This window comes from Streptomyces oceani (genome assembly GCF_001751245.1).
In the GTDB taxonomy this organism is placed as follows: domain Bacteria; phylum Actinomycetota; class Actinomycetes; order Streptomycetales; family Streptomycetaceae; genus Streptomyces; species Streptomyces oceani.
This window is the reverse complement of record NZ_LJGU01000130.1, coordinates 1-91,952: the sequence shown is the minus strand read 5'-3', so window position 1 is coordinate 91,952 and position 91,952 is coordinate 1. Positions and strand designations below refer to the sequence as shown.

Annotated in this window: 65 protein-coding genes and 2 pseudogenes; 34 read left to right on the top strand and 33 right to left on the bottom strand. The window is 70.2% G+C overall.

Annotation, left to right across the window (positions count from 1 at the left end; translation table 11 throughout):
• Positions 1-1,331 (bottom strand): MFS transporter (locus tag AN216_RS16375; protein ID WP_079166658.1); only part of this gene is annotated, 1,331 nt, incomplete at its 3' end.
• A 182-nt stretch (positions 1,332-1,513) separates the two neighbouring features.
• Here AN216_RS16375 and npdG point away from each other — a divergent pair.
• The 3 genes from npdG (at position 1,514) to AN216_RS16360 (ending at position 6,239) form a co-directional block, all read left to right on the top strand.
• Entirely contained in the window at positions 1,514-2,206 is a 693-nt protein-coding gene (gene npdG, locus AN216_RS16370; protein ID WP_070197437.1) for an NADPH-dependent F420 reductase, read from the top strand.
• Positions 2,207-2,328: 122 nt separating this feature from the next.
• Complete coding sequence (locus tag AN216_RS29730) at positions 2,329-2,541, top strand: hypothetical protein (protein ID WP_070197422.1); 213 nt, start codon at positions 2,329-2,331, stop codon at positions 2,539-2,541.
• 128 nt (positions 2,542-2,669) lie between these two features.
• On the top strand, positions 2,670-6,239 hold the full coding sequence (locus AN216_RS16360) for an AfsR/SARP family transcriptional regulator (RefSeq protein WP_070197436.1): 3,570 nt from the start codon (positions 2,670-2,672) through the stop codon (positions 6,237-6,239).
• Between the two features lie 59 nt (positions 6,240-6,298).
• On the opposite strand, the gene AN216_RS16355 is transcribed toward AN216_RS16360, so the two are convergent.
• From AN216_RS16355 to panB, 3 genes are all read right to left on the bottom strand, one after another.
• Positions 6,299-7,159 (bottom strand): ABC transporter permease, encoded by an 861-nt coding sequence (locus tag AN216_RS16355; RefSeq protein ID WP_070197435.1) that lies wholly within the window; start codon positions 7,157-7,159, stop codon positions 6,299-6,301.
• 11 nt (positions 7,160-7,170) lie between these two features.
• A complete protein-coding gene (locus AN216_RS16350) occupies positions 7,171-8,205 on the bottom strand; it encodes an ATP-binding cassette domain-containing protein (RefSeq protein WP_070197421.1) in 1,035 nt (344 codons plus the stop codon).
• Between the two features lie 177 nt (positions 8,206-8,382).
• On the bottom strand, positions 8,383-9,330 hold the full coding sequence (gene panB, locus AN216_RS16345; protein ID WP_079166657.1) for a 3-methyl-2-oxobutanoate hydroxymethyltransferase: 948 nt from the start codon (positions 9,328-9,330) through the stop codon (positions 8,383-8,385).
• A 454-nt stretch (positions 9,331-9,784) separates the two neighbouring features.
• Between panB and AN216_RS16340 the strand changes: the two genes are divergently transcribed.
• Entirely contained in the window at positions 9,785-10,732 is a 948-nt protein-coding gene (locus AN216_RS16340) for an endonuclease/exonuclease/phosphatase family protein (RefSeq protein ID WP_070197433.1), read from the top strand.
• 57 nt (positions 10,733-10,789) lie between these two features.
• Here AN216_RS16340 and AN216_RS16335 read toward each other — a convergent pair whose 3' ends face one another.
• The gene (locus tag AN216_RS16335) at positions 10,790-12,550 is read right to left on the bottom strand and encodes an NAD+ synthase (protein WP_107402005.1); all 1,761 of its coding nucleotides are present in this window, start codon (positions 12,548-12,550) and stop codon (positions 10,790-10,792) included.
• 132 nt (positions 12,551-12,682) lie between these two features.
• Here AN216_RS16335 and AN216_RS16330 point away from each other — a divergent pair, with 132 nt between their 5' ends.
• Together AN216_RS16330 and AN216_RS16325 are read left to right on the top strand one after the other, a co-directional pair.
• Positions 12,683-13,714: a helix-turn-helix transcriptional regulator gene (locus tag AN216_RS16330; protein WP_070197420.1), complete on the top strand. Its 1,032-nt coding sequence runs from the start codon at positions 12,683-12,685 to the stop codon at positions 13,712-13,714.
• A 183-nt stretch (positions 13,715-13,897) separates the two neighbouring features.
• Positions 13,898-15,097 (top strand): S8 family peptidase, encoded by a 1,200-nt coding sequence (locus AN216_RS16325; protein ID WP_070197419.1) that lies wholly within the window; start codon positions 13,898-13,900, stop codon positions 15,095-15,097.
• A gap of 203 nt (positions 15,098-15,300) precedes the next feature.
• Here AN216_RS16325 and AN216_RS16320 read toward each other — a convergent pair whose 3' ends face one another.
• Positions 15,301-16,329, bottom strand: coding sequence for a LysR family transcriptional regulator (locus AN216_RS16320; protein WP_070197418.1), 1,029 nt, complete (start codon positions 16,327-16,329; stop codon positions 15,301-15,303).
• 409 nt (positions 16,330-16,738) lie between these two features.
• Here AN216_RS16320 and AN216_RS16315 point away from each other — a divergent pair, with 409 nt between their 5' ends.
• The 5 genes from AN216_RS16315 to AN216_RS16295 all read left to right on the top strand — a co-directional run bounded on the left by AN216_RS16315 (position 16,739) and on the right by AN216_RS16295 (position 25,630).
• Positions 16,739-17,989, top strand: coding sequence for a M24 family metallopeptidase (locus AN216_RS16315; RefSeq protein WP_070197417.1), 1,251 nt, complete (start codon positions 16,739-16,741; stop codon positions 17,987-17,989).
• 176 nt (positions 17,990-18,165) lie between these two features.
• The gene (locus tag AN216_RS16310) at positions 18,166-19,470 is read left to right on the top strand and encodes an MFS transporter (protein WP_070197416.1); all 1,305 of its coding nucleotides are present in this window, start codon (positions 18,166-18,168) and stop codon (positions 19,468-19,470) included.
• A gap of 88 nt (positions 19,471-19,558) precedes the next feature.
• Positions 19,559-20,851: an NAD(P)/FAD-dependent oxidoreductase gene (locus AN216_RS16305; protein WP_244502496.1), complete on the top strand. Its 1,293-nt coding sequence runs from the start codon at positions 19,559-19,561 to the stop codon at positions 20,849-20,851.
• Between the two features lie 195 nt (positions 20,852-21,046).
• On the top strand, positions 21,047-22,408 hold the full coding sequence (locus AN216_RS16300; protein ID WP_070197415.1) for a glutamine synthetase family protein: 1,362 nt from the start codon (positions 21,047-21,049) through the stop codon (positions 22,406-22,408).
• Between the two features lie 117 nt (positions 22,409-22,525).
• The gene (locus AN216_RS16295) at positions 22,526-25,630 is read left to right on the top strand and encodes a bifunctional [glutamine synthetase] adenylyltransferase/[glutamine synthetase]-adenylyl-L-tyrosine phosphorylase (RefSeq protein ID WP_070197414.1); all 3,105 of its coding nucleotides are present in this window, start codon (positions 22,526-22,528) and stop codon (positions 25,628-25,630) included.
• Between the two features lie 311 nt (positions 25,631-25,941).
• Here AN216_RS16295 and AN216_RS16290 read toward each other — a convergent pair.
• The 3 genes and pseudogenes from AN216_RS16290 to AN216_RS16280 all read right to left on the bottom strand — a co-directional run.
• Positions 25,942-26,784: pseudogene (locus AN216_RS16290) on the bottom strand (phosphatase PAP2 family protein); the annotation flags it as partial.
• A 192-nt stretch (positions 26,785-26,976) separates the two neighbouring features.
• Positions 26,977-27,999 (bottom strand): LacI family DNA-binding transcriptional regulator, encoded by a 1,023-nt coding sequence (locus AN216_RS16285; RefSeq protein ID WP_070197413.1) that lies wholly within the window; start codon positions 27,997-27,999, stop codon positions 26,977-26,979.
• Between the two features lie 77 nt (positions 28,000-28,076).
• Complete coding sequence (locus AN216_RS16280) at positions 28,077-29,357, bottom strand: extracellular solute-binding protein (RefSeq protein WP_070197412.1); 1,281 nt, start codon at positions 29,355-29,357, stop codon at positions 28,077-28,079.
• 167 nt (positions 29,358-29,524) lie between these two features.
• Here AN216_RS16280 and AN216_RS16275 point away from each other — a divergent pair, with 167 nt between their 5' ends.
• The 6 genes and pseudogenes from AN216_RS16275 to pulA all read left to right on the top strand — a co-directional run.
• Positions 29,525-30,799, top strand: coding sequence for an extracellular solute-binding protein (locus AN216_RS16275; protein WP_070197411.1), 1,275 nt, complete (start codon positions 29,525-29,527; stop codon positions 30,797-30,799).
• Positions 30,800-30,812: 13 nt separating this feature from the next.
• Positions 30,813-31,862, top strand: a complete 1,050-nt coding sequence (locus tag AN216_RS16270) for a carbohydrate ABC transporter permease (protein ID WP_070197410.1) — start codon at positions 30,813-30,815, stop codon at positions 31,860-31,862.
• A 2-nt stretch (positions 31,863-31,864) separates the two neighbouring features.
• Positions 31,865-32,695, top strand: coding sequence for a sugar ABC transporter permease (locus tag AN216_RS16265; protein ID WP_170843142.1), 831 nt, complete (start codon positions 31,865-31,867; stop codon positions 32,693-32,695).
• 111 nt (positions 32,696-32,806) lie between these two features.
• Positions 32,807-34,432, top strand: a complete 1,626-nt coding sequence (locus tag AN216_RS16260) for a glycoside hydrolase family 13 protein (RefSeq protein WP_070197409.1) — start codon at positions 32,807-32,809, stop codon at positions 34,430-34,432.
• The gene (locus AN216_RS16255) at positions 34,429-35,445 is read left to right on the top strand and encodes a LacI family DNA-binding transcriptional regulator (protein ID WP_070197408.1); all 1,017 of its coding nucleotides are present in this window, start codon (positions 34,429-34,431) and stop codon (positions 35,443-35,445) included. The genes AN216_RS16260 and AN216_RS16255 overlap by 4 nt, the downstream gene beginning before the upstream one ends.
• A 403-nt stretch (positions 35,446-35,848) precedes the next feature.
• Positions 35,849-38,401: pseudogene (gene pulA, locus AN216_RS16250) on the top strand (pullulanase-type alpha-1,6-glucosidase); the annotation flags it as partial.
• A gap of 91 nt (positions 38,402-38,492) precedes the next feature.
• Here the strand turns inward: pulA and AN216_RS16245 are convergent.
• The 3 genes from AN216_RS16245 to AN216_RS16235 form a co-directional block, all read right to left on the bottom strand.
• Complete coding sequence (locus tag AN216_RS16245) at positions 38,493-39,236, bottom strand: TetR/AcrR family transcriptional regulator (RefSeq protein ID WP_244502495.1); 744 nt, start codon at positions 39,234-39,236, stop codon at positions 38,493-38,495.
• 80 nt (positions 39,237-39,316) lie between these two features.
• Positions 39,317-39,964: a response regulator transcription factor gene (locus AN216_RS16240; protein WP_070197429.1), complete on the bottom strand. Its 648-nt coding sequence runs from the start codon at positions 39,962-39,964 to the stop codon at positions 39,317-39,319.
• Positions 39,965-40,340: 376 nt separating this feature from the next.
• Entirely contained in the window at positions 40,341-41,231 is an 891-nt protein-coding gene (locus tag AN216_RS16235) for a lysophospholipid acyltransferase family protein (protein WP_070197406.1), read from the bottom strand.
• A gap of 333 nt (positions 41,232-41,564) precedes the next feature.
• Here AN216_RS16235 and AN216_RS16230 point away from each other — a divergent pair, with 333 nt between their 5' ends.
• The 3 genes from AN216_RS16230 to AN216_RS16220 all read left to right on the top strand — a co-directional run bounded on the left by AN216_RS16230 (position 41,565) and on the right by AN216_RS16220 (position 45,319).
• On the top strand, positions 41,565-42,158 hold the full coding sequence (locus AN216_RS16230; RefSeq protein WP_079166655.1) for a TetR/AcrR family transcriptional regulator: 594 nt from the start codon (positions 41,565-41,567) through the stop codon (positions 42,156-42,158).
• A 74-nt stretch (positions 42,159-42,232) separates the two neighbouring features.
• Positions 42,233-42,958, top strand: a complete 726-nt coding sequence (locus AN216_RS16225) for an ABC transporter ATP-binding protein (RefSeq protein WP_070197404.1) — start codon at positions 42,233-42,235, stop codon at positions 42,956-42,958.
• 6 nt (positions 42,959-42,964) lie between these two features.
• Positions 42,965-45,319: an ABC transporter permease gene (locus AN216_RS16220; RefSeq protein ID WP_070197403.1), complete on the top strand. Its 2,355-nt coding sequence runs from the start codon at positions 42,965-42,967 to the stop codon at positions 45,317-45,319.
• A gap of 474 nt (positions 45,320-45,793) precedes the next feature.
• On the opposite strand, the gene AN216_RS16215 is transcribed toward AN216_RS16220, so the two are convergent.
• The 11 genes from AN216_RS16215 to AN216_RS16170 form a co-directional block, all read right to left on the bottom strand.
• Complete coding sequence (locus AN216_RS16215; RefSeq protein ID WP_139140940.1) at positions 45,794-46,315, bottom strand: hypothetical protein; 522 nt, start codon at positions 46,313-46,315, stop codon at positions 45,794-45,796.
• A 130-nt stretch (positions 46,316-46,445) separates the two neighbouring features.
• Positions 46,446-46,985, bottom strand: coding sequence for a Rieske (2Fe-2S) protein (locus AN216_RS27230; RefSeq protein WP_079166654.1), 540 nt, complete (start codon positions 46,983-46,985; stop codon positions 46,446-46,448).
• Between the two features lie 34 nt (positions 46,986-47,019).
• Positions 47,020-49,716, bottom strand: coding sequence for an undecylprodigiosin ligase RedH (redH, locus tag AN216_RS16210; protein ID WP_070197401.1), 2,697 nt, complete (start codon positions 49,714-49,716; stop codon positions 47,020-47,022).
• An 18-nt stretch (positions 49,717-49,734) separates the two neighbouring features.
• A complete protein-coding gene (locus AN216_RS16205) occupies positions 49,735-50,823 on the bottom strand; it encodes an SAM-dependent methyltransferase (protein WP_070197400.1) in 1,089 nt (362 codons plus the stop codon).
• A 12-nt stretch (positions 50,824-50,835) separates the two neighbouring features.
• Positions 50,836-51,675: a thioesterase II family protein gene (locus AN216_RS16200; RefSeq protein ID WP_070197399.1), complete on the bottom strand. Its 840-nt coding sequence runs from the start codon at positions 51,673-51,675 to the stop codon at positions 50,836-50,838.
• Positions 51,662-52,744, bottom strand: a complete 1,083-nt coding sequence (locus tag AN216_RS16195) for an NAD-dependent epimerase/dehydratase family protein (protein WP_079166653.1) — start codon at positions 52,742-52,744, stop codon at positions 51,662-51,664. The genes AN216_RS16200 and AN216_RS16195 overlap by 14 nt, the downstream gene beginning before the upstream one ends.
• Positions 52,737-59,480, bottom strand: a complete 6,744-nt coding sequence (locus tag AN216_RS27225) for a type I polyketide synthase (protein WP_079166652.1) — start codon at positions 59,478-59,480, stop codon at positions 52,737-52,739. Before AN216_RS27225 ends, AN216_RS16195 begins: the two co-directional genes overlap by 8 nt.
• 16 nt (positions 59,481-59,496) lie before the next feature.
• Positions 59,497-61,113, bottom strand: a complete 1,617-nt coding sequence (locus tag AN216_RS16185) for an amino acid adenylation domain-containing protein (RefSeq protein ID WP_079166651.1) — start codon at positions 61,111-61,113, stop codon at positions 59,497-59,499.
• Between the two features lie 5 nt (positions 61,114-61,118).
• The gene (locus AN216_RS16180) at positions 61,119-63,086 is read right to left on the bottom strand and encodes an aminotransferase class I/II-fold pyridoxal phosphate-dependent enzyme (RefSeq protein WP_070197398.1); all 1,968 of its coding nucleotides are present in this window, start codon (positions 63,084-63,086) and stop codon (positions 61,119-61,121) included.
• Entirely contained in the window at positions 63,083-63,346 is a 264-nt protein-coding gene (locus AN216_RS16175) for an acyl carrier protein (protein ID WP_070197397.1), read from the bottom strand. The genes AN216_RS16180 and AN216_RS16175 overlap by 4 nt, the downstream gene beginning before the upstream one ends.
• Before the next feature lie 71 nt (positions 63,347-63,417).
• Positions 63,418-64,383, bottom strand: a complete 966-nt coding sequence (locus AN216_RS16170) for a beta-ketoacyl-ACP synthase III (RefSeq protein WP_070197396.1) — start codon at positions 64,381-64,383, stop codon at positions 63,418-63,420.
• A 294-nt stretch (positions 64,384-64,677) separates the two neighbouring features.
• Here AN216_RS16170 and AN216_RS16165 point away from each other — a divergent pair, with 294 nt between their 5' ends.
• The 6 genes from AN216_RS16165 (at position 64,678) to AN216_RS16140 (ending at position 70,508) form a co-directional block, all read left to right on the top strand.
• Positions 64,678-64,923 (top strand): phosphopantetheine-binding protein, encoded by a 246-nt coding sequence (locus AN216_RS16165; RefSeq protein WP_070197395.1) that lies wholly within the window; start codon positions 64,678-64,680, stop codon positions 64,921-64,923.
• Positions 64,920-66,146: a beta-ketoacyl-[acyl-carrier-protein] synthase family protein gene (locus AN216_RS16160; RefSeq protein ID WP_244502493.1), complete on the top strand. Its 1,227-nt coding sequence runs from the start codon at positions 64,920-64,922 to the stop codon at positions 66,144-66,146. Before AN216_RS16165 ends, AN216_RS16160 begins: the two co-directional genes overlap by 4 nt.
• A gap of 151 nt (positions 66,147-66,297) precedes the next feature.
• The gene (locus tag AN216_RS16155) at positions 66,298-67,188 is read left to right on the top strand and encodes a DUF6206 family protein (protein WP_070197394.1); all 891 of its coding nucleotides are present in this window, start codon (positions 66,298-66,300) and stop codon (positions 67,186-67,188) included.
• A 67-nt stretch (positions 67,189-67,255) separates the two neighbouring features.
• A complete protein-coding gene (locus AN216_RS16150; protein ID WP_244502492.1) occupies positions 67,256-67,969 on the top strand; it encodes a 4'-phosphopantetheinyl transferase family protein in 714 nt (237 codons plus the stop codon).
• Positions 67,957-69,252: a hypothetical protein gene (locus AN216_RS16145; protein WP_070197392.1), complete on the top strand. Its 1,296-nt coding sequence runs from the start codon at positions 67,957-67,959 to the stop codon at positions 69,250-69,252. The genes AN216_RS16150 and AN216_RS16145 overlap by 13 nt, the downstream gene beginning before the upstream one ends.
• Before the next feature lie 596 nt (positions 69,253-69,848).
• Positions 69,849-70,508: a response regulator transcription factor gene (locus tag AN216_RS16140; protein ID WP_070197391.1), complete on the top strand. Its 660-nt coding sequence runs from the start codon at positions 69,849-69,851 to the stop codon at positions 70,506-70,508.
• Positions 70,509-70,638: 130 nt separating this feature from the next.
• Here AN216_RS16140 and AN216_RS16135 read toward each other — a convergent pair whose 3' ends face one another.
• From AN216_RS16135 to AN216_RS16115, 5 genes are all read right to left on the bottom strand, one after another.
• Complete coding sequence (locus AN216_RS16135; protein WP_070197390.1) at positions 70,639-70,956, bottom strand: RedY protein; 318 nt, start codon at positions 70,954-70,956, stop codon at positions 70,639-70,641.
• A 58-nt stretch (positions 70,957-71,014) separates the two neighbouring features.
• On the bottom strand, positions 71,015-72,172 hold the full coding sequence (redW, locus tag AN216_RS16130) for an L-prolyl-[peptidyl-carrier protein] dehydrogenase (protein ID WP_070197389.1): 1,158 nt from the start codon (positions 72,170-72,172) through the stop codon (positions 71,015-71,017).
• Positions 72,169-75,054, bottom strand: a complete 2,886-nt coding sequence (locus tag AN216_RS16125) for a beta-ketoacyl [acyl carrier protein] synthase domain-containing protein (protein ID WP_079166650.1) — start codon at positions 75,052-75,054, stop codon at positions 72,169-72,171. Before AN216_RS16125 ends, redW begins: the two co-directional genes overlap by 4 nt.
• Entirely contained in the window at positions 75,051-75,872 is an 822-nt protein-coding gene (locus AN216_RS16120) for an AfsR/SARP family transcriptional regulator (protein WP_070197388.1), read from the bottom strand. Before AN216_RS16120 ends, AN216_RS16125 begins: the two co-directional genes overlap by 4 nt.
• A gap of 350 nt (positions 75,873-76,222) precedes the next feature.
• Positions 76,223-77,512, bottom strand: a complete 1,290-nt coding sequence (locus tag AN216_RS16115) for a sensor histidine kinase (RefSeq protein ID WP_070197424.1) — start codon at positions 77,510-77,512, stop codon at positions 76,223-76,225.
• A gap of 415 nt (positions 77,513-77,927) precedes the next feature.
• Between AN216_RS16115 and AN216_RS16110 the strand changes: the two genes are divergently transcribed.
• Both AN216_RS16110 and AN216_RS16105 read left to right on the top strand, forming a co-directional pair.
• The gene (locus AN216_RS16110; protein ID WP_070197387.1) at positions 77,928-78,323 is read left to right on the top strand and encodes a 5-carboxymethyl-2-hydroxymuconate Delta-isomerase; all 396 of its coding nucleotides are present in this window, start codon (positions 77,928-77,930) and stop codon (positions 78,321-78,323) included.
• On the top strand, positions 78,320-79,195 hold the full coding sequence (locus AN216_RS16105) for a Gfo/Idh/MocA family protein (protein ID WP_070197386.1): 876 nt from the start codon (positions 78,320-78,322) through the stop codon (positions 79,193-79,195). Before AN216_RS16110 ends, AN216_RS16105 begins: the two co-directional genes overlap by 4 nt.
• Positions 79,196-79,385: 190 nt before the next feature.
• Here AN216_RS16105 and AN216_RS16100 read toward each other — a convergent pair whose 3' ends face one another.
• The 5 genes from AN216_RS16100 to AN216_RS16080 all read right to left on the bottom strand — a co-directional run bounded on the left by AN216_RS16100 (position 79,386) and on the right by AN216_RS16080 (position 84,644).
• Positions 79,386-80,438, bottom strand: coding sequence for a S66 family peptidase (locus tag AN216_RS16100; RefSeq protein WP_070197385.1), 1,053 nt, complete (start codon positions 80,436-80,438; stop codon positions 79,386-79,388).
• 108 nt (positions 80,439-80,546) lie between these two features.
• Positions 80,547-80,906: an arsenate reductase family protein gene (locus AN216_RS16095; RefSeq protein WP_070197423.1), complete on the bottom strand. Its 360-nt coding sequence runs from the start codon at positions 80,904-80,906 to the stop codon at positions 80,547-80,549.
• A 67-nt stretch (positions 80,907-80,973) separates the two neighbouring features.
• Positions 80,974-81,951, bottom strand: coding sequence for a sigma-70 family RNA polymerase sigma factor (locus tag AN216_RS16090; protein ID WP_070197384.1), 978 nt, complete (start codon positions 81,949-81,951; stop codon positions 80,974-80,976).
• Positions 81,952-82,100: 149 nt separating this feature from the next.
• The gene (locus tag AN216_RS16085; RefSeq protein ID WP_139140939.1) at positions 82,101-83,594 is read right to left on the bottom strand and encodes a sialidase family protein; all 1,494 of its coding nucleotides are present in this window, start codon (positions 83,592-83,594) and stop codon (positions 82,101-82,103) included.
• A 321-nt stretch (positions 83,595-83,915) separates the two neighbouring features.
• Positions 83,916-84,644 (bottom strand): FadR/GntR family transcriptional regulator, encoded by a 729-nt coding sequence (locus AN216_RS16080; RefSeq protein WP_070197382.1) that lies wholly within the window; start codon positions 84,642-84,644, stop codon positions 83,916-83,918.
• Positions 84,645-84,767: 123 nt separating this feature from the next.
• Between AN216_RS16080 and AN216_RS16075 the strand changes: the two genes are divergently transcribed.
• The 6 genes from AN216_RS16075 to AN216_RS16050 all read left to right on the top strand — a co-directional run.
• Complete coding sequence (locus AN216_RS16075; protein ID WP_070197381.1) at positions 84,768-86,354, top strand: ABC transporter substrate-binding protein; 1,587 nt, start codon at positions 84,768-84,770, stop codon at positions 86,352-86,354.
• Between the two features lie 38 nt (positions 86,355-86,392).
• Entirely contained in the window at positions 86,393-87,343 is a 951-nt protein-coding gene (locus AN216_RS16070; protein WP_070197380.1) for an ABC transporter permease, read from the top strand.
• 1 nt (position 87,344) lies between these two features.
• Entirely contained in the window at positions 87,345-89,348 is a 2,004-nt protein-coding gene (locus AN216_RS16065) for a dipeptide/oligopeptide/nickel ABC transporter permease/ATP-binding protein (protein WP_070197379.1), read from the top strand.
• Positions 89,345-90,511 (top strand): ABC transporter ATP-binding protein, encoded by a 1,167-nt coding sequence (locus AN216_RS16060; protein ID WP_079166649.1) that lies wholly within the window; start codon positions 89,345-89,347, stop codon positions 90,509-90,511. The genes AN216_RS16065 and AN216_RS16060 overlap by 4 nt, the downstream gene beginning before the upstream one ends.
• Positions 90,508-91,437 (top strand): dihydrodipicolinate synthase family protein, encoded by a 930-nt coding sequence (locus AN216_RS16055; RefSeq protein ID WP_070197378.1) that lies wholly within the window; start codon positions 90,508-90,510, stop codon positions 91,435-91,437. The genes AN216_RS16060 and AN216_RS16055 overlap by 4 nt, the downstream gene beginning before the upstream one ends.
• A partial coding sequence (locus tag AN216_RS16050) for an ROK family protein (RefSeq protein ID WP_244502491.1) occupies positions 91,434-91,952 on the top strand: 519 nt, incomplete at its 3' end. The genes AN216_RS16055 and AN216_RS16050, both read left to right, overlap by 4 nt.

The window sequence follows — 91,952 nt, the reverse complement described above, 5'->3', positions numbered from 1 at the left end:
GCCGGTGCCGGGCCCGCGCGGCCGGTTCCCCGGCCCTCGTCGTCGGCGGCATCGGCCTCGGCGAGAGCGGCACGCTGCTCGCGCACCGCGCGGGCGTGCGGATCCGTCCGCGCGTCGTACGACAGCAGCCGTGGCAGGGCCAGCGCGAGCAGTCCGACGGCCGCCACACAGGCCAGGCCGCCGCCCCAGATCGACGTACGCACCGAGGTCAGCGCCGCCATGCCCCCCGAACGCAGCTGGCCGAGCTGCGGCCCGGCGGCGTACGACAGCATCTCGATGCCGGCCAGTCGGCCGCGCAGCTCGTCCGGGATGGTCTGGTGCCACAGCGTGCTACGGAAGATCCCGCTCACCATGTCGAAGGCGCCGGCCACGGTCAGGAACAGCAGCACCAGCCAGACTTGCCGCATCATGCCCGCCAGCGCCATCGCGGCGCCCCAGCCCAGCGCGGCGAGGACGACCGTCCGGCCGTGCCGGTGGACGCGCCGAGTCCAGCCGCTGGTGGCGCTCACCAGCAGCGAGCCGAGCGGCAGCGTGGCGTACATCAGCCCCAGCGACCACTCGGCGTCCAGCCGGTCGGCCAGGAACGGGAAGAGGGCGAGCGGGAACGCGAAGAGCATGGCGGTGAGGTCGATCGCGTACGTCCCCAGCAGCTCCTTGCGGCTCCATGCGTAGCGCGCGCCCTGCCAGATGCCGCTCAGCGAGGGTTTGCGCGCGTCGTGCGAGGGGGGCGAGGGTCGCAGGCCGCGGGCCAGCAGGACCGACACCGCGGAGGTCAGCGCGTCCAGGACGTACGCCAGCTCCAGCCCCGCCGCGGCGATCAGCAACCCCGCCAGCGCGGGGCTCGCGACCCCGCCGATCTGCCAGCGCAGGGCGTTGAGCGCGACGGCCGCGGAGAGCTGCTCGTGCGGCACGATACGGGGGACGAGCGCGTCCAGCGCTGGGCGTTGGACGCCGGTGAGGGCGCTGCTCAGCGCGCCGGCGACGTACAGCGGCCAGGTCATCGGTTCGGCCAGCACGGTGTTCAGCAGCAGGCCCAGCGCGACCAGGCCCAGCGCGGCCTCGCTCCACAGGAGCAGCTTCCGACGGTCCACGGCGTCCGCCAGAGCGCCGCCGTACAGGCCGAAGACGATCAGTGGCACGAGTTCCACCGCGCCCAGTGCCCCCACCGCGACCGGAGAACCGGTCAACTCCTTGAGCTGCAGCGGCAGCGCGACGAACGTGAGGAAGCTGCCCAGGACGGTGACTGCCCCGGCACACCACAGCAGCCGGAAATCCCGCGAGGAGCGCCAGGGGGAGAGGTCGGGGAGGAGCGTGCGGGGCTTCGTGGTCACGAACGGCCATGCTCCGGCGGGCGCTTCTCCGGGGCAAGGGATTTCCCGGTTGGTGGTCGGCGGCGGTGTTCGGCGGCATCGGTGGCTTGCGGTCCGGCGGGATCCTCGGAGGCGGCCCGGACGTGATCACGTTCACGGGCGCCATGCGCTCCCGCAGCCGTCCGGACTGGCAGGATCTGCGTATGACTTCAGCTGCTGCACCGAAGAAGGACCCCTGGGACCTGCCGGACGTCTCCGGCCTCACCGTCGGCGTGCTGGGCGGTACCGGGGACCAGGGACGCGGTCTCGCCTACCGGCTGGCACTCGCCGGCCAGCGGGTGATCATCGGCTCCCGGGCGGCGGAACGGGCGCACGAGGCGGCCACCGAGATCGGGCACGGCGTCGAGGGCGCCGCGAACGCGGAGTGCGCCGAGCGCTCGGACGTGGTGGTGGTCGCCGTGCCGTGGGACGGGCACGCCAGGACTCTGGGGGCGCTGCGCGCGGAACTCGCCGGCAAGTTGGTCGTGGACTGCGTGAACCCCCTCGGCTTCGACAAGAAGGGCGCCTATCCGATCAAGCCGGAGGAGGGCAGCGCGGCCGAACAGGCCGCGGCGTTGCTGCCCGAGTCCAGGGTGACCGCGGCCTTCCACCACCTGTCGGCGGTGCTGCTCGCCGATCCCGCGATCGACGAGATCGAGACAGACGTGATGGTGCTCGGCGAGGTACGGGCCGACTGCGAGGTCGTGCAGGCGCTGGCTGGTCGTATCCCCGGGATGCGGGGTGTCTTCGCCGGTCGGTTGCGGAACGCGCACCAGGTGGAGTCGCTCGTGGCGAACCTCATCTCGGTGAACCGTCGATACGGCGCGCACGCCGGCATCCAGCTCACCGACGTCTGAGCCGGCCGCCTACGGCCGCGGTCCGCTGCCCACCGGCGACGGGCACGGGGCGGGCGGGCGACCGGCATGAGGGACAATGGCCTGCGTACGCCCGCCCCCACCGTCGACTGGAGCGCGCCCCCATGCCCGCGTTGACCCCACCCAGACTGCCCCGCGGTCTGGCGCTCTACGCCCTCGTCGTCTGTCTGCTCGCGGTGGTGGCGGCCGTGGTCGCCTTCGCCAACGGCAGTTGGCTGGGCGTCGTGTGGGTGCTGTTGGCGGGCCTCACCTCGAACATGACCTGGTACTACACCCGTCGGGCCGGAAGCGGCGTGGGACCGGATCGGACGGAGTGACCGCGGACCCCGACGCCGCTGTGCCGCCGTCCGCCGAGCGGCGGCCCGCGGGGCGGCGGTCGCCCGCCGAGCGGCCCTCCCCGGCCCGGCCCGGGTCGTCCGTCGGCGGCTGCTGGCAGGATGGCCAGGTGCGTTACCGCTACCGCCTGTTCGGCACCACCCAGGCCCTCCGCCCGGACGGCACGGCCGTGCCGCTCGGCGGGCCGCGGCTGCGGGCGCTGCTCACCGTGCTCGCGCTCGCGGGCGGTGACCCGGTGCGTACGGACGCGCTCGTACGAGACGTGTGGGCGAGCGACGAGGAGGAGCCGGGCGATCCGCCGGCCGCCGTGCAGGCGCTGGTCGGGCGACTGCGGCGGGTGCTCGGCCGGGAGGTGATCGCCTCGGACGCGGCGGGCTACCGACTGGCGGCGGACCGGGACGCGATCGACCTCTTCCGCTTCGAGCGGCTGGCTGACGACGGCGCCAGGGCGCTCGCCGGGGGGGAACCGGACCGGGCGGCCGAACTGTTGGAAGAGGCGCTGGGACTGTGGCGGGAGCCGGTCCTGGCTGACCTGCCAGGGGGTGGCGGCAGGCTGGCCGTACGCGCCAGGGACCGCTGGTTGGCCGCTGACCGCAGTCGGCTGGCGGCGGACTGCGCGCGCGGGCTGGCGGAGGCGGCACTGCCGGAGCTGCGCGCGTACGCCGCCGCGTACCCCCTGGACGAGACCTTGCACGCGTTGCACCTGCGCGCTCTGCGGGACACCGGGCGGCGCGCCGAGGCGCTGGGGGCGTATGCCGGAGTCCGTAGCGTGCTGGCGGATCGGCTGGGCACCGAGCCCGGTGCGGAACTCCGCGCGCTGCATGCCGAGTTGCTGGGCACGGGTGATTCACCCGTTTCAGGCGATCCGGACGTTTCGGGTGATTCCTCCCCCGAGGTAGGGCAGGAACGTACGGCCGGGGAGCGTGTCGCCGAGGAGCGAGCCCCCGAGCCGTGCGCGGCTTCCCGGGCACATGTCCCCGGAGGGCCGGTACCGCCGGGGCGTGCGCCCGCCCCCCGCCTCGAGCCGCTGAGCCAGGACGGCCATCGCCGGAGCGAACAGCGCCGTGGCCCGGCCGGCGGACTGCGCCCTCGGCTCACCTCCTTCGTCGGCCGGGAAGCCGACCTGGCGGCGATCCGCGCCGATATGGCCGCCGCCCGACTTGTCACGCTGCTGGGCCCGGGAGGCGCCGGCAAGACCCGGCTGTCCCAGGAGGCGGCTGACTCCCTCGCCACCCGCCGGGCAGACGGCGAGCAGTCCGGCACGGGCCAGCCGCCCGCCGCTTGGCCGGATGGCGTGTGGCTGGCCGAACTCGCACCCGTACGGGACTCGGAGAGCATCGCGGAGACGGTGCTCGCCGCGCTCGGGGGTCGGGAGACCTGGCCGCCCGGCGGTACTTCGGAGGCCGGGCTGAGCGGCGCCACCGGTACTGGCGCGCCGGATCCGCTCACGCAACTCACGCAGCGCTGCGCCGGCCGGCGGCTGCTGCTCCTGCTGGACAACTGCGAGCATGTCCTCGACGCGGTGGCGAACCTGGTCGAGACGCTGTTGGTGGAGTGTCCGGGGATCACCGTGCTGGCGACCAGTCGGGAGCCGTTGGGCGTGCCCGGCGAGGCCGTCCGCCCGGTCGAACCGCTGCCCGATCCGGTGGCGCTACGGCTCCTCGCGGACCGGGGCGCCGCCGCACGCGCCGGGTTCCGTGTCGCGGACGACCCGGACGCCTGCGCGGAGATTTGCCGGCGGCTGGACGGTCTGCCGCTGGCCATCGAGCTGGCGGCGGCGCGGCTTCGGGCGCTCACTCCCCGACAGCTCGCCGATCGGCTCGACGATCGGTTCCGGCTGTTGACCGGCGGCAGTCGGACGGTGCTGCCGCGGCAGCAGACGCTGCGGGCGGTCGTGGACTGGTCCTGGGAACTGCTGGACGCGACCGAGCGGGCGGTGTTGCGGCGCCTGTCGGTCTTCTCCGGCGGCTGCGAGCTGGAGCAGGCGGAGCTGGTCTGCGCGGACGACGGCCTGGACGAGAGCGGGGACGGCGGCATCGAACAGCGCGACGTGCCGGCGCTGTTGGGGGCCCTTGTCGACAAGTCGCTGGTCCTGGCGAACCCCCTGCCCGCCGGAGGGATGCGCTACCACCTGCTGGAGACCGTGGGTGAGTACGCGCGCGAACGCCTCGTCGCGGCCGGGGACAAGCAGGTGACCGAGCGACGACACCTGGTGGCCTACCGGGAGCTGGCCCGTACGACCGACCCGCTGCTGCGCGGGCCGCGCCAGCGGGAACTGCTGGCGCGGCTGGAGCGGGACCACGACAACATCCGTACCGCGCTGCGCCGTTCGGTGGTCGCCGGGGACGAGGACGAGGCGCTGTGCCTCGTGCTCTCCACTCACTGGTTCTGTGAACTCCGCGGCTACCGCACCGATTCGGCGGCTTGGGCGAAGGCCGCCGCGGCACTGGGCCCGAACCCGTTCCAGCGGCCGATCCGGCCCGCGCCCTCGCTGCGGCAGCGGTGCACGGCGATCCCGCCGCCGATGACGCCGGAGTGTCTGTGGGAGGCCAGACGAGAGGTCTGGATCATCCAGTTCGCCGCCGTACTGCCGGACCGGGCCGGTATCGACTCCACCCAGACCCGGGACCAGTTGCGGGCCCTGTCCGAGAGCTACCGGCCGGGCCAGCCGCAGGTCTGCCGTCCCCCCGCCGCCTCCTGGTTCTTCTCCATGGTCCTGCTCGGCGACCACCAGAGGCTCGACGAGGTGCTGGCGGCCTCTGTGCGTGGCTGTCGGGAGTCGGGCGACACCTGGGAGCTGGCGATGCTGCTCCAACTGCGCGGCAAGATGCTCAACGACCATCCCGACGCGCTCGCGCAGTCGGCACGAGACGCCGAGGAGAGCCTGGAGCTGTTCACCGGGCTCGGCGACCAGTGGGGTGTCGCGGAGGCGCTGACGGGTCGCGGGAAGACCCGGGAGCGGCGCGGCGACCTGGCGGGGGCGGCGGCGGACTATCGCGAAGCCGCCGTCATCGCGGAGGAGTTGGGCGCGCAGTCGCATGTCCCCATGCTGCGGGCGCGGCTGGCGGGCGTGCTGTTGGAGTCGGAGGACGCCTCGATCGGGGAGGAAGGCGAGGACGGCGAGCGCATGCTCTTCGAAGCCATCGAGATGGGTGAGCGCTCCGGAGGCGAGCTGGGGCACTTCGAGCGGGTGGGCCTCGCCATCCGTCTGGGCCGCAGCGGCCGGCTCGACGAGGCGCGCAGACAACTCGACGCGCTGCGGGAGCATTCCCGGGAGACCGCTCCGTCGTTCATTCTCGGCATGATCGACGGTATGGACGGCTGGATGGAGGTACGCGCCGAGAACCCGCGGCGGGCCCTGGTGAAGCTGCGCAGCGCGATCGCGCGGACCCGGGACGACCCACTGACCCAGATCGTCGCCCCGCACCTCACCGCCTGGTGGCTGGCCTCCGTGGCGGAGGCGCTGGCGACCGTCGGCCGGACGGAGACCGCCGCGCGGCTGCTCGGTGCGTACGACACACACGGCACCGGCGCCGGCACCGTACCGGTGGTGGCCCGGGAGAGCCGGAGTCGTGCCGAGCGGTCCGTACGGGCGGCGCTGGGGGACGCGCACTATCAGCGGTTGTACGACGAGGGCGGTGGGCTGTCCCTTACGGACGCCACCGCCCTGGCCGACTGACCTCCGCCGTACGCCGGCGGGCACGCTTCGCCGGATGGACCCGGTCCGCCCGCGGGAGCTCAGGTCCGCTTGCGGAAGCGGACGATCGCCAACGGCATGATCACCGCAATGATGCCTACCGACCAGATGACCGCCCACATCACCGGGTTCGCCACCTCTCCGGTCCCCATGGTCAGGGCCCGGTTGGCATCGGCCACATGGGTCAGCGGGTTGAACTTGGTGAACGTCTCCATCCACGCGGGCATCGTGTCGGTCGGCACGAACACCGAGGAACCGAACTGCAGCGGCGTCGTCACCAGGAAGGACACGCCCTGGACGGCCTGGGCCGTACGCATCGTCAGGCCCATCAGCATGAAGACCCACAGCAGCGAGGTGCCGAAGAACAGCGTCAGGCCCATCGCGGCGCCCAGCTCCATCCACCGGCCCTCGATGTCCATGCCGACCAGGAAGCCCACGATCACCAGCACGACCAGCGAGAGCAGCAACCGGCACATCTCCACCAGGCACTTGGCGACCAGCACCGAGGCGCGGGCGATCGGCATGGCCCGAAACCGGTCCATGATGCCCTTGCGGGAGTCCTCGTTGATGCCGGTGCCGACGGACATGGCCATCGTGAGGCTCATCATGGCCATGATGCCGGGCACGAGGTAGTTGGTGTACGCGTCCCGGTTCTCGCTGGCGGACTCCGGGCTCCCGCCGCCCATGGCGCCACCGAAGACGTATACGAAGAGCAGCGTGAAGACGATGGGAATCATCAGCGAGTCCATCATCAACTCGGGGTGCTGCTTGATCTGTACGGCGTTCCGGCGGGCCAGCGCACCGGTGTGCCGCAGATTGGCGCGCAGGCCGATGCGCCCGCCGTCGTTCCCGCGCGCGCGGGAACGCTGCGGCGCCGCGGTCGTCGGCGTCTGCGGCGCCATGGTCGGGGTGGTCACGCCACTGCCTCCTGGTATCCGGAGCCCGCGCCCTGGGGCCCCGATCCTGGGGGCCCGGCGTCCTGGCTGTCTGTCTTCTGGCCGGTCAGCGCCAGGAACACCTCGTCCAGGCTGGGCAGATGGGTGGCGATGTCCGCGATCGGATAGTTGTAGTAGCCCAGCACCCTGACGATGCCGGACAGTTGCTCGTCACTGACGATCGGCACGGTCGCCACGCCCTGTGCCTCGTCGGCGACCGTGCCCGCCAGACCGTAGTGCGTGAGGACGCCCACCAGATGCTGGAGGTGCTGCGGCACCGCCGGGCGGATGACCAGCATCCGTTGCCCGACCCGGGCCTTCAGATCGGCGATCCGACCCTCCGCGATGACCTTGCCGTGGTCGATGACCGTCAGCTCGTCGGCGAGGTACTCCGCTTCCTCCATGTACTGCGTGGTGAGCAGCACGGTGTTGCCCTCGGCGACGATCTGCTGGGTGTGGTCCCAGACCTCCTGCCGGGTGCGGGGGTCCAGGCCGGTGGTCGGCTCGTCCAGGAAGAGCACCTCGGGGTTGCCCATCATGGAGGCGGCCAGGTCGAGTCGGCGGCGCATACCGCCGGAGTACTTCATGATCGGCTTGCTGGCCGCGTCCGTCAGCGAGAAGCGCTCCAGCATCTCGTACGCCCGCTGGCGCGCGCCGGAGCGGGAGAAGTCCAGCAGGCGCCCGATCATGTACAGGTTCTCGAAGCCCGAGAGCCGTTCGTCGACGGAGGCGTACTGCCCGGTCAGCCCGATCCTCCGGCGCAGCGGTCGAGGCTGCCGCGCGACGTCGTAACCCGCCACCGTCGCGGTGCCGCTGTCGGGCAGTTGGAGTGTGCAGAGCATCCGGACGAGGGTCGTCTTGCCCGCGCCGTTCGGCCCGAGCACGCCCATGACGGTGCCCTCGCGCACGTTCAGGTGGACGCCGTCGACCGCCTTGGTGTCCCCGAAATGCTTCACCAGCCCGCGAACCTCGACGGCGTTGCGACCGTGGCCGCTGGTGTCTTGTCGCATCATGCGCCCAATATGTCAGGCGCCACCGACAGACCTCCGACAGCCCTCCGACAGAGTGCTGTGCGGCCCGCCGTGCCTCCGCCGCACACGCCGGCGGTGGCACCCGGCTGGTCGGGACGTACCAGTGCGCACCCGGACGTACGCACCGGACGTACGCGGCCAGCCGGGCCGCTCGGCCGGTCAGTTGAAGCTGTGCTCCGCGAGCGGGAACCGGCCGTCCGCCACCTCCGCGGCGAACGCCTGCGCCGCCCCGCCCAGGGTCTCTCGCAGCTGGGCGTACTGCTTGGTGAACCGTGGCAGCCTGCCCGGGGTGAGCCCCGCCATGTCCGTCCACACCAGGACCTGCGCGTCACAGTGCGGGCCGGCGCCGATACCGATGGTGGGCACCTGGAGCGCCTGGCTGACCTCGTCCGCCAGCTGGGCCGGCACCATCTCCAGTACCACGGCGAAGGCGCCCGCCTGTTGCGCGGCCTTGGCGTCCCGCAGCAGCTCGTGCGCGTCCTGCTCGTTGCGGGCCTGCACCCGGTAGCCCATCGAGTTCACCGACTGCGGGGTGAGCCCGAGATGGGCCATCACCGGTATGCCCGCCGAGGCCAGCAGCTCGGTCTGGGCCAGGGAACGCTCGCCGCCCTCCAGCTTCACCGCGCCCACCCCCGACTCCTTCACCAGCCGCATGGCGTTCCGCAGTGCCTGCGTGGGCCCTTCCTGGTACGCCCCGAAGGGGAGGTCGGCGACGACGAGGGCGCGCTTGGTGCCGCGTACGACGGCGGCGGAGAGCAGGGCCATCTCGTCCATGGTGACTGGGACCGTGGTCTCGTATCCGAGGTGGCAGTTGCCCATGGAGTCGCCGACCAGCAGCACCGGTATCCCGGACTCGTCGAAGACGGAGGCGGTCATGGCGTCGTAGGCGGTGAGCATCGACCACTTCTCGCCGCGCTCCTTGGCGGCGGCCAGGTCCCGCACGGTGACGCGGCGGTTGCGGGCGCCGCCGTACAGCGTGCTCGGTGAACCGGTGGCGCTGCTCCCCGAACGGACCGTGCCGGCGGTCGTGCCTTCCGGGGCTCCGGGCGGCCCGGGGGCCTGGGGGGTCTGGGCGGCCTCAGCGTTGGGTATCTGGGCAGGCGACATCGCACATGCTCCTTGACTGTCGTCTCGAGGCGCCCTGACGGCGTCCCCGGATCTCCCTGCATGCTGGCACGTCGCCGGTGGCCCTGGGAAGGGTGTCAGGCACGCGCCCAGACCGGGCTCGCCGGCACCACTGTCGCCCTGACGTGTACGGTCGCCGCGATCCCGGAACTGGACGAGGGCATCGTTCGTCCTGTCTGGGTACGGCTGGGAAGATCCACGGCTGGGAACATCAGAGCGCTGCTGGCAGGATCGGCTCGCGCCGTTTGGCCGACGGCGGGGCGGAGGTTGGGGCGCGTGCCGGCACGTACCGGCGGGGCGGCACCATCGCCTAGCGTTTCCCACGCAGCAGCACGGTGAATGAGGACGGCGGATGTCGCGGGTGCACATGACGGATGCGGGGGAGACATATCACGGCCAGCCGGGCCCCGAGCGTTCGGCTGGCCGGCTGCGGCGGATGGCCCGTGGCTGGGGCGGTGAGGACCGGTGGCGGCGCGGGTGGCTGCTCGCGGTGGTCGCGGTGGCGCTGGCGCTCGCCCTGCTGCTGCATTCGGAGGTGCCGAACGCGGTCGGGAACCTCGGCTCCCTCTGGGAGACGTTCCTGCCCTGGGGCGGCCTGCTGGTGCCGGTGCTGCTGGTGGGTGCGCTGATCCGGCGCTCCGTGGTGGCCCTGGTCGCGCTGCTGGTGCCGGCGATCGCCTGGCTGAACCTGTTCGGCGGGCTGCTCTCGGACCGCACGGGCGGCACGGGCGATCTCACCGTGCTCACTCACAACGTGAGCGCCGACAATCCGGACCCGGTTGGCACCGCTCGACAGCTCGCAGCCTCGGACGCCGACGTCATCGCCCTGGAGGAGGTGGCGACGGACCGGGTCGAGGTGTACGAGAAGCAGCTCGCGAAGGCGTACCCGTACCACGATGTCCAGGGCACCGTCGGGCTCTGGAGCACCTATCCGCTCGAGGACAGCGAGCACGTGGACATCGGCATGGGCTGGAAGCGGGCGTTGCGGGCGACGGTGCGTACCCCGGACGGCGAGGTCGCGGTCTACGCCGCCCACATGCCCTCGGTGCGGGTGCAGTTCCGCTCCGGGTTCACCGCCGAGCAGCGGGACCGGAGCGCGGAGATGCTCGGGCGGCGGATCGCCGCGGAACCAGTGCACGACGTCGTGCTGCTCGGCGACCTCAACGGCACCATGAACGACCGGGCGTTGGCGCCGATCACCGCACAGATGCGCTCCACCCAGGGCGCGAGCGGCGAGGGGATGGGCTTCAGCTGGCCGGCCGACTTCCCCATGGCACGGATCGACCAGATCATGGTGCGGGGGCTCGAGCCCGAGTCGTCCTGGACGATGAAGGGTACGGGCAGCGACCATCTTCCGGTGGCGGCCTCGCTGAACTTCCCGTAGGCGCCCGGGGGACGGCTGCTGACCGCTTGGCGCGAGGTGCGGTCACGGGGTGGCCCTTCAGCGTCGGCCGTCGGACTCCCGCCAGCGGTTGGTGAGCGGCAGCCGCCGGTCCTTGCCGAAGCCCTTGGCCGAGATCTTGGTGCCGGGTGGGTACTGCCGGCGTTTGTACTCGGCCCGGTCCGTCATCCGCAGGACGCGAGTGACCACTTCGGTGTCGAAGCCCTCGGCGACGATCTCGTCGTGCCCGCGGTCCTGGTCGACGTACCGCTCGAGGACGCGGTCGAGCACCTCGTAGTCCGGCAGGGTGTCACTGTCGACCTGGCCCGGGCGCAGTTCCGCGCTGGGCGGCTTCGTGATCGAGTTCTCCGGGATCGGCGGGGTGTGGCCACGCTCGACAGCGGCCTTGTTGCGCCACTTCGCCAGGGCGAAGACCGTGCTCTTGTACACGTCCTTGATGGGGCCGTACGCACCCACCGAGTCGCCGTAGAGCGTGCTGTATCCACAGGCCAGTTCGGACTTGTTGCCGGGGGCCAGCACGATGTGGCCCTCCTGGTTGGAGAGCGCCATCAGGAGCGTGCCGCGCAGTCGTGACTGGAGGTTCTCCTCGGCGAGTCCGGTGAGGACGAGCGACTCCATGTACGCGTCGAACATCGGGGCGATGGGGACCGTACGCAGGTTGAGCCCGGTGCGCCGCGCGAGGTCCTCAGCGTCGCTTCGGGAGTGTTCCGAGGAGTAGCGGGACGGCATCGCGACGCCGTGTACGTTCGCCGCGCCCATCGCGTCACAGGCGATCGCGGCGACCAGTGCGGAGTCGATGCCCCCGGAGAGGCCGATCAGCACGGAGCGGAAGCCGTTCTTCGCGGCGTACGCGCGCAGCCCGACGACCAGCGCGGTGTAGATCTCCTCGAGGTCTTCCAGCCGGGGTGCCTCGCTCCCGGTCAGCTCCAGGGGACGCGGCGGCAGCGGCGTCCCGGACAGCGTGACGTGCTCGATCCGCAGCCCGTCGTCGACGACGCCGGCGGGTACCTCACCGGCGGCGGGCAGCTCCAGGTCCAGGGCGACGCAGCCCTCTTCGAACTGCGGCGCGCGGGCCAGCACCTCGCCCCGTGCGTCGACCACGATCGAGTCACCGTCGAAGACCAACTCGTCCTGTCCGCCGATCATCGCGAGATAGGCGGTGGTGCAGCCGGCCTGTCGCGCGCGCTCGCGCACCAGGTCGAGTCGCCGGTCGTCCTTGTCGCGCTCGTACGGTGAGGCGTTGACCGAGAGCAGCAGTCCCGCGCCGGCCGTACGAGTCGCCGGCACCCGGCCGCCGTCCTGCCACAGGTCCTCGCAGATCGCCAGCGCCACGTCCACGCCGTGCACCCGCAGGACGGGCAGCGTCTCCCCGGGCACGAAGTAGCGGAACTCGTCGAAGACGCCGTAGTTGGGCAGATGGTGTTTGGCGAAGGTGAGTGCCACCCGTCCCTGGTGCAGTACCGCGACGGCGTTCTGTGGGGCACCGGCGGGCTGTCCGTAGCCCGGCTGGGCTTGTGTCACCCGGTCGAGGTAGCCGACGAGTACGGGCGTCTCGCCCAGGCCCTCGTCCGCCAGCCGCGCGGCGAGGGACCGGAGCGTACGCCGGCTGGCCTCGACGAAGGAGGAGCGCAGCGCCAGGTCCTCGACCGGGTATCCGGTGAGCATCATCTCCGGGAACGCGATGAGGTGCGCTCCCTGCGCTGCGGCGTGCTGGCTCCAGTGGACGACGGCCTCGGCGTTTCCGTCGAGGTCGCCGACCGTGGAGTCGATCTGGTTCAGGGCGAGACGTAGGTGAGCCACGGGGCCATTTTAATCGTCTTCCTGACGCGATGTGGCACGTGGCCTACCCGTGCGTAGAACGTGAGCTACCGGTGCGTAGCTGGCGCCCATGCGACATTGACGTGAACTCGCCACGGTGGCCATGATGCCTTCATGCTCGAGCCGCTAGACCTCGACCCGGTGCAGCAACAGACGTACGAAGCGCTGGTGGACGGCGCGCTCACGGTGCCTGAGCTGCGTTCCGCCAGCGCGCTGGCGGCCACCCGGGTCAGAGCCGCCCTCGTCTCGCTGGAGGAGCTGAACCTGGTGGAACGGGTCAGCGGTTCGCGTGGCGAGCCCGATCGCTACCTCCCGGTGGCGCCTGACATCGCGTTCGACAAGATGCTGACCGCCCGCGAGGAGGAGCTCCAGCGGGCTCGGCGGCACGTGCAGCAACTGGCGGCCCGTTTCCGGGCGAAGGGCGATGCCCGAGACCCGATGGATCTGGTGGAGGTCGTGACCGGTCGGGCAGCCGTGATCCAGCAGGTCGATCAACTGCAGCGCAGCGCACGCCGGGAGATCCGTGGTGTCGACCGCCCGCCGTACGTCAACGGCGGCCCGGACAGGCGCGATCCGAAGACCGGAATGATGCCGTTGCAGGCACAGACCATGCGACGTGGAGTGGCCTACCGGGTCATCTACGACATGGAGGGTCTGGCGACCTACCACAGCCTGGACCAGGACATCGAAGCCTGCGCCGAACTCGGCGAAGAGGCTCGGGTGATGGCCGGCACGCCGACCAAGATGATGATCGCCGACGACCAGCTCGGACTGATGCCGCTGCGGGCCGCGCCGTACGAGGTGGCCAGCAGCGTGGTGGTGCATCCGTCCGGGTTGCTGGCGGCGCTGGGGGAGTTCTTCGAGGTGCTGTGGAAGGGAGCGTTGCCGCTCAGCGACCACCTCGCGGAGCGCGCGGGCGGCTCCGGCGCGGACCCGGAGTCGGATGACGCGCGGATGCTGGCGGTGCTGACCACCGGTCTCACCGACCAGGTGATGGCACGTCAGCTAGGAATCAGTCACCGGACGTTCCAGCGCAGGCTGCGGGACCTGATGCAGCGGCTCGGCGCCACCACCCGGTTTCAACTGGGCCTGCGGGCGGCGAGTCAGGGGTGGATCACGGGCGGTCCGGAGGGCCCCAGCAGTTGATTCACGAGCGTTCCTGACCGGCCGTCACCGAACGGGCCGAAGCCCAGGCGAGTCGCCCGGACTTGCCGTCTGAAATCCCAATCGCCCTTTTTCTCCGGGGGCTTGTCCTGATCGTGACCATGCTGTTGGCTTCTCGGCACACGCCCCCCCACAGGGCAACCCTCACAGAAGAAGGACGTATACATGGCAGCGAAGCGCAGGAAGCTCACCGTTGGGTTCTCCGCGGCGGTCGCCGCTGCGGCCATCGGCACGGTCGTCGCCCTGCCGGCGAACGCGGCTCCGCCCGAGGGAACGGTTGTCGGCGCGAAGTCCGACACCGCTGTCAAGGGCAGCTACATCGTCACCCTGAAGAAGTCCGCCTTCAAGGCCAACTCCGCGGATGGCAAGTCGGTCGTGGCCGACCACGGGGGCAAGGTGAAGGAGACCTTCACCCACGCTCTGAACGGTTACTCCGCTTCCATGTCCGAGCAGGAGGCCAAGGAACTCGCCGCCGACCCGGCGGTCGCCAAGGTCTACGCCAACCAGCAGCACAGCATATCCGGTGAGCAGGCCAACCCGGAGAACTGGGGCCTGGACCGGATCGACCAGCCGGAGCTTCCGCTGGACGAGAAGTACACCTACCCAGACGCGGGTGGTGAGGGCGTCACCGCTTACATCATCGACACCGGCATCCTCGGCACTCACACGGACATCGCCGACCGGGTGCAGCCGGGCTTCGACGCTGTCGACGGTGACGAGAAGCCGGACGACGGCAACGGCCACGGCACGCACGTGGCGACGACCGTCGCGGGTGAGAAGTACGGCGTGGCCAAGAAGGCCAACGTCGTCGGCGTCCGGGTGCTGGACGACCAGGGCTCCGGCACCACCGCCCAGGTCGTCGAGGGCATCGACTGGGTGACCGAGAACGCCAAGGGCCCCTCGGTCGCCAACATGTCGCTGGGTGGCGGCGCCGACGAGGCGCTGGACACCGCGGTGCAGAACTCGATCAAGGCCGGCGTGACCTACGGCGTGGCCGCGGGTAACGAGAGCACCGACGCCGGCAACTCCTCGCCCGCCCGGGTCAAGGAGGCCATCACGGTCGGCGCGACCGACAACAAGGACGCCCAGGCCGAGTTCTCCAACTACGGTGAGGTGCTGGACATCTACGCCCCCGGCGTGGACATCACCGCGGGCTGGAACACCGGAGACGACGCCACCGAGACCATCTCCGGCACGTCCATGGCCACCCCGCACGTAGTGGGTGCCGCCGCTCTCTACCTGGGTGCCAACCAGGACGCCGCTCCGGCGGACGTCTCCAAGGCGCTCACCGACGGTGCCTCGAAGGACGTCGTCGGCAACCCGGGCCAGGGTTCCCCGAACCTGCTGCTCAACATCGTCAAGTGACGACAGTGAGCTGACCCGGGGCCGTCGGCAGACGGACACGGGCGGGTCGAGCACAGCACGTACGTTCGCCCCGGCCACTCCGCCGACACTCCAGGACCGACCGCGGTCCGGCGAAAGCCGGGCCGCGGTCGGTGCGTTGGGGCACCCACGGGACGCCGGGCCGGCCCCTGACCGCCGCTGTTCCCGACGCTCAGCCACCCTGCTCAGGCCGTCGCGTCGCCGCCCGCCCCCGAGGGCTCGGCGAGCAGCCGGAACGCCGACGCCGTGTCCAGGGCGGCTCTCAGGAACGCCTGTTCCGAGGGGCGGTCCCGGGTCGAGGCTCGCCGCAGGACGGTGATCCGGCGCCGGATGGGATGCCGGAACGGGAAGACCTCCACCCCGGCGGGCCGCAGCGGAAGCGCCAACTCGGCGACCAGCGTGACGCCGAGACCCGCCGCCACCATCGCCATCGCCGTCGCCTGCTCGTCCACCTGGTGCGCGATGTGCGGGGTGAAGCCGGCGGCCCGGCACACGGACCACAGCGCTCGCCCGAACTCGGTGTTGGTACCGGAGGCGATCCAGGAACACGTGGCCAGCTCCGACAGCGCCACCGGGGGGCCCAGCACCGGGCGGTCCGTACGCAGCGCCGTGTCCGGTGCCACGTTGGCAGCCGTACCCGCCGCCGTACCCGCCGGGTGGCCACCGAGGTGTCCGCGCGGAGCGACGAGATGCAGCTGCTCCACCCCGACGAGCGTGAACTCCATCGCGCTGTCCCGTGACCCGGAGCTGGGCGCGTCGGGATAGTCCAGCATGAACGCCAAGTCGAGGTCACCGTCGCGTACGGCCGTCTGCGTCTCCTCTGGTACGACCTCCCTGGTCTTGACCCGTACTCCCGGATGTCGCTCGCTGAGGGCGGCCAGGATGGGCGGCACGAGGGTGCCCGCGAGGGTCGCGAGCACGCCCACGGTCAGGTCGGCGGTGAGGGTTTCCCGCGCCCTCTCCAGCGCTATCCGGGCCCGCTCCTCGGCGGCCAGTACCTCCTCGGCGTGCTGCGCGAGGACCCGCCCGATCTCCGTGAGCCGTACGCGCCGCCCGACCTGCTCCAGCAGCGCCACGCCGACCTCGCGCTCCAGCGCGGCCAACTGCTGGGACACCGCTGAGGGCGTGTAGTGCAGCGCCGAGGCGGCTTCGGTGACGGTGCCGCACCGGGAGAGCTCGCGCAGCATCCGGAGTCGGTTCAGGGAGAGTTCCATTAACCGAAACTAAAACGATCGCTGAAGGATTTTCCAATAGACGTGAAGGAATTCGGCGGACGAGACTGCCTGCACAGCAAGAGCGGAACCGGCCGGTTCCGTCGCCTCGGCACCGAAGTCAGTCACCCCATCTGTCCCAGCGGTCACTCCGGTTCAGCGCGTACGTCCACCATGTCGGCAGGTCCGCGGGCGGCGGCACGAAGCCACACGACAGCCACGGCGGTCCCCGGCGGCACGCGATGGCCCCCAGCGGCATCGCTCGCACGAGTCCCCAGCAGCCCCATCCGAGCACCGGACGTCCGACCCGTGGTGGGAAGGAACCGCGGCGCGTCGGTGAACGACGATCAGACCTGTCCACGGGAAGTCTGTCAGCAGTCAGTCACCAGACAGTCACCAGAAAGAGGGTCACATGGGCAACACACAGCACGGCGGATACTCCCCCAACGTCACCCAGCTCGGCAGCGCTCCGGCCCCGAGCTGGCTCACCGACGAGAGCTCCGCGTCGGTGCGGGCCCTCGAGGGCCCCGCCTTCGAGGAGGCCGAGTACACGGCGCGACTGGACGAGCTGCGCGGTCGCATGTCCCAGCTGCCGCTCGACGCCATGCTGGTGTTCCGACCCTCCAGCGTGGAGTACCTCTGCGGTTTCCACACGGCGGAGACCGCGCCCCAGCCGCTGCTGGTCACCCCGTCCGAGACGCACCTGTACATCCCGGACCTGGAGGTCGGCAGGGCGCTGGCCAGCTCCCTCGCGGACAACCTGCACTTCTGCGGTTACGCGGACGCGCTGCGCGGCCTGGAACTCTTCCTCGCTCACGCGGCCTCCGTGCTGCCCTCGGGTGCGCGGGTGGGCGTCGAGGTCGGTCACCCCTCGACACCGCCGCGCGCGCTGGACCTCCTGCGCGAACACGGACTCGTGCCCGTGCACCCGGACTACCTGGTCGAACGGGCCCGGCTGGTCCTCTCGCCGGCGGAGATCCGCTGCGTCGAGGAGGCGGCCGTACTGACCCAGCGGGGCGTGGAAGCTGGCGTCGCCGCCACTCGGGAGCCCGGAGCGACGGACTCCTCGGTGGGAGCCGCGATCGCCGCGGCGCTCTACACCGGCGCCGACTCGCCCTCCGCCTGGGGCCCGGTCGTCGCCACCGGGCGGCGCGGCGGCATCCCGCACTCCAGCTGGGTCGGGCGCGAACTGGCCAGCGGGCCCACCTTCATGGAGTTCGCCGGCACCCGCGCGCGCTACCACGCGCCGGTGATGCGGACCGTCGTGCGGGAAGGGCCGCTGAGCGCCGCGGACCGACGACTGGCCGAGCTGTCACGTACGGCCGTCGCCGCCGTGCTGGAGACCGCCGCGGGTGGCGTCCCCGCCTCCCAGGTGGCCGTCGAGGCGGGCAAGGCGCTCGGCCCGCTCCCCGACGACGTCATGTTCCACCAACTCTTCGGCTACCCCGTCGGCTTGGCGCACAAGCCGCACTGGATGGACGGCGCGCCGTTCTACCTCACCCCTGACAACCATGAACCGCTGGTCAGCGGGATGGTCTTCCACATCCCTGGTTCCTTCCGCTCCTTCGGCAAGGCCGTCGTGGGACTGAGCCAGACCTTCGTGGTGGAGGAGCGCGGCACCCGCGCGCTCACCCACGGACCCGCGGACATCATCGAGGCGTGACCCCCGGACACGGGTCGCCCGGGCACGGGACGGCCATCCCGGAGTCGCCCGCGGCTGCGGGCGATTCGGCCCACCGGGCGCCCCGGCGCACACGTACGACCTGAGCCCCCGCGGTGGCCGGGCCCGCTCACGCGACCGGCCACCGCGGCGAGGCGGACGGACAGGAAACGATCAGGATGAGTCAACTTCAGGAGACCACCCCGACACGGGACGTCGACCACGCCACACAGCGCCGCGCGGTCACGGCCGCGATGATCGGCAACGCCACCGAGTGGTACGACTACGCCACCTACGGCTATCTCGCCGTGGTGCTGGGAGAGGTGTTCTTCCCGCAGTCGGAGCCCGGCCTCTCGCTGCTCGCCTCTTTCGCGACCTTCGCGCTGGCCTTCGCCGTCCGCCCGCTGGGCGCCTTCGTCCTGGGGCCGCTGAACGACACGATCGGGCGCAAGAAGACCCTCTCGTTGACCATCCTCACCATGGCCGTGGCCACCTGCGCCATCGGACTGCTGCCCGGCTACGACACGATCGGGGTGTTCGCGCCCATCGCCCTGATCCTGGCCCGGTTGGTGCAGGGCTTCGCCGTGGGCGGAGAGTACGGCGGAGCTTCCACCTTCGTCGTGGAGTACGCCCCGGACCGGCGGCGTGGCTTCTGGGCCAGCTGGCTGGAGTGCGGGGCGATCGGCGGCTTCCTGCTGGCGTCCGGCTTCACCACCGCGCTGACGTACGCCCTCTCGGACGCGGCGATGGAGTCCTGGGGCTGGCGCATTCCCTTCCTGGTCGCGCTGCCGCTCGGCACCATCGGCCTCTACCTGCGAATGCGGTTGACGGACACACCGAGCTTCAATGCCCTCGCCGAGGAGGACGCCGAGCCCGGCGCGCCCGTACGCGAAGCGCTGAGCGGCCACCGGATACGGGTGCTCATCTGCGGCGGCATCGTCATCTGCTCCAGCATCGGCACCTACGTGCTGCTCACGTACCTGCCCAGCTATCTCGCCGAGGACCTGGACATGTCCTCGGCGACCGCGCAGCTGCTGGTGTTCGTCGCGGGGGCGCTGCTCACCGTGGGTATCCCGTTCGGCGGCATGCTCTCCGACCGGGTGGGGCGCCGAACCATGCTGGCGGGTTCCGCCCTCGCTTACGTCGTGCTGGCGTATCCGGCCTTCCAGCTGATCCAGCGGGCCAGCTGGCCCAGCGCGCTCGCTGGCATCCTGATCCTGACCCTGTGCCACATCCCGATCCTCGGGACCACCACCGCCACCCTGCCCGCGCTCTTCCCCGCCCGGGTGCGCGGCACCGGCGTCGCCATCGGCTACAACGTCTCCTTCGCCCTCTTCGGCGGTACGGCACCCCTGCTGATGACCTTCGTCGTGGAGCGGACGGGAAACCTGAGCATGCCGGCCTTCTACCTCATGTTGGTGGCCCTGATCACGCTGCTGCCGGTGCTGCTGATGCCGGAGACCGCCCGAGAACCCCTCGACTGACCGCACCCTCGTCCGAAGCCCCCGCACCGCATCCCCGCTCCCCGTACCGCACCCCGTCTCACATACCCCGTCCCGGGAGGTCCCTGAGGTGAACGCGAACCACGACCGTACCGCCCCCGAGCATGTCGCCGTCGTCGGTGCCGGCATGGCCGGACTGGCCACCGCATGGTTCCTCCAGGAGCGCGGTGTGCGGGTGACAGTGCTGGACCGCACCGGCGTCGCCGCTGGCTCGTCCTGGGGAAACGCGGGGATGCTCAACCCCGCGTTCACGGTGCCGCTGCCGGAGCCCTCCGTGCTGCGGTACGGCCTGCGCTCGCTCCTGGACCGCTCCTCGCCGGTGTCCATCCCGCCGGCGGTCGACCGGCAACTCTGGTCGTTCCTCCTGGCGTTCGCGCGTAACTGCACCGCCAGCCAGTGGCTGCGCGCGATGGGCGTGTTCGCCGAGTTGAATCGTCGCTGCATGGAGGCGTACGACCAACTCGCCACCGGTGGCGTCAGCGCGCCGGTGAAGAGTGCCGACCCGCTGGTCATCGCCTGCCGCGACAGCCAGGACCGGGACCACGTGCTGGAGGAGTTCACGCACATGCGCGCGGGTGGCGGCGACGAGACCGACTACGACATCGTCTCCGGGGAGGAACTCCGTGCCCTCGAGCCGGTGCTCAGCGCCGAGGTACGCACCGGCGTACGGGTGCACGGACAGTACTTCATCAACCCGCCGGAGTTCCTGCGGACACTCGCCGAGCAGGTGCGCGAGCGAGGCGGGGAGATCGTCGAGGGCTTCGCGGTGTCCCAGGTCCGGGACCTCGGCGCCGGCCGGTCGGGCGGCGGCGTCGAACTGGTCCCGTCCAGCGCCACCCCCGCGGCCGACACCGTACGGGCCGACGCGGTCGTGCTGGCGGGCGGCGCCTGGCTGAACGCCCTGGCCCAGCCCTACGGCGTACGGATGCGGGTGCAGGCGGGCCGGGGCTACAGCTTCACCGTACGGCCCCGCGAGATGCCCACCCACCCCATCTACCTGCCGGGCCAGCGGATCGCCTGCAACCCGCTGGGGGACCGCTTCCGGGTCACCGGGAGCATGGAGTTCCGGTCACCGGACGCGCCGTTGGACCGGCGACGGATTCGCACCATCATCGACTCCGCGCGCCCGATGTTCTCCGGGATCGACTGGAACGACCGGCACGAGGAGTGGGTGGGCTCCCGCCCCTGCACCCCGGACGGGCTCCCGCTGGTCGGCCCCAGCCGTTCCCCCCGGGTGCAGATCGCCGGGGGACACGGGATGTGGGGCATGGTCCTGGGGCCGCTCACCGGCAGGCTGCTCGCCGACTCCATGACCGGGGAAAGCCGGTCGCCGCTGCTGCGGCACTTCGACCCGTTGCGCTGAGCGGTCGGCCGTACTCCCGTATCCCGGGGCGCACTCATACGCGTACGGTCAGGCGACCGTACGCGTCTGTCGCCGTCGGGCGGACGTCCGGCGGCGGGTGCGCAACACGGGGGAAACCGTGTGGTGGGATGCTCGGGTTGACCCGGTGCGTCTCAGGGCCGCGCCGCGCAGCCTGACCAGGGAGGATGGGTGATTATGGACAAGCAGCAGGAATTCGTGCTCCGGACGCTCGAGGAGCGCGACATCCGGTTCGTCCGACTCTGGTTCACCGACGTCCTCGGCTTCCTGAAGTCCGTCGCCGTCGCGCCGGCCGAGCTGGAACAAGCCTTCGACGAGGGCATGGGATTCGACGGCTCGGCCATCGAGGGCTTCGCCCGGGTCTACGAGTCGGACATGATCGCCAAGCCGGATCCCAGCACCTTCCAGATCCTGCCCTGGCGCGCGGAGGCACCAGGCACCGCGCGGATGTTCTGCGACATCCTGATGCCGGACGGCGCCCCGTCGTACGCCGACCCGCGATACGTGCTGAAACGAACCCTGGCCAAGGCCTCGGATCTGGGATTCACCTTCTACACGCACCCCGAGATCGAGTTCTTCCTGCTCAAGGACAAGCCGATGGACGGCCGCCGGCCGGTGCCGGCGGACTCCTCCGGCTACTTCGACCACACCCCCCAGCAGGTCGGGCAGGACTTCCGGCGGCAGGCGATCACCATGCTGGAGTTCATGGGCATCTCCGTGGAGTTCTCCCACCACGAGGGGGCGCCGGGTCAGCAGGAGATCGATCTGCGGTACGCCGACGCGCTGTCCACGGCCGACAACATCATGACCTTCCGGCTGGTCATGAAGCAGGTCGCGCTCGAGCAGGGGGTGCAGGCCACCTTCATGCCCAAGCCCTTCTCGGAGTATCCGGGCTCCGGCATGCACACCCACCTCTCACTCTTCGAGGGCGACCGTAACGCCTTCCACGAGTCGGGCGCCGAATACCAACTCTCCAAGGTGGGACGTTCCTTCATCGCGGGACTGCTGCGGCACGCGGACGAGATCTCCGCGGTGACCAACCAGTGGGTGAACTCGTACAAGCGCATCTGGGGCGGCTCCCAGCGCACCGCAGGCGAGGGCGGCGAGTCGCCCTCGTACATCTGCTGGGGGCACAACAACCGCTCCGCGCTCATCCGGGTGCCGATGTACAAGCCGGGGAAGACCGGCTCCACCCGGGTCGAGGTGCGGTCCCTGGACTCCGGGGCGAATCCGTACCTGGCGTACGCCGTGCTGCTCGCCGCCGGGTTGCGGGGCATCGAGAAGGGGTACGAGTTGCCGGCGGGCGCCGATGACGACGTGTGGGCGCTGTCCGACTCGGAGCGCCGGGCGATGGGCATCGAACCGCTGCCGCAGAACCTCGGCGAGGCCATCACACTGATGGAGCGCAGCGAACTGGTCGCCGAGACGCTGGGCGAGCACGTCTTCGACTTCTTCCTGCGCAACAAGAAGCAGGAGTGGGAGGAGTACCGCTCCGAGGTCACGGCGTACGAACTGCGCAAGTCCCTACCGGTGTTGTGAGGCTCCACGATCACACGCGGCCACGCGGGGCTACGCGCGGCCGCGTGGTGATCGCGGGGCCGGCGCGGCTCCGAACGACACGGCCGGGCGGCGACCCGTACAGCGAGAGGCGGAAAGGTGCGACACGGCGGGAGACGGGACAGTCGGTTCGGACGGTTGCTGCGGCACGGTTTCACCGACCCGGCGACCTCCGGTCGGCTGCTGGACACCCCCGTACTCGCCGGCGTACGGGACGATCCGCAGCTGCTGGACGCCCTCGGTTCCACCGCTGACCCGGACCAGGCACTGCTCGGCCTGGTGCGGTTGGTGGAGGCGCTGGACGCGGACGAGCCGGATCACCCCGACGACTCGGACGGGCGCCCCGACCCGGGCCCGGACGCCACGGGCGGCGGCGCGCGGACCCTCCTGGACACCCTGCTGACCGCGAAACCCCTACGGGACCGGCTGCTCGGGGTGCTGGGCGCTTCGGAGGCCCTGGGCGACCACCTCGCCCGGCACCCCGTTGACTGGCAGGCGCTGATCACGTACGAGGCGGCTGACCTGCACCCGGGCATCGAGGAGTTCGAGGCGGCGCTGTCCGAGGTCCGGGACCCGGACGCACTGCGCCTCGGCTACCGGTGCTGTCTGCTGTCCATCGCCGCGCGGGACGTGTGCGGCACCACCGGGGTGGCCGACATCGCGGCCGAGCTCGCCGACCTGGCGACCGTCACACTGCGTACGGCCCTGCGGCTGGCTCAGGCCGAGTCGCCCGAGGACGCCGCCGCCTGTCGGCTGGCCGTGATCGCGATGGGTAAGTGCGGTGGCCGGGAGCTGAACTACGTCTCGGACGTCGACGTGATCTTCGTGGGAGAACCAGCGACCCCCGCCGAGTCCGACGAGGAAACCGGTGTCCAGGAGGCCATGGCGATCCAGGCCGCCGGCCGGATCGCCGCCCGCATGATGCGGATCTGCTCGGACACCACCGCCGAGGGCACCATCTGGCCGGTGGACGCCAACCTGCGGCCCGAGGGACGGAACGGGCCGCTCGTACGCACCCTCAGCAGCCACCTGGCGTACTACCAACGCTGGGCGAAGACCTGGGAGTTCCAGGCCCTGCTGAAGGCGCGCCCGGTGGCCGGCGATCCGGCGCTGGGGGAGGCGTACCTGTCGGCGGTCGAGCCGCTGGTGTGGCAGGCGTCCGAGCGCGAGAACTTCGTCCCCGACGTGCAGCGCATGCGGCGACGGGTGGTGGACAACATCCCCGCGGCCCAGCTTGACCGGGAGCTGAAGCTGGGACCCGGCGGTCTGCGGGACGTCGAGTTCGCCGTACAGCTGCTGCAACTGGTGCACGGCCGCTCCGACGCCTCGCTGCGCAGTCCGACCACCCTGGCCGCGCTCGACGCGCTCGCGGCCGGCGGGTACGTCGGGCGGCAGGACGCCGCGGCGCTGGACGCGTCGTACCGTTTCCTGCGCACTCTGGAGCACCACATCCAGCTGCACAGGATGCGGCGCACCCACCTGATGCCGCAGGAGGAGGCCGACCAGCGCCGGTTGGGCCGGTCACTGGGTTTCCGGGTCGAGCCCGTCACGGAGCTGCAGCAGGCATGGCGCCGGCACGCCGCGTCCGTACGCCGGCTGCACGAGAAGCTCTTCTACCGGCCGCTGCTGGACGCGGTGGCGCAGCTGGCGCCCGGCGAGATCCGCCTGTCCGCGGTCGCCGCCCGGCAGCGGCTGGAGGCGTTGGGCTACGCCGACCCGGCCACCGCGCTGCGCCACCTGGAGGCCCTGGCCAGTGGGGTCAGCCGGAAGGCGGCGATCCAGCGCACGCTGCTGCCGGTGCTGCTGGGCTGGTTCGCGGACTCCGCCGACCCGGACGCCGGGCTGCTCGGCTTCCGTAAGGTGTCCGACGCCCTCGGCACGACCCCCTGGTATCTGCGGCTGTTGCGGGATGAGGGGGCCGCGCCGGAGAACCTGGCCCGGGTGCTCTCCGCCGGGCGGCTGGCTCCCGACCTGCTGATGCGGGCGCCGGAGGCGGTGGCGTTGCTCGGTTCGACGAGCCAGTTGCAGCCGCGCAGCCCGACCGCGCTCGTCCAGGAGGTGTTGGCGGCCGTCGGCCGCGCCGACGGTCCGGAACAGGCCGTGGCCGCCGCCCGTAGCGTGCGCCGCCGGGAGCTGCTGCGTACGGTCGCCGCGGACATCGTCGGGGCGTACGGCACCGAGGACAGCCCCGTCCCGGACGACCCGGCCGTGTCGGTAAGCCGACTCGGCGGCGCGCTGACCGACATCAACGCGGCGACTCTCGCCGGCGCGCTGCGCGCCGCCGTCCGCGCTCGCTGGGGCGACGAGCTGCCCACCCGGTTCGCGGTGATCGGGATGGGCCGGTTCGGCGGTCACGAGTTGGGATACGGCTCGGACGCGGACGTGCTGTTCGTACACGAGCCCCGTTCGGGCGTGAGTGACAAGGAGGCCGCCGCCGCGGCCCGGGAGGTGGCCGGTGAGATGCGTCGGCTGCTGCAACTGCCGTCCTCCGACCCGCCCCTGGTGATCGACACGGATCTGCGTCCGGAGGGCAAGTCCGGCCCGCTGGTGCGTTCGTTGGCCTCGTACGCGGCGTACTACCGGCGTTGGGCCCAGGTGTGGGAGAGCCAGGCGCTGTTGCGGGCGGAGCCGGTGGCCGGGGATCCGGAGGTGGGGGAGCGGTTCGTCGAGTTGATCGACCCGCTGCGCTATCCGGCCGGTGGTTTGGCGGAGGACGCGGTGCGGGAGATTCGCCGGTTGAAGGCGCGGATGGAGAGCGAGCGGCTGCCGCGTGGCGCTGACCGTACCCTGCACGCGAAGCTGGGTCGGGGCGGTCTCTCCGACGTGGAATGGACGGTGCAGCTGATCCAGCTGCGGCACGCCGAGGAGATCCCGGAGCTGAGGACGACCCGCACCCGGGGCGCGATGTCCGCGGCGCGCGCGGCGGGTCTGCTGGACGAGGAGGACGCACACACCCTGGACGAGGCGTGGTTGCTGGCTACCCGGGTGCGTAACGCCGCGATGTTGGTGCGCGGGCGGCCGGGCGACACTTTCCCCTCCGAACCGCGGGAGTTGGCGGCGGTGGCGCGTTACCTCGGGTACGACGCCGGACCGGGACGAGAGGACGCGGAGTCCGGGGCGGGGACCGGCGAGATGCTGGACGACTACCGACGCATGACACGGCGCGCGCGGGGGGTGATGGAGCGGGTGTTCTACGGCTCCTGAGGTGCCGGGGTGGCCGGCTTGGCCGTGGAGTGCGCTGGTCCGGTTGGCGCGGCTGGTCTGGTTGTCTCGGTTCCGGCCTCCGTCTTGGGAGTGGGTTCCGTCTTGGGAGTGGGTTCCGACGATGCCGCGCGCTCGATGGTGGCCGTGCCGGTCGCGGTGGCCATCGACGTCAGGGTGGCCGCCGTGCCCGTGCCATGGGTGGTGGCCGTACGGTCCGCTCGCTCGGCCGGCGACTGCTCGCCCGGCTCGACCTTCGGCGTGTGGACGTCCGAGGGCTGCTGGGCGGAACTCTCCGAAGTCGAACTCGCGCTCACCTGGCGGGGCATCCGGTGCGGCCACCGCCCGTACCACCACCGCACCACGCCGAAGCCGAACCCGAGACAGAGCAGGCCGCCCACCGCGTCCAGCCAGAAGTGGTTGGCCGTCGCCACGATGACGAACAGGGTGGCCAGCGGGTAGAGCGCGCCGAGCAGTTTGCCCCACAACGGCTTGGCCATGGTGGCGATGACGATGCCGCACCACACCGACCAGCCGACATGCATGGACGGCATCGCGGCGTACTGGTTCGACATGTCGGCGAGGTTGCCCGAGGCCGTCGATCCGAGAGTCTGGTGCACCTGCACGGTGTCGATGAAGTCGACGCCCTGCATCAGGCGAGGCGGAGCGAGCGGGAAGAGGTAGTAGCCGAGGAGGGCCGCGCCGGTGGTCGTGAAGAGGACGGTCCGCGCCGCGCCGTACCGTCCCGGGTGGCTGCGGTAGAGCCAGACGAACACGCCGATGGTGACGACGAAGTGCAGCGTGGCGTAGTAGTAGTTCAACGACATGATCAGCCAGGTCACGCTGTTGATCGTGTGGTTGATGGACTGCTCCACGGCGATGCCGAGCGCCTGCTCGATGTCCCAGATCCAGTCCGCGTTACGAAGCGCGGAGCGCCGCTGTTCGGGCACGGCGTTCCGGATCATGGAGTAGACCCAGTAGCTGACCGCAATCAGGATGATCTCGAACCAGATGCGCGGCTTGCGAGGAGTGCGCTTCCCGCTTTCGAGCAGGGCGCTGAACCGGCTCGCCAGGTCGGTCCCGCGCGTTTCCCCCCGATGCGGGGTGGCCGCGGGCGGCGAGCTGGTGGTCTTCGTCCTCGCAGTCGGTGCCCCCATGAAGGGATAGTCTGCCAGACGTCAGCGCCCGCACGATCATCCCCGGGTCGGGTCCCTCGGTAGGTCCCGTACCCCCTCCGGAGGACCGAACCCCTAGGCCGCGTCGTCGGTTGTGTCCCCCCGGCCTCCGGCCTGGGTAAGCCCCGACACCCGACCCGACTCCCTGATCCACGAAGGTCCGAACGACACGGCCTAGTCCTGGCGTGGTGCGGAGGCGGTGGAACCGCGCACGACCAGTTCCGGCACGAACACGAACTCGCTGTGCGGCGCCGGGGTGCCAGCCAACTCCTCCAGCAACGTACGAACCGCCGCCTGCCCCATCGCCGTCACCGGCTGTCGGATGGTGGACAGCGGCGGGTCCGTGAAGGCGATCAGGGGTGAGTCGTCGAAGCCGACGACGGACATGTCGCGGGGCACGGACAGACCGCGCTCGCGGGCCGCGCGGATCGCGCCGAGAGCCATCATGTCGCTGGCGCAGATCACGGCCGTACAGCCCCGGGCGAGGAGTTCCGCGGTGGCGGCCTGGCCCCCTTCCAGGGTGAAGAGCGAGTGCTGTACGAGTTGCCGGGCCTCCTCCTCTGGCATCTCCAGTTCCTCCGTCATGGACTCCAAAAAGCCCTCGGTCTTCCGTCGCACCGGGACGAAGCGCTCGGGGCCCAGCGCCAGGCCGATCGCGCGGTGGCCCAGCGAGGCCAGGTGGGTGATGGCCAGTCGCATCGCCGCTCGGTCGTCGGGGGACACGAACGGCGCACTCACATGTGGCGAGTAGCCGCCCACCAGGACGAACGGCACGCCCTGGGTGCGCAGCCGGTCGTAGCGCGCGGTGTCCGCCGTGGTGTCGGCGTGCAGCCCCGAGACGTAGATGATGCCGGTGACCGAACGCTCCACCAGCATCTCCGTCAGTTCGTCCTCGGTGGAGCCGCCGGGAGTCTGCGTGGCCAGCACCGGGGTGTAGCCCTGCCGGGTCAACCCCTGGGCGATGACCTGGGCGAAGGCGGGGAAGATCGGGTTCTCCAGCTCGGGAGTGATCAGTCCGATCAGGCCGGCGCTGCGCTGCCGCAGGCGAACGGGCCGCTCGTATCCGAGCACGTCGAGCGCGGCGAGGACGGACTCGCGGGTGTTGGCGGAGACACCGGGCCGACCGTTCAGCACCCGGCTGACGGTGGCCTCACTGACGCCAGCCTGAGCCGCTATGTCGGTTAGTCGTGCGGTCACGCTCGGCAAGCCTACCGGTAGCCGGGCTGGCTGCACAGCGCGTAGCGGCGGGCACCGTGCGCCAACACGGCGGGTGGTCAGCCGGGGAAGTGGTACCCGGGCAGTAGCCTCTCCCGCCGCCACTCGCGCGCGGTGTCGCGCAGCCCGGCGCGAGGGCTGGTCTCGCCGCGCAGGATGGCCTCCCAGGAGGGCTCGAACGCGGTGAACATGGCGGCGCTTCGGGGTAGTGGCCGGCGTGGCTTCGCCTTGGTGAGGGCGAGATGGAAGGCGCTGCGTACCGGATCGGCGAGGACCTGCTCGCTGTACGCGCTCTTCCGCGTGGGCAACAGCCCGAGCTTCTTCGCGACCCGTTCCTGCTGTCCGGTCTCCGTCATGAAGCGCACGAAGTGCTGGGCAGCCTCCGGGTCTTGAGCGTCCTCGGACACCACGAGACTGTGACCGCCGGCGGGCGCGCCCGCGCTGCCCGTGGAGCCCGCTGGTATCGGGGCGATACCCAGGTTCTCGCGCTCCCGGAAGGCGCTGCCGGAGAAGGTGTCGGCGGTCGACCAGGGGCCGTTGATCATCATCGCCACCTCGCCGTTCTTGAACGCGTCCTGCATCGCGGCGTACGCCGTGCCGTCCGCCGGGGGACGAAGGGCGGCACCGGAGGTGACCAACTCGGCGGCGGTGGCGGCCCCTTGTACGGATGCGTCGGCAGCGACCGTGACGCTCTCGGAGCGGTGGTCGACCATGGCGCTGCGTTCACCGTAAAGGAACGGAAGTGCGTAGTACGGATCCGTGTTGAGCGCGATGCCCCTCGCGTCCGTGTGCGCGCTGACCCGGAGGGCGGCCTTCCTGAGTTCCCCCCAGTCGGAGGGCGCCTGCCGGACGCCGGCGGCACGGAACAACTTCCGGTTGTACATCAGCGCCAGGGTGTCGGTGACCTGTGGTACGCCGTACACCCTGGCGCCCTGGAAGCTCGCACCGGTGGTGTGTGACAGGAAGTCGTCCTTGTCCCGCACCGCGGGGGTATCGGAGAGGTCGGCGAGCCAGCCCCGTTCTGCCAGGCCCGTGACCCATCCCACGTCCGCACGCAGCACATCCGGCGCGTCCCCTCCGCGCGCCGCATCGCTGTACCGCTGTTGGGCTTCGGAGAACGGCACGCTCCGACGCTTGACGTCGACGTTCCGGTACTCGCTCTCGAACGCCGCGACCAACTCCTTGAAGACCGGCTCCTCACTCTCGTTCGCGGTGTCCCACCAGGTGACGGTGCCGGACACGGCCGTGGGCCCGGACGTGTCGTCGCGAAAGGCCCCGCAGGCGGAGACCGTCAGGACGACGCCGAGCGCCAGCGCGATGGCCGACGTGGCTCGCTTCATGGCCGGAAACCTAGCGCGCGGCAAGGAGTTGCGGAAGCCTTCGACTGCCAGCGCCCTCGAATTGCTGAAAGTTGCCGCAAGGTCTTTCTTCTTCCTTGCATCGTTGCTACGTTCCTCGGCAATCGGGCGCCTCGCTGGTGCCGCGGACCATTTCAGGAGGATCAGACATGCGGCGTGGCATAGGGGTCACTTCGCTGGTGGCGGCGCTCGCGCTGGCGGCGACGGCTTGTGGCGGCGACGACGGCGGTGGAGGCCAGGGCTCGGACGGTGAGATCAGCGGCACCGTCACGTACTGGGACACTTCGAACGACGCGGAGAAGGGCACCTACAAGAAGATCGCCGAGGACTTCGAGAAGAAGCATCCGAAGGTCGACGTGAAGTACCAGCACGTCAACTTCGGCGATGCCAACGCCAAGTTCAAGAACGCCGCCGGCGGTGGAGAGTCGGGTGGCGCACCTGACGTGATGCGCACCGAGGTGGCCTGGGTCGCCGACTTCGCCAATCTCGGCTATCTCGCTCCGCTGGACGGCACGCCAGCGCTGCAGAACCAGGACGACTACCTCAAGGCCGCCGCGAGCAGCACGAAGTTCGAGGGCAAGACCTACGCGGTGCCGCAGGTGACCGACACGCTCGCGCTCTTCTACAACAAACGACTGCTCAAGGAGGCCGGCGTCGAGGTGCCGAGCACCCTCGGGGAGATGAAGACCGCCGCTAAGAAGATCAAGCAGAAGAGCGGCGCCACCGGCCTCTACCTGCGTGGCGACGATCCGTACTGGTTCCTGCCGTATCTCTACGGTGAGGGCGGCACGATGGTGGACGTCAAGTCCAAGAAGGTCACCGTCGACGACGGCCCCGGCGCCAAGGCGTTCGCCGCGATGAAGGACCTGCTCGACTCCAAGGCCGCCGTCAGCGACGCCACCAACGGCCAGGAGAACGGCCTCAAGGCGTTCAAGGACGGCGATGTCGCCATGATCGTGGACGGACCCTGGGACATCGCGGGTGCCCTGGAGGGCAAGGCGTTCAAGGACGAGAACAACCTGGGCGTCGCACCCGTGCCAGCCGGGAGCAAGGCGCAGGCGGCGCCCCAGGGCGGCTGGAACCTCTCGGTGTTCGCCGGTTCCGACAACCTCGACGCCTCCCACGCCTTCGCTCGGTACATGAGTTCGCCCGAGGTGCAGAAGCGGACCACCGAGGAGCTGAGCCTGCTGCCGACCCGGAAGTCGGTCTACGAGGAGCCGGCGGTCAAGGACAACAAGATGGTGCAGTTCTTCAAGCCCGCGGTGGAGAAGGCCCACCCGCGCCCGTGGATCCCGGAGACCAACTCGCTCTTCGAGCCCATCCGGGTTGAGATGAACGAGGTGCTCTTCAACGGAAAGGACCCGGAGAAGGCCGCCGGCAAGGTCGGTGCCGAGTTCCGCAAGCTGCTTGAGGACTACAGGTAAGGGTTGCCGAGGCATGTCTGTGGACACCGGCCAGCCGGTAGCCGAGGCCGTGGGCGGAGACGACAACTCCGCCCGCGGCCGGCGCCGGTTGGCGAAGCAGGGAGACCCCCGTGACGGACGGCCGAGCCGACGCTCGGCCCGTGGCCTGACCACGCTGTTCAGTCGGCACTGGTACGCCTGGGCCATGATCGCCCCGGTGGTGCTGGTCATCGCCGTGATCATCGGATATCCGCTGGGGCGCGGCATTTTCCTGTCGCTCACCGACGCCGACGAGTCCAACGTGTCCCGGACCATCGGGGTCAACGAGATACCGGCGACGTACCAGTTCGTCGGACTGGAGAACTACGCCGACATCCTCGGCGACAGTGTCTTCTGGGACCGGCTCGGCTGGACGGCGCTCTGGACGGTCGGTTGTGTCAGCGTCACCTTCCTGATCGGCCTGACGCTGGCCAACATGCTCAACCGCCAGGTCAAGGGCCGCTCCTTCTACCGGATCGCGATGATCGTGCCGTGGGGGATTCCGGCGTTCGTCTCCGTCTTCGCCTGGAAGATGCTCTTCAACGAGAAGTACGGCATCCTCAACAAGGTGCTCGACGGTGGCGGAGTCGAGGGCGTCTCCTGGCTGAGCGACCCGACCTGGGCGAAGCTCGCGGTCATCATCGTGAACGTGTGGCTGGGCGTGCCGTTCATGATCGTCGCCATGCTCGGTGCACTGCAGTCCATACCGGACGAGCTGCACGAGGCCGCCGAGATGGACGGCGCGAACGCCTGGCAGCGGTTCGTCAACATCACGCTGCCCGGGGTTCGTTCGGTCAGCAGCACGGTGATCCTGCTCAGCACCATCTGGACCTTCAACATGTTCCCGGTGATCTACCTCCTCACCAGGGGCGGTCCGGGCGACTCCACCGAGATCCTGGTGACGTACGCCTTCCGACTCTCGTTCGTGAACAGCCCACGTGACTTCGCCACGTCCGCGGCCTGGGGCGTGCTCATCCTGCTGCTGCTCTCGCTGTTCACGTTGATCTACCGACGCGCACTGCGCAAGCAGGGAGAGGTGTGGTGACGATGCGTACCCAGAAGCGTGGCAGGGCCGCGTCCGTCGGCCTGCACACCGGCCTGCTGCTCGGCACGGTCGTGGCGCTGTTCCCGCCACTGTGGTTGCTGGTGACCTCCTTCAAGCCGGACAGCGAGGCTTTCTCCACGGCGCTGGTCCGGGAGTTCACGCTCAGCAACTACGATCACGTGCTGGCGGACACACACTTCCTGGACTGGTTCGGCAATTCGCTGATCGTCGTGCTGGGAACCACCCTCATCGGCGTGTTCATCGCCTCCACCACGGGGTACGCACTCAGTCGCTTCCGGTTCCCGGGCATGCGTCCCCTCATGTGGGTGCTGCTGATCACCCAGATGTTTCCCATGGCGGTGCTGATCGTGCCGCTGTACAACACCATGGCGCGGCTCGGGTTGCTCAACCAGCCAGTCGGGTTGATCGTCACATACCTCACGGTGGCGGTGCCCTTCTGCGCCTGGATGATGAAGGGCTTCTTCGACACCGTCCCGATATCCATCGACGAGTCGGGGCGGGTCGATGGACTCAGTCCGTTCGGCACCTTCTGGCGGCTCATCATGCCGTTGGCGAAGCCCGGCCTGGCGGTCACGGGCTTCTACACCTTCGTCACCGCCTGGGCCGAGGTCGCGTACGCCACCGCCTTCATGACGGGGGAGGAGAACCTCACCCTCGCCGGTGGCCTACAGACCTTCGTCAACCGCTATGGCGCCGACTGGGGTTCGATGACCGCCGCCGCCGTGATCATCGCGGTGCCGGCAGCGATTGTCTTCGGCTTCGCCCAGCGACATCTGGTGTCCGGTATGACCGCCGGCGCGGTCAAGTCATGACCACCACCAACCCAGCCCCGCCACACCCCCGATACGACCTCGCGCTCGCCACGCCCCCGGGCCACACCTGGTCCGGCAGGACAGCCCACAGTCCTCGACCACAGGGAAACCATGACCCAGCACCACACAGGCCGGCACTCCTCCTCCGAGCCCGAGCGACTCTCGGACACCGGGGCACAGTGGTGGCGTGACGCCGTCATCTACCAGATCTACCCTCGCTCCTTCGCGGACGGCAACGGCGACGGCATGGGAGACCTCGCGGGTGTTCGCGCGCGACTACCCCATCTCGCCGAGTTGGGTGTCGACGCGGTCTGGCTGAGTCCGTTCTACGCCTCGCCACAGGCCGACGCCGGATATGATGTGGCCGACTATCGGACCATCGACCCGATGTTCGGAGCGATCGAGGACGCCGAGCAACTCCTTCTCGACGCCCATGAGCTGGGGCTGCGGGTGATCGTGGACGTCGTGCCGAACCACGCCTCCGAGCAGCACGAATGGTTCCAGCGCGCGCTGCTGGAAGGGCCTGGTTCTCCGTGCCGCGAACGCTTCCACTTCCGCGCCGGCCTGGGCGAGCATGGTGAGGAGCCCCCCAACGACTGGGAGTCCGTGTTCGGCGGGCCGGCCTGGACCCGCAGTAAGAACCCCGACGGCACGCACGGCGAGTGGTATCTCCACCTGTTCGCACCCGAGCAGCCTGACTTCAACTGGGACAGTCCGGCCGTGCGGGACGAGTTCCGCACGGTGCTGCGCTTCTGGCTGGACAAGGGCGTCGACGGCTTCCGCGTGGACGTCGCGCACGGTCTTGTCAAGGCGGCGGGCCTGCCGAACATGGGCCACGGCGAGCAGCTGCGGCTGCTCGGCAAGCAACGGCTGCCGTTCTTCGACCAGGACGGAGTGCACGAGATCTACCGCTCCTGGCGGCAGGTCCTCGAGGAGTACGACAGCGACCGGATCGCCGTCGCCGAGGCATGGACACCCAACGCGGAGCGTACGGCGCTCTATCTGCGCCAGGACGAGTTGCACCAGGCGTTCAACTTCCACTACCTCGACACCCCGTGGGACGCTGGCGCGCTGCGTCAGGTCATCGACGAGTCGCTGGAGACCACGCGCCCGGTGGCCGCCCCCAGCACCTGGGTGCTGTCCAACCACGACGTCGTGCGCCACCGCACCCGCTTCGGCGGTCTCGACCGGGCCCGCGCGGCGACCCTGCTGATGCTCGCACTGCCCGGCAGCGCGTACGTCTACCAGGGCGAGGAACTCGGCCTGCCCGAGGTGACAGAGCTGCCGGACGAGGTGCGCCAGGACCCGTCGTTCTTCAAGCAGGACGGTCAGGACGGACTGCGGGACGGTTGCCGGGTTCCCCTGCCGTGGAGCACGCAGGGACCGTCGTACGGTTTCGGAAGCGCGGGCAGTTGGCTGCCGCAGCCGCCCGAGTGGGGCGCCCTCAGCGTGGCGGCGCAGACCGGTGACCCGGGCTCCACCCTGGAGCTGTATCGTGCGGCGCTGCGTATCCGCCGCGAGCATCCCGACCTGGGGGCGGGTGACGCGGTGCGGTGGCTGGACGCGTCCGAGGGAGTGTTGGCCTTCCGCCGCGGCGCGTTGCTGTGCGTCGCCAACACCACCGACGGTCCTGCCCGGTTGCCGGTCGATCCGGGGCGGCTGCTGCTGGCCAGTGGCTCGTACGACGGTGGCGACGTGCTACCGGGCGACACTACGGCCTGGTGGACCGCCGAATGACCACGCTGCCCACCGCCCGGCTCGCCGACATCGCCCAGCAGGCCCAGGTCAGCGAGGCCACGGTCAGTCGGGTGCTGAACGGCAAGGCGGGCGTGGCGGCGGCCACTCGGCAGCGGGTGCTCGCCGCACTGGACATCCTGGGTTACGACCGGCCGGTGCGGCTCAAGCAGCGCAGTGCCGGCCTGGTCGGCCTGGTGATCCCGGAGCTGACCAACCCGATATTCCCGGCGTTCGCGCAGGTGATCGAGCAGGCCCTCAGTGGGTACGGCTACACGCCGGTGCTGGGCACCCAGATGCCTGGTGGCGCTACCGAGGACGAGCTGGTGGACCAGCTGGTCGCGCGCGGAGTCACCGGGATCATCTTCCTGTCCGGGCTGCACGCCGACCTGTCCGCCGACCCGGGGAGATACGACAAACTCGCGGGCCGTGGTGTCCCGTTCGTCCTGATAAACGGTTTCAACGAGCGCATCAGCGCCCCGTTCGTCTCGCCGGACGACCGTGCCGCGGCCCGCATGGCGCTGCGGCACCTGACGGACCTGGGCCATCGACGCATCGGACTCGCCGTGGGGCCGGAGCGGTTCGTGCCGTCCCGGCGCAAGGCCGAGGGGTTCGCGGAGGGGCTTCGGGAGACCGGTGACGTGGTCACCGGGGCCACCCAGCACACCCTGTTCACGGTGGAGGGGGGCCACGCCGCGGCGGGCCCGTTGCTGGACCAGGGGTGCACGGGCGTGGTGTGCGGCAGCGACCTGATGGCACTGGGCGTGGTGCGGGCCGCGCGACAGCGGGGTCTGCGAGTGCCCGGCGAACTGTCGGTCATCGGCTACGACGACTCGGAGCTGAACGCCTTCACCGATCCGCCGCTGACGACGGTACGCCAGCCCGTACGCGCCATGGCCAACGCCGCGGTGAACGCGCTGCTGGAGGAGACCGGTGGAAGCCCGGTGCCGCGGACGGAGTTCGTCTTTCAGCCGGAGCTGGTCGTGCGCGGGTCCACGGCGCAGTCGCCCAGATAGCGCTTGAGCGGAGATTTCCGCGCAACTCCTTCCGCAACTTTCTGCAAGCTGTTACGTTCTCAAGCGTTCCGGTCCGGCCGGTCGGAGTCCCTGTCCACAGGGCTCACGCGCCCGGCCGGCCGGATCGGCTCAACCAGCCCACGGACCTGGCACGTTGCCCGCCCCACGGGGGCGGGCGCTACCGCCGGGCCGCCCGCCCCCGATCCCAGCCCGCCCCGACACGGGTCGCCCGGCGCCTGTCCAGATCCCCGCCCCGCCGGGCGGCCCGGCCGCTTCCCGGACATCGCCAGAAGGAGAGCCTTCCGTGCCAAGAAAGTCCGTGCGTCGTGGGTTCACCGCGACCCTCGCGGCCCTGTTGCTCTCGCCGTTGCTGAGCGCGGCGGCCTCGGAGGACACCGCCCCCGGGGACGAGCCGAAACCGAGCGCCAGGGCCCAGTGGATCGACCGCGAAACCATCGCCTGGGACGTCAAGACCCCTGAGGACCGGCACGCCCAGCTCGACTACGCGAGGCAGGAGCGGCTGCGTCTGAACCCGGTCGAGGGCGGCCTCACCCGCCAACAGCGGGAGGAGTACCCGCACCTGGCGGACTACACCGCCTTCACCGTCCACCCGAGCGACCGTGACCAGGTGCGGCAGGCACTGCGCGGACGGCTCGTCGTCACCCAGCGGGACACGAGCGGCGAGGTGTTGGAGTCCACCGGGGTGCAGATTCCCGGCGTGCTCGACGACCTGTACGGCACCGAGGCCGCCGAGGCGGAACTCGGCCCGGTGTTCGACCGTCACGGCCGGCCCACGCTGTCGGTGTGGGCGCCCACCGCGCAGCGGGTCACCCTGGAACTCGACGGGGAGCCGGTTCGTATGCGACGGGACGACAGCACCGGGGTGTGGAGCGTACGGGGCGATCGCGCCTGGCGGGGCAAGGAGTACCGCTATCAGGTGCGGGTCTGGGCGCCCAGCGTGCGAAAGAACGTCACCAACAAGGTCACCGACCCGTACTCCACCGCGCTCACCGCGAACTCCAAGCGGAGCGTGGTCACGGATCTGGACGCCGCACGCCTCAAGCCCCCGGGTTGGGAGAGCGGGGCGAAACCGGAAGCGACCGCGCTGAGTGACGCGCGGATTCAGGAGCTGCACGTGCGGGACTTCTCCGTCGCTGACGAATCGGCCCGGCACCGAGGCGAGTATCGCGCTTTCACCGAGCGGGACTCGGACGGCATGCGACACCTGCGCAAGCTCGCGAAAGCGGGCACCTCGTACGTCCATCTGCTGCCGACCTACGACATCGCCAGCATCCCGGAGCGCGAGAAGGACCAGCGGCAGCCGGACTGCGATCTCGCGGCACTGCCCGCCGCCTCGGTCGAGCAGCAGAAGTGCGTCGGCGAGGTGCGGGACCAGGACGCCTACAACTGGGGGTACGACCCGCTGCACTACACCGTGCCGGAGGGCTCGTACGCCAGCGACCCGGACGGGCCACGACGCACCCTGGAATACCGGGAGATGGTTCAGGGGCTGAATCGGGCGGGGCTGCGTGTGGTGCTCGACGTCGTCTACAACCACACGTTCGCCGCCGGCCAGGACGAGAGGTCCGTGTTGGACCGGATCGTGCCGGGCTACTACCAGCGGCTGCTCAAGGACGGCTCGGTGGCCGACTCCACCTGCTGCGCCAACACCGCCCCCGAACACACCATGATGGGCAAGCTGGTGGTGGACTCGGTGGTCACCTGGGCGAGGGAGTACAAGGTCGACGGCTTCCGCTTCGACCTGATGGGGCACCATCCGAAGGCCAACATCCTCGCGGTCCGTGAGGCCCTTGACGAGTTGACGCTGGCGGAGGACGGGGTCAACGGCGAGGACATCATCATGTACGGCGAGGGGTGGAACTTCGGCGAGGTCGCCGATGACGCGCGCTTCGAGCAGGCGACCCAGGCGAACATGGCCGGCACCGGAGTCGCCACCTTCTCCGACCGTGCTCGGGACGCGGTGCGCGGCGGGGCGCCGTTCGATGAGGACCCGCGCGTCCAGGGCTTCGGCAGCGGCCTCTACACCGACTCGAACGGCTCCGGGAGCAACGGCACCCGCGAGGAGCAGAAGCGACGACTGCTGCATTACCAGGACCTCATCAAGGTCGGACTGACCGGCAACCTCGCGGACTACACCTTCACCGACTCCACCGGCGAGCGGGTGCGTGGCTCCGAGGTGGACTACAACGGCGCCCCGGCCGGATACGCCAAATCGCCGCGGGACGCCGTCGCCTACGCGGACGCGCACGACAACGAGTCGTTGTACGACGCCCTCGCCTACAAACTCCCGGCCGACACCTCCGCGGCCGACCGGGCGAGGATGCAGGTGCTGGCGATGGGCACGGCCGCCCTCTCTCAGGGACCCGCGCTCAGTCAGGCTGGCAGCGACCGGCTCCGGTCGAAGTCCCTGGACCGCAACTCCTACGAGTCCGGCGACTGGTTCAACGCCATCCACTGGGACTGCCGCGACGGCAACGGTTTCGGGCGCGGCCTGCCACCCTCCTGGGACAACAAGGACAAGTGGCCGTACGCGAAACCCCTGTTGGCCAGGGACAACCTCACCCCGTCCTGCTCGGAAACGACCGCCGCCTCGGCCGCCTATCGGGACCTGCTGCGTATCCGTACGAGCGAAGAGGCGCTGTCCCTGGACACCGCCGCCGAGGTGCAACGCGAGGTGGGATTCCCGATCTCCGGCGGCGAACAGCAGACACCCGGAGTCATGGTGATGACCGCGGGAGATCTGGTCGTGGTCATCAACGCGACCCCCGAGGCGCGGCGACAGCCGGTGGAGGAGCTGGTGGGAGGGGACTACGCCCTGCACCCCGTCCAGCGTTCCGGTTCCGACGAGGTGGTCAAGGCCGCCCGCTACGACTCCGCGGACGGCGTCTTCGAGGTGCCGGCACGCACGGTCGCGGTGTTCCGCTCCGGGCGGTAGCCGGCGGCGCGGGTGGGGGTACGGGCACGGGCGTCGGGACACCCGGCGCGCGGCTCGGCCCGCCGCCCAGCCCCGACCGGACCGACAGCGGTTATCCGGTCGCCGACTCGCTGTTGCCCGGCGGTGCCGGATCGCCGGGCAACAGCCCGTTCAGCCGCTTCCGCAGCTCCTCGAACACGCCGTCGCTCGGCTCCTGTTCGAGGATGTCGCGCACCACCGAAGCGGTCTGCTCGTCGTACGCCGCGCTCACCGCCGCCAGTGCCAGGAAGCCGTGTACCAACTGTCGTTCCAACTCCTGGCGGGGGATCTTCCGGCCGTCCTGCCAGGTCAGGGCCGTGGTCTCGGCCAGCCCCACCCAGGAGCGCACCACCAGGGCCAACCGCGGACCGGGGCTGCTGACCCCGAGGTGCGCGAGCACCTGGTCGTACGCGGCCTGCCGCACCTCGTCCACCATCGCGCCCGTGTGGGAGGAGCCGACCGTCGCACCGCCGCGCAAGAGCGCCGCGAAACCGGGCCCGTGCTCGGCGACGAAGTCGAAGTACCGCTGCATGACTCGCAGGAGGCGCGCGCCCAGGGGGCCCTCGTGCGGCTCGACGAACCGGGCCGTCAGACCGTCCGCGGCGCGCCGCACCGCGGCCTCGTACAGGCTGTGCTTACCGGGGAAGTAGTGGTACACGAGAGGTCGGGAGATGCCGGCCGCGACCGCGATGTCATCGATGGAGACCCGTTCCGGCGAGCGCTGGCTGAACATCTCTAACGCGACGGCGATCAGCTGCTCGCGCCGCTCCTCGACGGCCATCCTGCGCCGCGTGCCGCTGCTCGTGGTGGTCGACATGACGACACTCTAACCAGCGCGCGGCGCCCTGGTGCACGGGTGCGCCGGACCCGCCCGCGACGCCCGTACGGCGTGCGTGGTCAGTCCTGGTCGAGATAAGCGAGGACGGCGAGCACCCGGCGGTTGTCGTCGTCCGAGGGGGGCAGCTGCAGCTTCCCGAAGATGTTGGAGGTGTGTTTCGCGACCGCCCGCTCGGTGATGAACAGGTGTTGTGCGATCGCCGCGTTGGAGCGGCCCTGTGCCATCAGCTCCATCACCTCCTTCTCCCGGCCGGTGAGGTTCACCATGGGCCGGTCCTGCGCACGGCGGGATAGCAGTTGGTGAATCACCTGGGGGTCCATGGTCGTACCACCGGCGGCGACCCGCCGCACCCCGTCGATGAACTGCTCCACCTCGAAGACCCGGTCCTTGAGCAGGTAGCCGACCCCGCCGTTCCCGTCGGCGAGCAGTTCGCGCGCGTACAACTGCTCCACGTGCTGGGACAGCACCAGCACGGGCAGCCCCGGACGTTTGCTGCGTGCCTCCAGCGCGCACTGCAGGCCCTCATCGCTGAAGGACGGCGGCAGCCGCACGTCCACGACCGCGACATCCGGCTGCAACTCCTCGAGCGCCCGCGCCAGTTCCGGGCCGTTGTCCACCGCGGCGGCGATCTCGAACCCGTGCGCCTCCAGCATCCGCACGAGGCCGTCCCTCAGGAGAAACAGGTCTTCTGCCAGGACAACGCGCAACGGAATCTCCAGGTGGGAGTCGGAGTACGAGTTCATCGACGGTACGGCGTGTCCGGCGGTCGGGAACGGGACGAGGCCCGCGCCTGACCGCCGGACACCAGGAATCTACCGTCTGTGCGTCACGCGTGCCGCTACCCGGCGGGCTTACCGACAGCACCCTTCGGGCCCGCGCTGCTCCGGGACGCCCGCGCGCCGGATCGTGCAGGCTCGCGCCACCTCGTCGTCTCCGCACCGTACGACGGTTCCGCGCACCGTACGAGGACGTGGCGAGGATGTGGGAAACCGGTCCGGACACCAGCCCCGGTTCAGCGGGCAGTCGTTGGGAAGGCGGTCGCGCCTACCAGCGCCGCCGTGACCGGCATGTGCCGGCGCCGGCTCAGAAAAGCGAGTCGCGTTCCCGCACCATCCCGCTGAGCCGGTGCTGGATGGTGTCCTTCACCTCGCCCGCGAGCTTCTCCACCACCTTCGGGTCCTCAGCGGCGCCCGGTGCGAAGCCGTCGGTGCGCACGGGCGGATCGAACCGGATCTTCCATCTCGTCGGGAGCGGCATCAACCCGAGGACACCGAGCAGCGGAAAGGTGGGAGTGATGGGGAAGTAGGGCAGCTTGAGCATGCGAGCGAGGGTGGGGGATTCGCCGATCATGGGATAGATCTCCTCCGCTCCCACGATCGAGCACGGCACCATGGGCCGGCCGGTGCGTAGCGCCAGGCTGGCGAAGCCGCCGCGCCCGAATCGCCGCAGCCGGTAGCGCTCGTCGAAGGGTTTGCCGAGGCCGCCGTACCCCTCCGGCATCACCCCGACGAGGGCGCCCTCCCGCAGCAGGCGTTCGGCGTTCTCCGGGCAGGCGCGGACGTGGCCCAGCTTGCGGGCCAGGTCGCGGATCATGGGCACGGAGAAGGCGAGGTCGGCGGCGAGCATCCGGAGGTTGCGGTGTGCGGCGTGGTCATCGTGCAGACAGAGCTGCAGCATGAGCGCGTCCATCGGGAGGGTGCCCGAGTGGTTGGCAACCACCAGCCCGGAGCCCTCGGACGGCACGTGCTCCAGCCCCTCGACCTCGACCCGGAAGTACTTCCGGTACAGCGGACGTAGTGCGGGCATCAGCGTGTCGTCGACCAGTTCCGGATCGAAGCCGAACTCGTCTACGGCCGTGTCTTCGGCGGAGAGGCGGGCGTAGAGGTCGACCACGCTCGCGAAGACGTCCTGCACGATCTGTGACGCCAGAGACTGCCCGTCTCTGAGAGGTATCTCAGGGTGTGGCACGCCCATCTCCTCAGGTTGTCGAGGGGACGGTGGTGCGGGCGAAGCCACCGCGCGGTGGTGTCCTTCGCCGCCTGCCGGCGGCGACTTCGACCAGCACGGCGGTGGCGCCTGACTGGCGTTTCCCGGTACCTGGCACGTTCCCCTCACGCCGGCCCTTCGCGTCGCAGTCTGTCCGGTCCCTCTGACCGGGGACTGACGAGGCGCTGACCCCTCGGCGGCACGGGGCCCTCCGCGGTTTCGTCCACTGTGCGCCCTGTGACGTGCGGTACGTCGCGTGGTAGTTTTTGGACGAGTGACCTGGGCGATAGTCCAAGTTGATCGTTCACAGAGGACAGAGCCATGGCTATGGATTCCGCGACGCGCGGCCAGCAGACGCGTGACCGCCTGCTCGACGCCGCGGTGCAGCTCATCGTGGAGGAGGGCTGGGGGGCGGTGACCACCCGGAAGATGGCGGAGCGCGCCGGCGTACGCCCCGGGGTGGTGCACTATCACTTCGACACCGTCACCGACCTGCTCGTCGAGGCGTCCCTCGACGCCACCCGGCGGGAGCTGGGCAAGGCACTGGACGCGCTCCAGCAGCAAGAGGGCCCCGCGGGCCTGGAGGAAGTGCTGCACACGGTGGGGTCCTACTCCTCCGACGACCCGATAGCCGTGCTGCTGAGCGAGACGCTCCTGGCCGCGACACGTATCGAGAAACTGCGGGAGCAGCTCTCCGAGCTGATGAGGGAGTGGCGTGCGATGACGGCTGGGTGGCTGGAAGCCCAGGGCGCGCCCGATCCGGAAGCCACCGCGACGGTCCTGGGTGCCGCCCTGGACGGGCTGGTGCTGCACTGCCTGCTTGATCCCCAACTGCGGACCGCGCCACTGACCGACCCGCTCGAGCGGTTGGTCGGACTGGACAGCCGGCCAGTCGCTGAAGCGGCTGACGGTTGACCATCGCCCGTGACCGAACCGACGACAGCATCGTAAGACAGTGCGCTCGTTTGGATATCCCGAGGAGGGACCTCATGACTGAGACGACGGCACCGCGTGGAGGCGTTCGGCTGCGTGGTGCCACCAAGACCTACGGCGCGGGGGAGACCACCGTCGCGGCCCTCCAGGATGTGGACCTGGACGTCGAACCGGGTGAGATGGTCGTGGTGTTGGGACCCAGCGGCTCCGGCAAGACGACCCTGCTGAACGTGATCGGCGGCATCGAGGCCGCCGACGGCGGGGACATCCGGGTCGCGGGTACGGACCTGACCGGACGGTCGCCGAAGGACCTGGTGGCCTTCCGGCGCGACCGGGTGGGCTTCGTCTTCCAGTTCTTCAACCTGGTGCCGACACTGACGGCCCGGGAGAACGTCGAGGTGATGGTCGAGCTCACTGGACGCGGCGAGCGCCGGCGGGTGCCCGAACTGTTGGACGCCGTGGGTCTGACGGAACGCATGGACCACTTCCCGGCCCAGCTCTCCGGCGGCCAGCAGCAACGGGTCTCGCTTGCCCGCTCGTTGGCCAGCGACCCGGATCTGCTGCTCGCCGACGAACCGACCGGCGCCCTGGACCAGACGACGGGCCAGTCGGTGCTGAAGCTGCTCCAGGACACCAACGAGCAGGGCCGCGGCGTGCTGATGGTCACGCACAACGCCTCGATCGCCTCGATGGCCCACCGGGTGGTCACCATGCGAGACGGAAGCGTGGAGTCCGTGGTGCAGAACGCGACGCAGGCCGACGCCGTCTCCGTGAGCTGGTGAGCCCCAGTGTCTCGCATCCTTCTCACCAAGACCCGTCGCGACCTGCGTCGAAGGCTGCCGCAGTTCGCCGCGATCGCGGTCACCGTGCTCGTCGGCGTGATGCTCTTCGTGGCCAGTTATGACGCCTACCGCAACCTCTCAGCGTCGTACGGCAGCACCTACGAGCGGCTGAACTTCGCCGATCTGACGGTCACCGGCGAAGCTCCGGAGAAGACCGCCGAGGCGGCCCGCACGGCTGAAGGGGTCGACGGCGTCACCACCCGCACGGAGGCCCAAGTCCCGCTGCGCATCGACGACAACAAGCTTCTCGGTCGGGTCACGGGAATGCCCGGCGACGGACAACCCGCCGTCAACCAGATCGATGTGACCTCCGGAAAGGGGCTTGACGCCGACTCTCCGAACGGCGTCGTCGTGGAGCAGCACGCCGCCGACACCTTCGGGCTCTCCCCCGGGGACCAGCTGAGGGGGTTCGACGGTGCCGACTGGCGTACCCTCACCATCCGCGGCGTCGCGGACTCCCCCGAGTACCTCTGGCCCGCACGCAACCGGCAGGAGGTACTGGCCGATCCGCACTCCTTCGCCGTCGTGTTCGCCCCGGAGAAGACCGCCCAGGCACTGGCCGGCCCGAACGCCCCCACCCAGACCCTGGTGCACCTCACCGACCAGGCCCGGGACGCCGGCGCGGAGGATGGGGTCGCCGACCGGATGCGGGCGGCCGGAGCCGTCGACATCATGGCGCGCGAGGACCATCCGTCCGACGCCACACTGCGTCAGGATCTCAAGGGTCTCGAACAACTCGCCGTCGGCTTCCCCGCCCTCTTCCTGTCGGCGGCGGCCATCGCGGCGTACGTTCTGATCACCCGGCTCGTGCTCTCGGAGCGCAAGGTGATCGCGACTTTCCTCGCTTCGGGTGCCTCGCGCGGCGTCGTCGTACGTCACTACCTCGGGCACGGCCTCATCGCCGGCACGTTGGGCGCCGTGCTGGGCGTGGTGCTGGGCACGGTCGCCACCTCCGGTGTGACCCGGGCCTATACCTCGGCCCTGGGGATTCCGGACACCGTCGTGGAGCAGCGTCCCATGGTCATCGTGATCGGCCTGCTCTTCGGGCTGGTCGTGGGGCTGGTGGGGGGCCTCGCTCCCGCTCTCTCCGCCTCCCGGGCAGCGCCCGCGGAGGCGATGCGTGGGGACGTGGGCACGCTACGGCCGCCGGGGCCGTGGAGTCGTGCGCTGGCGAGGACCCGCAAGATTCCCGTCATCGCACGCCTGGCGCTGCGGGAGTTGACCCGCAGCAAGCGGCGGACACTGGCCACCATGACCGGCACCTTCCTGGCCCTGGTCCTCATCCTCGTGTCCGCCGGCATGATCACCAGCATGCGGTCGATGATGAACGTCCAGTTCGATGACGTGCAGAGGCAGGACGCCACGGTCAACGTGGGCCCGAAGGCGCCCGATCTGAAGAAGGACCTGGCGGATGTGCGGGGCGTCACCGAGGTCGAGCGGGTCACCACGGTGCCCACCACCGTCTCGGCGGGCAGCCACTCCTACAGCACCTCCGTCACCGGTTTCCGTAGCGGTACGAGCATGCACGGATTCCGCGGCGACGGCGGCGGCGACAAGAACCTGCCGGCGCGGGGCGTGCTGGCGGGCAAGGCCCTCGCTGACCGGTTGCAGGTGGCCGTGGGTGACACCATCATCGTGCACTCGTCCGAGGGGCAGCAGCGGGTACGCCTCGCGGGGCTGGTGGACGAGCCGCTCGGCACCTCGCTGTACGGCACCCACGACACGGTACGGAAGATCACCGGGGTGGCGGGAAACGCCTATCAACTGCGCTTCGCGGACGGCCTGGACGGCGACCAGCGCCAGGAGGTGCGTACCACCGCCACCAGCCTCGACGGCGTCGTCGCGTACACCGACGAGCAGGCGTTGCAACGTCAGTTGGACCAGTTCCTCAGCCTGTTCTGGATCTTCATCGGGGTGATGCTGATCCTCGGAGGGGTGATGGCCCTGACGGTCATCTACGTCACGATGACCGTCAACGTCGCCGAACGCACCTCGGAGTTGGCCACCCTGCGGGCCGCGGGTGTGTCGTTGCGCAGAGTCGCGGGAATCCTGGCGGTCGAGAACCTCACGGCGACGCTGCTCGCGGTCCCATTGGGACTGGCGGCCGGCACCTTCGGCGCGTGGCAGGCGCTGCAGTCCTTCAACAGCGACATGTTCTCCATGGAGTTGAGCCTCGGCTTCTGGACGCTCCTGTCCGCCACGCTGGCCGTGATCGCCGCCTCGCTGCTGTCCCAGATCCCGATGGCACGCGTGGTGCAGCGCCTGGACATCGCGAAGGTGGTGCGCGAACGGGCCCAGTGACGGCTGCCCCGTGGCGACGCGGCGCGGGTGCTCGGCTGGCCGGCACTTCACCTCGGTGAAGTGCCGGCGTGGTCACGTCTGTGGGGCGGTGCGTATCGGTCCTTATCCGCACGCGGACACCTTTCACCCGGCCCGCAGCTCGTAGGCCACAGGGCCGCTGTCCGTACGGTGCCGTCCACGGGCGGTGCCGTCCACGAGCACGGTAGGCCTGTGTCGACGGCGTGCCTGCCGCTCAGTACGGGTCGTGAATACCCCGACGTGGTCGCCCCGGACATGCCACGGCGCTGCGGCGGGCGAGCCGTACTCGCCGCGCCGCAGCGCCGTTCAGGTCCCGTCGGTGCGCGGCAGTGGTTCAGCGGCACCCTGAGACCAGCGACAGGGAGACCAGCGACACGGGATCAGGGGCGTGCCTCCACGCGGGATCCGGACCACTGTGCGACCTCGTCGCTGGCTGGTACGGGACCCAGGTCCTCGTCAGAGCCCTTCGGACGCCGGCCGTTCGACGAGCCCTGGTTGCCGTTGCCGTGGCTGACCGGCTCCGCACCGCCGCTGACCTCCTCCTCGGTGGCGGCTACTTCGGCGTCGTCGGGCGGGGTTGGTGCCACTGGCCTCCTCAGCGTCGCCCGCGGCCGCTTCCCGGAGCAACTTGTCGCGGATCGCGAGATACTTGGCGTTCATCTCGTCCGCGGAGACGAACTTGTCGACGCCCCGAGCGCTGATCTCCGGTTCCCGCCGATAGACCATGCGCATGCGCTCCTGGACCCGCTTCCGCACGAAGAGCGCCGCCTTCGGCAGGGCCCGTCGCAGCGTCTTTGACCGGAGGACGGGCTTGAGCGAACGGCTCTCGTACCACCGGAAGAACACCCGCGTGTCCCCCTCGTCGATGGACGGCATCCAGATCGTGGTCCCGAACTGGTTGCTGACGATGTGCACCATGCAGGGGAAGGAGAAGACCACCTCGAAATGCGTGCAGTTCGACGGGTCGCCTTCTTCCACCTGGTCAAAGGACGCTCACAGGGTGGTGCCGTCCACCGACAGGCGGCGGTTGTCGACCATCGTGGCGGCCACGTGCCTCTCCGGCCGTCCAGCCCGAGATTGCGCAGCGTACCGGCTAGGCCGACGTAGTTCATGTAGTTGAACCAGTGACCCCGGTGCACCCAGGGGATGTGGTAGAACTCCAACAGACTCTCGATGTAACGGGTGTAGTGCACCGGTTGGGTCCACGAGTCCGTCTCGTAGAGCATCGGCAGGTCGGCGACCTCGGGCGGGACGTCGACCTCGGACAGACTGGCCTCGTCCCGGTCGTCTCCCCACCACATCCAGACCGGGCCACAGCGTTCCCGGACGGGATAGTTCGCCATTCGCAGCGACTTCGGGATGCGGCCCTGGCTCCCGACGGCCGGGACACGCACGCACCGTCCGTCTCGAAGCGGAAACCGTGGTACGGGCACTCGACCGAGGCGCCTCTGAGCCGACCGTCTCCGAGGTGCGCTCCCTTGTGCGGGCAGCGGGCGTCCTGGCAGACGAGTCGGCCGTCCAGGTCGCGCCACACGATGATGTTCTTCCCCAGCCTGCGAGCCTCGGTGGGCTTGTCGCTCCGTAAGTCCTCGACCCGCAGATGGGCTACTACTGATGGGAAATCATTTCGTGTCTCCTCACCTTCCATGACCGGGCTTGCGGGTGCTCGGTTTGGGGGCTCCTCATCCCTCGACGACCTCGACGGTGCCGGTGTCGCCGTCCACCACGACCATGTCTCCGGTGTTGACGACCTGTGTCGCGTGCTTGGTGTTCACCACCGAGGGCACGTTGAACTCGCGTGACACGATCGAGCTGTGCGAGAGCATGGAGCCGATGTCCGTGACGACCCCGCCCGCGATCGCGAACAGCGGCGTCCATGAAGCGTCCGTGTAGCGGGTGACGAGGATCTCGCCGGCCTGGAACTCGTCGGCCTGCCAGACGAGGTCCTCCACGATGCGGGCCCGCCCGACGATCCTTCCCGGGCTGGAGCCGAGGCCGTGCAGCTTCGTGCCGTCCACCGGGGCGCGGACGGCACGGTTGACGTCGTGCTCCCCGACGAAGGTGAGCGGCGGCTCCGGCAGGCGCTTGTGGTACTCGTGCAGCCGACGTGCCTCGTCGATGCTCCTCCGGTCGAAAGCGGCGAGCTCCTCGGCGTTTCCGGCGAGGTAGGACCGTACGTCCTCGAAGTCGAGGTAGGACACCTCGTCCAGGGAGTGCAGGACGCCGCGCTCCACCAGTCGTCGGCCCACCTCGTAGACAACGTTCCGCACCAGCCAGATCGAGGTCACCATCGACATCCTGGTGTTCTCCCGAAGTTCGCTGCACAGCCCGTAGAGGGAGATGACGGTCTCGATGGTCTTGCGCTTCGGCAGCGAGAGCTTGGCCAGCGCGTCGCGGGAGGCGTCGTGGTAGCTGCTGCCGCGCTGGAGGATGTCGTCCACCGAGAAGCCGTCGGCGGCGTACCTCCTGATCATCTGGAAGATGTACGAGGGGTCGTCGATCCAGCGCGGGTGGCTGATCTCCATCTCCTGGTGGCCACGGGCGCCGTTGGCGCGTAGGAAGGGCTCGACGTGGGCGTCCCAGAAGGCACGCCCCTCCTCGTCGTCGCGCAGTGCCCGGGTGATGTGCTCCAGTGGCTCCTCGTTGATGATCCGCAGCACCCGTGGACGTTCCTTGGCCGCCTGGGCGACCGCCCAGACGTCCTTGGCGGACTCCACGGTGCGCAGGCTCGACATGTCCGTCTTGATGCGGTTCTGCAGGTTGGCGCCCTCGTCGCCCAGCCATCGCGCGCACAGTTCGCTCAGTACGCCGTAGAAGCCGAAGGCGTTGATGTAATAGGGCATGTAGCCGACGTGCATGTCGTGGAAATAGCCGAGATAGCGGTTCAGTTCGGTGCGCAACTCGGTCTGGCTCATCGCGGTCAGGTCCAGCTGACGGGCACGGTCGAACTCGTAGAGCCGGGAGCGGGACATCTCTCGGGAGCGTGCCTGCATCCGCGTCATCTCGGCGACGGTGCTGCGCAGCCAGTAGGCGGTGGACAGTGCCTCCTCGACCCCGCCGGGGAAGGTGCCGAACGGATTCTCGTAGGTGCCGAGGTCCGTCTCCTCACTGGTGAACCGTGCGGTGAAGCGGCGCTGGTCACGGGTGGGCAGGCACTGACCCAGCATGTACGAGGTGAAGGAGATGTTGAGGTAGACGTGCCCCTGGAGGAAGCCCATGTGCTGCTCCGGCTCGCCGGTGTCGCGCACGCCCACGGCCGTCGCGCAGTCGCGGTGCACGTTTTCCCGGTAGTAACGCGCGAAGCTCAGCCCCAGCGGGGTCATCAGGCCGACGAAGATCTCGCCGATGTCCATCCGGGACCAGAGGGTGCCCTTCCGGATGGTGTCCTTCTGCGGACTGGTGTACGGGGTGTTGCTGCCGGTGGTCACCGCGGCCGGGTCGGTCGGGGGTCGTGTGGTGATCGGGCGGGTCTGGAAGAGGTGGAAGGCGCCGTCCAGCCAGCCCCATTCGATGTCCTGCTCGGCGCCGTAGTGTTCCCGGACCCGGGTGGCGAGGCGGGCCAGCTCGCCGAGCTGTTCGTGCGACAGGCACGGTACGTTACGGGAGGCCGCGTCCACCTTGGTCATGCCGATCTTTCCCGGCTCCAGGGGCGCGCACTTGGTGACCTTGTGTCGGACGCGCTCGTCCACGACCTCCATCGTGCGGTCGTCGACGACGAAGAAGTCGCTGGAGACGCGCCCGGATACCAGCCCCTCACCGAGGCCCTGGCACGCTTCGACGACAAGGCGGCTCGGTCGCGCGCTCACCGGGTCGACGGTGAACAGCACTCCGCTGACCTCGGCGTGGATCATTTGCTGCACCACGACGGCGATCGACCCGTGGGGTTCGTCGTCGTTCCGGTAGGCCGTCGCCCGGTCGGACCACAAAGACGCCCAGCAGCGGCGTACGGCGTCGAGCAGGTCCGTGTCGCCGGAGACGTCGAGGACGGTGTCGTGCTGGCCGGCGAAGGACTGGTCGGCGGAGTCCTCGCGGATCGCCGAGGAGCGCACCGCGACCCGCGGACGACCCAGCTCCGCGTAGGCGCTCAGGACGGGCTCGGCCAGCTTCTTCGGGATCTCGGTGGCGAGCAGCAACTCCCGGACGGTACGGCTGTCGGCGTCCCGTGCCTTCCCCTCCAGACCGGTTTCCCGGAGGAACGCGTCGAACAGCTCTGTGGTGAGGCAGAAGGCGGGTGGTACGGGGAGCCCCGCTCCGGTCATCTCGGCGAGTTGGGACGCCTTGCCGCCCAGCTTGCTGAGGCCCGGCTGCCGTTTGCCGTCGAGGACGACGACGTGACTGGTGGCGGAGGACTCGCGCCTCGCCGATTCGGTGCTCTGCATGGTTCGTCTCCTGGACGCTCAGACCTGAGTGGGGTGGGTGTTGCTGGCCGTGAAAGCACGGAACTGCTCGCCCGGAACGACCCGGTTCGTCCGTACGTCGGAGAAGCCGGCACGCTCTAGCTGCGCCACGAGCTCGTCCTCGCGTGGCAGCGCGCCACCGAAGTCGGCATGCCGGAACCAGAGGTTCAGGACCTCCATCCCGATGTTGCCGCCCCGGCAGGCGCTGGTGAGCAGGAGCCTTCCGCCGGGCGTGAGCAGGGAACGGGCCTTCCGCAGTACGGCCACCCGCTCGCTCTCCGGAAAGTAGTAGATGTTGTTGTGCAGGGTGACGAGGTCGAACTGCGGCTGCAGCGAGAGATCGCGGAGATCGGCCTGCCGGGTCTCCACACGGTCGGTGAGGCCCCACTCGACCATGTTCTTGGCGGCCTCGTCAGCGACCTCCGCCTGCAGGTCCACGGCCAGCGCTGTGAGCCTCGGGTTGAGTTCGGCCGCGTGCTTGACGTAGACGCCACTGCCGCACCCGACCTCCAGAAGGCGCAGCGGAGTACCGCGATCCAGGACGCTTGAGATCGCCTCCTCCACCAGCGGCCGCACCACCAGGCTGGCACGGGCGATGACCGCGCCGTCCTGGTCGCTGAGGGAGAACCGTCGGCCTTCCCGCAGCATGCGGGGTCCGTTCAGCAATACCGGCAGGTGGAAGCGCATGACCTCCTCGAGGGCGGCGGCGAGGGCGTCGTTGTCGGCCTTCGCGAGGGCCTTGGCCGAGAGGCTCCGGAGCGTGTAACAGCCCTCGCGGCGGCGGAGGTCGCCCAGCCGGACGCCGACTTCCAGCCAGTCGCGCAGTCGGCTCCTGTCCTCGTGCGGTACCTCGAGTTTCTCGGCGAGGCTCGCCACGTCGCACGGACGCGTCGAGAGCCAGCGCAGGACGCCGGAACCAGCGGCGGAGGAGAGGAACGCCGCCCGGTAGGTCGGCTCGACGACGCCCTTCGAGAGGGCCAACAGCAACGGCATACGAGGGTTGCTGAAGATCCGTCCCATGGTGGCCACGTCGGGGATCGGCCCCGGGGCGCGGCCGGTGATGCTCCTGGCGAGACTCTGCATGTCCATCGATACGTGTCCCTAGGTGGTGGCGGGCTGGGTGTGGGTGACCGGGACGCCGTGCGGCCGGTTCAGTTCACCGCGCAGGTCCCGCAACAGCCGGGCTCTGGCGGGGTCGTCGGACAGGAAGAAGTGGCCGCCCGGGAAGTGGCGGCGCACGAACGAACTCGACGTGTAGGCGCGCCATGCCTCGACCTCGGTCGTCGAGGCGATGGGGTCCTCGGTCGCCGAGTACGCCGTCATGCGGCACCCCAGCGGAGGACGGGGGCGCCAGCGGTACGTGTCGCACATCCGCAGGTCGGCTCGCAGAATCGGCAGCCGGCGACGGAAGTAGGCGGTGCCGATGGTCTCCTCCACGTGGCCGAGGCCGCCGAGTTCCTGGATCAGTGCCCGTAGCTCGGGATCGGAGAGCCGGTGGTCCGTGCGGTCGCCGTACAGGTGCGGCGCCCGGCTGCCGGAGACGAAGAGGTGCCGAGGCTCCTCCGTGCCGCGGTCCCGCAGCTCACAGGCCAGCTCGTACGCGAGGAGAGCCCCCATGCTGTGGCCGAAGAGCGCGTAGTCGCGGGTGAGTCCGTGCGTGGCGAGGCTGGTGGCGAGGTCCGCCGCCAAGGGGGCGACCGAGTCGTACGGCTCCTCACCCAGTCGCGTGCCTCGCCCCGGAAGCTGTACGGGCACCACCCGCACCCGGTCACCCAGCGCCTGCCCCCACTGGCGGTACGTGGCGGCCGTGCCGCCGGCGTAGTGCAGGCACAGCAGCACCACCTCGGCCTCGCTGGACTGGCCGGATTGGCCGGCGGTACCGGCGGAGCCGAGGTACGGGAACCACGTGGCCGCGGTGTCCCACACCTCAGCGGGGGACACGTTCGCGTCCCTCCGCGGAGTCGAGCCAGGCGATAGTACGCCGCATCCCCTCGGGGAAGTCGACCGCGCTCTTGAAGCCGAAGTCCCGTTGGGCGCGGTCGATGGCGTACGACTGGTCGCGGTTGAAGAGGTGGACGGTGTGCCGGGTGAGTACCGGCCGGGAACTGACGCGCAGGGCGCCGTACAGCTTCTCGGAGACCGTGGCCACGACGGTGGCCAGCGAGGCGGGCAGGTTGATGGCGGGCGGTTGTGCACCGATGCCCGAGGCGAGAGCGGAGACGTACTCGCGCCAGGTCGTCAGCTCGGGATCGCGCAGGTTGTACGTCCTGCCGGCCGTCTCCTCGGTGCTCGCCGCGTTGATCATTGCTTCGACGGCGTTGTCGACGTAGAGGAGACCGGCGGGCACCTCGCCCCCGCGGATGTGGATCATCTGCTTCCGCACCAACAGGTTGCCGACCTCGATCACGAAGTCCTTGCTGCCCGGGCCGTAGACGGTCACCGGCCGGATGACCGTGACCGGCACCCCGGTGTCCGCGGCGGCCTTCCACACGGCGCGCTCCCCCAGCAGCTTGCTGCGGTTGTACGGCAGACCGATGTCCTTGGGCGGGGTGTCCTCGGCACCGGGACGGGTCGGATAACCGTAGACGTCGGTGGTGCTCAGGTGCAGGACTCGGCGCACCGTGCCGGCCGCCCCCGCGGCCTCCACGATGTTTCTCGGCCCGTCCACGTTGGCGCGGTGGAAGTCCTCCCAGCGACCCCAGTCGGCGGACATGCCGGCGCAGTTGTACACCCGTGCGACGCCCCGCACGGCGCGGCGGACGCTGTCCGGGTCGCACATCGTGCCGACCGTGATCTCGGCCGCCGCGTCGCCGAAGGCCGAGCGGTCGCTGCCCTCCCGGACCAACACACGGACCCGGTGCCCGAGTTCGCTCAGGCGACGGGTCAGATGCCCTCCGATGAAGCCACTGGCGCCGGTCACCAGGACGTCGGGACCGTCACTGCCGGGCCTGCCGCCGCCGGGTGTGGTGGCCCCTTCGTCGGTGGGGGAGTTGTCGCTGTGCTTAACCATGAGTCTCACCAAGCAGGTCGAGGGAGCGTTCGAGATCGGCTTCGCTGTGGTCGGCGTTGACGAAGAATCGGAGGCGGCAGGCGTCGGCGGCCACGGCCGGATAGCCGATCGGCATGACGTTCACGCCCTGCTCGAGCAGCGCGTTGGAGCGCGCCATGGTCTTCTCCCAGTCACCGGTGATGACCGGGATGACCGCGGAGGCACGGGAGACGCCGATGTCGAAGCCCCGTGCGCGGGCGCTCGTACGGAAGAACTCGGCCAACTCCCGCACCCTGCGCACCCGCTCCGGCTCGTCCCGAATGACCCGGAAGGCCTCGAGGGCGGCGGCGGTGTTCGCCGGCGAGATCCCGGTGGAGAAGATGTGCAGGGGAGTGGTGTATTTGAGGTACTCGATGATCGGGCCACGAGCGGCGATGTAGCCGCCGAGGCTGCCGATGCCCTTGCTGAGGGTGCCCATCCACAGGTCCACGTCGGCGGGGTCGGTGTCGAAGTGTTCGCCGAGGCCACGACCGGTGGCCCCGAGCACGCCGATGGAATGCGCCTCGTCGATCATCAGCATCGCGTTGTGGCGCTGTTTGACCTCGATGAACCGTGGGAGTTCGGGGATGTCGCCGTCCTGGCTGTAGGCGCCTTCGATGACGACCAGCGCACGCCGGTGTCGGGCGCGTGCGGCTCGCAGGATGCGATCCAGCGCCTCCCAGTCGTTGTGCGGGAAGGGCCTTCGACGGGCGCCGGAGAGGATGCAGCCGCGCACCGTGCTGTCGTGAATCCACTCGTCGTGCACCACCAGGTCTTCGGGACCGAAGAGATGTCCCACCGCGGCGACGTTGGTGGCATGGCCCCCGGCGAACACGATCGCCCTGTCGACTCCGAGGAACGCGGCGATCTCGGCGTCCAGCTCGTGATGCAGCGGTGTCTCGCCGAACAGCAGTGGGGTCGCGGAACTGGAGGTGCCGTACCGGTCGATGGCGTCCTTGGCCGCCTGGCGCACCCGTGGGTGGTTGGACAAGGCGAGGTAGTTGAAGGACGCGAAGTTGATCACCCGCCGTCCCTCAATGGTGGTGGAGCCCGAGTTGAAGCCCTCATGAACCCGGCCGTAGGGGTTGGCGCCGCTGCTGCCGATCTGTTGGAGCCGGTCCAGATGGACGGCGTACTCGGCCCACTCCTCAATCGCGTTCTCCTGCTTCACCGGCGGCGGCGCCGTCTCCGGAGCCGCCGGAGTGCTGGGAGGGGCCGGTGCGTTGGCCACGGACGGGACGGGCTCCGGCGGGGCGGTGGCCCGAGGGGCCGCTGGTGCGGCACCGGCCGCCTCGAGCCGCTCGACGAGGTCCGACACGGTGGGGTCCTCGGGTAGTCCCTCCCGCAGTTGCTCCGCCTCGTGCGGGTAGTGCGTCTGGAGGCGCCGCTGCAGGTCGGTACGCATCAACGAGTCGAAGCCCAGGTCCATGCCGATCCTGGCCTCCGGAGCGATCTGCTCGACGGGGAATCCACAGATGAGTGAGACACCGTCGAGTACCACGGAGCGTACGGACCGTGGTGTGGGCGGAGCGTTGACCGCGGCTGGTGGGGCGGTCGGACCCACGGGCACCGGGGCCGGGCGCGCCGGAGCCCCTTCCGGGGCCGCCAGCCAGTACCGCTGACGCTCGAACACCGTGTGCGGGAGCGGCACGCGGCTGCGATGGTGCTCCCGGTCGAGCGCCGTCCAGTCCACCTCGCCGCCCGCACAGTGGAGGCGGCCCAGGGACTGCAGCAGCGTTACCCACTCGTCCTTGCCCCGGCGCAGCGAGGGCAGCCACAGGGCCGCCGGTTCGCGCGCCTCCTCGGGGACGGCGTGCTCGACGTCCCCGGCCCGCGTCTCGGTACGGGCGGCAGCCGTCGAGCGACCTAGGTTGAGCAGCGTGGGATGTGGTCCGATCTCGACGAAGGCGGTGCAGCCCATCCGCATCATCTCGTCGAAGCCGTCGGCGAACCGCACCGTGCCCAGCATGTGCTCCACCCAGTAGTCGGCGTCGACCTGGGTGACCAGTCGCCCCGTGGCATCCGAGATCCACGGTGTGTGGGGCTTCTGGAAGCGCACTCCCGCCGCGACGTCCAGCAGTGGGGCCGCCGCCGAGGCCATCAGCTTGGAGTGGAAGGCATGCGACACCGCGAGCGGGCGTACGCTGACCTGCCGCTCCGGCAGGCTCGAACGAAGCTCGGCGATCTCCTCGGCCGCTCCGGAAAGCACCACGTGAGTTGGTGTGTTGATGGCGGCGACACTGACCGAGGCGTAGTCGGCGGCGGCCGAGCGGACGATGTCCGGGTCGCCGACGCACGCGATCATCGTGCCCTCGCCTGGCTGCGCGTCCATGTGGCGCCCGCGCTCGGCGGCCAGCAGCAGCGCGTCCTCCTGGGAGAGCACGCCGGCGACGTACGCCGCGCTGAACGCCCCGACACTGTGACCGAGCAGCGCGGTGGGGCGTACTCCGAGGGACATCCAGAGTTCGGCCAGGGCCATCTCGAGCGCCACCAGGGCCGGTTGACAGCATCGTGTGCGTTGTAGCCGCTCGGCCTGTGCCGGGTCGAAGAGCACGTCGGTGAGCGAGGTGCCCAGCAGCGGGCGCAGCGTCTCGTCCGCCTGGTCCAGGGCCCGGGCGAACGAGGGGTGCGCTTCGTACAACTCCCGGCCCATACCGGCGTACTGCGTGCCCTGGCCGCTGAAGAGGAAGCCGACCCTGGGCGGCGACGTCCGCACCACGTGGTCGCGCACCGCGGCGGTGGACGGCTCGTCGTGGGCCAACCGGTCCAGTGCGGTGTCGAGTTCCTCCCGGGTGCTCACGGTGAGGGCGGCACGATGCGGCAGATGCGACCGGCCGGTGTTCGCCGAGTGGCTCAGGTCGGCCAGGGACGTGCCGGGGTGCGCGGCGAGATGCGTACGGTACTGCTGGGCCAGCGCGGTGAGGGCCGTCGGGGTGCGGGCCGACAGGCACAGCGTGTGCGCTGGGCGTGGCGTGGTCACGGATGGCACCTCTTCGGTCGACGCGGGGGGAGACTCGACGATCACGTGCGCGTTGGTGCCGCCGAAGCCGAAGGAACTGACTCCCGCTCGCGCCGACTCCCCGGCGGATCTGGGCAGCCCGCAGGGCTGTACGGGTACGGCGAGGCCGGCGCCGTCCCAGTCCAGATGGCGGTTGGGGGTCGTGAGGTGGAGCAGCGGCGGCACCTCACGGTGCCGGACGACCAGGGCCGCCTTGATGAGCCCCGCGATGCCCGCCGCGGCTTCGAGATGGCCGAGGTTGGTCTTCACCGAACCGACCAGACAGGGCTGGTCCGCCGGCCGGTCACGGCCGTACAGGTCGGCGAGTGCCTCCCACTCGACAGGATCACCCAGGGTCGTGCCGGTGCCGTGCGCCTCGACGTAGTCGATCTCATTGGCCAGCAGCCCGGAGCGGGCGAGCGCGCCGGCCATCACGGCGCGCTGGGCCGTGCCCCTGGGCGCGGTGAGGCCGTTGCTGCGACCACCGTGCCCCACGGCGGAGCCCCGGATGGTGGCGTAGATCCGGTCGCCCTCGGCACGGGCCGCGGAGAGCGGCTTGAGGCACAGCAGCCCGGCGCCCTCGCCGCGTACGTAACCGTCGGCGGCGTCGTCGAAGGTGCGGCAGCGCCCGCTGGGGCTGAGCATGCGGCCGTCCGCGAAGGCCGCGGACAGCCCCGGGGCGAGCATGAGGTTCACCCCGCCGACGAGGGCGACGTCGCATTCCCCGTTACGGATTCCCTGGCAGGCGGCGTGCACGGCGACGAGCGAGGAGGAACAGGCGGTGTCGACGGTGAGGCTCGGACCGTGCAGGTCGAAGAAGTAGGAGAGCCGGTTGGCCGCGACCGACTGGGCGTTGCCGGTCGCGGAGTAGACGTCCACGTTGTCCGGATAGGGCAGTTGCAGCTCTCCGTAGTCGTGGCTGCTGATGCCGACGAAGACGCCGGTGTTGGTCCCGGCGAGCCGGGCGGGCGCGATCCCGGCGTCCTCGAGGGTCTGCCAGGCGACCTCGAGAAGCAGCCGCTGCTGCGGGTCCATCCGCTGGGCCTCGCGTGCGGAGACTCCGAAGAAGCGGGCGTCGAACTCGTCGACATGGTCGAGGAATCCGCCGTACGCCGGGGCGTTCACCTCATTGACGTCCCAACGGTCCAGCGGGGTCTCCGTCACGGTGTCACGGCCGTCGAGCAGCAGCCGCCAGTAGCCGTTGACCTCCGGAGCGCCGGGGAACCGGCAGCCGATTCCGACGATGGCGATCGGCTCGGCGGCGTCGACGTGCCCGCTGGCGTCGGCCGGCCGGGCTCCGGCCGCCAGCGCATCCTGAGCGGCCGGTATGGCATAACCGGCCGACGCCGCCTCGGGTGACGGAGCGTCGGCACCGGGCCCGGGCGCCGCCGCGATGTGCCCAAGGTGCTCGGCCACCTGTCGGACGGTCGGGTGGTCGAAGACCAGCCCGGGCGAGAGATCCGACCCCAGCCAGCAGCCCAGTTCGCCCGCGAGTGCCACGGCCTGCTTGGAGTCCAGTCCGAGGGAGACGAACGGTGCGGTGGTGTCGACGGTCGAGGTCGGCAGGCCGAGCCGGGCGGCGACCCGGGAGGCCAGCCAGGACTCGATCTCCTCGCTCCCGGGCGGGGAACCGGCGGGTTCCTCGGGTGGCAGGCACAGCTCCACGAGAGTACCCACGTACGGGCGGACGAGCAGGTCACCGGCCGGCAGCCGTACACCGAGGCGTCGCTCCACCGTGCGCAGGACGTCCAGCAGGGCGGCGTAGTCCAGGCCCAACTCCGCGAAGGACCGCTCCTCGTCCTCTCGCGGACCGTCGCCTGTGCACTGCTCGGCCACGGCCGACAGCACGCTCCTGGTGACGTGCGAGCGTCGTTCCGCGGCCGGGAGAGCCGACGGGGCCGAGGGAGCGTCCTCCCGGCGGGCGTCCTGTGAGCGCGTGTCCGCCGGGGCCACGTCTCGTACGACGCTCGCCGCCACGACGGTGAGTTCCAGGTCGAGCAGGCCCTGCCGGGTGGCCTGGCGCTGGATCTTGCCGCTGGTGGTCACCGGTACGGTGGACGGCTTGAGGAGGACGATCGTGTGCGGCGTCGTCTCGTGCTCCTCGGCGAGGCGCGTACGCAGGGCCGCAAGGAGGTCCGCGGGGTCGCCGGTGTGCCGGGCGCTGAGCTCGTAGGCCAGGCCCAGCTGTTCGCCTGCCTCGGTGGGCACGCCGAAGGCCGCGCCGTTACCGGGGCGGATGCCGTCGGTGGTCTTCTCGGCGGTGAGCTCGACGTCCTGCGGGTAGAGATTGCGACCCTGAACGATCACGACGTCCTTCGTACGGCCGGTCACGAACAGCTCGCCGTCCCGTTGGAAACCGAGATCGCCCGTGCGTAGCCAGTCGTTCTCCGAATCGCCGTGCAGCCGGGCGCCGAAGGTCTCCGCCGTCGCTTCCGGTCGCCGCCAGTAGCCGTACGCGACCGCGGGGCCGGATACCCAGATCTCGCCCACCGTCCCCCCCGGGGTACGACGTTGGGTGCGGGAGTCCACGACGGCCACCTCGACGCCGTCGACGGCGGTCCCGCAGCTCACCGCCCGCGTGGTGCGGGAGGTGCTGGTCTGCGGCGGTTCGGCGGTGCCGGTCTCCAGCGCGCCGGCGTCGAAGTCACCGATGGTGCAGCGCTGGTCCGCTCCGATGCCGGAAACCATCAGGGTGGCCTCGGCGAGGCCGTAGCACGGCAGCAGCGCGTCCGGAGCGAAGCCACAGGAGGCGAAGGTCTCGGCGAAGCGCTCGAGGGTGTCGGCACGGACGGGCTCGGCGCCGTTGACCGCCACCCGCCACCGGCTCAGGTCGAGTCCGTTTCGTTGCTCCTCGGTGACGCGCCACAGGCACTGCTCGAAGCCGAAGTTGGGCGCGATGCTGGTCGAGGCGCCCGTGCTGGACAGCGTCTCCAGCCAGGTCAGCGGCCGTTGCACGAAGGTCAGCGGAGCCAGGAGGTGGGCGGGGATCCCGCCGTAGAGCGGAGTGAGGACGCCACCGATGAGGCCCATGTCGTGGTAGGGCGGAAGCCAGGAGACCACCCCCGACTCCTCGTCGTGACCCAGCCGCAGGTGGATCGCCCGCAGGTTGCGCACCAGGTTCCCGTTGCTGACCATCACTCCCTTGGGAGCGGCCGTCGAGCCGGAGGTGTACTGCAGGAAGGCGAGCGCGTCGGGATCGCTGCCCGGGGCCTCCCACGCCTCGGCCTGGGCGGTGTCCAGTTGCTCGCTGGCCACCCAGTGCAACTGGTCGAGGCCGCTGGTGGCGAGTTCGCCGCGTTTGGCCTCGGCCGTATCCCGTACGTCGCGGGTGGTGAGCGCGTGGGTGGCGCCGGAGTCCCGGGCCACGGCGGAGAGTCGGGCGAGGCTCTGCCCGAACCGTGCGCGATGCGGCGGGTAGGCGGGCACGGCGAGGGCTCCGGCGTACAGACAGCCGAAGAACGCGGAGATGTAGTCGAGCCCGGGCGGGTGCAGCAGCAGGACGGGTTGGCCGCCGAGCCCCCGCTGTTGCAGGTACGCGGCGATGGTGCGGGCGCGGAGGTCCAGCTCGCGGTACGTGAGGGTGGCACCGGTGTCCTCGGCCGACCGCAGGAAGCGGTAGGCGAGCGCGTCCGGCGCCAGTTCCCGCCGACGCCGCAGCAGGGCGGCGACCGTCGTGGGTTCGGTTCCCTGCCAGAGCCTCTCGATCGGGAGTGCAGTCAAGATCGTCTCCGTCGGGTTACCGGGCAGTGCCCGCGGGGTCTGAGGTGGAGTGGGCCAGGCCGCGGTGCAAACGGCGGTAATCGGTCTTCCCGTTGGCGTTCCGCGGCAGCTGGTCGAGGCGGGTTGCCAGGTGCGGCAACATGTAGTGGGGGAGTCGGTCGGCGCAGTGCTGCTTTATCTGCAGCAGCTTCGGGCCGTCGGCTCCCGTACGCACGGTGTGGTAGAGCACCAGGCGGGCCTGTGTCCCACTGCCCTCGACCACCACGGCGGCGTCGGTGATGTCCGGGTGCTCGAGCACGGCGGCCTCGATCTCCCCGAGTTCGACGCGGTAGCCGGACAGTTTGACCATCCGGTCCCGGCGTCCGCGATAGACGAGCAGGCCCTCCTGGTCGTAGCTCACCAGGTCGCCGGTGTGGTGCCGCCCCTGGGCATGGCCTTCGGCGGCCGGTTCGCCGTCCCGCCGCCAGTAGCCGGGGGTCACGCACTCGCCCTCGACGATCAGTTCGCCGATGGTGTCGGAGTCCGTCACCGTGTGTCCGTTGTGGTCCACCACTCGCACCCGCGCGCCCGTGATGGCGGTTCCCATGGGTACGGGCGCCTCGCGCCGCAGGTCCGCGTCGCGCACCCGGTGGAAGGTGCAGACGTTGGTTTCCGTCGGTCCGTAGAGGTTGTAGAGGACCGTGGCCGAACTCAGCCGCCCGACGAGTTCCCTCAGTTGCGGCACGGGGAACTCCTCACCGGCGAAGAGGACGTACCGCAGGCTTCGTACGGTGTCGGCGGTGAGGCAGCCCGAGGACGACAGCAGGTTGAGGACAGAGGGCACGGAGTACCACACGGTGACGCCGTGCTCCCGGATGCCTTCGGAGAGCGCTGACACGTCCCGTACCTGGTCGTCACCGACGATCCAGACGGCGGCTCCCACGGCCAGGGCCGTGAAGAGGTCGAAGGTGGAGAGGTCGAAGTTGAAGGAGGCGTGGTTGGCGAAGACGTCGTCAGCTCCGACATCGAGTTCCGTACGGGCCCAGTCGACGAAGTTGGTGAGGTTGCGGTGTGAGAGTCGTACGCCCTTGGGGGCACCGGTCGAGCCGGAGGTGTAGAGCACGGCCGCGAGGTCTGCCGGTGCCGGCGTGGGCATCAGGGTGACGCGTCCGGCCGCGAGGCGCACGAAGTCCGCCCACCTCCACACCCGTACACCGCTGACCTGGTCGGGTGCTTCGGTCCCGTCGACCACGATCGCCCGCAGGGACGCGGGCAACTCGCTCCGTCCCAGCGCGTCCAGCCGGGTGGGTTCGGTGAACAACACCGTGGGCTCGGAATCCGCCAGGATGCCCGTGACCCGGCCGATCGGCTGAGCACCGTAGAGCGGTACGTAGGCGCAACCGGCGTGCAGGGCGGCGAGGATGGCCTCGGCGTATCGAGGCTTCTTTTCCATCCAGATGGCCAACCGGTCCCCGAGCCGCACCTCGAGGTCGAGCAGTCGCGCGGCCAGCAGGTCCACCCGCTGGCTGAACTCCCCGTACGTCACGGGGTCGGTGCCGACGAACGCGGGCCGGTCGGCGTGGGCCTCCACGACCGTCGAGGACAGGTGGACGACCGCTCGGGACGGCTGGGTGGTCGAGGTCCAGGAGATCATGCTGGTCAACTTCCGCTCGCTCGACCGTCGGACAGCAGGACACCGGTCTCCCGCGCGGCGTCCACGAAGATCTCCGCGGCCAGGGCCAGGTCCTCGGGAGTGTGTTCGCTGGTCACGCTGACCCGCAGGCGCGCGTCGCCGATCGGCACCCCGGGGTAGACGACCGTCTGGCAGAAGAGGCCGCGGGCGCGTACCGCCCGCCCCATCTCCATCGCCCTGCGTTCGTCACCGATGACCAGGGGCAGGATGGCGCTGTCGGACCTCTCCAGGTCGAATCCGGCGTCCCGCAGCAGGCCGCGCAGGACGCGGATGTTCGTCCACAGCGACTCAAGGCGTTCCGGTTCGGCCTCCAGCACGTCGATGGAGGCGATGAGCCCGGCTGCGACGCCCGCCGGCACGTTGGCGGCGAAGACGTAGGAGTTGGAGTAGAAGCGCAGGTACTCGACGACCTCCTCCTCGCCGACGACGAAGCCACCCATCCCGGCGAGAGCCTTGCTCATGGTCCCCAGTTCGAGGTCCACCTCGCCCTTGAGACCGAAGTGTTCGGCCGTACCGGCGCCATGGGCCCCCAGGACTCCGGTGGCGTGCGCGTCGTCGATCATCACGCGGGCGCCGTACTCCTTGGCCAGTCGGACGATCTCGGGGAGGTCGCAGAGGTCGCCGTGCATGCTGAACACACCGTCCGCGACGACGAGCGTGCCGCCCCTGGTCTGTTCGGCGTTGCGGCGCAGAACCCGCTCCAGGTCCCGCATGTCGTTGTGCTGGTAGATCCGGCGTGTGGCGCCGGAGAGCTTGGCCCCGTCCGCGATGCTCATGTGGTTGAGCTTGTCGACCACCAGTGTGTCGTAGCTCTTGACCAGGGCGGAGATGGAGCCGAGGTTCGCCGAGTAGCCGCCTGGGTAGACGATGCACGCCGGGCGCTGCTTGAAGGCCGCCAGGCGCCGCTCCAGCTCCTTGTGCAGCATGTTGGTGCCGCCGATGAACCGGGAACCGGTGTGCGTGGCGCCGTACGCACGAGTCGCGTCACAGACCGCCTGCACGACGTCGGGATGGTTGGCCAGGCCGAGGTAGTTGTTGGACGCGAACATGAGGAACTCGCGCTTTCGACCGGCCAACTCGTCGAAGATGAGCGCGCGGTTGGCACACCGGGAGTGCAGCGGCATTCCGTACCAGTAGAGCCGTTCCCGTTCGCGTCCGCGAAGGTAGACGCCGAAGCTGCGGGTCTTGGTGAAGAGGTCCGCGTCGCGCTGCTCGACGAAGTCCTTCATCGAGCGGCCGTCCCAGCCCTCCTCGGTGTCCTTCCGCCGGGATGGCGACTCCCGCCCCGGAGCGTCGTCCGACACGGAGTCCGGTGTGCCGCCCGGAGTGCTGCTGCCCGGTGCGGGAACGGCGGCGAGTCGGGCGGCGAGCGCGCGCAGCGTCGTGACCTCCGTGGTGTCCCCGTCCGCTACGGGATGGGCCCTGCCCAGGGTCTGTGCCGCCTCGGTGAGGATCGCGGTGAGGAGCACCGAGTCGATGCCCAGCTCCCCCTCGAAGTCGGCGTCCAGATCGAGCTGGTGGCGCTGGTACTGGGTATGCCGGAGCGTGCTGGAGACGACGGCTTCCAGCACCCGGTCGGCGCCCTCCGTCGCCTCCGCGTCCCGGGCCGGCCGCGGTGCGGGCGTCGGCTCAGCCCGCTCCACGGACTCGGCTGTACCGGCCGGCGCCCCGGACGCTCCGCCGGTGACGTCCACGACGGCGTCGACCAGGTCCCGGACGGTCGTGAGGTCTCCCGGAAGGGGGCGTTCCATGGCGAACTGTTCCTGGACGGAGGTCAGGATCGACTCGAGGATGACTGAGTCGATGCCCAACTCGCCCTCGAAGTGGCTGTCCGGCCGGAGGTGGGACTCGTCGTAGAGCGTGCGGGAGGCGATGATCTCCACGATCTGCTGCTGAACGGACGCCGGCTGTTGGTTGCTGACCACGTCGGTCATGCCGCGGTGCCTCCCTCGTCCTTCCGCAGTCGCTCGACCAGGTCACAGATGGTCTGCACGGACCGGAAGTTCCTCAGTGAGACCTCGCGCAGCGGGACGGTGATCCGGAACTCGTCCTGCAGGTACTGGACGAGGTCGAAGATGCCCGCCGAGTCGATGATGTTGAGTTCCGCGATCGGTGTGTGCGGCTCGAGTCCGTCCGCATCGCCGTCCATCCAGGCGTCGGCGATGTAGTCGGTGATGAGCTTCGTTGGAGACATGGGTGTCCTCGGTTCGGTCCTTGAGCCCGTACGCGATGGCTCGTTGCGGCGACGCGCGGCGACCTGTGTCCTCATCCCCGGCCCACGGCGGGCCAGCGCAGCGCCGCGGCTCCCCAGGTGAGGCCGCCGCCGAACGCGGTGAGCAGGAGTCGGTCTCCGGCCTTGATCAGACCCTCGGCCCGAGCGTGGTCGAGGGCGAGCGGTATCGACGCGGCGGCGGTGTTGCCGACCTCCGCGATGTTGCTGACGCTGCGCTCCCGCGGGATGCCGATCTCGTCGGCGAGTTGCCAGGTGATGCGCTGATTGGCCTGGTGGCTGACCAGATGGTCGACGTCCGTCGTACGCCACTCGGCCTGGCGCAGAACCTCCTGCGCGCACTGGCTCATACGCTGGACGGCGAGCCAGAAGACGCGCTTGCCCTGCATGGTGAAGTACCGCGCCTCGGGTCCGGCCGGAACGGTGATGAGGTCCACGCCCTCGCCGTCACTGCCCAGCGTGCAGGGGCCCAGGGCACCCAGCTCGTCAGGACGGCCAGCGCGCAGCACGACCGCGCCAGCCCCGTCACCGAAGATGGTCGAGGTGCCGCGGTCGGTCGGGTCGAGAATCCGGGAGAACGTTTCCACCCCGACCACCAGCGCCCGCTCGGAAACGCCCGAGGCGATCAGGCCGGCGGCGTTGGCGAGGGCGTACAGGAAGCCGGTGCAGACGGCCGAGACGTCGAACGCCGCGGGCTGTCCCAGGCCCAGCTTGCTGGCCACGGTCGGCGCGGTGCCGGGGCACGGCCGGTCCGGCGTGGTCGTCGCCACCACGACGGTGTCGACCTGCGACTCGCCGGACGACTTGAGTGCCTCGGCACCGGCGGCAGCTGCCAGGTCGGAGGTCTGCATGTCATCCGGGGCGAAGTAGCGACGAGCGATGCCGGTCCGGGAGCGAATCCACTCGTCGGAGGTGTCGAGGCGGGCCGCCAGTTCGTCGTTGGTGACCAGTCGGGGCGGCAGTCGGCTGCCGATGCCGGCCAGTACGGCCACGGGACTCATCGGGCGCTGCTCCAGCGACGGGGTGCGGGACCCGATCTCGGAGAGGGCGTGCTACTACGACAACAGGGAACCACGCGAACGCTCCTCGCTTGCTTGCGGCCGGGGTTGCCGGATCTCGGACGAGTCTGCCGCCGGCACCTGACGAGGCGCTGACGAGGCGCTGACCAGCCGCGGGTCAGCGACTCGTCAGCGGGTGGTCAGCCGGAACGGTCAGACTTACGGCAACGTGTCGCCCCAGCGGTCACCGGCCGCTGTGCGCACGCGATCCCCCTTCCGGAAAGGCAGAGCACAGCTATGAGCGCTACGTACGACAAGCTCGTCGATCTGCTTGTCGACCGCTTCGCGGTGGACCGCGCCGAGATCCGACCGGATGTCACCTTCGAGGAGCTCGAGATGGACTCGCTGTTCCTCGTCGAGCTGCTACTCGTGATGCGGTCCGAGTTCGACGTGCAGATCAGCGAGGACGCGGCTTCGCCGACGGACACCATCGAGCACGCGGTCGGCCTGATCGACGACCAGGCACCGGCGACGACGTCGTGAGCCCCGCCCCCGTGGTGGCCATCACCGGTCTGGGCCTGGTCACGGCCGCCGGTATCGGCACGGACAGCACCTGGCAGGGGGTGTGTCGGGGCGAGTCGACCGGGGCGCGGACATCCTCCCTCGACGGCCTGCCCGTGGACATCTCGTGTACGGTGCCGGACCTGGAGCCGGCCCGGCACATCGGCCGGCGCAGCGCGCTGACCCAGGACCGATTCGTCCAGCTCGGCGTCGTGGCTGCCCGCGAGGCCGTGGCGGACAGTGGCCTCGACCCACACGCCTGGGACGGGAGCCGGGTCGGTGTCGTCATCGGCTGCGGAGTCGGCGGGGTGTCGACCTGGGAAAGCCAGCATCGCAGGCTCGTGGAGACCGGCCCGGAGTCGGTGTCCGCCCTGATGGTCCCGATGCTCGTGCCGAACATGGTGGCGGGAAACCTGGCGATGGACCTACGGGCGACCGGTCCGAACCTGGTCACCGCCACGGCCTGCGCCTCCGGCGCCACCGCGATCGGCACGGCCGCGCAACTGCTGCGCGAGGACGCCTGCGACGTGGTGGTCACAGGTGGTGCCGAGGCCGCGGTCAATCCCACGCTGGTGACCGGCTTCACGCAGATGGGCGCGCTCTCCCGCCGTACGGACGAACCGGCCGCCGCCTCCCGGCCGTTCGACCGGGATCGGGACGGCTTCGTGATCGGCGAGGGCAGCGGAGTGCTGGTCCTGGAGCGGGAGGCGGACGCGCGTGCTCGCCATGCCCCGGTACGCGCTCGGCTCGCCGGTTACGGCGCCAGCGCCGACGCCCATCACCTCACGGCGCCGGACCCCGAGGGGGGAGCCGTACTCGGCGCGATGCGAACCGCCATGGCGCAGGCCGACGTGACGCCGAGGGATGTCACCCACGTCAACGCGCACGGCACGTCCACGCCTCTCAACGACGCGGTGGAAGCGCGGGTGCTGAGCCGACTCCTGGGCGACCACGCGGCGGTCACCTCCGCGAAGGGCGTGCTCGGCCACTCGCTCGGGGCGGCCGGAGCGATCGAGGCGGCCCTGACCGTGCTGGCCATCGAGCGTTCGACCATCCCGCCCACCGCGAACCTCCGAGCGCAGGACCCCGCGCTCGAGTTGGACGTGGTCGCGGGGGAGCCCCGTACGGAGAAGACCGAGGTGGCCATGAGCAACTCGTTCGGCTTCGGGGGACAGAACGCCGTGCTGATCATCACCGCTGCCTGAGCACCACAGCCCCCGAGCGCCGCGAGCGCCCCAGCGGCTTGGCGCACCGTCAGCGTCCGCCATCGCTGCGCTACCGGTGGCACCTGCGGCGGTGGCTCCGGCCGTGGGCGCCGACAGCACCCGTACCGAAGGAAGCAGGCGACGACTCCCCATGACGTTCACCGTCCCCGAACCCGAGCTGGCAGCCCTGGAGGAGCAGGTGCGGGCGGCACTGCGCACAGCCGACGACCGAGAGCTGACCGTCCTCGGCTACGGCGAGGTCACGCTCGTACTGCGCCTGGACACCGAGACGGGGTCCTTCGCGTGCAAACGGCTGCCGGTCTTTCCCACACGGGAGCGCTTCGCCCGGTACGCACGGTCGCTGGAGGAGTACCTCACGAGGCTGGCGGACGCCGGGGTACGGGTCGCCCCGACCGTACTGTGGACCATGCCGCTGCCCTCCGGGAAGGTCGTGGCCTACTGCGTGCAGCGAGCCCTGCCCGCGGACCGGCTCTGCTCACGACTGCTGCACACCGAGGGCGACGCGTGGGCCGAGCAGTTCTTCGGTCGGCTCCTCGCTGTCGTGGACGGTGCGGTCGGCCCGTGTCTGGGCATCGACGGCCAGGCAGCCAACTGGGTGGACTTGGACGGCGAGTTGGTCTATCTGGACGTGACCACGCCGATGCTGCGGGACGAGCGGGGGCGGGAACGGCTCGACGTGCGGCTGTTCTTCAGCTCGCTGCCGTGGGCACTACGTGACGTGGTGCGGCTGTCGATGACGAGATCGATCTTCGACAAGTTCTACTCGACCCGCGGCGTGTTGCTCGACTTCCTGGGGAACCTGCACAAGGAGCGCCTGGAGAAACTCGTCCCGGGCTTTCTCGACCAGGCTGCCGCGCGTGTGAATCCCGCGCTCACCGTCGGCGAGGTGGCCGCGTACTACCGGGACGACGCGCGCATGTGGGAGCTGATCCAGCGGTTGCGGAAGGCCGACCGGTACTGGCACCGCGGCATCCGACGGCGCCCGTATCCGTTTCTGTTGCCGCCCGATGTCGATCGCTGACTGCCCGCCGGGACGGTTCGCGCCGACCAGCGGAGAGCCGCCGGTCCGGCTGAATACCGCCCGTCCGTTGACCGTTCGGCATCTCACCGAGCGGCTCACCCTCGCGGTCGTGTCCATCGCCTGGCTGCGGAAGCAGAGTGACGCGACGCGGGCCGGCCTGGAGCGCCGGCACCTGTCGCCGCAGGAGGCCGCGTACGCCACCGCGCTGCCCGTACGCAGACGGCGGGACGAGTGGCTCGCCGGACGGTTCGCCATCAAGCACTGCGTGACCGCCCACCAGCGAAGGCACCGGGGCGTGACCGCCGCCACCCGCGAGGTGCGGGTCGATCGCCTCGTCGCCGGCATGCGGTCCGGCAAGCCGGTCGTGGACGTGCCGGTCGAGGTCGGACTCTCGCACTCGGGCGACTTTGCCGTCGCGGCCTGCGGGCCGCACGCCATCGGCGTCGACGTGGAACACCGTACGGAGCTGCCGCCGTTGGTGCGCGAACTGCTCGACGGGGACGGCGACCCCTCCTCCTGGCATTCCGGCGTCCGGCGGCTGGCGTCGATGCCGGAGGCACTGCGCTGGGCCTGCCGGGAAGCGGTGCTCAAGCACTACGCCGTGGGCTTACGCGTGAACGTCCGGGAGGTCGTACTCACCCGTTGGGAACCGGACGGACGCTTCCACTGGCGTGCCGGGCCCGAACTGCTCCGGCAGGCGCCGGCCGACGGGTATCGCCCGCTGACGACTTGGGCGGGCAGGGTCGACGGATACTCGCTCGCTCTCGTGTGGCAGTACTGAACACCGAACACATCGTGTGGGAGGAACGGATGGAGCGCGAGAACGAGGCACGGACGGCTCGGGCGGCCTTCGCGACCGCGTTGGACGCGGCGGTGGACTGCGCTGTGCTCGCCCCCTCGTCACACAACTGCCAGCCGTGGGCGTTGGCGCGTCTCGCCGGTGACGCCCGAGAGGTGGCACACGCCTGGCTCGGCACGGAAGCCGACGTGGAGGCCGGCACGGAGGCCGAGTACCTGGTGCTCGCCCTGGACCGCCGACGCGAACTGGACTCCCTCGCGGCGCACACGGTGGAGATGCACGTGAGTTGCGGCGCGTACTGGCGCATGCTGCTGCGGTCCCTCGCGGCGCGCGGTTGGGTGGCGACGCACGTCCATACGGTGGAGGACGGCGATCGGCCGGAGTTCGGGCCGCGGTGGCCGGAACATTGGACGCCGCTGAGCGTGGCGCGGCTGGCGAGGGGCCCGGCTTCCGGGGAGGACCCGACGGAACTGCTCACGCTCGCCCGCGGGCGTCACACCAACCGCTACCCGTACGACAGCGCTCCGCTGGAGCCCGGGCTGCTGGCTGAACTGGCCGAACGGACCGGGCCGACAGGACAGGACCAACTGCCAGGACGGGTCAACCAGGGCGATCCGCGGACGGCGGTGACGACACGACACCTGACGGGCGCGCGGGAAAGGGAGCGTTTCGTCTCCTTCCTCGCGCGACACGCTGGCCGGGACTTCAAGAACCGCGACGCGTGGCGGGAGACCCACTCGTACCTCCGCTTCAGCGAACGGGAGGAGCGTGCCCGAGCGGACGGGTTCACCCTGACCCATCTCTTCGGGCCGATGCGCGGCCCGTTCCGCCTGGGCGCCCGGCTGGTGTTGTGGCCGCCGGTCATGAGGCTGCTGTGCCTGGTGGGCTTCCACCGCTTTCTCGCGATCGGGCTCGCCACAACGGCACGGCGCAGCCCGGCTCTTGTCGCGCTGGGGATGGCTGCGAAGCTGCCTGGACTGGACGACGCGCTGCGTGGCGGGGAGCGCCTGGCCGACTACTGGTTGGCGGTCACTCGCGCCGGGCTCGTCCTGCACCCGCTCAGTATCGTGCTGCAACACGAGGACCTGCGCCGGGCCGTGCAGAGGGAGCTGGAACTGCCGGGTCGGACGTTCTTCCTCGCCCGTCTCGGCCGCCCTCTCCGGACCGCCCTGCCCTCGCCGCGCAGATCCGGTGGCGGCTACCGAACGGTGGGCACGGACGCGGACTCGGGCTCCGGTTCCGTGGGGCCGATTCGGCGGGGGTAAGAGGGACCGAGCGGCTATCAATGACCCGGCGGAGTTCCTTGTTCGTACCATGAATAGCGGAAATCGAATGCCAGACTCACGAGTACTTGGCGGTAACGCTACTCGCCAGTTCGCGTGCGTGGGTGAACTCTATCGCAGTCTTCGAGCACGTTGTGTACACGCGCAATAATGGAGAGTGTGTGTTACGCTTCCGGTGACTGTGAATTGATGGCTGCTCAGTTGTCTGGCCGTGCGTATCAGGTGGGAATTCTGAGGTTCTGGCGAAGTGGCTGCGGAAGACGGTCGTGGTTGCTTCGGTCGTTTTCCGTGCGGGGAGAGTTCAGAATGTGCTATGGGCAAGCGATGGCTGCTGCCTGGGCGCCAGTCGATTCAGACGCGATGATGTTCTGATGCGGACCCACGCCCCGTCGTGGGTGTTTGGGGGGATGAATTGGTGGACCGCCGACGTGTTCTGTTCTCCTCGTCGCTATGTGGCTGGGTTGTGAAATCTTGGTGGTGAAGTCGGGGTTCTGGGTGGTCCTTCGTCGTGATTCCGATCTCCACGCGGCGGCCGGTGTCGCGGCCCTTCGGGCGGCTGTGCTCCGTCGGAGCCCGTCATGAGCCTCCATATTCTCGTGTGCAGCGACAAGGCGATCATGGCCGCGGGCGTGAGCGCGCTGCTGCGACAGTACGACTCGGACATACGCGTCGAGTCCTCCGCGAGGGAGGCCCTCTCGATCACCCTGGAGACCGCACCCGACGTCCTTCTGGTGGTCGCTCCGGTCCTCACCATTGACGACAAGGACGAGCTCGCCGAGCTGGCCCGGCACACCAAGGTCGTGCTCCTCGCCACCTGCGAGAGCGTTCAGCGGGCGTTCGAGGCGTTGCAGGTGGGCGTCCGTGCCGTGCTGTCGGTGGAGAGTTCCGTCGAGGAACTGGTGCACATCATCAGAACGGTCGTCCGGGTCGACGTGATGGTCGTGCCGGAGATCGCCCGGGGGTGTCTGGGGCAGTTCCCGAGTCCCTCGGCGTCCGCACGCGGCCGGTCCGCGGCGGACACGCTCACCGGTCGCGAGGCCGAGGTGCTGCTCCTCCTCGCCGAGGGCAGATCGAACGCGGAGATCGCGCGGGAGCTCTCCATATCGAACGCGACGGTCCGCACTCATGTGCACCATATTCTGCGTAAGCTTGGCGCCGGTTCCCGAGCCCAGGCCGTCGCTATCGCCTACAAGTCGCGGCTTGTCGGGGATATGGGGACAGTGCTCGGACGGTCGTGAAGCGAATCGCGTCCGGAGCCGTCCGCGGGGGTGCCGTATCGAGCAGGTGAACGGAAATCCGCCGTGCCGGAGGTCGTCGGTGACACGCTGATCGGCGCCATCGACGACCTCCGGCACCGCCGGGCGGACATCAGATCGCCGAGTATCCCGGTTCGACACGCGTGCCGGCGACCTCGTCAATCACCGAAGCCATGCTGTCGAACTCCGCCTCCAACCCACGGAAAGCCTCCGTCTTCATGTCCCTGGCGAATTCGTCAGCGCTCGTCAACGAGATGACCTCGAAATAGTGAAACGGTGCGGCGGCCTCGGTGGATACCCGATGGACGCCGAATGCCCGGATGCTGGGAATGTCCGGGCAGGTGGCGTAGTCCACGTCCCGCACCCACTGCTCGAAACGGGCGGGGTCCGTACTCTCGTGTAGCCGGATGCGATGCACAACGACGTCCATGGGTCCTCGAATCCTCAGTCAGCGGCGGTCAGCGGCGGTCAGCGGCGGTCAGCGGCGGTCAGCGCCGGGCGGCGGCCCGGGAACCCAGTCCCAGAGCCCTCGCGGCGTTGTTCTTCTGAATCTCGTTGGTGCCGGAGAGAATGCGTGAGGGCACCGCGTCGCGCAGCAGCGTCTCGGCCTCGCCGCCGAGGACGCCCAGCGCGCCCCGTAGTTGGACGGCGTCGAGACCGAGCTGGACCGCGGCCTCGCTGACCATGATCTTCGCGAGCGCGGGCCCGATCTCGTCGTCGCGTCCGTCAGCCAGGCCCTGTGCCGCCTTGTAGAGCATGAGACGTGCCGACTCGTGACGCGCCATCATGTCGACGACTCGGTGGCTGACGGACTGGAAGCCGCCGATGGGCGTGCCGAACTGCTCCCGCTGGCGCACATGGTCGATCGTCGAGTCCAGCACCCGTTTCATCGCGCCGAGGTACGCCGCGAACAGACAGGTGCGCTCCCAGCGCATCGAGGTCGCGAAGATGCCCGCGCCGGAGCCCTCCCCGTCGAGGACGTCGGTGACCGGGACGGCGCACTGGTCGAAGTACACGTCCGCCATCGGCGAGCCGCGCAGGCCGAGCTTGTCGTATCGCTGGCCCACCGTCAGCCCCGGAGTGCCGGCCGCCACGAGGAAGGTGGTGAGTCCGAAGAAGCCGCCACCGGGTGTGGTCGCGGCCTGCACCACGAACACGTCGGCGACGGGTGCGTTCGTGGTGAAGCACTTGGAGCCGTTCAGCAGGTAGTGCTCGCCGCTACGGGTGGCACGGGTCTGGAGCTGGAGAGCGTTCGAGCCGGCCTCCGGTTCGGTGACGCAATGCGCGGCGATGTGCTCCCCCGAGGACAGGCCCGGCAGCAGGCGGTGCTTCTGCTCCTCGGTGCCGAACTCGACGATCGGCATGACGGCCGCGAACAGGTGGGCGGCCGCGGAGAAGGCGAAACCGGTGTCCCGGCAGCCGTAGCCGAGTGCCTCCATGACGGCGGCCGTGGCGACGGCGTCCAGCCCGCTGCCGCCGTAGGCGCTGGGGACGCTGGCACCGACGATCCCCTGTTTGCCGGCGAGTTGCCAACGACGCCGGAAGTCGTCCGCGTCGAAGGTGTCGGAAGTCTGGAGATCGCGAGAGGCGAACCGCACGACCATGTCGCACATCTCGCGGGTCTCCTCGGGCAGGTCGAAGTTCATCGTGCTCCGTCCATGGGTTCCTCGACGAGCAGGTGGTAGTTGATGCCGCCGGTGCCGAAAGAGCTGACGGCGGCCCGACGTGGCCGGCCGTCCGCCCTTTCCCACTCCCTGCCCTCGGTGGAGATCCGCGCCGGGATACCGGCCAGGTGGAGTTGGGGGTTGACCGTACGCAGGTTGGCGTTGGGCGGAATGGTTCCCGTACGTAGGGCGAGCAGGGCGCGAAGCAGTCCGGCGCCGCCCGCCGCGGCGAAGGTGTGACCGACGAAGGACTTGGCCGAGCCGATCTCCAGCGGACGATCCCGCTCGTGATCGGCGTAGACCTGGGAGGTCGCGTCGATCTCCACACGGTCCCCGACCCGGGTGCCGGTGCCGTGCGCCTCCAGGTAGTCGACCGCCGCCGGGCCGAAGTCGACCTGTTCGAAGCTCCGCCGCATGGCCCGTGCCTGGCCGGAGGCGTCCGGGGCGATGAGTGACTTGGCGTCGTTGGAGGCGCCCACGCCGCGCAACAGACCGTAGATCGGCTCCCCGTCCCGACGGGCGTCCGCGTATCGCTTCAGGAGGAAGAGCGAGCAGCCGTCGCCCGGGGTGAATCCGTCGGCTTCCGTGTCGAACGGGGTGATGCGGTCGTGGGACAGCAGGCCCAGCGCCGAGCACAGCGCCATGTCCCGCGCATTGCACGGGAGTTCCACGCCTCCGGCGATGGCGTAACGCACGCTGCCCGAGCGGAGGCGACTGACAGCGAGATCGATGGCGGCCAGGGTGGAGGCACATGCCGCCTCCACGGCGACTGGTACCGCCGCCAGTCGGTGCTCGTTGGCGATCAGGGCTGGCACGCCACTGGCGAGCGCGCCGTCCAGCGCGGAGGGAGAGTCGGCGCTCTCCGGGTCGCCGAAGCGCTCGCGGACGAGTTTGAGCAGTGCGTCCGGGTCCATGCCGCCGGCGGAGAGCTTGGCGAAGACAGCCGTCTCCCGGACCGTGGCCTCGAGGGTGTCGCGGCAGAGTCCGGCGTTGAGACGGCGTTCCCGGGTGAGGCCGAGGTTGCTCCCGACGGCGACCACACCCGGACCGGTGAGCGGCCCCGCGGCGGTGCCGCGGCGCGTGAACATCTCCTCCGCCACCATCAGTCCCAGCCGCTGGGCCGGGTCCATCGCGGCGTAGCGCCGGGGGGTGACGCGCAACCCCTCGGGGGGCCGGGTCGGCACCCGCACGGGTGCGCCCAGGTCGGTGTAGCTCCGGTCCGGGCTCAGTTGCCCGGGCGAGTGGTAGAGCCGTCGATCGAGGATTACCTCAGGAAGCGGGCCGATCCGGTCCCGGCCCGACAGCATGGCTGTCCAGAAGCCGTCCGCGTCCGTGGAGTCGGCGAAGCTGCCGCCGTACCCGACGATGGCGATCGGTTCGCGGGACGCGGTACGCCCCGCCACCGTACGGACAGCCGCGCCGCTGCGCACCGTGGACCCGAGTGTGGGGGCGTGCTCCTGGAGCACGAGATGGCAGAGCGTGCCGGTCAGTGAGGAACCGCTCACCGCGGCCCGTCGCGGAGCCCCGTCCTCGGGGTCTGGCCAGGGCTCGACGTGCCGGGCGAGCCGAAACGGCGTGCCGGACAGGGCCGTCCGCGGTCCTCCGCCGGTATCGCGGTGCGGGGGCAGCGTCCGGTGATGCAGCGCCAGGGCGACCTTGCTGACGCTCGCCAGGCCGGCGTTGGCGAAGGTGTGCCCGAGTCGGTCGCGTGCGCTGCCCAGCACCACCGGCGGGGACTGCTCCGCGGCGCTGTCCGGATCGGTGAACAGCGTCGAGAGGGCCTCGAGTTCGGCACGGGCGTCCGGACCGACTCCGTGGCCGGCGCACTCGACATACCGTACGGAGGACGCCGCGACGCCCGACCTGGCGTAGGCCTCGGCGGCCACCTCGTGGCGGCGGGCGGCGGATGTCGAGTATCGGAAGACGCCCGGCCGCGCGTCATGGCCCAGGGAGCCGTCCAGCACCGTCGCGTAGATCCGGTCTCCGTCCCGGACCGCCGTGGACAGTCGCTTGAGCAGGAGGCCACCGACACCGGCTCCCAGCGAGAAGCCAGTCCCGTCCGGGTCGAAGGGGCGGGTCTCGGCCGCCGAGAGGCCCTTGCCGGCCAGCGCGTGACCGAGAAAGGGCCCCTCCTCCTGCTGGCCGGCGAGCACCAGCACGGCGTCGGACAGCCGGCCGCGCAGGCTGTCGATGGCGTGTGCGACACCGAGGTAGGACGTCGCGTCCTGGGACTCGAGGGCGAGGGTGCGACCGCGCAGCTTGCAGGCTGTCGCGATACGTGCGGGAATCGTGCTCGCCATCTCGCCGACCCGGTCGTGGGGCGAGGCTCCCAGGCGACGGCGTAGCTCCGCGCGGAACTCGTGAGCGGCCTCCGCGGCGTCCGCTTCCGAGCAGCCGCCGAACTCGTGCGCCGCCGCCACCTCCGCCAGGTGCCGGGCGTATCGAGCGCCCTCGATACGAAGGGCGTTGGCGTACTGCCGGTCCAAGCCGAAGCAGGTCCCCACGACGACGTCCGTACGGTCCGTCGGCAGCGGGCGCTCCGGGTGTCCCGCGTCCGCCAGGCACCGACGGGCTCCCTCCAGCATCAGCAGCTGCATCCGGGCGATCGATCGGGCCTGCGCAGGCGGGATGCCGAACGAGGCGAGGTCGACCTCAAGATCGTCGAGCCCGCGGGTGCTCGGCGGTTGGTCCGTAGGAGGGAGGCGGGCTTCGTCGGTGAGTAGTCGCCAGTAGTCGCCCACGGTGTGGGCCCCGGGGTAGAGCGCGGCGACACCGACGATGGCGATGGGCTCCGGAGGGCCCTGCGGCGTGGGAGGCGGTTGGTTCTCCGGGGTCTCCTCGTCCGACGTGACGGCGTCTCTCATCGGATCGCCACAAGCCCGTCGCGGCCGGATGGGCGGTGACGGGCCCAGAGCGCGTCGGATCGTACGAGCGCGGGGTCCTGTGTGAGGATCTCGCTGTACCGGCGTTGTAGCGAGTCTCCGGGGCGGACGCCGAGCTCCTCGTCCAGTCGCCGCTGCGTGCTCCGGAAGAGGTAGAGCGCGTCGCTCTGCCGCCCGGCGCGGTACAGGGCCAGCATCAGAAGCTCGCAGAACCGCTCGCTCAGCGGGTGTTGGGCCACCAGGCGCTGCAACTCCGCGATGGCGCGCGCCTCGTCGCCGAGTGCCAGCCGGGCGCTGGCGAGTAACTCCCGTACGGTCAGCCGGCGTTCCTCGAACAGAGTGGCGGCGCTACGGCACCGGAGCCCGTCCCCCGCGTCGAGCAGGGCGGGGCCGCGCCAGATGCCCAGGGCCGACTCGAAGAGCACGCGTGCGCGTTCCGGGTTGGCCGTCAACGCGGCGGCGCCGTCGGAGGCGAGTTGCAGGAACCGGTGGCTGTCCACCCGGTCCGCGGGGATGTCCAGGAGGTATCCGCCCGGCACCGAGCGCAGCAACGAGGCGCTTCTCGTACGGCTGGGCCCGTCCAGCACCTTTCGCACCCGGGTCGCGTGCGCTTGCAGGGCGTTCGCGGTGTTGCTGATCTCGTGGTCAGCCCAGAGCTCGTCGGCCAGTTCGGGACAGGAGATCGCGCGCCGAGCCTCCAGGGCGAGCGTGGCGAGCATGGTGCGGACCTTGGCGGCACGCACTTCCCGGGTCTGTTCCCCCACCGTGACGGTCACCGACCCGAGGATGTCGATCTGCACAGAAGCTCCCAGTGTGCCTAGACGGTTGACGCAGTCGGGCACGGTCGGCCCCCGGAGAGAGCCTGAAGGACGCGTCGGACGACCCCCCCCGGAAGGCGCGGCAGCCGTGGGTCGGGCTCCCACCGGTGCTGACGCGCGCCTTCGTTTCGTGCCCCGTGACCGCTCTCCGGAGCGGCTCCGTTCCGCTTGGTAGTCATTCTCGCCGTCGTGGACCGGAGCGTCATCGGTCATCCTGCTGGTTCTGCCCTAAACAGAAGATGGGGTTTACGCCTGATATGCCAGCGCTTCGTGGAGGTCCTCGCCCCCGGTCCCGTACGGGCACGGTCGTACGCGTACGCCCGCCATACGACTCAGCCGCGGGCGCGGCTTACCTCGCACGGGATCTCCATCGTCACCAGCGTGGGCCCGCCCGAGGGACTGCTGACCGCGAGGACCCCGTCCAGCGCGCCGAGTCGGCGCTCGATCCCGCGCATGCCGCTGCCCTTGTGGAGGGAGGCGCCGCCGTTGCCGTTGTCGGTGACCGCGATGCGCAGCATGCCGCCGGCCGCCTTGCTGTAGTGGATGTCCAGCCAGACCTGGGTCGCGTCGGAGTGCTTGGCCGCGTTCGTCAACACCTCGCTCACCGAGAAGTACGCCGCCGACTCCACGGGCTCCTCGAACCTCCCGGGCAGCTCCACGTCCACCTCGACGGGCACCTGCATCCGCAGGGCCAACGCCCTGGTGGCGTCCCCCAGGCCGCGCTCGGCCAGCACCGGCGGGTGGATGCCGCGTACGAGGTCGCGGAGCTCGGTCAGCGCCTCCGCGGAGGCGGAACGGGCGTGCGCCAGCACCTCCTTGGCCTTGGCCGGGTCCTTCTCGATCAGCGACTCGACGGTGCCCAGGCTCATGCCCATGGCGACCAGACGCGCCTGTGCCCCGTCGTGCAGGTCCCGTTCGATCCGCCGCAGTTCGGCCGCGGAGGAGTCGACGGCGTCGTGCCGCGTCTCGTACAACTGCTCCACCCGTTGGGAGAGCTGCGCGCCGCGGGTGGGCGCGAGCAGGCTCTTGGCCATCAGGAAGTGCGCCTGCAACGGATAGCGGTTGGCGGCGAGACCGAGGCTTAGGAACAGCACGCCGAACAGCCCGCACAGCAGGGCACTGCCGAAACCGTCCACCGGGACGACCGCGTACCAGTAGCCGCCGCTCAGCGGTACCCACAGGCCCGCCATGATGAGGAGACCCTCCAGGCCGTAAACCAGCGGGGCCAGCGCGAGCAGCGCGGTGACGAATCCGGCGATCGCGTCGACGAGCAGCCACAGGATGTCCCGCCAGGTGGCCGGGTCCTTGATCAACACGGTCGTACGCTCCACCATGCCGGTCACACCCGGCCGCAGGTCCCGAGGCAGCGGACGGTAGGGCGGTGGGATGGAGACGCCCGACCACTGGGCGGCCAGCAGGCGCCGCTGGTTGGCGTGCATACGTACCCAGGTCATCACCAGCGGGGTGGTGAACACGCCCACCCCGAGCAGGATCAGCAGCATGGACAGCACGCTGAGGACGAACAGCGCGAGCGAGGCGCCGATCGACAGCAGGCACAGCGCCAGACCGCGGGCGCCGGCCAGCAGCGAGTCGCGGACCAGCGGTCGCCAACGGGTCGACATGTCCACCTTGCTCACCTGAACCGCTCCTTCTCCACCACGACCCGTCGTGCCTTGACGCGCACCCGGGCTCAGGCCCAGTCTCGCGCGGGCTGCCGAGCCGGCCCAGGGGGATCGGCACCCCGAACGGGGTGTACCTGGCCCCACCGCGACCTCCGACCTGGGCGTCGTCCCCGGCGCTGTTCCCCGGAGCGTTCCCGTGCCGACCCCCAGCCGCGCGAAGGTGACAAGCTAACCGCTCGCCCGGATCGCGCGGACCCGTCCGGTCCGAGGTTCCGTACCCCGGTGACCCGCGCCCCGTGATCCGGCGCGCACGCCGGCGCTCGGCCCACCGTACGACCCCATCGCGTCCGTACGCCTCGAACCCTCGGGCGGACTGCTCCGGGGACGACAGGACGGTTCGGTTTACCCTGCCCCCATGCCGCACATCACCGTCGACTACTCCGATGTACTCGCCGACACCTTCGACCGCCGCGGCTTCGGCCGGGCCCTGCACCCGTTGATCGCCCAGACCGTGGAGGGCACTCCGCACACCTGCAAGACGCAGTTCCGCAGAGCGGACGAGTGCGTGATCGCCGACGGGGAGAGCGACATCGCGATGGTGCACGTCCAGGTCGCCCTGCTTTCCGGACGCACCCCGGAGATCAAGGAGGGCCTCTCCCGGGCAGTGCTCCAACTGCTGCGCTCCTACGTCGGCACGGCGCCGGGGCGGGCTCTGCACACCTCCGTGGACGTCACCGATCTGGACCGCGGCTGCTACTCGAGCCATACGGAGGGCCCCGCGGAGCCGGAGCCGAGGACGGTGGGCGCATGAGGGTCGGACTGCTGGGCAGCGGCCCGTGGGCGGCTCGTACGCACGGGCCCGCGCTGCGCACGCACCCGGAGGCGGAACTGGTGGGGGTGTGGGGCCGGCGCCCGGAGGCGGCGCGGGAACTGGCGACGGACCTGGGGTGCCGGCCGTACGGGGAGGTCACCGAGCTGCTGTCGGACTGCGACGCCGTGGCGATCGCCCTTCCCCCCGACGTACAGGCGCCGCTGGCGGTGCAGGCGGCGGAATCCGGCTGCCACCTGCTCCTCGACAAGCCGCTCGCGACCACCCGGGCGGGCGCGGAGCAGGTCCGCACGTCCGCGGAGCGCGTCGGGATCGCCTCGGTGGTCTTCTTCACGCTGCACTTCAGCGAGCCGACCGGCTCCTGGATACGCCGCCAGCGGCAGGACGGCGAGTGGCTGCTGGGCCGGGCGGACTGGCTGTCGCCGGTGTTCGGCGGGGGCGACACCCCGTACGGCGACTCGCCCTGGCGAAGGGAGAAGGGCGCGCTCTGGGACGTCGGGCCGCACGCGCTGTCCGTGCTGCTGCCGCTGCTGGGGGAGGTCAGCCAGGTGCGGGCCACGGCCGGGCCGGGGGACACCGTCCAGTTGGCGCTGCGGCACGAGGGCGGCGCGGCCAGCACCGTCACCGTCAGCCACACCGTTCCGCCGCAGGCCGCGGGGGTCTCCGCAGAGGTACGCGGCGCACCCGGGGTGGCGACGCTGCCGCTGCGTGAGGAGGAACCGGCGGACGCCTTCGGGCGGGCCATCGACGCGCTGCTGGAGGCGGTGCGAACGGGACGGGCACACGAGTGCGACGTGCGCTTCGGGGCGGAGGTGACCGACGTCCTGACACGGGCGGCCGAGCAGTTGTCCTAGCGAGGTCGTGTCGTTCGGACTTCGTGGATCGGGGAGCGGGTTTGGTGTTGGGGTCTCTCCAGGCCGGCGGCCGAGGGGAACGAGTGCGGCGGCGCTGCGTGTTGAGACGACGACGCGGCGGATGCGCGTGCCGGGCAAGCGTCACCAGAGTGATCCCCGCGGCCGACCCGAACGACGGGGCCGCGCGGGTTCAGTACCGGACCGTGATACGGCGTTCGGGGCCATTCACCCGCACCGTGCCGCCGTACGGGATGACCTGTTGCGGATCGGTGTGCCCCAGATCCACGTCGAACACCGCCATGGTGTCCGGGGCGTACTCCTCCAGCGCCCGAAGAACCGCCGCGCGCTGCTCCCGCCGGTAGGTGTCGCGTTGGTCGTCGGTGCGTGGGTCGAAGACCCGGGTGGTCTTGGCGCGGCCCATGAGCAGGGCGGGGAACTGGCGCAGCAGGCCGCGTTCGCCCATGTTCCGCAGGATGCGGTAGACGTCGCTGGGCCGGATCAGTTCCTCGGAGGTCTCCAGGAAGAGGATCTGGCCGGCGTACTCCTCGACCGGGCGGATGGTCCGGTCGGCCATCAGGAGCCAGGACACGATCTCCAGGCAGCCGCCCCAGCTCGTGCCCTCCACCACCTGGTCGGGGCGGTGCCAGTGCCAGCCCTCGCAGGGCTCGAGCAGGGGCTCCTGCTCGAAGGACGCCGGATCGTCCCAGGGGCGGGTCACATCGCCGTACGAACGGGATTCCGTCAGTTCGTAGTCACCGGAGGAGAAGAGCGCGGCGTGCAGCGAGTCCCTGGTGGTCGGGTGCATGGCCTGTGGCCTGCCGAACTCCACCATGACGGTGCCACCGTGCCAGCCGACGACGCCAGCCGAAGCGCTGAGCCAGGACAGCAGGTTGGTGCAGTCGCTGTATCCGAAGAACGGCTTGGGATCGGCCCGGATGATCTCCTCGTCCAGCCACGGCAGCAGCGTGATCTGGTCGTCCCCGCCGATGCTGGCGATCACCGCCCGGACGCTCGGGTCGGCGAACGCGGCGTGCAGGTCGGCCGCTCGCTCCGCTGGCGTGCTGTGCAGCTTCCGGGTGCCCGGGTACTCCACCGGCTCCAGCGCGAACTCCTCACGGAGCCGGCGCAGACCCAGTTCGTACGGCATGGGCAGGAGCTCGGGCAGGCCGCCGGAGGGGGACACGACGGCGATCCGGTCGCCGGGGCGTGGCTTGGGCGGGTAACCGGGTGTGCCTGGCGACATGACTGGATTGTACGGAGCACCGGTCCGGGCGGCAGGTGATTATCCTCCGAGGAGGCCACTACCGCGACGGCGGTACGCCGCCGCCGACGTGCCCTCGCTCGTCCGCGGTCAGCGGGACAGGGCGTCGCGTACGGCCTCGTCGGTGCGGGCCACCACGGCCGAACCGTCGTCCGCGGTGATGATCGGCCGCTGGATCAGCTTCGGGTGCCGGGCCAGTGCCGTGATCCAGCGGGTGCGGTGCTGCGGCTCACGGGGCCAGTCCTTGAGGCCCAGCTCCTTGGCCTCGGTCTCCTGGGTACGGACGATCTCCCAGGGCTCCAGGCCGAGTCGGTCCAGCACCGCCCGCAACTCCTCCTCCGAGGGAGGGTCGTCGAGGTACCGGCGCACCGTGTACTCGCTGCCCTCCTCGTCCAGCAGACGGGTGGCGGCACGGCACTTCGAGCATGCGGGATTGACCCAGATCTCCATGTCCACAGCCTATCCGGGATCGCGGATCCGGCCCGTCCGGATCGCTTCCCGTAGTACGACGCAGCGCTCAGTCGCCCCGCACGGTCCCGGGCAGGCCGAACCTCTCGAAGAGGCTCAGCTCGAAGAACGCCACCACGTGCGAGACGCGCGCGCCGGCGAGGGCGAGCACCATGAGATTGAACGGCCGGAAGACGCCGTCCTCTCCGCGGGCGTACGTCGCGAACGCCGGCTGGCCGTTCATCGCCGTCGGCAGCAGCCGCAGGTCTCCGGGAGCGACCGGGCACCAGGTGGATATGAGCCTGCCGATGTCCTCCGGCCCCTGATACCAGCTGGTGAACGGCGGCATCTCCCAGACGGCGTCCTGAGTGAACAGCTCGACGATGGCCTGGATGTCCTTGTCCTGGAAGGCGGTGACGTACCGCTCCAGCAGCGCGCGCTGCTCGGCGGTCACCGGCTCGGCCACGCCCTCTTCGGTGGCCCGCGCGCTGCCCAGTTGCGCCCGGGCGCGCTGCAGGGCGCTGTTCACGGAGGCGGTCGAGGTGTTCATGAGCTCCGCGACCTCGGCCGCCCGCCACTTCAGCACGTCACGCAGCAGGAGCACGGCCCGCTGTCTGGGCGGCAGGTGCTGGAGCACGGCGATGAAGGCGAGCCGCACGCTCTCCCGTGAGGTGACGATGGCTGCCGGGTCGGCGCCGTCCGCGCCCACCATGGCGTCCGGCACGGGCTCCAGCCAGGGGACCTCCGACTGCTCGAGGTCCTCGGCGGGGTCCGCGCTGGGGGCTCCCAGTCCCGTCGGCAGCGGTCGCTTGCCGCGGCTCTCCAGGGCGTCCAGGCAGGTGTTGGTGGCGATGCGGTGCAGCCAGGTACGCATGGAGGAGCGGCCCTCGAACTTGTCGTACGCCCGCCAGGCACGCAGATACGTCTCCTGCACCAGGTCCTCTGCGTCGTGCACCGAGCCCAGCATGCGATAGCAGTGCGCCAGCAGCTCGCGCCGAAACGGGTCGGCCAGCCGCGGGAAGTCCTCGCTGACCTGGGTGTCTGTCATGCTGTCGCCCTTCTCGCCAGGAGCAGTCGGAGTGGCTGCCTTCGTACTCCTCATGCTTGCAGCCGGGTCTGACAAAACGGGTGACCAGCGAAGACGGGCGTACACCGGTCGGTTCCGGTGTACGCCCGCCCGTTCCCGTGCGTGGGGTGTCAGGAGCCGCGCAGCCAGTCGAGCGTGAAGCGGGAGAAGTAGATGCCGCCGTCGTTACCACGCTCGTAGAGGTTGCCGACCGAGCCGTCGTCGAGCACCGCCATCGTGGAGTAGCCGGCCTCGCCGGTGCGCAGCAGTGCCGAGTCCGGGTAGCTCCTCCCGTCGTCCTCGCTCAGGCGTACGGTCAGGTCCTCGCGTGCGCTCGTGCTCGCCGGATTGCTGAACAGCGCGGTGCCCGTGCGACGGGGCGCCTTCGTCGACGGGTCCACGCCCTCCGCGTCGGGCTGGAGGTAGGAGATCTCGTCGGCGTTGACCTTCGGGTCGATCAACGAGCTCGCCCACGGCTCGCTGAACTCGCTACTGCCGTCCTTGGACTCGGCGTAGTACCGCTTGGACTCGGTGTCGGAGCGCATGTTCTGCTCGATGTCGCCGTTGCCGCGCTCGATGGCCTTGTGCTCGTTGAAGCCCGACCCGGCGGTCGAACCGGTCTTCCAGGTCTTGCCGTTGTCGTCGCTGTAGATGTTGACCGCGTTGCCGCCGGCGTCGCTCCGATAGACCAGCGGCTGGATCAACCGGCCGCCGCTCGTCTGGATGCCGTGCCCGGAGGAGGCGAAGAGGCCCTTCCACTTCGGGTCCTTCACGTCCGGGTTGAGGTCGCGGGGCTCGCTCCAGGAGGCGCCGTTGTCGTCACTGGTGACGTACTTGACGTGGATGCTCTTCGGATCGTCCTTGTCGTTCGACCCGGAGCCCTCCTCCGGCGTCCAGTAACCCACTCCCTCCTTCGCCTCGTTGTAGAAGAGGAACACCCGGTTCGTCTGCCGGTCGACCAGCAGGCTGCTGTCGGCGGTGCCGATCGAGTTGTTCTCGCCGTGCGCGGCGATGGTGGGGTCGCTCCAGGTCTTTCCCTGGTCGGTGCTGCGGCGCAGCCCGATCTGGATGTTGTTGTCGCCGCCCAGGTCGCCGGAACTCTCCACCCGCGCGTCGGTGGCGGCGAGCACGGTGCCGTTGTTCGTGACGGCCATGGAGGGGATACGAACCGACTTGGCGGTGCCGGTGTACTCCTGGCCGTTCTCGTCGACGAGGCCCTTGAACCGGGTCTTGGTGCTGAACAGTTCGGTGGTGTTCATGCCGGGCTGGTTCGCGCCGAGCCCGCAACCGAGCTCGCCGGACTCGGACTTGCTGAAGCCACTGTCGGTGGTGGCCTTGATGGTGTACGCGCTTCCCTGGTCCCGGGTCCACTCCAGTGTGGTGGCGTCCCCGGCGGCGAGGGTACGCGACGCCGTGGTGCCGTCCTCCGGCCCGGCCACCTTGAAGGTGTGCTCGGCGTCGGACCGGTTCGACAGGATGACTTGGAGCTTGCCGTTCGTGCAGTCCGCGCTCACCCGGGCGGACAGGCCACGGGTGTCGGCCTGCGCCGTCGAGGTCAGGGCGGTCACCACGACCGCGACCGTCGCGCCACCGCCCAGCCAGGCGTGGACTCTTTTTCGGGTCATGAAGCTCACAGGACTACACGCTCCTTGGGCGGCCCCGGCCGCCAAGAGGGACACGGACGGAAGACGTCAGACGTCTTATGGGTCAGGAACGATAAGAAGCCCCTGACCACCGGTCAAGGGTCTGGACAGCCTGAGGTGTTGAATCCGTGTGTGTCCCCGCGATCTCGGGTGCGGGGGTGCGGGGGTGCGGGTGCGGACGTGGTGTCGGCACTCCCGGCGCTCCCGGCTCCGGAGCGCGGGCCGTCTCGGGGTCCCCACGGTCCGTACGCCCGCGTGCGAGGCGAACTCGCGCGGCGTACGGACCGTGGGCGCAGGGCGTGCTCAGCTCTCGGATGTCTCCCGGCGAGCGGCGGCTATCCGGCGGCGCACCGGCGCGTAGTGGTCCGTGATGGCGGCGAGGTAGCCCTCGCGGTCCCGCTCGGCGAGCGCCGTCACGATCCGGTGGTGGGCCGCGAGGGTGGCCGCCTCGTCCTCGGCCGTGATCATGTTCAGATGGGGGGCGACGATCGAGTACACGTCCCAGAAGGCGCGGGAGAGTTGACCGATCAGCTCGTTGCCCATCGGCTCCACGAGCAGGGTGTGGAAGGCGCGGTCGGCGGACACGAGGCGGTTAGTGCCCTTCTCGGTCTGCTCGTGCATCTCCTCCACGAGCAGGTCCAGCCCGGTGAGGTACTCCGGGTCGAAGTCCTCGGTCATCCGCTCGACCATGCCGCGCTCGAAGAGTTCGCGGGCGTCCACCAGGTCGGACAGCACCTGGAAGTCGTCCTTGGGGCTGAGCAGTCCGCGGAAGGTGAGGCTCTCCACCAGCGCGGAGAGGCTGAGCCGACCGACGAACGTGCCGTGGCCGTGGCGCACTTCGACGATGTCCAGTGCGTGCAGCTTCTTGACCGCCTCGCGCACGCTGGATCGGCTGGCGCCCAGCGCCTCGCAGAGCGCGCTCTCCGTGGGCAGGGAGTCTCCTGGTCGCAGTCTGTTCTGCAGGATGTACTGCTTGATGCCTTCGGTCACTTCCTCGCGCAGTGGTGATCGACCGCCGCGGATTTCCGGCATGGATTGGTTCCCCACCTCTTGACCCTTCTCCCTGCGAGAGCTACGTTCACACGCTATCAAGCATCAGACATCTGACGTCTGAACTCTCTCGTAAACTGCTGCGGACCCCGTCTTGGAGGATCAGTGTCGGACTGTACGACTCGCGGAGTCGACCGCCGTAGCCTACTGCGCGGGGTCGGCGCCCTCGGTGCCGTCACCACCCTCACCGGCGGGCTCGCGGCGTGCGGCGGGCCCGCCTCGACCGCTGGTGGCGCGGGCAGGGGCGCCAGCGCCATCGAGGCGGGCATCTCGTACGCCCTCTCCACCGGATTCGACCCGATGCTCGCCTCCGGCGCCACCCCGGTCGCCGCGAACATGCACATCTTCGAAGGACTCGTCGACCTCGACCCGGTCGACATGACCTCGCGTCCGGCACTGGCCACCGACATGCCTCGACGGGTGGACGCCACCACCTACCGGGCGACCCTGCGGAAGGGAGCCACCTTCCACGACGGGTCGCCGGTGACCTCCGAGGACGTGGTGTTCAGCTTCGAACGCATCCTGGACCCGGCGAGCGCCTCGCTGTTCGCGCAGTTCCTGCCGTTCATCGACGAGGTGCGCTCGGTCGACGAGCGGACGGTGGAGTTCAGTCTCGGCTACGAGTTCCCCCTCTTCCCGTCCCGGATATGTGTCGCCAAGATCGTCCCGAAGAAGCTCGTGGAAGCGGACTCCAAGGGCTTCGACGCGAAACCGGTCGGCTCCGGACCGTACCGGCTTACGCGCGCGCTTCGTCAGGACAAGATCGTCATGACGAAGTACGAGGACTACAACGGACCACACCCGGCCCGGGCCGACAACCTGGTCTGGCGGCTGATGGTCGACCCGTCCGCGCGGGTGAGCGCCATGTACTCCGGACGCATCCAGGCCATCGAGGACGTGCCGTACGTCGACGTCAAGGGGCTGGGGAAGAAGGCCGAGATCGAATCGGTCTCGACCTTCGGCCTGCTCTTCATGATGTTCAACTGCGCTCGCCAGCCCTTCGACGACAAGCGGGTCCGGCAGGCTCTGCACTACGCCCTGGACACCGAGAAGGTCATCGGCACGGCGCTGCTCGGCAACGGCAACGCGGCCACCGGCTACCTCCAGGAAGCGCACGCCGACTACCACCGTGCCGCCACCGTCTACCGGCACGACCCGGACCGGGCCCGCGAACTACTCGCCGAGGCCGGCGTGGAGAACCTCCGGATCGAGATCCTGACCACCGACACCGGCTGGGTCAAGGACAGCGCCCCGGTGATCAAGGAGAGCCTGGACGCGGTCGGACTGCGTACCACCCTGAACATCGCGCAGTCCGCCGCGCAGTACTCGAAGGTCGACAAGGGCGACTACGACGTGCTGATCGCGCCCGGTGACCCGTCCGTCTTCGGGAACGACGTCGACCTGCTGCTCCGCTGGTACTACGAGGGCGTGTGGCCCGAGAAGCGGTTCCGCTGGAAGGACTCGCCGCAGGACCGGAAGGTGCGGTCGCTGCTCGACGAGGCCGCCCGGTCCGACGAGGAGAAGCACCGGAGGAAGCTCTGGGCACAGGTGACCGACCTGATCGCAGACGAGGTGCCCCTCTATCCGATCCTCCACCGCGAACTACCCACCGCCTGGGACGACGAGGCACTGGACGGCTTCCAGCCGCTGCCCATGACCGGACTGTCCTTCCTGGGCGTGGGTCGCGCCTGACCGGACCGTACCGCCCACCACTCACAAGGAAACTCACGATGGTCGCATTCCTCCGGCTCGCGCTGCGTCGTATCGCGATGCTGCCGGTGATGGTCCTCGGGATCGCTCTGCTGGTCTTCCTGGTCATGCAGTTCTCGCCGGTCGATCCGGCGTACAACGCCCTCGGTGACAGCGCCAGCCCGGAAGCCCGGGCCGCGTTCGAGGAGGAGCAGGGACTCAACGATCCGCTGCCGATGCGGTACGTCGCGTTCGTCGCGGACCTCCTCAAGGGGGATCTCGGCATGACGCTGCCGCCGGGTCAGCCGGTCACCGACCGGATCGTCACCGCGCTTCCCCTCACCATCCAACTGACCCTGCTGGCCCTGAGCCTCGGGTTGGTGCTCGCGCTGGTCCTCGGTATCGCCGGTGCCGTCTACCGGGACCGCTGGCCGGACCAGCTGACCCGGCTGTTGTCGATGGCCGGCGTCGCCATCCCGCCGTTCTGGCTGGGGGTGCTGCTGATCCAGCAGTTCTCCCTCAACATCGATCTGCTGCCCACCGGCGGCTACACCAACCCGGCGGACTCGTTCTCCGACTGGCTGAAGTCCATGGCGCTGCCCGCCGTCTCCCTCGCCATCCCGCTGGCGACCTCCCTGGCGCGGCTGATCCGTACGTCCATGGTCGCCGAGCTGGACCGCGACTACGTACGCACCGCGCGCGGCAACGGCCTGCCCGAGTCACTGGTCATCCGCTCCGTCCTGCGCAACTCCCTGATCACGCCGCTGACGGTGTTGGGCGTGCGGGTCGGCTACCTCCTCAGCGGCGCAGTGGTCATCGAGGCGATCTTCGATCTGCCCGGCATGGGGAAGCTCATCCTCGAAGGCGTCACCGGCAGTGACACCGGTCTCGTCCAGGGCACGGTGATCACCATCGCTCTCACCTTCCTGGCCGTCAATGTCGTCGTCGACCTGCTCTGCCTGCTGGTCAACCCCCGTATCAGGACGGTGTGAGATGTTCACTGGCCGCCTCAGCCTGACCCGGAAGCTGTCCCGCCCCGGTGTCCGCCTCCGCTCCCTGCCCCCCTCCTCCCGCGTCGCGCTCGGCGTGCTGCTGCTCATCGTGTTGGGCGCGGTGTTCGCGCCGCTGCTGGCACAGGACCCGCTGCGTACGGGAGAGCCGGTGGTGGGGCCCGGCAGCGAGCACCTGTTCGGCACCGACCGGCTCGGCCGCGACGTGTTCTCCCGTGTCCTGCACGGTGCCCGCTACTCGCTGGTGATCGGTCTCGGCGCCACCGCCGTCGCGGTCGCGCTGGGCGCGGTGCTGGGCTCACTCGCCGCCACCTCCCGCAAGTGGGCCGACGAGACGGTGATGCGCTCCCTCGACGTCGTGATGTCCTTCCCGCCGATCGCGCTCGCGGCGGTGCTGGTCGCGGTGTTCGGCACCAGCGTCCCCGTGCTCGTCTGCACCATCGCGGTGGTCTACGTGCCCTCGCTGTCCCGTGTCGTACGGGCCAACGTGCTGGCGCAGTACGGCGAGGACTACGTCGCCGCGGAACAGGTCATCGGCGCTCGCCGCGGCCACATCATCGCCCGCCACGTCGCTGTCAACTGCGCCGCGCCGGTGCTGGTCTTCGCGACCGTGCTGGTCGCAGAGGCGATCATCTTCGAGGCCGGACTGTCGTTCATCGGCGCCGGCGTGCAGGACCCCGACCCGAGTTGGGGCAGCGTGCTGTCGTACGGCCGGCAGATCCTGCTGGCCGGCGGCTGGTGGGCCTCCGTCTTCCCCGGGCTGGCGCTGCTGATCACGGTGCTGGCGCTGAACGTGCTCTCCGAGGGCATGTCCGACGCCTCCGCCTCCCCCGGCGGCACCGGCGCCGAGATCGCCGGCACCGTCGAGACCGCCGGTACCGCCACCGACAACACCGCCGCCCAGCAGCCCCCGCTCGCCAAGACCACCGCGCCCGCCCGGACGGACGTGGACGAGGCACTGGGTCAACTCGCCGAGCGCGTACGCGACAGCTCGCCACGGGTGCCCCCCGTGTCCGCTGAGGCGTCCGAACTCCTCACCGTCCGCGACCTGAGCATCCGTTTCCCCGACCGGTACGGCGACGTGCCTGTCGTGGACGGCGTGTCCTTCTCCGTACGCGAAGGCGAGACCCTCGGCCTGGTGGGCGAGTCGGGCTGTGGCAAGAGCATCACCAGCCTCGCCTTGATGGGCCTGCTCGCCGAGAACGCCGAGGTGCGCGGCAGCGTCCGCTACGACGGGAAGGATCTGCTCACGCTCAGCTCCCAGGAACGCCGCAAGCTGCTCGGGCCGCAGATCGCGATGGTCTACCAGGACGCCCTGTCCTCCCTGAACCCCTCGGTACTCATCGGCCGCCAACTCGGCCAACTCACCTCCAGGGGCGGCGACAAGTCCCCGGCCGAACTGCTGGAACTGGTCGGTCTCGCCCCGGATCGGATTCTGCGCAGCTATCCGCACGAGCTGTCCGGCGGCCAGCGGCAGCGCGTACTGATCGCCATGGCGCTCTCCCGCAACCCGCGGTTGCTGATCGCCGACGAGCCGACCACCGCGCTGGACGTCACCGTGCAGGCCCAGATCGTGGAACTGCTGACCCGACTGCGTGACGAACTCGGCTTCGCCATGGTGCTGGTCTCGCACGACCTGGCGCTCGTCGGGGATCTCGCACACCGGGTCGCGGTGATGTACGCCGGTCAGATATCCGAGACCGGCGGCACCCGTTCGGTCCTCACCGACCCGGCACACCACTACAGCCGCGGGCTGCTCGGCTCCGTGGTGTCGCTGGAGACCGGCGCGGGGCGACTGCACCAGATACCGGGCATCGTCCCACCGCCCCAACACTTCGGCACGGGCTGCCGCTTCGCCTCTCGCTGCCCCGCGGCCACCGAACTCTGCCGTACGACCCCGCCCGAGCACGGCGAACGCGACGCGGGACACAGCTTCGCCTGCCACCACCCGGCGGTTTCCGCCCCGTTGGAGAAGAGCGCCCGATGATCCGGCTGGACCAGGTACACGTACGCCATCGCATCCGCGGCACCGGGTTCTTCCGGCACGCCGCCGTGCACGCGCTGACCGCGGCCTCCCTGGAGGTGCGTCGGGGCGAGATCCTCGGCCTGGTGGGCGAGTCGGGCTGCGGCAAGTCCACGCTGGCCCGGATGCTGACCGGGCTGCAGCGGCCGACCGAGGGCTCGGTCAGCTTCCGCGGCGAGGACCTGTGGAACATGCCGCGGGCGCGTCGCCGCGTCGAGTTCGGCTCCTCGGTCGGCGTGGTCTTCCAGGACCCGTCGACGGCGCTCAATCCCCGGATGCCCGTCGGCCGTATCCTGCGCGACCCGCTCGACGTACACCGTCGTGGCACCGAAGCGGAACGAACCGCGCGGGTCGAGGAGTTGCTCGACCTCGTCGGCCTTCCCCCGCACACCGCGCGCTCACTGCCCGGACGGCTCTCCGGCGGCCAGCGACAGCGAGTGGCCATCGCACGCGCGCTCGCCCTGGAACCGCAGCTGATCGTCGCGGACGAGCCGACCAGCGCGCTGGACGTGTCCGTCCGCGCACAGGTCCTCAACCTGCTCGTCGAGCTGCGGGAACGACTCGACCTCGGGATGGTGTTCATCTCGCACGACATCCAGACCGTGCGCTATCTCGCAGACCGGCTCGCGGTGCTCTACCTCGGCCGCGTCGTCGAGGAGGGGCCGGCGGCCAGGGTGACCGCCGCGCCCGCGCACCCGTACACCCAGGCGCTGCTCTCGGCCACCCCCAGCCTGCTGGAGAAGACCGAACGCATCATCCTCACGGGGCCCGTGCCCTCCGCGACGAATCCGCCGAGCGGCTGTCCCTTCCGTACGCGCTGCTGGAAGGCGGACGAGGAGTGCGCCACCGTGTTCCCCGCCGCGAGCCTCGGGGCCGATGGCGGCGAGGGCGACGGACAGGGTGACGGGGAGCACCGCTGGCACTGCGTCCATCCGGAGAACGGCGCCGAGCAGGCGCCGGCCGGAGGGGGACGGGCGCGTACCGAGGTGTCCTCGGCCGGGAGCACGCCGTCCCCGGCGAGCGAGTCCGGGCACGGCCCGGAGACCCCGGAGACCGCCGAGACCCCAGAGACCCCCGAGAACCCAGAAACCGAAACACCGGACACGTCCGCAAGGAGCACACAGTGAGCCCCCGCAACCCTTCCTTCTCCGGGGTCATTCCGCCGGTCGTCACCCCGCTGACCACCGACGGCGAACTCGACACCAAGTCTCTGGAGAGACTGGTCGGATTCCTGCTCGAGGGCGGTGTGACCGGCCTGTTCGCGCTGGGCAGCTCCGGCGAGATGGCCTACCTCACGCCCCGTCAGCAGGACGCCGTCATCGACGTCATCGTGGGCGCCGCGGGCGGCCAGGTGCCGGTACTGGTCGGCGCGATCGAGCCGACCACCAACCGGGTCATCGAGCGGGCCGAGATGGCCGCCAAACGTGGTGCGGACGCCATCGTCACCACCGCGCCGTTCTACGCCCGCACGCACGAGAGCGAGATCGAACGGCACTTCCGTACCGTCGCGAGCGCCGTGCCGCTGCCGCTGCTCGCCTACGACATCCCGGTGTGCGTGCACAGCAAGCTCGCGGTGGACCAACTGCTCAGCCTCGCGGCCGATGGCGTACTCGCCGGCGTCAAGGACTCCAGCGGGGACGATGTCAGCTTCCGCAGGCTGGCGCTCGCGGGGGCGGAGGTGCCCCGCTTCGCGCTGCTCACCGGCCACGAGGCGGTGGTGGACGCGATGCTGCTGGGCGGCGCGGACGGCTCCGTGCCCGGCCTCGGCAACGTCGACCCGCACGGGTACGCCCGGCTGGACGCCGCCGCCCGGGCCGGCGACTGGCGGACCGCCCGGACCGAACAGGACCGGCTGGCCCGGCTGTTCGACATCGTGCTGGCCGCCGACACCGCCACGGCGTCCGGCACCGCCGCCGGCCTCGGCTCCTTCAAGACGGCGCTGATGCTACGCGGCATCATCGACACCCAGGTCGTCAGCCCGCCCATGCGGCCACTGGACGAGCGGGAGACCGAGACGGTCCGCGCGCACCTCGTACGGGCGGGCCTGCTGTGACCCGTGCCGAACAGGGCGGCGGCAGCGGTGGGGGCGCGGGCAGCACTGGTTCGGTCGTCGGCGTGGACCTCGGCGGTACCAAGATCGCCGCCGGCCTGGTCGGTACGGACGGCCGGATTCGGCACTCCGTCAGTGCCCCCACACCGGCGCTCCAGGGGCCCGGCGCGGTGCTGGACGCGGTCGCCTCCGCGGTGGCCGAGCTGACGGGGGATGACGTACGGGCCGTCGGGGTGGGCGGTGCCGGAGCCATCGACGCTCGTACGGGCACGGTGCTCTCCGCCACGGACGCGCTGCCGGGCTGGACGGGCACCCGGCTGACCGCCGAACTGCGCCAGCGGACCGGACTCCCGGTCGCCGTCGACAACGACGTACGCGCGCACGCTCTCGGCGAGGCGTGGCAGGGTGGCGCGGCCGGCCGCAGTCCGGTGCTGTTCCTCGCCGTGGGCACCGGCGTCGGGGCGGCGCTGCTGGTCGACGGCGCACCACAGCGCGGCGCCCGGTCCGTCGCCGGCCAC

Excerpts from the sequence above, each read along its gene's own strand:
- AN216_RS16275 (WP_070197411.1), top strand. The coding sequence starts at position 29,525 with ATGCGGCGTGGCATAGGGGTCACTTCGCTGGTGGCGGCGCTCGCGCTG.
- AN216_RS16195 (WP_079166653.1), bottom strand. The coding sequence starts at position 52,744 with ATGGTTAAGCACAGCGACAACTCCCCCACCGACGAAGGGGCCACCACA.
- AN216_RS16165 (WP_070197395.1), top strand. The coding sequence starts at position 64,678 with ATGAGCGCTACGTACGACAAGCTCGTCGATCTGCTTGTCGACCGCTTC.
- AN216_RS16260 (WP_070197409.1), top strand. The coding sequence starts at position 32,807 with ATGACCCAGCACCACACAGGCCGGCACTCCTCCTCCGAGCCCGAGCGA.
- AN216_RS16340 (WP_070197433.1), top strand. The coding sequence starts at position 9,785 with ATGGCCCGTGGCTGGGGCGGTGAGGACCGGTGGCGGCGCGGGTGGCTG.
- AN216_RS16225 (WP_070197404.1), top strand. The coding sequence starts at position 42,233 with ATGACTGAGACGACGGCACCGCGTGGAGGCGTTCGGCTGCGTGGTGCC.
- AN216_RS27230 (WP_079166654.1), bottom strand. The coding sequence starts at position 46,985 with ATGGAAGGTGAGGAGACACGAAATGATTTCCCATCAGTAGTAGCCCAT.
- AN216_RS16080 (WP_070197382.1), bottom strand. The coding sequence starts at position 84,644 with ATGCCGGAAATCCGCGGCGGTCGATCACCACTGCGCGAGGAAGTGACC.
- AN216_RS16235 (WP_070197406.1), bottom strand. The coding sequence starts at position 41,231 with ATGGGCGTGCCACACCCTGAGATACCTCTCAGAGACGGGCAGTCTCTG.
- AN216_RS16310 (WP_070197416.1), top strand. The coding sequence starts at position 18,166 with ATGAGTCAACTTCAGGAGACCACCCCGACACGGGACGTCGACCACGCC.
- AN216_RS16180 (WP_070197398.1), bottom strand. The coding sequence starts at position 63,086 with ATGACCGACGTGGTCAGCAACCAACAGCCGGCGTCCGTTCAGCAGCAG.
- AN216_RS16105 (WP_070197386.1), top strand. The coding sequence starts at position 78,320 with ATGAGGGTCGGACTGCTGGGCAGCGGCCCGTGGGCGGCTCGTACGCAC.
- AN216_RS16095 (WP_070197423.1), bottom strand. The coding sequence starts at position 80,906 with ATGGAGATCTGGGTCAATCCCGCATGCTCGAAGTGCCGTGCCGCCACC.
- npdG (WP_070197437.1), top strand. The coding sequence starts at position 1,514 with ATGACTTCAGCTGCTGCACCGAAGAAGGACCCCTGGGACCTGCCGGAC.
- AN216_RS16355 (WP_070197435.1), bottom strand. The coding sequence starts at position 7,159 with ATGGCGCCGCAGACGCCGACGACCGCGGCGCCGCAGCGTTCCCGCGCG.
- AN216_RS16060 (WP_079166649.1), top strand. The coding sequence starts at position 89,345 with ATGATCCGGCTGGACCAGGTACACGTACGCCATCGCATCCGCGGCACC.
- AN216_RS16315 (WP_070197417.1), top strand. The coding sequence starts at position 16,739 with ATGGGCAACACACAGCACGGCGGATACTCCCCCAACGTCACCCAGCTC.
- redH (WP_070197401.1), bottom strand. The coding sequence starts at position 49,716 with ATGCAGAGCACCGAATCGGCGAGGCGCGAGTCCTCCGCCACCAGTCAC.
- AN216_RS16065 (WP_070197379.1), top strand. The coding sequence starts at position 87,345 with ATGTTCACTGGCCGCCTCAGCCTGACCCGGAAGCTGTCCCGCCCCGGT.
- AN216_RS16110 (WP_070197387.1), top strand. The coding sequence starts at position 77,928 with ATGCCGCACATCACCGTCGACTACTCCGATGTACTCGCCGACACCTTC.
- AN216_RS16300 (WP_070197415.1), top strand. The coding sequence starts at position 21,047 with ATGGACAAGCAGCAGGAATTCGTGCTCCGGACGCTCGAGGAGCGCGAC.
- AN216_RS16320 (WP_070197418.1), bottom strand. The coding sequence starts at position 16,329 with ATGGAACTCTCCCTGAACCGACTCCGGATGCTGCGCGAGCTCTCCCGG.
- AN216_RS16070 (WP_070197380.1), top strand. The coding sequence starts at position 86,393 with ATGGTCGCATTCCTCCGGCTCGCGCTGCGTCGTATCGCGATGCTGCCG.
- redW (WP_070197389.1), bottom strand. The coding sequence starts at position 72,172 with ATGAACTTCGACCTGCCCGAGGAGACCCGCGAGATGTGCGACATGGTC.
- AN216_RS16155 (WP_070197394.1), top strand. The coding sequence starts at position 66,298 with ATGACGTTCACCGTCCCCGAACCCGAGCTGGCAGCCCTGGAGGAGCAG.
- AN216_RS16270 (WP_070197410.1), top strand. The coding sequence starts at position 30,813 with ATGTCTGTGGACACCGGCCAGCCGGTAGCCGAGGCCGTGGGCGGAGAC.
- AN216_RS16085 (WP_139140939.1), bottom strand. The coding sequence starts at position 83,594 with ATGACCCGAAAAAGAGTCCACGCCTGGCTGGGCGGTGGCGCGACGGTC.
- AN216_RS16350 (WP_070197421.1), bottom strand. The coding sequence starts at position 8,205 with ATGATGCGACAAGACACCAGCGGCCACGGTCGCAACGCCGTCGAGGTT.
- AN216_RS16140 (WP_070197391.1), top strand. The coding sequence starts at position 69,849 with ATGAGCCTCCATATTCTCGTGTGCAGCGACAAGGCGATCATGGCCGCG.
- AN216_RS16185 (WP_079166651.1), bottom strand. The coding sequence starts at position 61,113 with ATGATCTCCTGGACCTCGACCACCCAGCCGTCCCGAGCGGTCGTCCAC.
- AN216_RS16100 (WP_070197385.1), bottom strand. The coding sequence starts at position 80,438 with ATGTCGCCAGGCACACCCGGTTACCCGCCCAAGCCACGCCCCGGCGAC.
- AN216_RS16090 (WP_070197384.1), bottom strand. The coding sequence starts at position 81,951 with ATGACAGACACCCAGGTCAGCGAGGACTTCCCGCGGCTGGCCGACCCG.
- AN216_RS16255 (WP_070197408.1), top strand. The coding sequence starts at position 34,429 with ATGACCACGCTGCCCACCGCCCGGCTCGCCGACATCGCCCAGCAGGCC.
- AN216_RS16135 (WP_070197390.1), bottom strand. The coding sequence starts at position 70,956 with ATGGACGTCGTTGTGCATCGCATCCGGCTACACGAGAGTACGGACCCC.
- AN216_RS16325 (WP_070197419.1), top strand. The coding sequence starts at position 13,898 with ATGGCAGCGAAGCGCAGGAAGCTCACCGTTGGGTTCTCCGCGGCGGTC.
- AN216_RS16125 (WP_079166650.1), bottom strand. The coding sequence starts at position 75,054 with ATGAGAGACGCCGTCACGTCGGACGAGGAGACCCCGGAGAACCAACCG.
- AN216_RS16230 (WP_079166655.1), top strand. The coding sequence starts at position 41,565 with ATGGCTATGGATTCCGCGACGCGCGGCCAGCAGACGCGTGACCGCCTG.
- AN216_RS16330 (WP_070197420.1), top strand. The coding sequence starts at position 12,683 with ATGCTCGAGCCGCTAGACCTCGACCCGGTGCAGCAACAGACGTACGAA.
- AN216_RS16205 (WP_070197400.1), bottom strand. The coding sequence starts at position 50,823 with ATGGACATGCAGAGTCTCGCCAGGAGCATCACCGGCCGCGCCCCGGGG.
- AN216_RS16245 (WP_244502495.1), bottom strand. The coding sequence starts at position 39,236 with ATGTCGACCACCACGAGCAGCGGCACGCGGCGCAGGATGGCCGTCGAG.
- AN216_RS16265 (WP_170843142.1), top strand. The coding sequence starts at position 31,865 with ATGCGTACCCAGAAGCGTGGCAGGGCCGCGTCCGTCGGCCTGCACACC.
- panB (WP_079166657.1), bottom strand. The coding sequence starts at position 9,330 with ATGTCGCCTGCCCAGATACCCAACGCTGAGGCCGCCCAGACCCCCCAG.
- AN216_RS29730 (WP_070197422.1), top strand. The coding sequence starts at position 2,329 with ATGCCCGCGTTGACCCCACCCAGACTGCCCCGCGGTCTGGCGCTCTAC.
- AN216_RS16170 (WP_070197396.1), bottom strand. The coding sequence starts at position 64,383 with ATGAGTCCCGTGGCCGTACTGGCCGGCATCGGCAGCCGACTGCCGCCC.
- AN216_RS16280 (WP_070197412.1), bottom strand. The coding sequence starts at position 29,357 with ATGAAGCGAGCCACGTCGGCCATCGCGCTGGCGCTCGGCGTCGTCCTG.
- AN216_RS16175 (WP_070197397.1), bottom strand. The coding sequence starts at position 63,346 with ATGTCTCCAACGAAGCTCATCACCGACTACATCGCCGACGCCTGGATG.
- AN216_RS16115 (WP_070197424.1), bottom strand. The coding sequence starts at position 77,512 with ATGTCGACCCGTTGGCGACCGCTGGTCCGCGACTCGCTGCTGGCCGGC.